Annotated in this window: 86 protein-coding genes and 1 tRNA gene (1 of these 87 cut by a window edge); 42 read left to right on the forward strand and 45 right to left on the reverse strand. The window is 58.6% G+C overall.

The genetic code is table 11. From position 1 onward, the window contains the following. Nucleotides 1–146: 146 nt before the first annotated feature. Nucleotides 147–713 (forward strand): MarR family winged helix-turn-helix transcriptional regulator, encoded by a 567-nt coding sequence (locus M9Q49_RS16775; protein ID WP_254509957.1) that lies wholly within the window; start codon nt 147–149, stop codon nt 711–713. Between the two features lie 172 nt (nt 714–885). Here M9Q49_RS16775 and sucD read toward each other — a convergent pair whose 3' ends face one another. The 3 genes from sucD to M9Q49_RS16790 all read right to left on the reverse strand — a co-directional run bounded on the left by sucD (nt 886) and on the right by M9Q49_RS16790 (nt 4223). After that, on the reverse strand, nt 886–1770 hold the full coding sequence (sucD, locus tag M9Q49_RS16780; protein ID WP_254509958.1) for a succinate--CoA ligase subunit alpha: 885 nt from the start codon (nt 1768–1770) through the stop codon (nt 886–888). Between the two features lie 104 nt (nt 1771–1874). Beyond that, nucleotides 1875–3065 carry an ADP-forming succinate--CoA ligase subunit beta gene (sucC, locus tag M9Q49_RS16785; RefSeq protein WP_254509959.1) on the reverse strand — a complete coding sequence of 397 codons (1191 nt, stop codon included), beginning with the start codon at nt 3063–3065 and terminating at the stop codon, nt 1875–1877. 165 nt (nt 3066–3230) lie between these two features. After that, entirely contained in the window at nt 3231–4223 is a 993-nt protein-coding gene (locus M9Q49_RS16790) for an acrylyl-CoA reductase family protein (protein ID WP_254509960.1), read from the reverse strand. An 82-nt stretch (nt 4224–4305) separates the two neighbouring features. Between M9Q49_RS16790 and M9Q49_RS16795 the strand changes: the two genes are divergently transcribed. The 3 genes from M9Q49_RS16795 (at nt 4306) to M9Q49_RS16805 (ending at nt 6155) form a co-directional block, all read left to right on the forward strand. Then, nucleotides 4306–4575 carry an acylphosphatase gene (locus M9Q49_RS16795; protein ID WP_254509961.1) on the forward strand — a complete coding sequence of 90 codons (270 nt, stop codon included), beginning with the start codon at nt 4306–4308 and terminating at the stop codon, nt 4573–4575. 204 nt (nt 4576–4779) lie between these two features. Then, nucleotides 4780–5775, forward strand: a complete 996-nt coding sequence (locus M9Q49_RS16800; RefSeq protein WP_254509962.1) for a DUF1559 domain-containing protein — start codon at nt 4780–4782, stop codon at nt 5773–5775. Continuing rightward, nucleotides 5772–6155 (forward strand): hypothetical protein, encoded by a 384-nt coding sequence (locus tag M9Q49_RS16805; protein ID WP_254509963.1) that lies wholly within the window; start codon nt 5772–5774, stop codon nt 6153–6155. Before M9Q49_RS16800 ends, M9Q49_RS16805 begins: the two co-directional genes overlap by 4 nt. On the opposite strand, the gene M9Q49_RS16810 is transcribed toward M9Q49_RS16805, so the two are convergent. The 5 genes from M9Q49_RS16810 to M9Q49_RS16830 all read right to left on the reverse strand — a co-directional run bounded on the left by M9Q49_RS16810 (nt 6152) and on the right by M9Q49_RS16830 (nt 14295). Further along, nucleotides 6152–9238, reverse strand: a complete 3087-nt coding sequence (locus M9Q49_RS16810; protein WP_254509964.1) for an efflux RND transporter permease subunit — start codon at nt 9236–9238, stop codon at nt 6152–6154. The genes M9Q49_RS16805 and M9Q49_RS16810 overlap by 4 nt on opposite strands. 8 nt (nt 9239–9246) lie before the next feature. After that, the gene (locus M9Q49_RS16815; protein WP_254509965.1) at nt 9247–10488 is read right to left on the reverse strand and encodes an efflux RND transporter periplasmic adaptor subunit; all 1242 of its coding nucleotides are present in this window, start codon (nt 10486–10488) and stop codon (nt 9247–9249) included. Nucleotides 10489–10490: 2 nt separating this feature from the next. Next, a complete protein-coding gene (locus M9Q49_RS16820) occupies nt 10491–11897 on the reverse strand; it encodes a TolC family protein (RefSeq protein WP_254509966.1) in 1407 nt (468 codons plus the stop codon). Between the two features lie 212 nt (nt 11898–12109). Continuing rightward, nucleotides 12110–13606 (reverse strand): sensor histidine kinase, encoded by a 1497-nt coding sequence (locus M9Q49_RS16825; protein WP_254509967.1) that lies wholly within the window; start codon nt 13604–13606, stop codon nt 12110–12112. After that, nucleotides 13603–14295, reverse strand: coding sequence for a response regulator transcription factor (locus M9Q49_RS16830; protein ID WP_254509968.1), 693 nt, complete (start codon nt 14293–14295; stop codon nt 13603–13605). Before M9Q49_RS16830 ends, M9Q49_RS16825 begins: the two co-directional genes overlap by 4 nt. 313 nt (nt 14296–14608) lie before the next feature. Between M9Q49_RS16830 and M9Q49_RS16835 the strand changes: the two genes are divergently transcribed. After that, nucleotides 14609–15217, forward strand: coding sequence for a methyltransferase family protein (locus tag M9Q49_RS16835; protein ID WP_254509969.1), 609 nt, complete (start codon nt 14609–14611; stop codon nt 15215–15217). A 413-nt stretch (nt 15218–15630) separates the two neighbouring features. Here the strand turns inward: M9Q49_RS16835 and M9Q49_RS16840 are convergent, their stop codons facing one another. Continuing rightward, nucleotides 15631–16569 carry an IS30 family transposase gene (locus M9Q49_RS16840; protein WP_254508056.1) on the reverse strand — a complete coding sequence of 313 codons (939 nt, stop codon included), beginning with the start codon at nt 16567–16569 and terminating at the stop codon, nt 15631–15633. 285 nt (nt 16570–16854) lie between these two features. Further along, nucleotides 16855–17946 carry an Lpg1974 family pore-forming outer membrane protein gene (locus M9Q49_RS16845; RefSeq protein WP_254509970.1) on the reverse strand — a complete coding sequence of 364 codons (1092 nt, stop codon included), beginning with the start codon at nt 17944–17946 and terminating at the stop codon, nt 16855–16857. A gap of 473 nt (nt 17947–18419) precedes the next feature. Between M9Q49_RS16845 and M9Q49_RS16850 the strand changes: the two genes are divergently transcribed. From M9Q49_RS16850 to M9Q49_RS16875, 6 genes are all read left to right on the forward strand, one after another. After that, complete coding sequence (locus tag M9Q49_RS16850; RefSeq protein WP_254509971.1) at nt 18420–21302, forward strand: serine/threonine-protein kinase; 2883 nt, start codon at nt 18420–18422, stop codon at nt 21300–21302. After that, the gene (locus M9Q49_RS16855) at nt 21302–21874 is read left to right on the forward strand and encodes a DNA-formamidopyrimidine glycosylase family protein (protein WP_254509972.1); all 573 of its coding nucleotides are present in this window, start codon (nt 21302–21304) and stop codon (nt 21872–21874) included. Before M9Q49_RS16850 ends, M9Q49_RS16855 begins: the two co-directional genes overlap by 1 nt. Beyond that, complete coding sequence (locus M9Q49_RS16860; protein ID WP_254509973.1) at nt 21871–22200, forward strand: hypothetical protein; 330 nt, start codon at nt 21871–21873, stop codon at nt 22198–22200. Before M9Q49_RS16855 ends, M9Q49_RS16860 begins: the two co-directional genes overlap by 4 nt. Nucleotides 22201–22270: 70 nt before the next feature. Then, nucleotides 22271–23248, forward strand: coding sequence for a UbiA family prenyltransferase (locus M9Q49_RS16865; RefSeq protein WP_254509974.1), 978 nt, complete (start codon nt 22271–22273; stop codon nt 23246–23248). Nucleotides 23249–23275: 27 nt separating this feature from the next. Further along, nucleotides 23276–24127, forward strand: coding sequence for a sugar phosphate isomerase/epimerase family protein (locus tag M9Q49_RS16870; RefSeq protein ID WP_254509975.1), 852 nt, complete (start codon nt 23276–23278; stop codon nt 24125–24127). Nucleotides 24128–24307: 180 nt separating this feature from the next. Then, the gene (locus M9Q49_RS16875) at nt 24308–24985 is read left to right on the forward strand and encodes a LysM peptidoglycan-binding domain-containing protein (RefSeq protein WP_254509976.1); all 678 of its coding nucleotides are present in this window, start codon (nt 24308–24310) and stop codon (nt 24983–24985) included. A gap of 45 nt (nt 24986–25030) precedes the next feature. On the opposite strand, the gene M9Q49_RS16880 is transcribed toward M9Q49_RS16875, so the two are convergent. The 5 genes from M9Q49_RS16880 to M9Q49_RS16900 all read right to left on the reverse strand — a co-directional run bounded on the left by M9Q49_RS16880 (nt 25031) and on the right by M9Q49_RS16900 (nt 32086). Beyond that, nucleotides 25031–27436 carry a VWA domain-containing protein gene (locus tag M9Q49_RS16880; protein WP_254509977.1) on the reverse strand — a complete coding sequence of 802 codons (2406 nt, stop codon included), beginning with the start codon at nt 27434–27436 and terminating at the stop codon, nt 25031–25033. Further along, entirely contained in the window at nt 27433–29622 is a 2190-nt protein-coding gene (locus tag M9Q49_RS16885; RefSeq protein WP_254509978.1) for a BatA domain-containing protein, read from the reverse strand. Before M9Q49_RS16885 ends, M9Q49_RS16880 begins: the two co-directional genes overlap by 4 nt. A 9-nt stretch (nt 29623–29631) precedes the next feature. Beyond that, nucleotides 29632–30060: an endonuclease domain-containing protein gene (locus M9Q49_RS16890; RefSeq protein ID WP_254509979.1), complete on the reverse strand. Its 429-nt coding sequence runs from the start codon at nt 30058–30060 to the stop codon at nt 29632–29634. A gap of 114 nt (nt 30061–30174) precedes the next feature. After that, nucleotides 30175–31077: a DUF58 domain-containing protein gene (locus M9Q49_RS16895; protein WP_254509980.1), complete on the reverse strand. Its 903-nt coding sequence runs from the start codon at nt 31075–31077 to the stop codon at nt 30175–30177. Then, the gene (locus M9Q49_RS16900) at nt 31034–32086 is read right to left on the reverse strand and encodes an AAA family ATPase (protein ID WP_254509981.1); all 1053 of its coding nucleotides are present in this window, start codon (nt 32084–32086) and stop codon (nt 31034–31036) included. The genes M9Q49_RS16895 and M9Q49_RS16900 overlap by 44 nt, the downstream gene beginning before the upstream one ends. A gap of 362 nt (nt 32087–32448) precedes the next feature. Here M9Q49_RS16900 and M9Q49_RS16905 point away from each other — a divergent pair, with 362 nt between their 5' ends. Continuing rightward, a complete protein-coding gene (locus M9Q49_RS16905) occupies nt 32449–33642 on the forward strand; it encodes an acyltransferase family protein (RefSeq protein WP_254509982.1) in 1194 nt (397 codons plus the stop codon). Nucleotides 33643–33905: 263 nt separating this feature from the next. Beyond that, nucleotides 33906–34184, forward strand: a complete 279-nt coding sequence (locus tag M9Q49_RS16910; RefSeq protein ID WP_254509983.1) for a ferredoxin family protein — start codon at nt 33906–33908, stop codon at nt 34182–34184. A gap of 728 nt (nt 34185–34912) precedes the next feature. On the opposite strand, the gene M9Q49_RS16915 is transcribed toward M9Q49_RS16910, so the two are convergent. Together M9Q49_RS16915 and M9Q49_RS16920 are read right to left on the reverse strand one after the other, a co-directional pair. Continuing rightward, entirely contained in the window at nt 34913–37924 is a 3012-nt protein-coding gene (locus M9Q49_RS16915) for a DEAD/DEAH box helicase (RefSeq protein WP_254509984.1), read from the reverse strand. A gap of 64 nt (nt 37925–37988) precedes the next feature. After that, a complete protein-coding gene (locus M9Q49_RS16920) occupies nt 37989–39662 on the reverse strand; it encodes a hypothetical protein (protein WP_254509985.1) in 1674 nt (557 codons plus the stop codon). 425 nt (nt 39663–40087) lie between these two features. On the opposite strand from M9Q49_RS16920, the gene M9Q49_RS35775 reads away from it, so the two are divergent. From M9Q49_RS35775 to M9Q49_RS16940, 4 genes are all read left to right on the forward strand, one after another. After that, nucleotides 40088–42820 (forward strand): DUF11 domain-containing protein, encoded by a 2733-nt coding sequence (locus tag M9Q49_RS35775; protein ID WP_254509986.1) that lies wholly within the window; start codon nt 40088–40090, stop codon nt 42818–42820. Nucleotides 42821–42852: 32 nt separating this feature from the next. After that, nucleotides 42853–43707, forward strand: coding sequence for a formyltetrahydrofolate deformylase (locus M9Q49_RS16930; protein WP_254509987.1), 855 nt, complete (start codon nt 42853–42855; stop codon nt 43705–43707). An 82-nt stretch (nt 43708–43789) separates the two neighbouring features. Next, the gene (locus M9Q49_RS16935) at nt 43790–44572 is read left to right on the forward strand and encodes a metalloprotease (RefSeq protein WP_254509988.1); all 783 of its coding nucleotides are present in this window, start codon (nt 43790–43792) and stop codon (nt 44570–44572) included. 51 nt (nt 44573–44623) lie between these two features. After that, a complete protein-coding gene (locus M9Q49_RS16940; protein ID WP_254509989.1) occupies nt 44624–45667 on the forward strand; it encodes an NAD(P)H-dependent flavin oxidoreductase in 1044 nt (347 codons plus the stop codon). A gap of 31 nt (nt 45668–45698) precedes the next feature. Here the strand turns inward: M9Q49_RS16940 and M9Q49_RS16945 are convergent, their stop codons facing one another. Both M9Q49_RS16945 and M9Q49_RS16950 read right to left on the reverse strand, forming a co-directional pair. Continuing rightward, nucleotides 45699–46985 (reverse strand): outer membrane protein assembly factor BamB family protein, encoded by a 1287-nt coding sequence (locus tag M9Q49_RS16945; RefSeq protein WP_254509990.1) that lies wholly within the window; start codon nt 46983–46985, stop codon nt 45699–45701. Nucleotides 46986–47105: 120 nt separating this feature from the next. Beyond that, the gene (locus M9Q49_RS16950) at nt 47106–47516 is read right to left on the reverse strand and encodes an RrF2 family transcriptional regulator (RefSeq protein WP_254509991.1); all 411 of its coding nucleotides are present in this window, start codon (nt 47514–47516) and stop codon (nt 47106–47108) included. A 647-nt stretch (nt 47517–48163) separates the two neighbouring features. Between M9Q49_RS16950 and M9Q49_RS16955 the strand changes: the two genes are divergently transcribed. From M9Q49_RS16955 to M9Q49_RS16975, 5 genes are all read left to right on the forward strand, one after another. Continuing rightward, nucleotides 48164–48619, forward strand: a complete 456-nt coding sequence (locus M9Q49_RS16955; RefSeq protein ID WP_254509992.1) for a ferritin-like domain-containing protein — start codon at nt 48164–48166, stop codon at nt 48617–48619. 390 nt (nt 48620–49009) lie between these two features. Further along, on the forward strand, nt 49010–49759 hold the full coding sequence (locus M9Q49_RS16960) for an SDR family NAD(P)-dependent oxidoreductase (RefSeq protein WP_254509993.1): 750 nt from the start codon (nt 49010–49012) through the stop codon (nt 49757–49759). A 79-nt stretch (nt 49760–49838) separates the two neighbouring features. Beyond that, a complete protein-coding gene (locus tag M9Q49_RS16965) occupies nt 49839–51050 on the forward strand; it encodes an NAD(P)/FAD-dependent oxidoreductase (protein ID WP_254509994.1) in 1212 nt (403 codons plus the stop codon). A 63-nt stretch (nt 51051–51113) separates the two neighbouring features. Further along, complete coding sequence (locus M9Q49_RS16970; protein WP_254509995.1) at nt 51114–51581, forward strand: NUDIX domain-containing protein; 468 nt, start codon at nt 51114–51116, stop codon at nt 51579–51581. Nucleotides 51582–51595: 14 nt separating this feature from the next. After that, complete coding sequence (locus tag M9Q49_RS16975; protein ID WP_254509996.1) at nt 51596–52693, forward strand: serine hydrolase domain-containing protein; 1098 nt, start codon at nt 51596–51598, stop codon at nt 52691–52693. A gap of 13 nt (nt 52694–52706) precedes the next feature. Here the strand turns inward: M9Q49_RS16975 and M9Q49_RS16980 are convergent, their stop codons facing one another. Continuing rightward, entirely contained in the window at nt 52707–53516 is an 810-nt protein-coding gene (locus tag M9Q49_RS16980) for a polysaccharide pyruvyl transferase family protein (RefSeq protein WP_254509997.1), read from the reverse strand. A gap of 166 nt (nt 53517–53682) precedes the next feature. Here M9Q49_RS16980 and M9Q49_RS16985 point away from each other — a divergent pair, with 166 nt between their 5' ends. The 3 genes from M9Q49_RS16985 (at nt 53683) to M9Q49_RS16995 (ending at nt 57002) form a co-directional block, all read left to right on the forward strand. Continuing rightward, nucleotides 53683–54276, forward strand: coding sequence for an RNA polymerase sigma factor (locus tag M9Q49_RS16985; protein ID WP_254509998.1), 594 nt, complete (start codon nt 53683–53685; stop codon nt 54274–54276). Nucleotides 54277–54322: 46 nt separating this feature from the next. Then, nucleotides 54323–56326, forward strand: coding sequence for a protein kinase domain-containing protein (locus M9Q49_RS16990; protein WP_254509999.1), 2004 nt, complete (start codon nt 54323–54325; stop codon nt 56324–56326). Between the two features lie 175 nt (nt 56327–56501). Further along, nucleotides 56502–57002, forward strand: coding sequence for a hypothetical protein (locus M9Q49_RS16995; protein WP_254510000.1), 501 nt, complete (start codon nt 56502–56504; stop codon nt 57000–57002). A gap of 31 nt (nt 57003–57033) precedes the next feature. On the opposite strand, the gene M9Q49_RS17000 is transcribed toward M9Q49_RS16995, so the two are convergent. The 3 genes from M9Q49_RS17000 to M9Q49_RS17010 form a co-directional block, all read right to left on the reverse strand. Further along, a complete protein-coding gene (locus tag M9Q49_RS17000) occupies nt 57034–57549 on the reverse strand; it encodes a helix-turn-helix transcriptional regulator (protein ID WP_254510001.1) in 516 nt (171 codons plus the stop codon). A gap of 299 nt (nt 57550–57848) precedes the next feature. Continuing rightward, nucleotides 57849–59009, reverse strand: coding sequence for an aminotransferase class V-fold PLP-dependent enzyme (locus tag M9Q49_RS17005; protein ID WP_254510002.1), 1161 nt, complete (start codon nt 59007–59009; stop codon nt 57849–57851). 168 nt (nt 59010–59177) lie between these two features. Then, complete coding sequence (locus M9Q49_RS17010) at nt 59178–59615, reverse strand: TraR/DksA family transcriptional regulator (RefSeq protein ID WP_254510003.1); 438 nt, start codon at nt 59613–59615, stop codon at nt 59178–59180. A 390-nt stretch (nt 59616–60005) separates the two neighbouring features. Between M9Q49_RS17010 and M9Q49_RS17015 the strand changes: the two genes are divergently transcribed. Beyond that, entirely contained in the window at nt 60006–60569 is a 564-nt protein-coding gene (locus M9Q49_RS17015; protein WP_254510004.1) for a hypothetical protein, read from the forward strand. After that, nucleotides 60566–61918 carry a glycosyltransferase family 4 protein gene (locus tag M9Q49_RS17020; protein ID WP_254510005.1) on the forward strand — a complete coding sequence of 451 codons (1353 nt, stop codon included), beginning with the start codon at nt 60566–60568 and terminating at the stop codon, nt 61916–61918. The genes M9Q49_RS17015 and M9Q49_RS17020 overlap by 4 nt, the downstream gene beginning before the upstream one ends. Here the strand turns inward: M9Q49_RS17020 and M9Q49_RS17025 are convergent. From M9Q49_RS17025 to M9Q49_RS17035, 3 genes are all read right to left on the reverse strand, one after another. Next, nucleotides 61869–62231, reverse strand: a complete 363-nt coding sequence (locus tag M9Q49_RS17025; RefSeq protein WP_254510006.1) for a 4a-hydroxytetrahydrobiopterin dehydratase — start codon at nt 62229–62231, stop codon at nt 61869–61871. The two genes, M9Q49_RS17020 and M9Q49_RS17025, sit on opposite strands and share 50 nt — an antisense overlap. Nucleotides 62232–62367: 136 nt before the next feature. Next, the gene (locus M9Q49_RS17030; protein WP_254510007.1) at nt 62368–65754 is read right to left on the reverse strand and encodes a tandem-95 repeat protein; all 3387 of its coding nucleotides are present in this window, start codon (nt 65752–65754) and stop codon (nt 62368–62370) included. 692 nt (nt 65755–66446) lie between these two features. Then, nucleotides 66447–67964 (reverse strand): protein kinase domain-containing protein, encoded by a 1518-nt coding sequence (locus tag M9Q49_RS17035; RefSeq protein ID WP_254510008.1) that lies wholly within the window; start codon nt 67962–67964, stop codon nt 66447–66449. Between the two features lie 219 nt (nt 67965–68183). Here M9Q49_RS17035 and M9Q49_RS17040 point away from each other — a divergent pair, with 219 nt between their 5' ends. Next, nucleotides 68184–68894 (forward strand): hypothetical protein, encoded by a 711-nt coding sequence (locus M9Q49_RS17040; RefSeq protein WP_254510009.1) that lies wholly within the window; start codon nt 68184–68186, stop codon nt 68892–68894. 518 nt (nt 68895–69412) lie between these two features. Further along, complete coding sequence (locus tag M9Q49_RS17045; protein WP_254510010.1) at nt 69413–72142, forward strand: hypothetical protein; 2730 nt, start codon at nt 69413–69415, stop codon at nt 72140–72142. A gap of 1 nt (nt 72143) precedes the next feature. On the opposite strand, the gene M9Q49_RS17050 is transcribed toward M9Q49_RS17045, so the two are convergent. Further along, a complete protein-coding gene (locus M9Q49_RS17050) occupies nt 72144–72788 on the reverse strand; it encodes a hypothetical protein (protein ID WP_254510011.1) in 645 nt (214 codons plus the stop codon). Nucleotides 72789–72982: 194 nt separating this feature from the next. On the opposite strand from M9Q49_RS17050, the gene M9Q49_RS17055 reads away from it, so the two are divergent. The 6 genes from M9Q49_RS17055 to M9Q49_RS17080 all read left to right on the forward strand — a co-directional run bounded on the left by M9Q49_RS17055 (nt 72983) and on the right by M9Q49_RS17080 (nt 79926). Next, nucleotides 72983–73375, forward strand: a complete 393-nt coding sequence (locus tag M9Q49_RS17055) for a 4Fe-4S binding protein (protein ID WP_254510012.1) — start codon at nt 72983–72985, stop codon at nt 73373–73375. 217 nt (nt 73376–73592) lie between these two features. After that, nucleotides 73593–75944 carry a DUF1549 domain-containing protein gene (locus tag M9Q49_RS17060; protein WP_254510013.1) on the forward strand — a complete coding sequence of 784 codons (2352 nt, stop codon included), beginning with the start codon at nt 73593–73595 and terminating at the stop codon, nt 75942–75944. 60 nt (nt 75945–76004) lie between these two features. Next, a complete protein-coding gene (locus M9Q49_RS17065) occupies nt 76005–77294 on the forward strand; it encodes a DUF1501 domain-containing protein (RefSeq protein WP_254510014.1) in 1290 nt (429 codons plus the stop codon). Continuing rightward, nucleotides 77291–78319 carry a WD40 repeat domain-containing protein gene (locus M9Q49_RS17070; protein WP_254510015.1) on the forward strand — a complete coding sequence of 343 codons (1029 nt, stop codon included), beginning with the start codon at nt 77291–77293 and terminating at the stop codon, nt 78317–78319. Before M9Q49_RS17065 ends, M9Q49_RS17070 begins: the two co-directional genes overlap by 4 nt. Nucleotides 78320–78500: 181 nt before the next feature. Continuing rightward, entirely contained in the window at nt 78501–79466 is a 966-nt protein-coding gene (locus M9Q49_RS17075; RefSeq protein ID WP_254510016.1) for a DUF1559 family PulG-like putative transporter, read from the forward strand. Nucleotides 79467–79494: 28 nt separating this feature from the next. Beyond that, nucleotides 79495–79926: a hypothetical protein gene (locus M9Q49_RS17080; RefSeq protein ID WP_254510017.1), complete on the forward strand. Its 432-nt coding sequence runs from the start codon at nt 79495–79497 to the stop codon at nt 79924–79926. Between the two features lie 20 nt (nt 79927–79946). Here the strand turns inward: M9Q49_RS17080 and M9Q49_RS17085 are convergent, their stop codons facing one another. Then, complete coding sequence (locus tag M9Q49_RS17085; RefSeq protein ID WP_254510018.1) at nt 79947–80336, reverse strand: type II toxin-antitoxin system VapC family toxin; 390 nt, start codon at nt 80334–80336, stop codon at nt 79947–79949. Nucleotides 80337–80782: 446 nt separating this feature from the next. Here M9Q49_RS17085 and metH point away from each other — a divergent pair, with 446 nt between their 5' ends. After that, the gene (metH, locus tag M9Q49_RS17090) at nt 80783–84484 is read left to right on the forward strand and encodes a methionine synthase (protein ID WP_254510019.1); all 3702 of its coding nucleotides are present in this window, start codon (nt 80783–80785) and stop codon (nt 84482–84484) included. A 63-nt stretch (nt 84485–84547) separates the two neighbouring features. After that, the gene (locus tag M9Q49_RS17095; RefSeq protein WP_254510020.1) at nt 84548–85600 is read left to right on the forward strand and encodes a TerC family protein; all 1053 of its coding nucleotides are present in this window, start codon (nt 84548–84550) and stop codon (nt 85598–85600) included. A 12-nt stretch (nt 85601–85612) separates the two neighbouring features. Here the strand turns inward: M9Q49_RS17095 and M9Q49_RS17100 are convergent, their stop codons facing one another. Then, nucleotides 85613–90697, reverse strand: a complete 5085-nt coding sequence (locus M9Q49_RS17100) for a beta strand repeat-containing protein (protein WP_254510021.1) — start codon at nt 90695–90697, stop codon at nt 85613–85615. A 293-nt stretch (nt 90698–90990) separates the two neighbouring features. On the opposite strand from M9Q49_RS17100, the gene M9Q49_RS17105 reads away from it, so the two are divergent. Together M9Q49_RS17105 and M9Q49_RS17110 are read left to right on the forward strand one after the other, a co-directional pair. Continuing rightward, the gene (locus M9Q49_RS17105; protein ID WP_254510022.1) at nt 90991–92166 is read left to right on the forward strand and encodes an FG-GAP repeat domain-containing protein; all 1176 of its coding nucleotides are present in this window, start codon (nt 90991–90993) and stop codon (nt 92164–92166) included. A 98-nt stretch (nt 92167–92264) separates the two neighbouring features. Further along, nucleotides 92265–92915, forward strand: a complete 651-nt coding sequence (locus M9Q49_RS17110) for a hypothetical protein (RefSeq protein WP_254510023.1) — start codon at nt 92265–92267, stop codon at nt 92913–92915. 119 nt (nt 92916–93034) lie between these two features. On the opposite strand, the gene tig is transcribed toward M9Q49_RS17110, so the two are convergent. The 10 genes from tig to M9Q49_RS17160 all read right to left on the reverse strand — a co-directional run bounded on the left by tig (nt 93035) and on the right by M9Q49_RS17160 (nt 99351). Next, on the reverse strand, nt 93035–94537 hold the full coding sequence (gene tig / locus M9Q49_RS17115) for a trigger factor (protein WP_254510024.1): 1503 nt from the start codon (nt 94535–94537) through the stop codon (nt 93035–93037). A 255-nt stretch (nt 94538–94792) separates the two neighbouring features. Further along, nucleotides 94793–94865: transfer RNA gene (locus M9Q49_RS17120), tRNA-Gly, on the reverse strand. A 195-nt stretch (nt 94866–95060) separates the two neighbouring features. Then, nucleotides 95061–95357: a Sec-independent protein translocase subunit TatA/TatB gene (locus M9Q49_RS17125; RefSeq protein WP_254510025.1), complete on the reverse strand. Its 297-nt coding sequence runs from the start codon at nt 95355–95357 to the stop codon at nt 95061–95063. Between the two features lie 69 nt (nt 95358–95426). Next, a complete protein-coding gene (locus tag M9Q49_RS17130) occupies nt 95427–95630 on the reverse strand; it encodes a twin-arginine translocase TatA/TatE family subunit (protein ID WP_254510026.1) in 204 nt (67 codons plus the stop codon). 140 nt (nt 95631–95770) lie between these two features. Continuing rightward, complete coding sequence (locus M9Q49_RS17135; RefSeq protein ID WP_254510027.1) at nt 95771–95923, reverse strand: twin-arginine translocase TatA/TatE family subunit; 153 nt, start codon at nt 95921–95923, stop codon at nt 95771–95773. A 281-nt stretch (nt 95924–96204) separates the two neighbouring features. Further along, nucleotides 96205–97362: a hypothetical protein gene (locus tag M9Q49_RS17140; protein ID WP_254510028.1), complete on the reverse strand. Its 1158-nt coding sequence runs from the start codon at nt 97360–97362 to the stop codon at nt 96205–96207. A 10-nt stretch (nt 97363–97372) separates the two neighbouring features. After that, nucleotides 97373–97852: an anti-sigma factor family protein gene (locus tag M9Q49_RS17145; protein ID WP_254510029.1), complete on the reverse strand. Its 480-nt coding sequence runs from the start codon at nt 97850–97852 to the stop codon at nt 97373–97375. Beyond that, nucleotides 97845–98435, reverse strand: coding sequence for an RNA polymerase sigma factor (locus M9Q49_RS17150; RefSeq protein ID WP_254510030.1), 591 nt, complete (start codon nt 98433–98435; stop codon nt 97845–97847). Before M9Q49_RS17150 ends, M9Q49_RS17145 begins: the two co-directional genes overlap by 8 nt. 62 nt (nt 98436–98497) lie before the next feature. Then, the gene (locus tag M9Q49_RS17155) at nt 98498–98833 is read right to left on the reverse strand and encodes an ArsR/SmtB family transcription factor (RefSeq protein ID WP_254510031.1); all 336 of its coding nucleotides are present in this window, start codon (nt 98831–98833) and stop codon (nt 98498–98500) included. Further along, a complete protein-coding gene (locus tag M9Q49_RS17160; RefSeq protein ID WP_254510032.1) occupies nt 98830–99351 on the reverse strand; it encodes an SRPBCC family protein in 522 nt (173 codons plus the stop codon). Before M9Q49_RS17160 ends, M9Q49_RS17155 begins: the two co-directional genes overlap by 4 nt. A 308-nt stretch (nt 99352–99659) precedes the next feature. On the opposite strand from M9Q49_RS17160, the gene M9Q49_RS17165 reads away from it, so the two are divergent. Both M9Q49_RS17165 and M9Q49_RS17170 read left to right on the forward strand, forming a co-directional pair. Further along, the gene (locus M9Q49_RS17165; protein ID WP_254507520.1) at nt 99660–99965 is read left to right on the forward strand and encodes a hypothetical protein; all 306 of its coding nucleotides are present in this window, start codon (nt 99660–99662) and stop codon (nt 99963–99965) included. A 2-nt stretch (nt 99966–99967) separates the two neighbouring features. Then, on the forward strand, nt 99968–100222 hold the full coding sequence (locus tag M9Q49_RS17170; RefSeq protein ID WP_254507521.1) for a hypothetical protein: 255 nt from the start codon (nt 99968–99970) through the stop codon (nt 100220–100222). Between the two features lie 385 nt (nt 100223–100607). On the opposite strand, the gene M9Q49_RS17175 is transcribed toward M9Q49_RS17170, so the two are convergent. Further along, the gene (locus M9Q49_RS17175) at nt 100608–102368 is read right to left on the reverse strand and encodes a DUF3352 domain-containing protein (protein ID WP_254510033.1); all 1761 of its coding nucleotides are present in this window, start codon (nt 102366–102368) and stop codon (nt 100608–100610) included. An 804-nt stretch (nt 102369–103172) separates the two neighbouring features. On the opposite strand from M9Q49_RS17175, the gene M9Q49_RS36100 reads away from it, so the two are divergent. Next, nucleotides 103173–103451 carry a BON domain-containing protein gene (locus M9Q49_RS36100; protein ID WP_390844824.1) on the forward strand — a complete coding sequence of 93 codons (279 nt, stop codon included), beginning with the start codon at nt 103173–103175 and terminating at the stop codon, nt 103449–103451. Between the two features lie 977 nt (nt 103452–104428). Here M9Q49_RS36100 and M9Q49_RS17185 read toward each other — a convergent pair. The 5 genes from M9Q49_RS17185 to M9Q49_RS35475 all read right to left on the reverse strand — a co-directional run. Beyond that, nucleotides 104429–108253 (reverse strand): secretin N-terminal domain-containing protein, encoded by a 3825-nt coding sequence (locus M9Q49_RS17185; RefSeq protein ID WP_254510035.1) that lies wholly within the window; start codon nt 108251–108253, stop codon nt 104429–104431. Between the two features lie 393 nt (nt 108254–108646). Continuing rightward, on the reverse strand, nt 108647–110632 hold the full coding sequence (locus M9Q49_RS17190) for a hypothetical protein (RefSeq protein ID WP_254510036.1): 1986 nt from the start codon (nt 110630–110632) through the stop codon (nt 108647–108649). After that, nucleotides 110629–112143 (reverse strand): type IV pilus biogenesis protein PilM, encoded by a 1515-nt coding sequence (gene pilM, locus M9Q49_RS17195; protein WP_254510037.1) that lies wholly within the window; start codon nt 112141–112143, stop codon nt 110629–110631. The genes M9Q49_RS17190 and pilM overlap by 4 nt, the downstream gene beginning before the upstream one ends. 84 nt (nt 112144–112227) lie before the next feature. Beyond that, on the reverse strand, nt 112228–113814 hold the full coding sequence (locus M9Q49_RS17200) for a type II secretion system minor pseudopilin (RefSeq protein WP_254510038.1): 1587 nt from the start codon (nt 113812–113814) through the stop codon (nt 112228–112230). Further along, a protein-coding gene (locus M9Q49_RS35475; protein WP_261365066.1) for a type II secretion system protein GspJ crosses the window boundary here: on the reverse strand, nt 113804–115343 show its 3' portion. The gene runs 149 nt beyond the window's last position; 1540 of the gene's 1689 nt are visible here — the last part of the coding sequence; the start codon falls outside the window, past its right edge; it ends in the stop codon at nt 113804–113806. The genes M9Q49_RS17200 and M9Q49_RS35475 overlap by 11 nt, the downstream gene beginning before the upstream one ends.

Here is a 115343-nt window from a genome sequence, read left to right on the forward strand (position 1 = left end):
ACCAGCGGCAAATTCGTCTGCGCACGCGCAGCCCTAGGGCTGCGTGCGCTGAAGACAATCCCTAGCCCGATCCTGCGCGCTTGATTTTCTCCCAGTCATTCGCGCAAATCCTGGTCCTGCTTCCACTTCGGCAATTGGATTTACTCGTGGTCAGCCCGCTGCCTCCCAACCTTGATGATGAAGTTATCGTAGCCATCCGGCGCATTTCTCAGGCTGTTGAAAGCTATTCTCGCTATCTTTGGCAGGAATATGGCCTGACTTCGCCGCAACTTGGCGCCCTGCGCGAGTTGGAAAAAACACCGCTAGCGACGCCCGGCCACCTCGCCGAGCAGTTGCATGTCAGTCCCCAGACGATCGCTGGCATTTTGAAGCGACTGGAGCAACGGGGACTGATTACCCGGGCTCGCGATGAAAATGATCGCCGCAGTTTTTCGCTGCAACTTTCGGAGGAAGGCCGCCGGCTCTCGAACGAAGCGCCGTCGCTCCTCCGCGATCAGTTCCGCACCGAGATGAAGCGATTGCAGCCGTGGGAAGCGACGCAGATTCTAGCCACGCTGCAACGTGTCGCCACCATGATGGCCGCCGAAGAAATCGACAACGTGCCGTTCTTCTCGGGCGATGCCGAAGTTGAAGAAGGCGCCAATGGTGGTCCTGCTGGGGCGGTTGCAGGCAAAAATGGCCACGCGCCGAAGACTTCACTCCGCGGGGCTTAGTCGCCACTCTGCCGCAAAGAAAGCTGAATTGTCAAAGAGCGCATCGAATAGAAATACGATGCGCAACGGCTGAAGATTGTGCGCGCGATTGAAAGATTTTGCGCGCTTTAGCTGGTCAGTGCATAAGCCGGTGAACCACCGGGGCGAGCCCGGTGGCGATTGAGGCAAGTAGCTATTTCTTCTTGCGATTCTGGATGGCGCGGGCGACTGCTTCACCCATCGTGGCGGGCGAGTCGGCGATTTCGATGCCGGCATCTTTCAGGGCAGCAACCTTTTCGGCTGCCGTTCCCTTGCCGCCGCTGATGATCGCGCCGGCGTGACCCATGCGACGACCTGGCGGAGCAGTACGGCCGGCGATGAACGCAGCGACCGGCTTGGTGACGTGCTCCTTAACGAAGGCGGCGGCTTCTTCTTCGGCCGTGCCGCCGATTTCACCCATCATCAAGATCGCTTCGGTCTGCGGATCTTCCTGGAACCGCTTGAAGAGATCGATGTAGTTGGTGCCGACGATCGGATCGCCGCCGAGGCCGACGCACGTCGATTGGCCGAGGCCCAGGTTCGTCGTTTGCCACACCGCTTCATAAGTGAGCGTACCGCTGCGGCTCATGATGCCGATCTTGCCCGGCTTGTGAATGTAGCCCGGCATGATGCCGATCTTGCATTCGCCGGGAGTGATGAGGCCCGGGCAGTTCGGCCCGATGAGCACCGCATCGCTGCGCCGGATGAGTTCGTACACGCGAACCATGTCGAGCACCGGCACACCTTCGGTGATGGCGGCGATCACTTTGATCCCGGCATCGAGCGCTTCGAGAATCGCATCAGCCGTGAAGGCGGCTGGCACGAAAATCATCGTCGCATTGGCACCAGTCTTTTCGACGGCTTCGACGACCGTATCAAAGACGGGCAAACCTTCGACTGTTTCGCCACCCTTGCCGGGCGTCACGCCGCCGACCATGGTGTTGCTGTACTCTTTGCAGCCCTTGGTATGAAACGCCCCGGCTTTGCCTGTGATGCCTTGGCAAATGACCTTGGTGTTTTTGTTGATCAGAATGCTCATGGGAATTGCAGATTGAAGATGTCAGATTGCAGATTGAAATACGTGATTCATTGCCTTTGATTTCAAATCTGCAATCTGCAATCTGAAATCTGCAATGGCATTGGTTAGGCGCTCTTCGCGGCTTCGACGATCTTCTTCGCCGCATCGGTTAAGCCGTCGGCAGCGATCAGCTTCACGCCGCTTTCGCGGAGGATTCGCTTGCCTTCTTCCACTTCGGTCCCTTCGAGCCGGACGACCAACGGCACGGTGAAGCCGACAGCTTTGCTCGCGGCGACGATGGCGTTGGCAATGGTCGAGCACTTGGCGATACCGCCGAAGATATTGACCAGAATGCCCTTCACATTGGGATCCGACAGAATGATGCGGAAGGCTTCGGTGACTTGTGCTTCGTTAGCACCACCACCCACGTCAAGGAAGTTGGCCGGTTCACCGCCGTGCAGCTTGATGATGTCCATCGTCGACATGGCCAGACCGGCGCCATTCACCAAGCAACCGATGCTGCCGTCGAGCTTCACGTACGACAAGCCGGTGTTGCTGGCACGAACTTCGGCGGGATCTTCTTCGGTCAGATCGCGGAGTTCGAGCAAGTCCTTGTGACGGAACATTGCGTTGTCGTCGAAAGCGACCTTGGCGTCGAGAGCGACCAGGTCGCCCGCTTCGGTGACGACCAGCGGATTGACTTCGACCATGCTGCAGTCGAGTTGCACGTAGAGCTTGCAGAGGGCGCGAAAGAACTTTTCTGCGCTGCCGACACTCGAGCCCTTCAGCCCGAGGTGATAACAGAGTTCGCGAGCTTGATAGGGGTACAGCCCGGCGTGCGGATCGAAGTGGACTTTGTGAATCAGTTCGGGCGTTTCGTGCGCGACCTTTTCGATATCCATGCCGCCTGCGGTCGACACCATCAGCACCGGCTTGGCAGCGGCCCGGTCGAGCAGAATGCCCAGGTACAACTCGCGGGCGATCTTGCAGCCTTCTTCGACGAAGACCTGATTGACGACTTTGCCTTCGTCGCCCGTTTGGATCGTGACCAGCGTTTTGCCGATCAGGTTGCGAGCCACGGTGGCGGCTTCTTCGGCCGACTTAACCAGTTGCACGCCGCGCTGAGCGGAGTTTTCCTTGGTCGTGCCTTTGCCGCGGCCGCCAGCATGGATCTGGGCCTTCACCACGGCGATCGGACCGCCGAGCGCGGTGAACGCCGCCGCCGCTTCTTCCGGCGTGCGAGCGACCTGCCCCTTGAGCACGGCCACGCCGGCCTTGCGAAACAATTCCTTACCCTGAAACTCGTGAATCTTCATCAGTATGAGCCTGCCAGCGTACGAATATGCGATGCCATCGAGCGGGCGATTATGGGGCAGACCGGCCCGGTTTGCAATCGGACGGCGAACGGGCCTGTAGGCGCTGATTGACGTCTATTCCGCAGTCAGCAACAAAGCGAGCCGGTGTTCGTGAACGATTTGTAACTACAATTTCACCACGGTCCGCCCGATGATCTCTCCCTTCAAAATTTGCTGCACCTTTTCTTCGACGCCTGTCAGCGGCACTTCGGTGGCGAGGATCGAAAGACCATTGATCTTCCAAGGCCCGCAGAGGCGTTCCCAAATTCCCAAGCGGCGGTCGTAGGGCAGCGCTGCCGAGGCGATGCCGGCGAGAATCACACCGCGCAGCAAAAAGGGATGAACCGTGAGAGGCAATTCGCTGCCGCCGACGAGACCGCACGCGGCGACGACGCCGTAGTCTTTGGTTTGGCGAATTATTGTCGTGAGCGTTTGCCCGCCAACGGTATCGACCGCGGCGGCCCAGCGGCTCGAAAGTAGCGGCTTGGTGCTCGTATTCAGCACTTCGTCGCGGCCGATCACCTGCTTCGCCCCCCAGGCATGCAACTGCGGCGCGAGTTGCGATTTGCCAGTCACGGCAACAACGTGGTAACCAAGTTGCGCGAGCAACTTCACGGCCAGCGAACCAACACCACCGGTCGCGCCGGTAACGACCACTTCGCCGGCAGCGGGGCCGATGCCATTGGTTTCGAGCGCGAGGACGCATTGCGCCGCGGTGAAGCCTGCCGTGCCGAGGATCATCGTGTCTTCCAGCGACAAACCGGCCGGCAGCGGCACAATCCAATCGGCAGGAATGCGGACATACTCCGACCAACCGCCCCAGTGTCCCGCGCCCAAGTCATAACCCGTGATCACCACGCGCTGGCCAGGTTGAAGTTTCGGCGACGAACTCTCTTCTACAACGCCGGCGGCATCGATCCCCGGGATATGCGGCAGACTACGCACAACTCCCGGATGGCCACCCGCGGCGAGCGCGTCTTTGTAGTTGAGCGACGAATACTCAACGCGGACGAGGACTTCGCCGGGTGGCAACTTTTCCCGTGGCAACTCGCACACCCCGCGCGTCACGTTGCCGGCGGCATTTTTCTCGACGTAGAAACAACGAAAAGTCGATGACATGAGTTGGTTCCGTTCTTAGCCGTTCCGCGTTTACAATGTCTGAATCGAAGCATCAAACATTGAAGGACAGCGATCTGCAATCATGAAACAGTATGAAGTCTATTACGCCGGACGGGTGCAGGGGGTGGGCTTTCGAGCGAACGCTCAGCATCTCGCGCGGCGCTACCCGGTGACCGGTTTCGTCCGCAATCTGCCCGACGGCCGAGTGCATTTGGTTGCGGAAGGCCTGGAAGACCATGTAAGGCAACTGCTCGAAGACATCGCCGATTCGATGGCGGGAAATATTGTCAGCGCGCCTACGCAGAGCCGGCCGGCGACCGGGAAGTATGTCGGCTTTTCAATCGCCGGCTAATCGCGCTCGCTAAACGAACAAACGGCCACAATGTCGACAGCAGCGACACTGCCGTCGATCAAGCCGACACGCTTCCGTGCGAACGCCGCAGACTTTATCGAATTTCGGGCAAATATTGCGACTTCGTTAAGGTACGCAACGTGCATCTGCTACTTCACCTTTGGTTCCAGTGGTCGTTCACTGTTTGCGGAGGGGATTGGTTTGATGCTGAGTTCGCATGTTCGTTGCGGCGCTTCCAAGGGGCGACGCGGCTTCACGTTGGTTGAGTTGTTGGTGGTGATCGCGATCATCGGAGTGCTGGTGGCACTTCTTCTTCCCGCAGTGCAGGCCGCCCGTGAAGCGGCGCGCCGCACGCAATGCAGCAACAGCATCCGGCAAATTGCCCTCGCCTTTCACAACTACAACGACACTAACTTGTGCTTGCCGATGGCGCGAGCTGGTTCGTCGCCGAAGTTCGGCCATCTCTTTGCCCTGCTGCCGTATCTCGAGCAAGGGAATCTGGTAAGCAAGTTCAACATGGTGCCGGCCGGCAATGCCGATCCCTCGAACCAGGCGCTCAGCAATACGCGGATGAAGTTTGTCATCTGCCCTTCGAACCCCAATCAAACGCCGATCAAACTGCGCGGCTCGAGTTCCACGGGCAGTTCCTACGGCGCGGTGCTGACCGATCCTGGGAGCGGCGCCGAACTCACCAGTTGGGGAAACGACTATTGGGTCAATCACGCCCTGAGCACCGCAACCTATAACTTGCTGGGCACAACGAATCCGTCCCCTTCGCCGATTCTCGTGGGAAGTCCTCCGCGTATGGCGATGTGCACCGACGGCCTATCGAATACGTTCATCACGATGGAGCACGCCGGTTACGACAAACACTACGTGAAGGGTGTCGGCATGCCGATGCCAGCCACCGATCTGAGCTTGGATCAGCCTGGTTCCTGGGGACCTTGGTTGGGCTGGTGTGCCTTCATGCTGCAAGGCTATCCCAACTACACTGCAGCCACGTACCCCACGGGCGGCACGCCGTCGGGCACCGACTGCGCCATCAACTGCAACAACTCGCAAGGCATTTTCGGCTTTCATCCGGGCGGTGCCAATGTCGCGATGGGCGACGGCAGCGTGCGGCATCTTTCCAACAGCCTCTCGGTGAAAGCCCTGATGTTCATGGCCAGCCGAGACAGCGGTGAGGAAATCCCGGAATGATTCGCGCTCTTCAATGGGGCGCGATCGTGCTGACTGTCTTGACCGTCGGCTGCTCCGCGCCTGCTCCTTGTACCGTTACGGGCTCGGTTCTCGTCAACAACATGCCCACGCCAGGCGTGTATGTCGTGCTGCACACCGTCAACGGTGAACCGGCAGGTTCCGGGCGATCGGGCGACGACGGCACGTTTCACTTAACCGTGAAGGAAGCCGGCGAATATCCGATCACTTGCTTCTTTCCCAAAGTCACAAAGGTGATGGACGACACCTTTGAAGGCGAAGATCAACTCAACGGCCGCTATCGCAATCCTCAGCAACCGGTTGCGAAGGCTGCCGTCAAATCGGGCGACAACGCGCTGCCGCCGATCCAGTTGCAGCGTTAAGTCCGCGGATCAACTGCGTTCGTAGTCGTCTGACTCCCCAACAGCAGGTACAGCGCAGGGACGAGGCACAGGTTGAGAATGGTGGACGTAATGAGTCCGCCGAGAATCACCACGGCCAGCGGATACTCGATCTCATTCCCTGGCTTGCCGCCGGCGAGGATGAGCGGCAGCAGCGCCAGGCCCGTCGTGAGAGCTGTCATCAGGATCGGCACGAGACGTTCTTCAGCGCCGCGCAGCACGAGGTGAACACCGAACGGTTCTCCCTCGTGTTCCTGCAAGTGCTTGTAGTGGCTGATCATCATGATGCCGTTGCGGGCGGCGATGCCGAGCACTGTGACAAAGCCGACCATCGAACCAAGCGAGACGATACCCGTCGTCAGCAGCACGCCGAACACGCCGCCGGTCAGGGCGAACGTGATCGTCAGCATCACGATGCCCGTCAGTCGCCACGATTGAAAATCGACGTACAAAATCAGCACGATGCCTAGGAACGACAGGGCCGAATAGAACCACAGACGCCGGCTCGACTCTTGCCGGGCGGCAAACTCGCCGAGAAACTCAGGGTGATATTCGCGATCGAACGACAGGCCGCGCACTTTGCTTTCGATTTCGGCAGCCACGGAACCCAGGTCGCGGCCTTGCACGTTGCAGAGAATGTCGAGCCGCCGCGAGGCGGCCTCGCGCTTGATTTCATTCGGCATGGGGACGATCGAAATATCGGCGACATCGCCAAGGCGAATCTGAGCTCCTGACGGCGTGTCGATCAGCAAGCCACGCAGCGCCGTAAGATCGGTCCGCAGTTGCGGTTCGCCCCACACCATCACCGCGTAGCGTTTCTGCCCTTCGTAAATTTCGCCAACCTTCGTGCCCTTCAACAGTGTGGTCGTAGCCCGGCGGACATGCCCCGCCGTCAAACCAAAGCGCTCGGCGGCATCGGGCTTCAGCTGCAGCTGAATCTGCGGCACGAGGACCTGCGGCTCTACTTTGAGATTGGTCACGCCGGCCACCTCGCTCATCACGCCTTCCACTTCCTTGGCCTTGGAACGAAGTTTCTCCATCTCCGGACCAAAGAGCCGCACAACAATACTCGCGCTCGTTCCCGTCAACACTTCCTTGCTTCGCTCCTTGAGATACGTCTGCACATCGCAGTACATACCTGGGTAGCCTTCCATCGCGCTCTGAATCTTGGCGAGCGTGCTCGGATAATCGACGTCGGGATCGATGCTGATCCAGAGCTCGGTGAAGTTGGGGCCGACCACTTCATCGGCGACTTCCGCGCGGCCGATGTGCGAACCGAAGTTGCGCACACCTGGAATGGCCCGCAGTTCCTTGCTCGCGCGAATCGTGATCCGATCCATCGCTTCAATCGACGTACCGGGACGTTCGAGGAAGTGCATCAAGAAATCCGTCTCTTGAAAATCGGGCAAGAACTCCTGGCCCAATCGTGTCGACGCAGCAAGCGTCAGCACAAAGACCGCAGCCAGCGTACCGACAACAGCGATTGGATTGCTCACGAGAGCCGGCAGGATTGCCGCGTACCCTTTGCGCAGCCATTTGGCAAACGGCGCTTCCTCGCGAACATGCGACTGCCCGGCCAGCAATACATAAGACATACAAGGCGTGACCACCAAGGCCACGAGCAGCGAAGCCATGATCGACAGGACGTACGCGAGAGCCAACGGCCGGAAGAAGGAACCGGCCACGCCATCCAGAAAGAAGATGGGCAGGAAAACGAGCGTTACGATCAGACTGGCATAAACCACTGCGCTGCGAACTTCGAGTGAAGCCTGGAGGACGACTTCAAAAGCGGAATGTGGTGAGCCGGCCGCGCGATTCAAACGCAGGCGGCGAACGATATTCTCGACGTCGATGATGGCATCATCGACGACCTCTCCCAGCGCGATGACCAGTCCGGCGAGAACCATCGTATTGATGGTCACGTTGAACCCGGTCAGGATCACAATCGCGGCTACGAGCGACAGCGGGATCGCCGTCAGGCTGATCGCCGCCGTTCGCCAATCGAACAGGAAGATGACGAGAATTACCACCACCAAGCCGCAGCCAACCAGCAGCGCGTGGCTGAGATTCTCCAGCGCCTTCTCAATGAAAGAAGCTGGCCGAAAGATTGTCGAGTCGACTTCGACCCCCTTCAGCCCCGGCTTGAGTTCGGCGAGCGCCGCTTCGATTTTGCGAGTTACTTCGAGCGTGTTTCCCTCAGGCTGTTTTTCGACAATCAGCAGAATTCCCGGCACGTCGTTGATAATCGCATCGCCGATGGGGGGTGGCGAGCCAATGATGACTTTCGCGACATCGCCGATCCGCAGCGGCGCGCCCGCGCGAAAATCGACGACGGTTCGCGCCAGATCCTCCGGATCGCGAATCGGCGAAATGTGCCGCACCGCAAACCGCTGATTCGGCGTATCGACAAAACCGCCGGCATCCAAGACCGTCGCATCACCAGCAGCGCGAGTTACTTGATCGAGCGTCACACCATGCGCGCGGAGGCGATCGGGATCGACCAGCACTTGGAACTGCTTGTCGCGCTGCCCCCACACGGCCACGTTGGCCACGCCGGGAATCGCCATCAGCTTCGGCCTGATTGTCCACATCGCGAGCTCGGTCAAATCGCGCTGCGACAAAGTTTCCGACGACATGCCGATTTTGAGGACGCGACTCAGCGATGAGAGCGGATGCAGAATGACCGGCGGACGAGCGACGGTCGGCAGGCGCGGCGTTTCGGCGGTTACGCGCTCCTGCACGTGCTGCCGCGCCTTGTGCAGATCGGTTCCCTCGGCAAAGTAGAGCACGATCGAAGACAACCCGAGGACCGATTTCGACCGAATGGTCTTCATGCCCGGCGTGCCGTTGAGCGCGTTCTCGAGCGGCACGCTCACCAGGCTTTCGACTTCTTCCGTCGATAGGCCCGGCGCTTCAGTCTGCACCTCAACCTTCGGCGGGGCGAACTCGGGAAAGACATCGAGCGGCGCTTTGTAGATCGACTGAAAGCCGAACACCAGCAGCACGACGCACAACGTAAGCACCACTGCGCGCAACTTGAGCGATGTGGAAACGAGCCAGGTCATGGGTGGTCCTACTTGCTGAAGCCGGTCTCGGCGCCAAAGAGTTCGATTGCACCTTCCGTGACCACTGACGTTCCTGGCTGCGGCCCCGACGCGAGAACGGCGACGCCGTCGGCGACGTAGCTCACTTGCACGCGTTGCCGTTTGTAGACGCCGGCCGATTTTTCGACATAGACCCAGGTATCGCCCTGCAGATCGTGCACGACGGCTCCCCAAGGGATGGTCAGTGCATCGGCAGTGCCCGAGAGCGCGAGCGTCGCGCCAACGCGCTGGCCTGGCTTGAAGTTGGCCTTGTCGTTGGCCAGCGTGTAATAGATGTCCACCGTGGCCGCCAGCGGATTGGCTGTCGGCGGCGCTTGCAGTGGCGCGGCAGTCCAAGTCTTCTGCCCGGGCTGTCCGTTAAGACTGCCGATGCCGGCGGACTCATCGGCGGCGATCAAATCGAGATCGCCGACATAAACTGGCACGCGAACCCAAACCTGGGCCAGCGAAATCACTTCAAACAATGCGCCACCGACCGGCACATTTTGTCCCGGTGACGCAGAAATGTTTCGCAGCAGTCCGTCATCGGGCGATTCAATCGGGATTGGCTGAGCGCGGCCTGTTGCCGCATCGCCCACGGCTTGCGTCAGTACTTTCAAGCGAGTCTCGGCCGCTTCGAGCGAACGCGTAGCGCCATCGAATTGCGCCTGAGCTTCTTCCACACTGCGGCGGCTGCCGGCTTCATTTTTGAAGAGACTCTGGGCGCGCTCGAAGGCCAGCTTCAGAGCGGTGACTTGAGTTTTCGCATTGTTCACTTGCCCTTCCGCATCGGCCCGCCCGGCAGCGAACGTGGTGGCCGCTTCCGGGGAGAGAAACGGACTCAGCAGAAAGATGGCCTGGCCTTTTTTCACCAGCGCGCCAGGCTGTGGAGCGGTATCGGGCGGAGACTGCAACGCACCGGGCAATGGCGCTGAAACAAGAATGGTTCGCCCGGCCGGCACCACGATTTCGGCGCCGTAAACGCGCGAGCGCTTCACTGGTTTTCGTTCGATCTTGTCGACGCGCACACCCAGCCGAGCGAGCGCTTCGGGCGCGAGCTTCACCAGGCCCAGGTCTTCTTCTTTGACGACCTGAACTTTCGCGGCAGAAAGGTGTGCCGCTCCCTTACTCGCCGTCGGCTTCGAAGCCAGGATTTGCCCGACCAGCCAGGCGACGCCCAACGTGGCGACGACGGCCACGAGGGCGAACAACCCCTTACGCAAAATGGACATGCTCACTTCTGCTGACTGGCGGGAGCGTCCTGCGGTTGCGCCGGGATATTTGGAGGCGGAATAAGCTCTGGCTCGAGCGTTTGGACTTCGTCCAGATGACGTCCCACGCTCCGTTCCAGATCCGACCAGGCACGGCGCAGGTCGGCTTGCAATTGCACTTCACGAAATCGACTGTCGAGTAACTGCTGCGTCGTTTGCAGCACAACCACATACGGAATGTTGCCTTCGCGATAGGCGAGTTCTGTTCGGCGAATGGCAGTTTCCACTTCAGGCCGAACGCGCTGATTCAGAATTTCCAATTCTGCTTGAGCTTGCGAATAACGCAGATGCGACTGATGCACATCCATGATGATCTGGTTGTTGACCGTCTGGCGTTGGCGTTCTGCCCGCTCAAGTTCGGCTCCAGCTCGCGAGATGCCGCCCTGATTCCAGTTGAAAATCGGCAACGTGGTGCGAAAGGCCGGGCCGAACTCGTGACCGTTCACGCCGCTCGTGGCATCCAAGATTCCTAGGAACCGCACCCAGCCGATTCTTGCGAGCCGCAGGCGTTCGGCGGCGCTGGCCGAGAACTGGGCCGCGGCGAGTGCATCGGGACGGCTTTCGGTTGCTTCCGAAACGAGCACATCGATATCCGGCGCTGGGGGATAAAGTCGCGACGCGGTTTGTAAACGCAGCGGAGTTCGATCGGCCGACACGCCCATCAAGTTGCGGAGTCGCTCTTCGGCGATGCCGATGTCGTACTCGGTGCGAGAGAAGTCCTGCTCGGCGCGATGCGCATCGATTTGGGCGGTCGCTTTTTCTTGCGGGTTGATATCGCCAGCATCGAGACGAGCTTTGGCGAGCGAGGCAATTCGGCCGCGGATTTTTACCGCATCGATCGAAACGGACCGTCGACCATGAGCGAGCGCCGCATCGGCATAGGCCTGCCGCGTGTCGCGGATCAAATCGATGCCGGCTTGCGTCAGACGCTGCGTTACCCGTTCCACTTCGCGCTCGGCCGCTGCCACGCGAATCGGTCGCAGCCAGAGAGCCTCCACGGGAAAATCGAGCGCGTACTTGTATGGTTTGTCGCTGACCGGGAAGAAATAAACGACCTCCGGATTCGGCAGCAGGCCGGCTTGAACCAGATCTCCCTGCGCGACTCCGAGATCGGTTAGCAATTCGAGCAGAGCTGCATTGTTCCACAGCGCCAAGATCACGGCTTCTTCTTCGGTCAGTTCATCTGCGAGCGTGATGCCGTTGGGATAGACCAATTCACGCGGGCAAGTCGGCGGGCCGAGCGGCTCGCCAAAGCGGCAAGCGATTTGATGCGATACCGGACTGCGGTCGGTCAGCGTGTAGTTGCCGTGCGAAGCGCAACCGCCGAGTAGCAATATGGCCAGTGCTGCAAGCCAGCTTGCTGCTAACAACGGGGCATGCTGAGCAGTTGGGCTGCTAGCAGACACAGTTGTGGCACGAAGTGGCATGGCGGGGTTCTCGTCGGTCGGGCGGGATTAGATCGGCGGGGCCGTAAGGAACGGCACAATGCGGTGGGATGTTAAACTCGTCATCGGCTGTTCTTTCGTCACGAATATAAATTTCGATTCACATCTAACTGGCGAAATACCGCAGGCGAACATCTCTACGAAACCGTCAAACTCGCCAGTGGTTCAGGGCAACTTTGGCTGCCCTCTTCGTGGGTTGCATCCAAACCATTTTGCGTAGGTAGCGACAGCGTGAAACAGCTGCCGTTGCCGGGCTCGCTGTGCACCTCAAGTTTTCCGCCCAGGGCCATGCTCAAGCGATGCGCGATCGTCAGCCCCAAGCCAACGCCCGGTTTTCCCTGCCAGCGCGAATCGCGCGAGCGATAGAACGGGGCAAAAATTTCGTTGACCTCGGCGGCCGCGATCCCTGGGCCGCAGTCTGTGACAGAAAGCGAAACTCGCCGATCAACTCGTTTGACGGCGACGGTCACACGAGATCCTGGCTCGCTATATTTCAACGCATTGTCGAGCAGGTTGTCGAAGATCTGCGCGAGGAGCAGCGGCTGGGTGGTGATCGTCCCTATATCCGCAGCAGCCGTGAGCCGAATGTCTGCAAACCTGGGATGAGTGCTCCAGGTTTCCAAACGATGCTGACTCCAGGCGCCGACGTCGATCACGTCCTGATCGGGAATGGCCGCCGATGATTCCAAACGGGTGAGCAGCAGCAGGGCTTCGACAATGCCTTGCAACTCGCGACCACGACGGAGCACGGCGCTCAGCGCAGTCTCATATTCAGAGCGGCTGCGCTCGTGTCGCAGCGTCACTTCCACCGCCGTCAGGATGGCGGCCAGGGGAGTTCGCAATTGATGCGAGGCATCGCCGGCAAAGCGCCGTTGCTGTTCGAGCGTGAGCCGCAGCGCAGTCAACAAGTCGTTGTACGCCTGCCCCAAATCGGCCACTTCGTCGCGCGTAGCGGGAACGTGCAATAGCGTCTGAGCTTCCGGCGTCTTGCTCAGCGAGCGAGCTTCATCGGCCATCTTGGTGATCGGCATGAGCGCCCGTCGGCAGAGCCAATGGGCAGCGACTCCCGCACCGCACCAGATCAACAGCGACAGCCCTCCCATGTTCATCGCCAGGTTTTGCAGCGTGGCAACGTCGGGCTTCTCGCTAAGTCCGACGGTCAGCAAAAAGCTCTGCCGAAGTGCTGTGCGATCTGTTGGGAGTTCGCCAGCCAAAGTCATGTCAGGCGAAAGGTCCTTGAGCGACAGCACCTCTGGTTCAAACATGCCGGCCCGCAGTCGACGAACCAAAACTCGCCAGTCAGGATCTGGCGAGTGCAATTTCTCTAGCTCAGCAGGCGTGATGTTCGGCGAGCAGTCGACGAGCTGACCGTTTTCATCGTGCAAGGACCAGCGAACGACCGACAAATCCGGATCCAAACCAATCGGCAGTTTGCGTTCGAGCGGTTCCCATTCCACATCCATGGGATGCACTTCGATAGCGGCAATCAGCGCGTGCATAGCCGTTGCCAGGTGCCGATCGGTCTGCGTGTGCAGGTGCCAACTCGCCAAGCCGTAGAGCGCTCCTGAAAATCCCGCGAGCACAACTCCCAAAGCCGCCAGAAAGAAAATCGAAAGACGATTCGTGATGCTCATTCCGGCTCACCTCGCGACGCATCGCTGAGAATGTAACCGCGGCCGCGCACCGTATGAATGACTCGCGGCCCGAGCGCTTCCAGCTTGCGGCGCAGTTCCATCACATGCACTTCGAGCGTGTTCGACAGCCCGTCGTAACGTTCATTCCACACTTGCTCATACAACCGAGTGCGCGACAACACTTCCGTGGGATGCCGCAAGAAGAACAAGAGCAGGGCTTGCTCGCGGGCCGTGAGCCCCAAGGGTTTGCCCGCACGTTCGGTCCGGTTGGCGCGGAGATCGACCAGAATGTCTTCGAACTTCCACTGCTGGTGGGCTTGATCGGGAACTCGCCGCAGCAAGGCATACACCCGCGCGAGTAGCTCTTCGAAAGCAAATGGCTTGCAGAGATAGTCATCGGCGCCGGCATTCAACCCTTCCACGCGCTGTGCTACTGCATCGCGGGCAGTGAGAAACAGGACGGGCGTTTGATTGCCCGACTGGCGAAGCCGCTGCAGCAGGGTCAAGCCGTCGGGACCGGGCAACCACCAGTCGAGAATCACGAGGTCCCAATGCGATAGCGACAACGACTGCGCCGCGGCATGGCCATCGGCGACATGGTCGACCATCAGCCCTTCTTCTCGCAAACCTTGAGAGACAAAGGTTGCGATCTCAGCATCGTCTTCGACGAATAGAATGCGAAACGTCATGAGGCAGCATCAAAACGAAGATGGGAGATATTCACGCCAGCTATCTGCCATCCTACCGATCGAAAATAAGGTTCCAGTAACCGGCTGATAAATTCGAGTTTATTTTCGAGCCATTCCGATCGCTTGCCAATTTCGCGACGATGCCTTTTCGCAAAATTGCCGAAAAAAAGGTGACGTTTCGTTAAACCGCTCTTTGCATTTCGGCTTCGCACGTTCACCATATGCAAGCCCGCGATATCAATCGCGGGCGAAGTACTGTTGCAGTTGCTGCTGGCAAGCTACTGGCAAATCGCTGCACATCTAAGGACGCGATGTGGAAAAAAATGTTGTCGAACGATTGCGAATCGCGGTCACCCGCATCGCTTTGATCGCAGTGTTCCTGCTAGCAGTGTTTTCGGAGAGCATCTGGACTCAGAATGAGCTCACCGAAGAAACGATGTTTGGCGTGGGGTTGTTGCTCACGTTCATCGGCTGCCTCGGACGCGTGTGGTGCTTGATTCACATCGCCGGACGGAAGAACAACGAGCTCGTCACCGCGGGCCCTTATTCGCTGTGTCGCAATCCGCTGTACCTGTTCAGTTTCATCGGCACGCTGGGTGTGGCCTTCAGCACCTGCACGTTCACGATTCCCCTGCTCGCCGCCGTTTGCTTTCTCGCCTATTACCCCATGGTCATTCGCTCCGAAGAGCGACGCCTCGCTCAGATTCATGGTGCTGCGTTTGCCACCTACTGCAGCCGCGTGCCGCAGTTCATTCCCTCGTTTCGCGCTTACACTCCGGTCGAGCAAACCACCGTCAAGGTACATCTGTTCGTTCGCGGTCTCTTGGATGTCGCGTGGTTTCTGTTGGCGATACTACTGAGTCACCTGAACAGCGAACTGCATGAAGCAGGGTATGGCATTACCCTGATGAAGCTGATCTAAGCGACAGCTCACTGAAGCGTCTGGTGAACAGGTAGAATGCTGGCACGAAACTTGAATCGTCTCCGTAGCGACAAGGAGATCGTTCGCATGCCAGCGCTACTTGCCATCACGATCGGATCGTTCCATCTGGCTCCCCTGGCCGCGGTGTGTTGGCTGGTGTGCGGGGCCCTGTTCTTGTGCTTCCTGGGGCTGGCGGTCATCGCGCTCAGGGCGTATCTGCGGTATCGGCGGACCGGGAAGTTTTAGCAGCAACTTCAACGGCGAAGCCTCTCGCCGCCCCCCTGATTGGGTCGTTATAAAAGGTTATAGCCGTGCGCGCTCAATTATCTGTAACACGTTACCTGCAAACTACTTAAGAACAAACTAAAATCTTCATAACGGTTATAAGGCGGCGTCCAAAATGGATTGCGTGGCTAGCAGTACTTGTTTTTGAGTTCTTGGGGAGTCTGGTAGCCGAGCCGTTTGCGAGGGCGGGTGTTGAGTTGGCTTTCAGCCGTGGTCAGCTCCGCTTGGCTGACTTGCTGGAAGTCGGTTCCTTTGGGGAAGTATTGGCGAATGAGGCCGTTGGTGTTTTCGTTTGTCCCACGTTGCCAGGCTTTGTAGGGTTGCGTGTGGTACACCTCGATTTGCAACACGCTTTCGAGCTCGCCGACCTTGGCGAACTCGGCGCCGTTGTCGAAGGTGCAGCTCTGCAGCCAGTTGGGTGGGTACTGATTGAGGCGACGGCGAAGGATGCGATTGGCCGTGTCGGCTTCACGGTTTTCGCCACGCGCCAGTTCGAGATAACCGCTCACCCGTTCGACGATGCTATAGAGCACGGGTTTCGAGATGCCTTTGCGACCGACGAGCGTGTCGCCTTCCCAGTCGCCGAAGCGTTCGCGGCGGCCGATGATGGCGGGCCGATTGGGGAGCGTCTGAGCAGGATCGACGCGACGCCGAAGTGGCGGTTTTTCCCGATAAAAACGCAGGTATTGGCGATGCTCGCTCCCTGCAGGTTGCTTCAGCCAGTTGTAGATCGTTTGCCGCGAGATCCGCCGCAGGCGGTCGTCGAGAAAGTCCCGTCTGGTTCGGCCATCGATCTGATCTGGCGACCAGCGCAGCTCCAGTCGCGACTTCACATACTCGGCCACCTCCGGAGAATCCATCTTGCGATGACGGTGCGTGTGCCGCATCACCGCCTGTTGCTGAGCCGAGCCCGCCTGGTAACCCGTGTCACCGCAATTGCGTTTGAGCTCACGAAAGATGGTGGACGGGGCACGTTGCAACCGGCGCGCAATCGCGATCTTCGAAACTCGCAACGCGACCAATGCCGCCAACTGCTGGCGTTCGCTCACGGTAAAATGAATTGCCATCGCTGGGTCTCCGGTTTGAATCGAGAAGTCGTTTTCCAACCTCTATTCAACCGCCCCAGCGTTGGCGTTTTCAATCAGCCACCCCTCCACAAAATGCCCGAAACTCAATGCTAGCAACGCGTTCCATTATGGACGCCGCCATAATATTCCAGAGAAACTCCGGAACAACTCGCACGCAGTTGCTGCAGTATTAGCTACGGAAGTGTTGGCCAAGAAAAGCCAAAAACCGGGTGCGCTCGTGCGCCCCCGGCTTAGGCTTTCAGTTCGGACGAGAACTTGTAGTGCTTACCACAAGAGTTCGACGCGAGCGGTCAAACCATCGAAGGTGACGCTCGAGTCATAGGTGCTCATGCCGGTGGCAACGAAGTCGTTGTTCTGCACGGCGTGAATCCATTCATTGTTGCGGATCGTGTTGAACCAGCCGCTGTAGAGGTAACCAACCGACAAGCGGATGTTGCCCGAGCAGCTCTGCCAGCCGAGACCGGTTTCGAGGTCCAGCATGGTGACCACGCGGCCAGCTTCCCAGCTCGTGGTGGCGACAACCGGGTCAGCCTGGCTGCTTTGCAGGTAGTCGGCTTGGAACCGGCCACCGATCAAGCTGGCATAACCCTTGCCGTAGACAAACCACTGACGGTTGCGGCCGTAGCGTTCGAAGTCCATACCGAACCGCATGCCCACGCCGTCGAAATCGACGTTCGAGGTGACGGTTTCGGTACCGACGTTATTGAAGTTGGCTTGGAAGTATTGTTCCAGGCGAGTCGAACGGACGCCGACCAGGTAGCCGACTTCGTAATCGCTGCAGCTGGCGAGCAAGCCGCGGTAAGCGATATCGAGAATGTTGAAGCGCAGTTCGCCGTTGGCGTTGGCATCCAAAAAGTTGGCGCCGGCATTGGCTGAGTTGGGATGCAGCACGAGACCACGAATCACGTCCGGAGCAGCCGTGGTGATCGTGTCGTTCGAGGTGGCATCGAGTTGCGAGTACATCACCTGGATCTGGTTGCAGTTATCCAAGGTGAAACCGCCGCCGATGCGGAAGCCCGGTTGATAGTCATAGTCGAGCACGCCCGTGCGGCCGGCTTGCAAACCAGGAGCACCGGCCACAATCGGGCCATCGATGATCGAGGCATAAGCGGTTTCGGCGTCGCGAGCCCGCAGATAGAGGAACTCACCAAAGACGTTCCAGCGATTGCTCCAGCCGCAGTCGTCGCCGCAGCTATCGCAGCCCCCGCCGCACATGCCATCGCCACAGCTGAAGCCGCCGCCGCCAGGAGGCGGTCCCATTGGCGGAGCGCCGCCCATTTGAGCCATCGACAGTTGGCCCATCATCAACACCGCGGTGCACGCGACCGCCAAGATCCAAAGTTTCGTGAATCGCATGGAAAATCTCCCCCGTGAAACTGGTTGCCCGATAATCATTTCGACCGGTAAAGACCGTAAATCGAGAACAACTAGTACATACGTCAAAGTGACCCGGTGTCGCGCAGGCTTTGCAGTTTTCGCAGTCTCACACAAAACGGCCTGCTTTCAGGTGGATTCAGACGCTCGCTAGCTTTAATTCTGGTAAGCAGTAACGGCGTGGGGAGATTTGGCCATTCAATATCGTCACCGGCAACCAGGCGCCTCGGCGAGAAAGTTGTGGTGCCTAGCCGGAATCTGGGACCCGTTCGAAGGGGTAGAGGCGGAAAGATTGACCCTGGCTCGCCGTCGCAACTATAATTGCATGCAGTCTTTTCGCAGCTTCTCTTCGATCAGTGCTCGTTCGTAGCCGTCGCAGGTGCACCGTTCGGTGGCCGAGAGCGACACCACGGCTTGGATGCCTTTTGTAGGATGACCTCAGCGGAGGAAATTGGATGGCCAGCCGACCCCCTGAACCTGCGTATCCGCAGTCCGAATCAGGTACGGTGAAATTGCCGGGAAGCCAGCTTCCTGCCGGCGGTTATTCATTGCGCGATCCGCAGCAATCTTCTGGCAGTCACTCTTCCAGCAGCCAGACCGCCAGCGGTAAAAGCAGTCCACAACGGCCGAGCGATTCGCGCGTCGTGGTCATTCCTTCGCTCCCCGGCGAGGGCTTGTTGCCGGGCGATGTGCTGCCCGACGAGAAGACCGTGATCTCGGCAGCGAAGCAACTGCCGCTGCCCGAAGTGCCGATTCCTCTGGGCGGCAAGTTTGCAGCGCACCAACTGGGCGAAACGCTCGTTGGCAGAAGACTCGAGCATTACGATCTGGTCGAGTTCGTCGGCGGTGGCGGCATGGGCGCTGTTTTTCGCGCAAACGATACGCGACTGGGCCGCACTGTCGCCGTGAAGGTTCTCTCGCGCGATCAATCGTCCGAGGAAAACGTCCGCCGCTTTCGCAACGAAGCCCAGAGCGCGGCCCGGCTCGATCACCGCTACATCGCACGTGTCCACTACGTGGGCGAAGATGCCGGCCTGAACTTTATCGTCTTTGAGTTCATCGAAGGGATCAACCTCCGTGAACTGGTACTGCAAAAAGGCCCGCTGCCGCTCGATGAAGCACTGCGTTACACGCTCGAGGTTGCCGAGGCGCTGGCGCATGCTTCGCAGCGCGACGTCGTTCATCGCGACATCAAACCTTCGAACGTCCTTATCACGCCGGTCGGCCAGGTGAAGGTCGTCGATATGGGCTTGGCCCGGCTGCATCAGGTCGATTCATCGTTCGACGATTTGACCGCGAGCGGCGTGACTCTGGGAACTTTTGACTACATCTCGCCCGAACAAGCTCGAGATCCCCGGGCCGCCGATGTGCGAAGCGATATTTACTCGCTCGGCTGCACGCTCTATTTCATGCTCGTGGGCAAACCGCCGTTTCCGGACGGCAGCGCGCTGCAAAAACTGCTGCGGCACAACGGCGTCGATCCACCAGACGTTCGCCTCTTCCGGCCTGAGTTGCCACCCGGCATCGGCACGCTGCTCGGCAAGATGCTCGCCAAACGCCCTGTGCAGCGGCAGCAATCAGCTGAGGAGTTAATCTCAGAAATCGAACGTCTGGCTCGCGACCAGGGCTACGATATCGGCAATGCGACCGTTGATATTGCGCACGCTCATCCCGCGTGGATGAATTGGACGCTGACGCTTGTCGCGCCGGTGATTGCCTTGTGCGCCGCGCTGATTGTCCTCGAATTCGCCACGCGGCCGAACGAAGGAGAGCGCTGGCAACTCCGTCCTGCCGTTGCCACGTCACCGAGCAATCCGACCAATCCGAAGATCGATGAATCGCCGCTGACCCCCGCGCCGGAAACCGGCAGTTCGCGAAATCCCAAGGTCTCGGGAGACAACGAACAGCCCGCTTCCACTCCCGGCAACGGCAATCGTCCGCCGGTCGATCCGCAAGGTGTCGCCGCATTGATTCAGAACCCGGCCCCCGTTGGTCCGCCGCCAGATATCAGCGCTGTTCGCACGCCGACGGTGACCACGCCTCCCACGGAAGTTGCCGTCGTACCTCCCAAGCCGCCGGCTCCGAAAGTGATCGTTCGGCCGGGCGTGGTGGCCGCCGCCGATAGCGACGTCGTGGGCTCGGTCGCGCAAGCCATTCGCCGCGCTGGCGAAAAAGGAATCAACGAAGTCGAACTCGACTTCAACGGCGATAGCGCGGAATATCCGTTTGAAATTCCCGCCGGCCGAATGCTGGTGCATGCTGCTGCCGGCCGCAAACCGCGCATCATCTTCCGCCCCGATCTGTCGACCGTTGCCGATCAACGGCAAATGATCCGCATGCTCGGCAGCACGTCGCGGCTGTCGCTGCAGGATTTGGAGTTGCGATTGGAGCTCCCGGAAGAGCCGTCGTTTGGCTGGTCGGTGTTTGCACTTCATCAGGGGCAATCGCTCGATCTATCGACCTGCGTCGTGACCGTTGTCGATCGCAGTTCGTCCGGCGCGCCCGTGCATGACCAAGTAAGCGTGGTGCAGCTGCAAACTCGGCGTCTTACCGAGATGATGAAGATGGAAGACGACATGGCCATGATCGCGGCCACGTCGATCAACCTATCCGAATGCTTCGTCCGCGGCGAAGCCACGTTCCTCTCCGCGCCGGAAGAACTCCCCTTCAAATTGGAATGGGATCAGGGTTTGTTCGTTTCGTCGAAACGACTGGTCGAGACCGGTGGTACGAGCACCAAGCCTCGGCTGCAGCGGATCGAAGTCGCCCTCAACCGCGTGACGATTGCGGCTCAGCAAGGGCTGTTTCAAATGAAGCGAAAGAGTGACGCTGCCCATCAACTCGATCTGGAAGTGACGAGCGACCGCAGCATTTTCACCGCGGCCAACGATGTGCCGCTGTTTGAATTTGCCGGCATGCCGAACATCGAAGACATCCGCTTCAGCTTCGGCGGTTCAGACAATTGCTATCCGCGCGAAGAGATGCTCTTCCTGCGAGCGCGCCCCGCCGGCGCCGGCGAAGGGAACATCGACTTCAATCTCGCCAACCGCAGCCGTTGGGCCACGGCAGAGCGTTCGCCGGATCTCGGCGTCATCTGGCAATCGCCTCCCGCTGCTGATTTGCCGCCGCACGCTCAATTGCCGGAGCATTATCAGCTGTCGGAAACTTCCCCGCACGCGGCGGGCTTCTATGTCGACGACATGCCCCGCCCAGCCGATCCGCCGACGAAGGTTCTCAAGCCGGTTCCGGCGCCGGAAGCAACCGAGCCGACCATCGCACCCAAGCCAACCTCAGGCCGAGCGCAGCCGACCGAGCCGGCCAAGTCCGCCAGCGAATAATGCCTGAGCTGCCCGATCTAGAGTGCTATTTGCTCGCGCTGCGGCGCATGATCGACGGTCAGCGTCTTGAAAACATCACCATTCGCAGCCCGTTTGTATTGCGCACCTTTGATCCACCGATCGATGCTCTTATCGGTCTTCCTGTGGAGGGTATTTCTCGTCAAGGAAAGCGAATCATCTGGCAGTTCCCCGATGAACTGTATCTCGTCGTTCATCTGATGATCGCCGGCCGCTTTCATTGGCGAAAAGGGGCCGCGACCGCTAAAGGAAAGAACGACCTGGCGGCGTTCCGGTTTGCAGAGGGAACACTGCTCCTCACCGAAGCGAGCCAGAAGAAACGTGCCTCGCTGCATGTCTATCGCGGCCTCGCCAATGTAGAGGCTCAAGATCGCGGCGGTCTCGAGCCGCTCAACTGCACGCTATCCCAGTTTGAAGAAGCCCTGCAGCGCGAGAACCATACACTCAAGCGCAGCTTGGCCGATCCGCGGCTGTTCAGCGGCATCGGCAATGCGTACAGCGATGAAATCCTGCATGCCGCGCGATTATCCCGCTCCTCTGGACTTTGCGTTTGACGCCCGAGCAATCGGCCCGGCTGTTTGTCGGTATGCAACAGATTCTCTCGCTCTGGCGCGATCGATTGTGCGCCGAGGCAACGAAGAAATTTCCCGAGAAGGTCACTGCCTTTCGGCCCGAGATGGCCGTGCATGGCAAGTTCGGCGAACCATGCCCTGTCTGCGGCTGTCTCGTTCAACGGATTGTTTATGCCGAGAACGAATGCAACTATTGCCCCCGCTGCCAGACTGGTGGCAAGCTGCTCGCCGATCGCTCGTTGTCGCGGTTGCTCAAGGACGATTGGCCGCGGACGATTGAGGAGTGGGAAGAATGCCGCTCCTCATAGCATCACTTGGGCCTCGCTCATTTTGATAGACTGAGGAACGCCGCTTCCGCAACAATGACGCACAACTCTCGTGAATAAGCCCGCTACTCCCGTTTCGCCGCGCTCGCCAATTCTGCCACTGCTGCGTTTGATGCGTCTGCCGAATGTTTTCACGGCAGTTTCGAATGTGCTGATGGGCTTCGTTTTCGTTCGCCACTCGTTCAGTCCGGCTGGTGCCTTGGCCTGCCTGGTTGCCGCGTCGGCGCTGCTCTACACGGCGGGCATGGTTCTGAATGATGTGTTCGATTTGGAGATCGACCGCAAAGAACGTCCCAAACGGCCGCTTCCTTCGGGACAATTTTCCTACGGCTTTGCCGCGGGGCTTGGGTTCGTCATGCTCGCGCTGGGAGTCGGTCTAGGCTGGCTGGCGGGGTTTCTATTTCGCGCAGAGACACCCTTTTTTTGGCGGAGCGGTGCGATCGCAACTGCGCTCGCGGCGGCGATTCTGCTCTACGACGCATTCCTCAAAAAAACGCCACTCGGCCCGCTCGGCATGGGACTCTGTCGCACGCTGAATGTACTACTGGGCATGAGTCTGGCCGGCGCCGTCGTTGGAGACGAGAAAGCCGTTTTGCTCGGTTACACCTTCGCGCAGTGGGCGATTGCGATCGGGCTGGGAATTTACGTCGTGGGTATCACCATCTATGCCAAGTCGGAAGCCGAAGCCCGCAGTCAGAAGGGACCGCTGCTGTTCGGCGTGTTAGTGATGGCGGCTGGCGTGGTTGTGATGGGACAAGCCGCGCTGCTGACGAAGTTGCCGTTGCAACCGAACTACATCTATTGGCTGATGCTCGGTTTATTGCTGGCCGCGGTCCTTCGTCGTGCGATCGCAGCGGCCTTCGATGGCTCGGCCCCCTTGGTGCAAGGCGCGGTGAAACATGCGATCCTGTCGATGATCCTGTTCGATGCTGCCGTCGCGGCCACATCGGGGCCGCTGGTCTGCGCCATCGCGATTGTCCTGCTGTTGGGACCTGCCTTGTTGCTCGGCAAATGGGTTTATTCGACATAGCTTTTTGCGGGAACGGCGGGTGAGTGCATGCGGCTTGGCTACAACACCAACGGCTGGGCGCATCATGACCCGTTCGATGCCATCGACCTGATCGCCGAGCTCGGCTACCGCAGCGTGGCCATCACGCTCGACTACGGCCCACTCAATCCGTTCGCCGCTGATTGGCCGTCGAACTTACAACGATTGCGGCGGAAGTTGAAAGAACGTCAACTGCGATCAGTCATCGAAACCGGCGCCCGCTATCTGCTCGATCCCCGTCGTAAACACCAGCCGACATTACTGGCCGTCGATGATGGCGGTCAAACTCAGCGAATTGACTTCTTACTGCGTTCCCTGCGCGCGGCCGCTGAACTCGAGAGCGATTGCGTGTCGCTTTGGTCGGGAACTCCGGCAGACAAAGATCAGGCCGATGACGAGCAGTTGCTCGAACGCTTGGCCAGCGGCTTGCAGCCGTTGCTGCGCGAAGCCGAATCTCTCGGCACACCGATCGGTTTTGAGCCGGAGCCCGGCATGTTCATCGATTCGATGAGCCGTTTTCAACGGCTGCTGCAGTGGATCGATTCGCCGCAATTGAAATTGACGCTCGACCTCGGCCATTTGTATTGCCAGGGCGAAGTGCCGATTGCCGATTACATCAGCCGCTGGAGCTCGCGGATCGTCAACGTGCACATCGAAGACATGCGGGCCGGTGTGCACGAGCATCTGATGTTCGGCGAAGGCGAGATGGAGTTTCCGCCGATCATCGCCGCCCTCGGTGAGGCGAACTATCACGGTGGCGTGCATGTCGAGCTCAGCCGGCACAGCCATCTCGCTCCCACGGCAGCCGCTCAGTCGTTCGCCTTTCTCCATCCGCTCGTTAAACCTTACGCAATCGGTTAGCGAAAGTCGCGCAGCGATAGCAGCTGAATCGCGATCCTGAAAAACGCTGCTTTCTCCCCGTCCCCGCCGCCGATCCTATTCAACGGACGAGAAAATTGCGTCTCGGCGTCGGGATTCCGCCGCGAACACATCGCACAGTCGCTGGGGAACAAGGCCGTTCCAGGCAATAGGGAGCGGGCCGTGAGTTATCGACGTTATCTAGTGGCCGGCGGCGTGATCGCTGGCGGCGCTGCCTTGGCCTGGCCTTTCCGCCACCCGCAGCAGCAACGGCCCGCGCCGCAAGCGCTCGCGGTCAACCACGAAGTCCCCGGCGTGACCTGGTCGACGCCGCAGGATCTGACGCATCAGGTCCATTCGCAGCCCGGGATTTCACCAGTTCCAGAACTGCCGCCAGTCACGAATGCCATGGGCACTTCGCCGGGAATCCCGGGGCGTCTCACACGACCAGCCACGTACCAAACCGTTCCCGCCAACGGCGCGCCACTCGAGTCGCTGCCCGCTCCGCCTCTTTTGCCAATGGCATATGAGTCGTTGCTGGTTCCGGTCGGCAGTGAGCCTCCCGCTCCGAAAACGCAACCCGCGACCGCGAATCTGCCGGTCCACGAACCGCTCCTCCCGTCAGCCGATGAAGTCGCCGCAGCCAAGGAAGCCCAAGTGAGACCTGGGCCACTGTGGCGGAAGCATCGCATCGTGGAAGGCGACAACCTGGCAGCCCTCGCGATCCGTTATCTCGGCGATGCCTCCCGCGCCGGTGAGATACACGTGGCCAACATCGATCGGCTGATGAGCCCAGATATTCTGCCGCTCGGTGTAACGCTGCTAATCCCGCCGCGCGTTTCGAGCGAGGCACTGCCCTAGCCCGAGGCGGGAACGAGCGTTACTCCGCGCTGTTCCCGCCTGCATCTACACCAAGCCCAACTTCTTTCTCAAAAGCCATTCGCTCGCAAGCAAGCTGACGAACACGATCGGCAGCCAGGGCAGATTCCATAGCGGCTCTGGCGGCAGCGACTCGACACGCACATGCCGCCCCGGCGGCAGCGCGGCGAGCAACTTGCCGGCGTCATTCACACGATAGAACTGCCCCTCGCTGGCCTTCGCTGCTGCTTGCAGATCGGCGGCCTTCATTTGCACTTCGGCCAGTTCGCCCGGTGGCGATTGCACGCGAAACTCGCGACTTGGGGGCCGACCAGGAAAGACCGGCGCGGCAATCCACGCCCGATATCGGCCCGGCGGCAAAGTGTCGATCACGGCTTCAAACAAGCCACGATTGAGTGCATCCCGCCGGAGTCTTACGCTGCGTCTCTGTCCGGCTTCGTGCTGAACGATGCACAGCACGCCATCGTCTTCGGTCGGCGCGGCGCGCTCATCCAGGAAGCGGGCGCGCAGGCGAATGGCTTCGCCCTGTTGATACTCATCGCGGTCCGCCGTCAGCTCGACGCCATCTGCTTCGCCGAGCAATTTCGATCGGCTGAGATAACGAATCGTTTGAATCCAATAGCGAGCAAAATACATATCCCCCGCGCGGAACCGCCAGCGGTACGTTTCGTCGGTTGCATGAAAGACAACCTTTCCCGCGCCGTGGAACTGCAGTGTGATGATCGGCAGCGGTTGATTGTCGAGACCTCGCAGCTCCGGATGTTCGGCCAGCACGCGCACGCCGGGCCGCAGGTCGTTGATCCGGGCAAACCACCGTAACTGCGGCAGCGTTTCATTCCAGAGCTTAAGCGTGTCGGCCGGCGAATCGGTCAACTGCAGCGCGGGACTGTTCTGACCCAGCGGCGTGAGTCGCGGGCGGAAGCCGTTCTTGATGATCGTGTCGCTGTCGGGAACCGTGAACGAATCGACATTCGCCGGAAAGAGCGCGGCGAGAGGCGAATCGCGATAGGCCAGCGGCAGATACTTCGGCCCGGCCATCATGATCAAACCGCCGCCACGAACATTGACGAATTCATAGATGTTCTCGAGCACGGAGTTCGTCAGCAGCGCCGGATTTACATCGCCGAGAATCAGCACGTCGTACTTGAAAAGTTCTTCGCGACTGACAGGAAAAACCGCCTTCGCCGACTTATCGGTCTCGGCAAACTCCACGTCGGCTTCCTGCAGCACTGACCGAAAGCCCCGCTCTTCACCTTCCTGGCCAGGACGATTCAGCTCCCGCTCCAGCACGTTCTTCAGATAACGAAATTCGTAGTTCGGATACGACTGGGCATACAGCACGCGGAGCTTTTCTTCGCGCACTGCCACGCGCCGCGAGAGCTTGTTATTTGTCGTATTCATCTCGCGCGGTTGCGGCTCGACCTGCACGACGTAATCAAAGTCACCCTGCTCGGCTGGCCGCGTGCGAAGTCGCACCACTTGCGATGCCTCGTCGCCGGTGACCTTCAGCGTTTGCTCGGCGAGCGGTTCGGACTGACCATCGCGGAACAAACTTACCTTGGCATTGCCGCTGTAGCCGCGCGAGGACAAGCGAAATTCGAAATTGATCGCATCGCCGAGAAATACCGCCTCATCAGCGAGCAGATCGGCCAATTGCAGATCGATCGGAGGCCGTTCGTTGCCGATGCCGATGAAGTAGAGCGGGATCGATTTGCGACGAGCATACGCGGCGGCATCTTGCAGCGAGCTTCCTTCCGTCGTGATCCCATCGGTCAACATCACGATGGCTGCCGTCGGTCGGCCACGCTGCGTTTCGATGACTTCCCGCAAGCTATCGCCGAGTCGACTGGCCGGCAGTTTCGCTTCGATGGCGTTCACGTTTTGCACGAGTGATGTCGCTTTCGTCTCCAATGTTCGGCCCGGCTCCGACATGCGAACAACCTTGAGGCGATAGCGCGATTCGAGTTCCTTCAGCAGTTTCTCGTTGCTCTCGAGTAGCAGCGTCTTCGCAATGTTGAGTCGCGTGAGTTCGTCGAATTTCAAAGCTTTCAGCCGCGCCGCGAGATTCGCGCGCAGCGACGCATCTTCCAGTTCATCCGCGAGCGCCATGCTGCCAGAATCGTCGATGACGACAACCAAATCCGGCAGGTCGGTTCGATGCTGCTGCCAGGTCCAACCCAGCAGCATCCAGGCGAGGACCATCAACATCAGCACGCGAATCGACGCAAGCACGGTCTTGCCGAGCCTACCTGCTGATTCGCGCTCGCGAATGTAAATCGTGACGACAAATGCGATGCCGCCGATCAGAATCGTCCAAAAAAGCCACGCCGGCCACGGCCAGGTGGAGTCGAGCGTGTTTTCGAGTGCCTGCGAACCGGCGGGGCGATCGCCTTGAAGCAGTCGGAGTACGAATTGTTTGAGCGAGTCGTTCATCGGACACCTCGCCCGAGATGCCACGCCACGAATGACTCTGCCATGAGCAAGCCGAAGACGCCGAGGAGCAATTCACGAAACCACGATTTGGGTGGACCAAATTGGCCCCCCGCAACCGACGCCTGCGTCGCCGCGCTCGCTCGCAGCGACTCGGGCAAGGCATCGACGTCGAGCCGTTGCAGATTGCTTTCGCGCGTGTCGGGATTTACTACGAACGTGGCCAACTTTGGTTCGCCCGTTTCTGTAGAGTGAATCGTGTAAATGCCGCTGCGACTCTGCCCCGGGACCGACCAATGCGTCTGTCCCTGTTCATCCGTTACGGCCAGGCGATCTTCGCTGCCATCCGGCTTTTTCAAGACCACCACGGGCTTCGGCAGCACGTTGCCCATGAAACCCTGCACCGGCTGGCTGATCTCCGCGGTTCGATCGCGTTCATCATTGGCGGCAATGAACGCAGCCGTCTCCTGCATCAGCGGCGGGAAGCTGGGCCAGGTCGACAGCGATGACCAAGGTCGCGGCGGATCAACGGTTCGATCGACCGACAACGGCGAAGCAGCCAGCGCGAGCAGCAAACAACGGCCGCGACCGTATTCATGCTCGACGAGCACAGGATCGCCGCTGGAAAGAGCCAGCGCGGTGTTCGCATCTTTGACGGGAGTGAGTTGGTGATAAGTCCACACCGGTGTCGTCAGCAAGCCCGAACGTTGGTGGCCGCGAAAGGCCGCGATGAGCGGATGCTTGTACTGCAATGGATCAATGCGCAGTTCGTTGCCGCGTTTCACGTCGCCGATCTTTGCCGGCAACAGCGATTTGTCGCCGGCGAGCGCATCGTTGTAGCTCATCGCTTGAATCTGATCACCGAGGATCACCAGCAGATTTCCACCGCGCTCGACGTATTGCCGCAGGACGAGCCCTTCGTTTTGACTGAGGCGGCCGACGTTGCAAAGAGTAATCAGATCGTAGCGCTGCAGGTCCCCTTCAATCAGCTCACTCTCGGTCGCACGGCGGACATCAATGCGAGCTTGATCCTGCTGCGGCCGCAGCGCGAGCATCAAGTGATCGGCTTCGCCATGGCGGCCTTCGATGCAAAGCACCGACAGCGCCCGGCGAACGTTCACCCACCGCCAACGATGATTGTCGACTGGCAATTGATCGTCGAGCAGCACTGCTGCGACCACATGCTGACCGGCAGCATCGATCCGCTGATTAAACGATACGCTCGCTCGCCCGTTCGCAGGCAAGTCAGCGCGCTGCTCATTCACACGTTGACCATCGACAAACAGCGCGACGGTCAACCGCTGGGGACTCATCGAATTTGGAACACCGCCCGTTTCACTTTTCAAATCAACGCGAAACGTGGTCGCATCGTTGAGCGTAACCCACGGCGACTCTGCCACGAGTTCAGTAATCGCCTGGTTCGGCGCGTCTGCCTGGCCGACGTCGACCAGCGAGACGCTGATCCCCTTTTTCTCCCAATCAGCCAGCCGTTGCAGGCTCTCGGTCGTGCTGATCTCGGCCCACGTATTCTTACCGAGGTCGGTGAAGATCATGACTCGCCGCTGCGGCAGCACGCCGTGCTTTTTCTCTGCTTCGGCCAGCGTTTGCTCGATCGTCTGTAGCGCGCTCGTAAGATTCGCCACGCCATGCGTCAGCTGCAGCGCGGCCAACTCTTGCTTCACATCGTTGGCTTCAAAAGCAGGATCGCCAATGATCGTTTGCGTCGGCTGCGCCATGAGCAGGAGCGAATAACCGGTCCCTTGCGGATTGCCGTCGATCACTTCACTGGCCAGACGCCGGGCTTCGTCGAAACGCGAGATACCCGCATGACGATAATCCATCGAAAACGAGCCGTCGATCACGAGCAGGCAATGGCCTCGGTCATTCAATCCCTGGCCGGTCAAACCGCGCCAGATCGCCGAGCCGATTTGCTGCGGATTCGACAACGCGAGCGCGAGGACAATCGGAATCGCCACGCGCAGAGCAAGAAGCAGCCATTGCTCGAACTTGATCCGCCGCGAGTGCTTCTGCATCGCAGCGAGGAGAAACTTCATCGCGGCCCAGCGAGTTTCGCGAAACTGCCGACGCGTCCATAGGTGGATCAACAGTGGCAACGCGGCAGCAGCAGCCCACCACAGCATAATGCTGGAGCCGAATTGCCAAATCGCGAGTAAGTGAGCTGCGAGCATTCTTCGTTTTTACTCCCTCTCCTCGGTACTCCGGGGAGAGGGTTGGGGTGAGGGGCTAGAGCTGCGCGGAACCTTTGCCGTCCGTTCGACGCACTTGCTCCAAACCACTTCTAAAAATCCTTCCAGCGATTCGTCAACGTCATGATTTCCAAATCTCAGCACGCATAACCCTTGCGATTCAAACCAGACAACTCGCGCTGCATCGTACTCTTCCTTGCCGATATGCGTTTTGCCATCGAGCTCGACGATCAGTTTAGCCTCAGCACAATAAAAGTCGGCGATGAAGTTCCCCATTGCGTACTGTCGGCGAAATTTAAATCCCTTGAGTTTGCGATCGCGAAGTGCATCCCAAACCATTGCTTCAGCGTTGTTCGGTTGTTGGCGCATCTCACGAGAACGCTCGATGAACAGCGGTGACCGATTTCGGTGGATCGTCATGGATGCGTCTCATTATCGAAAATCTGCCCCGAGGTTAGCCCCTCACCCCGGCCCTCTCCCCGGAGTACCGAGGAGAGGGAGTGAACTGCTCGCGGCGCGAGCCTTTGTATTTGACTAACTCATTTTCATCCGGCGCGAAACCAATACCTTCGCCAGCAACTGATCAAATGGCGTCGACGTATCGGCCAAGACGTAATCAATCTGCTGTTTCCGGCAACCGAGTTCTAATTGCTCGCGATAGGAATTGAACTCGTGCAAATATGCTTGCCGCAAAAGTTCGGGTTCGGCAAAAACTTCCGGCAGCGATTCCAATCCGTTGAATTTGGTTGGGCCTTTGAAAGGGAAGGTCAGCTCAGCTGGATCGAGGACGTGAAAGACGATGACATCGTGCCGGCGATGACGGCAGTGACGCAGACCGGCGAGGAGACTGGCAGGATCGTCCAGCAAATCGCTGATCACTACCACGACGCCTCGCTTGTTTAATCGCTCAGCCAGTTCGTGCAGAATCGGCCCTGCCGATGTTTTTGGTCCCGGCTGTGATTTTTCCAGGACTTGAATGATCTGCTGCAAGTGCGAGGGACCACCACTGGCGCGGATCATCGCGCGCAGTTGTGAGTCGAACGTTGTGAGACCGACGGAATCTTGTTGTTGCAGCACCAGCCAAGCGATGGCAGTGGCAAGGAGTTGGGCGTACTCCGCTTTTGAAAGCGCAGTACCACTGCTTTGATAGGTCATGCTCTCGCTGGTGTCGACGACGAGATGGCAGAGAAGATTGGTCTCGTCTTCGTATTGCTTGAGATAGAACTTGTCGGTTCGGCCGAAGACTTTCCAATCCAGATGGCGCAGATCGTCTCCCTGCGAGTACTCGCGGTGTTCCGCGAACTCGATCGAAAAACCATGCCGCGGGCTAGGGTGCTGGCCGGCGATGTAGCCCTCGACGACGTGCCGGGCTCGCAACCGCAGGCCGCGCAGTTTAGCCAGCTGCCTGGGGTCGAATGACGTCGGCGAGCTTTCCACCAGCAGTGTCCTGTTCGGCAGGAGGCGTGACGTGAGCGATCAGGCGACGCACGACCTCGTCGGCTGTCACTCCCTCCGCGTCCGCATTGAAATTGAGTTTCAGCCGATGCCGCAACACCGGCGCGGCGACGGCTGCGATGTCTTCATGCGTGACAAACATCCGGCCGCGGAGAATTGCACGAGCCTTGGCGCCGAGCACCAGGTACTGACTCGCTCGCGGGCCCGCGCCCCAAATCACGTAATCTTTGACAAACGCCGGTGCATCGGCCTCGGTGCGGCGCGTAAGGCGCACGATCTTCAGGGCATAGCGAGCCACGTGATCGGCAACGGGAACCTTGCGGACGATCTTCACCAGTTCTTTGATGTGGTCGGCGGATAAGGTTGGCACGATTTTGAAATCGAGATCTGCGGTCGTCCGCTTCACAATCTCGAGTTCATCTTCCAGTGTGGGATAATCGACCCAGACGTGGAACATGAACCGATCGAGCTGAGCTTCCGGCAACGGATAGGTTCCTTCTTGCTCAATTGGATTCTGCGTGGCCAGCACGAAAAACGGCTCCGGCAACAAGTGTCGCTGCCCGCCGACGGTAACCTGGTTTTCTTGCATCGCTTCGAGCAGCGCGGCCTGCGTCTTCGGCGGCGTGCGGTTGATTTCGTCGGCGAGGACGATATTCGCAAAGATTGGCCCCGGCATGAAGCGAAAGATGCGCTCGCCGGTCTTCTTATCTTCCTGAATCACTTCCGTGCCGGTGATGTCCGACGGCATGAGATCGGGCGTGAACTGCACGCGGCTGAACTGCAGTGCGAGCGCATCGGCGACGCTCCGAATCATCAGCGTCTTGGCCAGGCCGGGCACACCCACGAGCAAACAATGCCCGCGTGAGAACATAGCGATCAGCAGTTGCTCGATCACGCTCTGTTGCCCGACGACGACTTTGCTCAGCTCGCGCGTGATCTGGCCATAGGCTTCGTGCAATTGATGAACAGCTTGCAGATCGGCGGTGGTCATGTTTTTTACGCTGAAGAGAACGACGAGCAACAGCCTACATCTTACCTCAGTCGCATGGCTGCTTGTGATGCGGATACTGTTCGACCACTGCGGGCGGCGGTTTTAGTTGATGCCGCTCTTCTGGCCATCGTCGCGAGTGCCTCAACCCTAACGGCGGGCGAAAGAACTATTGAAGACGAGAAGTCAGCCAGCCACAGTACACCTGCCTGCGACGCACCCCGCAGAATCGTTACAGCCGGCACAATCGATACAATCGCGCCGCACATTCCGAGAAATCTGCGTAACCGCATAAATCGGCGGAATCGAATTAACCAGCCCTAAGCATACTGGCAGCCATATCACGCACTTTGTGAGGCCCCGTCATGTCTGCAAAAACTGCTGCCAGTTCTGCCACGGTCGTCGAACGACAATCCTTCTATCGCCCCGAGCTCGACGGGCTGCGATTCCTCAGTTTTCTAGCCGTGTTCGTCAGTCATGCTTACCTGATTCATCCGCGGATGTTTGCGGGAGCGGGGCCGATCGGAACAGAATTGGGCCGCTGGGCACTCGCGGCAGGGCATTGCGGTTATGCCGCCGTGGCGGTGTTCTTTGTACTCAGTTCGTATCTGATTACCGAACTGCTGTTGCGAGAAAATGAGCGGAACGGCAAGATCGACGTGCCGGCCTTTTATGCGCGGCGGGCTTTGCGCATCTGGCCGTTGTATTTCTTCTTTTTGATTCTCACGCTTTTGCTGGAACCGCGGCTCGGAATGCCGGGCATTCCGGCGGCCGATGCTCCTTGGTATCTCGCCTTCCTCGGCAACTGGCAGATTGTGTGGAACGGTCAGATTCCGCGCTCGGCGGCGCAGATCTTGTGGACCGTGGCGATCGAAGAGCAGTTCTATTTGTTCTGGCCATTGCTGGTGGTGCTTGTCTCGCCAAAGCGGCTCGGCTGGATGTGTGCGCTGTTGCTCGTGCTGGGACAAGTCTCGCGGCTGGCGCTCGTGGCCAGCGGTGCGCCCTTCTATGCAATTCACTTTCACACCTGCGTGCAGTTCGACGCCATTGCGTGGGGCGGTCTGCTCGCGGTCGCGGTTCGCAACGGCGCGTTTGCCAACTGGCCACGCCTCGCACGGCAAGCAATGTTCGGTGGCGGTGTTGTCCTAGCGGTTGCCACGCAACTGTTGCTCGCCGAGGACAAACCATTCGCAGCCTGGCCGGTGGCGGCTTATCCACTGTTCGCCATTGCGGCGCTGTTGGTGGTGGCGGGAGCGATGCGAAATGGCAACGAGTCGAGCCTGCTAATTCATCCTTGGCTCGTGCGTTTGGGAAAGATTTCTTACGGCCTCTACATCTGGCATCTGCTGGCCATCGTTCTCATCTACAAGTTCGGCTGGTGCCGACCGCAAAGCGTGTGGACGAGCTTCTACGCGTTGCCGGTAACGATCGGCTTGGCGGAACTTTCGTACCAATGGATCGAGCGGCCGTTCCTGCGCTGGAAGGAACAGTTCTCGCGCGCCACAGTATCGACAACGACGCCAATTGACGCTGCAAAACCGGTCATTGCTGAGACATAGTATCAGTTGCGCTAGGATTCTTGTGATTGCGCGTCGGCAACCACCTTTGCCAGCTTGACGCATTTTCTAAGCAGGCCTAGGATTCCGGCAAAGCTCTGACGTTGACCCGTCAAAGCCTTGGCAAATGCGGTTTTGATCGCCTGTTTTTCCCGCCCGCTGCTTACGCTGGCGAGCAAAATTGCCGATCAACCGATGTAATCACTGCCTCGATTTCACTTAGTGAATCGCCGAATTTTCAATAAGTCAGCAGGAGAGTTTGAGTCATGACCCACGTTGTCTGCGCCGCGTGCTTCGGCTGCAAATACACCGACTGCGTCGTTGTCTGCCCGGTCGAATGTTTCTACGAAGCCGATCAGATCCTCTACATTCATCCCGATGAATGCATCGACTGTGAAGCCTGCGTTCCCGAGTGCCCCGTCGAAGCCATCTTCCACCAGGACAACGTTCCGGAAGATCAAAAGGACTTCATCGCACTGAACGCCGAACAGGCCCCGCTCTGCCCGTCGATCACCGAAAAGAAAGAACCGCTGGGCGAACACTAATTCGCACCCTGCGTGACTAACGCCACCGCCCTTGCGGCGGTGGTGCACAGGCTTCTGCACTACTCGGCCAATCCGCAGCCGAACTCTCTTCTAGTGCGCTCCAGCGACGCCTTGCCAAAAGACGTCCTTCTCATGAATGAACCCGCTGGTGCAAGCCCCCAGTGGAACCTGCGGTGCGCAATGCTTCACGACAATCCGTATGAATCACCTGCAACTGCGCAGCACAAAGCGGGCAATTCCGACTACCGCCGGTTTTCCAATCTCAATCACGCTGGCGCGCCGCTCGCAGTCGTGTTTGTTGCCATGTCGTGGAAGCCAATGGCCAACCTTCCCCCGGGTCGGCCACGACTTTCGTGATACTCGCTGGCATCGCCCAAATTGCTGGTCTTATTTACGCGATAAACGTTCCCGTGCTGTGGATAGAGATCGGGCCAACGCTCCGCTACCGAACCCTCACGCGCACTCACGAGTTTGATTGGGCAGGCGTGAAGCGAGTTTGGTTCGATCAGAAAATTTCGAGCGTTAACCTCGCTCCGCTTTTTCCTGCGACCTCTGCCGTTCATCACTTCTTGGTAATTCAGATCAACGACTACAAGGATCTACGCGTATTAGTTAGAGAAGACGCGCGAGCTAGTGTGCACGACATCTTGAAAACACACAGGAACTTTCGCGATAGTCCTTACGACGAAGATGCTCCGCCACAGGACGACGATTCGTCGGGGCCGTGATTACAAAAAGACATCCTTCTCATGAATGAACCCGCTCGGAGCGAGTCCTTGTTGCCGGGCTGACTGCAACAGATCTTCGCCGCTGCCGCGCAAGGCAAAAATCGCCTCGCCGGGACTCACGTGTTGGTTCCAATAGCGCTCGTAAATGGCAACCAGTTCTTTATTGCGCGCCAGGACACTTGGCACGGCGTGCAACATTGCTTGTTCGCGCTGCCGCCGCTGAAAGTATTGGCCGACAATCGATGGCAACAATCGCGATAACCAAGTCGCCTCCACGCGATCGATCTGCCGCGGTATGACGTAGCGCGGTTCATGCAGCGGGCCGAGCGCTTCGTGCAACGCTTGTGTGAACAGTCGGCTGTCTTCTTCATTGGCTTCTTCGAGAAAGACCCGCACATAACCGCCAACGCGCTCTACGGCTTGCGGCGTGGAAGCAATCACTGGATCGGTAAAGAGGCGAGCCTCGACGAGTGAGTTGAGCACGGCCAGGCCGATGGTTTGCGCGAGCGACTGTGTGGTCCACGGTTGCTTAGAACCTTTGAACGGCGGGAACTCATCGCTGCCGGGCTCTTTCGAGAGTTTGACTTCGAGGGTTCGCAGCGGTTGATTGCGATATGGCTTGCCGACTTGCCAGAGGTTGCGACAAGTCTGCCGCCGCGCGGCGCGCTCGAGCATTTCTGCATTCAAAAGCGACGTGGATCCTTCGAGACCTTCGGGCCGCAACTGCGTGAACGCCGGATGCACATGCCCGACACCTTTCTCGACCGCGCCGTCGTCGGTCACCCCGTAGAGTCGCTGATGCTTGAGTCGAAAACGGCGATAGTCGTCGAGCCCCTTGCTGAACTCCGGCGCGAGACACACGACATCCCAGTTGTTCGCCACCTTCAGCGGTTCAGCAGGATCGAGACGAATCGAGCGGCCGCGCAATTGATTCACCGTCATCGACGTCGTGACGGTGGTGAGATCGATCAAGCAGTTGATCTTGTTTGCATCCCAACCTTCACCGAGCAAGCCGCGGGTGCCGACCAGGCAGCGCGAAATGCCGCGCTGAAACATTTCGGTGATCATCTCGACATAGACTCGCGGCGTCCAATCCTTGCCGCGCCCGCGCAGCGCATGAAAGCCTTCTTCCTCGCCGAGTTCCAGTTCCACCTGATACTTTTCTTTGTCGAGCCAGGCTTCGCAGGCGATTTTCAAATCGAGCCCGATGTCGTCATCAACGAGCACGCTGGAACCGGTCAGCAGCACCGGATTGAGCGCATCGGTCGCTGGATCTTTCGTGAGCGACTTGAAAGCCGCAATCGCGCCGCCGGCTTCGGCGTCGAGCAGATTGTCAACGCTGCCCGCCGTGGCCGAGGTCTTTTCGTAATCGGCGATCACGACAGCACGGAGTTTATCTCCGAGCAGTTGATGTTCTGTTTTCAAAATGATCGGGATCGCAGCGCACTTGGCCTTCGAATAAGCCATCACACGGCCGACGGGCGACGCACACGGCTGCCAACCAGTGTCGGTAATTTGAATGCCGAGCATGCGGAGACGCTGAATGATCTGCTGGGCCAGCGCGTGATCACGAGTGTCCTTCGATCGCCGCAGCCGATGGCGAACATAGCGATCCAAGACGGGCGCGAGCCATTCCATCTCGGGAACTTCCTCGGGCGAGACATCCTCTTCTGGCAACGGCACATCTTGCGGCAGGGCGATTCGTCGCCGCAGCAGGAAGATGCGGGCTGCCCAAGCCAGATCGGGATCGCGTTTGGCAAAGGCATTCCAGTCCTTGGCGACGCCGGTGGGAAGTCGCTTTTCGACCAGGATGCGCAGCAGCCATTCGGGGAGAGATTCGCGCGCGGGTGGTTGCGGTGTGGCGTCGGTTTTAGCGGCGGGAGATTTGACGGAAATGAAGTCTTCGTCTGGGGGCTCTTCTTCCGTGTCAGTTGATTCGTTTTCGGTGTCGGGGTCTGGTGGCAGTTCCCCCTGGCTTACGCCACGGGCTGTGACATTCTCGCTGGCGCTTCGGGTTGATTTTTCTTCGGCGACAACGGTCGAATCGCTCGTGTCGAGCGGCAGGCAGAGTTCTTCGACGATGGTGTGCAGTTGCTCGTCGGCGTTGGCGATGAAGGAGAGTTCATCGGGTGCGGGACGAACGAAGTAAGCAAGATCTTGGTAAGGGGCGAGGAAGCCGTCCTTCACCACGGCGGGCACGGGGACTTCGTAATCGATCTCGCCGAGGTAGCGATCGTAGCGCTGCACGTCGGCGGGCAACTTGCCGTCGCGATCCGGGGGCGTGGCGGTGAGAGCAATGACGATGGGGCCGGCGAGCAAGTCTTGGGCGGCTTCGAGCACGCGGCCCCAGTGGCCGAGCAAGTGATGACATTCGTCGACAATCACCAGGCCAATGCCCTGATCGCGCAGCCGGGCGAGCGTGTCGAGCGCCGAGACGTGCAAGGTTTGCAGCGCATCGCCGGCGATGGCCATCGCGTCACGAGCTTGCTTGCGATAGGCGCCGAGACGTTGATCGTAGTAGTCGCGGTTGTGCTTCTTCAGATCGGCCAGCCAATAGCGGGCTTCTTCGGGCGTTTGTGCTTGTGCTGATCCGATCAGCCGCTCAAGCCACAGATTGCGGGCCTGTTCATCGAGATCGTCACTGCCGCGGCCGGGCATGGTGAGAGCCTGATACGTCAGGCTCGTGAGCAGCGCGGGCTTCTCCGACGACGTGCTGATCCAGTCGCTCGGCACGTCGCCCGCGTCGTAGGCGAACTGATCGATCTTGGCGGCCCATTGAGCCTGGATGGCCGAATTGGGCGAGAGAACGACGGCTGGCTGACGAACGCATTCGGCCCACAGATACAGGCCGAGAATCGTTTTGCCGGAGCCGGGAGGCGCGACGATGTGCAGCTGCTTCGCACCATCGGCCAGCTTTTGCTCAGCGATTTTCACGACAGCGGCCTGCGAAGGGCGCAGCTGGCCGCGAAAGCTGAGGGGCGGAAAGTTATCGCTGCGTGGTCGCAGATTCATGCCAGAAATCTACCACACCGGGCGAAACTCGCCACGGCCAGTAGTTTTCGGCGGGCAATCGCAACTACTCACCCTTGCGGAACTTCTCGAAGTACTGCTTCGTGTGATCGCGCTGTTCACGCGGAAGATTCACTTCCTCAAGCGCGTCGGCATCGCGGGCCGTAGCCGCTTCGAGTTCGGCCTTGGCTTCTTTCAGCGTTTGGCCCTTGATGTTTTTGCCGCCGGCGTCACCGGTGCGGACCGATTCGCCCTTCTGCGTTTGTCCGGCAACTTGCGTGTCGAAGGTGTTCGTCTTCACTTCTTCTTCCGGACGATCGCCCGAGCCTTTGCCGCGACCCATGCCTTGGCCGGGACGCTTCCCCTTGCCTTGCATGCTCGACCGCATGTTGCCCTGCATCTCGCCGTCCTTGCCTTTTCCTTCCTTACCTTCCTTGCCATTCATCTGGTTCTTCGACTCGGCCAGTTGGTCGAGCACTTCGTCGAGGTTTTCGATCTGGTCGAGTTGTTCCTGGGCTTCTTTCATCGCCTTGGCGAGTTGGTCGAGCTTTTCGCCGGCTTCTTTCGGATCGCCACCCTTCTTCATGCACTCGGCGCACTGCCCCATTTTCTGAGCGAGTTGCTCGAGCATTTGCTCGGCCTTCTTGCCCTCTTTGTTCATCTGGTCGAGCTTCTCTTGCAGCTTGGCAGCTCCTTCGCGGTCACCCTTTTCCAGCTTCTTGGCAATCTCTTGCTCGAGCTTTTCGCGGGCTTCCTTCTGATCGGCTGCCATCTGCTGCAGCTTCTCTTTCATCTCGTTCATCTGCTTGGCGATCTGTTCTTTGTCCTTCTCGTTGAGGTTGCCAGCCTTCACATCGTCTTTGAGTTTTTCGAGGGCTTTCTTCGCTTCTTGAAAATCACCCTTCTTCAGCGCGTCGGCGAGCTTGTCGGCCGGACCTTTTTCGATCTTACCCAGGCCGTTGAGCTGCTTCTTCATTTCCTGAGCGCCGGCCATTTCCTTTTGCTTCTGCTGAACATCCTTGACCATGTCGTTCAGCTTGACCTGCACCTGTTTCTTATCGAGGTTGCTTTCCTTCGACAGCTCTTCGAGCTTCTTGGCGATTTCCTTCAGCGCTTCTTCGTTCTTGAGCTCTTCTGGAGTCTTGACCTTGTTGTCTTCTTTGCGAACTGCGTTCTTAAACTTCACGGCCTGCTTCTTGATCGCGTCGGCGAGTTCTTTGGGAGTTTGCGTGCCGGCCACCGCTTTGTTTTCGAGCGAAGCATTGGGCAGGAACAACAAACCGGCAATCACTGCGGTTGGGATGATCGGCAGGGCGAATCGCCACGTCGGTTGAATCTTGAACTGTTCGCGGACATCGATCCGTTCAACTTTGCGAATCGCATCGGCAACCAAAGCCTGGCCGACCTCGGTCTTCATTTCATCTTGATTCAGCGCGAGCGTGCTGCTGACGCGCTCCTTCAAACCAAACCGGCGGTCGAGCTCGATGGCGGCATCAATCGAAGTACGGCGCACGAGATAGGTCCACACGCCGGCAATCAACAAACCCGCGGCAACGCTGCTGCCGAGCCAGCTGTAGTTCCAAACGTCGGCTTTGACGGGCATGACCCAAATTTTGGGAATGGCCAGACCGATCGCCGCGAGAAGCAGCGTGGCGAAGAGGGACCAAACGACGATCGACAGAAACTGCTGACCAATCAGGCGTCGCTGAGCCCGATTCACTTGCCGTTTGATCTCTTCCATGGCGAAGACCTCGCGTTGAAAAGTAGTCTATCGTGCGTGCGCTCCGCCTGAACCGCGAATGATAGCTATTCGCAACCAGCCAAAGCGTATTGCGGTATTATAGGAGTGGCTCGGGGGAAAGCTCCAGCAGGATTTACCCCCGGAGCGGTGGATTTGTTGCGTTTGAATGTTTTTGACCGCTGCGTGCGCAGGGAAACTACACCCTACGAACTAGACGTTGCAACCTGCCCACCTGTTTCGTGATATCGCTCCTCATCTCGCAAATCGTCGACACAATCGGCACCTGCCTGCAGCGTTTTGGCAGCAGAACAGGTTGCTTTTTCGCCTCAGGTTGCCAATTTGCGTGGTAGGTTTCTAGTGTGCCGTAATCCGCCTGCATTCAGGCCGGAAAGTTTGCCTCCTGCGTATTCGCAGCGATAAATCCCGTGAAAACCCAACTCCACATCGCGAAGCTTGCCGGCGTGCTGACCGCCACGGCCCTTTGCGCGCTGGGTGGGTGTGCGATTCCGGCCTTTGATCGCACCGGCGAACGCGTTTTTGCCGGTACGACGCAGCTGGCGAGTGTGAAAGACTGCCCGCTGCTGGCCCATCATCAACAACCGGCGCCAGGCCCGGCACCCGTGGTTCCGCCTGCGGGAGGCCTCGTGGTTGGCCCGGCTGGCTGTGGTCAGCCGCCGCCGCTGGTAGTTGCTCCGCCTCCGCCGCCGGCCATCATTGCCGTGCCGATGACGCCGGCCGCTTGCGCCGCTCCGGTTCCCACGCCGCGACCTTGCCAGGTTCAGCCGACACCGCTGCCGGTGCAACAGTGCGCAGCGCCGCTCCCCGCCAATAGCTGCGACAACGGCCCGCAACTCAAAATCACTCCCAACCGCATCGTCGCCCCCGTCGGCAGCGAAGTCGTCCTGACGGCAGGCATCTGCGGCACCGACGGCTACCTCGTCATGCGGCAGCCCATCGAATGGATGCTCGCGCAAGACGGCGCCGGACAGATCGTCGCCATCGGACAAGAAAGCCCGCACCACGCTTCGTACTTTCTGCGCAACTCGCCGCAGAAAGTCACACCGCAATACGCCCTAGCGCACACCTCGACCATTTCGCAATGCGTTGACCGCGGCACGAAAGACCCAAGTGACGACATTCAACTGCAAAAAGGTCAAAGCTGGATCAGCGTGACGTCGCCGAAGGAAGGCGCTTCGTACGTCACAGTCTGGTCGCCGAAGGAACACAACTTCGACCGCCGTCGTGCTCAAGCCACCATCTATTGGGTCGATGCCGTTTGGAATTTCCCGCCGTGCGCCGTCGCTACGATTGGCAGTCGTACGGGACATCAGTTGCGAACCGTCGTCAAACGTTCGGGCGGTCCAGCCGTCGCCGGTTGGATCGTGCGTTATGAAGTGCTCGACGGCCCGGAAGCCAACTTCGGCGGCGGCAACGCTCGCGTTGTTGATGTACGCACCGACTCAAACGGAGTCGCCGTAGCCGATCTCATGCCGCGAACGAACTCAGCGGGCATCACTACGGTGCGAGTGCAAATTCTGCGTCCCGCCAGCGGCGATCTGCCCGACATGATCGTCGGTCAAAGCACCACTAGCGTGAGTTGGTCGGCGCCGGGCTTGAGTGTTTCCGCCGTGGGTCCGACGACGATTCCTGGCGATGGTTTGCTCAGCTACGAAGTCGCCGTCAACAACACGGGCGACCAGGCTACGCAGGGTGTCGTCCTGAAATTCACACCACCGTCGAATGTGACCGTGCTGAATAGCAGCCCGTCGGCAGAAATGTATGGCAACCGCTTGGAATGGCGTATCGGCGATCTGCAAGCTCGCGGTCGGGCCTCGGTGAAAGTGAATTGCCGGGCCGCCGTCGATGGCGATCTGCGTTCGACCTTCATGGCAGTGACCAGCGATGGCAACTTGAAAGCCGAAGGAACTGCAGCAACGCGGGTCTTCCGCCAGGCACTCGCGGTGCGGATGAATGGGCCCGATGCCGTTGAAGTCGGCAAGCGAGCCACCTTCCAAATCGAAATCACGAACACTGGCAGCGAAGTGCTGCGGAATGTCACGCTCACCGACCGCTTCCCCGCCGAACTCGTTCACGCCGACGGCCAATCGAGCCCGATCGTGAAGACCATCGGCGATATCCAGCCCGGCCAAAAGATCAGTTCACCGGCCGTGACGTTCATCGTCACTCGCCCCGGCCAGCATTCGCATCGACTCGACGTCACCGCCGATGGCAATCAATCGGCTACGGCCCGCGGCGTCGTCACGGGCATTCAATCGCAAATTCAACCGGCGCGTTTACAGCTACGCTTGTCGCAACCGCAGCAAGTGAAAGTTGGTGAAACGGGCGAACTCATTGCCGAAGTGACCAACGTCGGCGGTTCGCTCGCTCGCAACGCAAAGCTCAGCATCAGCTACAGCCCGAACTTTGCCGCCGATCGCGCGACGCCCGGCCATCAGGTGGATGAAGCTCGCCGCACGTTGACTTGGACCATCGATCAACTCGCGGCCGGCGCAGTGCAGAGTCGTCAGTTGAATCTGCGCGGTGTCGCCGCCGATGACCGAGCCTTTGCTCAGATCACAGTCACGCCCGAGAATGGCCAGCCAGAAACGCGGCAGGTGAATATCACGATCACCGGCGGCGGTCGCGCTGCTCCGGTGCCGGTACCGATGCCAATGCCGATGGGCGAAAGCCCGATGCCGATGCCACAAGTGCCGCAACCGCGTGTAGATACCCCGCGTCAACCACCACGCGAGACAACCTTACCAGCCGGCAACCTCGAAGTATCGCTCAGCCAATCGGCGAATCCGATTCCGCAAGGCGGCACGACGCGCTACCTAGTTCGCATCAAGAACGACGCCAGCGGCGCGGATGATAATTTGCAGATCACACTCGTCCTGCCGGACGGCTTGAAATTCAAACGACTTGTCAGCGGCGATCAAAAAATCTTTCAACTGCAAGATGCCACGGCTGGCGTGGTCACGCTCACGCCGATCGCGCTGGTCCGTGCTCGCGAAGAACTGCCGACACTGCAGATCGAAGTGGAAGGAGCCAAGCCCGGCATGCATACGTTCCAGGTCGAGCTCCGCAGCAAGCGCAACACCAAGCCGATCACCCGCGAACGCACGACCACCGTCAACATGCCCTCGGCCCCGCGCTAAGCCAGGCCGCGGCCTGTAGAATTACTCTCCTTATGCAAATCGTCGTTACTGCCGTCGGCCCCGACAACGTTCGCTTGGCCGATCCGATCATTCACTACCTGACCGGTCAGGGCGCGAATATCGCCGAGATCCAGATGTACGACCACGACGAAGAAGCCCTCTTCGCGATGATGGTGCGCGTGCATCTGCCCAAAGCCAAGCTGAGCGAAATTCGTTCCGCCTTAGAAGCGATTGGCGGTGAAACAAAATTAAGCGTCCGCGTGTGGTCGCCGGAAGAACGAGCCGCCAAGCCGCGCCTCGCGATCTGCGTTACTTATCGCACCGAACCACCGCTGGCGCTCTTGCGCGCCGTGCGCGACGGCGTGATCAAAGCGGAAGTCGCCGTGATGATCGGCAATCGCGCGAACTGCCGAGGCATTGCCGAGCAATTCAATGTGCCGTGGGAAAGCATCGGCGAAAGCGATGGCCGGGCCAACGACGATCAGATGATCGGTGTGCTCGATCGCTACAACGTCGATTACGTGATTCTCGCTCGTTACATGCGCGTGCTACCAGCCGGCAGTTGCTGGAAGTACGCCGGCGGCCGAATCATTAATTTGCATCACGGCCTGCTGCCGAGCTTTCCAGGTCTGCGGCCGTATCACGATGCCTATGCAGGCCGGATGCTGACTTACGGCGCGACTTGCCACTTCATCGTCCCCGAACTCGACGCCGGCAATCAAACGATTCATCAATCGACATTCACCGTGCCGCACGGCATGAAGCTCGACGAAATCGTCCGCATCGGCCAAGAGGACAACGAACCACGTTGCCTCGTCGAAGGCGTGCGCCGCGTTGTCGATCGCGAAGTGCAACTTCATTTCCACCGCGTGATTGCCCGGCAGTAAATTCCGCGCACTGTCACTGCGTGATATAAAGGACGCGACCTAATTCCCTTTTGGAATCGATCGCGCTGGAGCTGCTCGCGCTGTGTTACTCGTTGAACCCAATCGCACTCCCTGGGATTTGAATTTTTCGATCCTCGGTTTCCCTGTGCGCGTTCATCCGCTCTTCTGGCTGATGTGCTTGTTGATGGGGCGCGACTACGACGCCAAGGGCATCTTGATTGTCACGGCGGTCTTCTTCGTCTCGATTTTAGTCCATGAACTGGGCCATGCCCTGATGATCCGCCGCTTCGGCCGCGAGGCGCATGTGGTCCTTTACATGATGGGCGGCTTGGCCATCGAAGGCTCGGGCAATCCGTACGCCTCGTCGTACAATCCGCGCGGCGAACGGCGGACTGCGCAGGAGCAGATTTACATTTCGCTGGCCGGTCCGGCGGCGGGTTTTATTCTTGCTGCGCTGGCGGTTATTTTCGCCAAAGGGATCGGCGGCGAAGTGGTGCAAACCTGGTACTACAAAATCATTCCAACCTTCGACATTCGCGTTGGCCCGCAGATCAGCCCACAACTTGCCATGGTGCTCGACATTCTGCTGTACGTGAATATTTTCTGGGGCGTTGTGAATCTACTTCCTGTCTATCCACTCGATGGCGGGCAAGTGGCGATGCAACTCTGCATGCTGCAGGATCCTTACGGCGGGCTCGTACGTGGATTGCAACTCAGCATCGGAGCTGGCATCGTAGCTGTAATCTTCTTCCTCGCCGTGATGGGCCAGGGCGGTTTGTTCCCTGCCATGCTCTTCGGTTCACTCACCGTTTCGAATTACATGGCGTTGCAGCAGATTCAAGGTGGCGGCGGCGGTTATCGCTAACGTGGCAAGTCACGCGGTGACTTGCAGCGCGCGATCGGCGATAATGCGGAAATGAATATCGCCGACTTGTTTCAGATCGAGTTCCCGGTTATTCAGGCCCCGATGGCGGGATCGCAGGGAGTTGCCCTCGCCGCAGCAGTCTCAAGCGCCGGAGGGCTCAGCTCATTCCCGGCCGCGATGTTCACGCCCGATGGTCTGCGCGGTGAGCTGGCAAAACTCCGTCAGCAAACCGACAAGCCGTTCAACGCCAACTTCTTTTGCCATGAGCCGCCGACGCCTGATGCCGAGCGCGAGCGAGCGTGGCGACACGTGCTGTTGCCGTTCTATCGCGAGTATGGAATCGATCCTGAGGGAACCTTCACGACGGCCAGTCGCGCGCCGTTCAGCGCCGAGATGGCGGATGTGCTCGATGAATTCCGCCCAGCCGTGGTGAGCTTTCACTTCGGCCTGCCTGCGCCGGAACTCTTGGCGCGAGTGAAAAAGGCCGGCGCGAAAATCATCAGCTCAGCAACCATGGTGGCCGAAGCGACTTGGCTCGAGCAGCACGGCGTCGACGCGATCATCGCACAAGGTGCCGAGGCAGGCGGCCATCGCGGCATGTTCCTGACGAGCGACATCACGACACAAGTTGGCACGTTCGCACTCGTGCCGCAAATCGTGCGCGCCGTGAAGGTGCCTGTCATCGCGGCTGGCGGCATCGCCGATGCTGCGGGAGTTGCCGCCGCGCGCGAGCTTGGCGCAGCCGGTGTTCAGGTCGGCACGGCGTATCTGTTTTGCCCCGAAGCAACCACTGCCCCGCTGCATCGCACTGCCTTGCAAAGCGAAACGGCGGGGCATACCGCGCTGATGAATGTTTTCACGGGCAGACCAGCGCGCGGCATCATCAGCCGCCTGCCGCGCGAGATCGGCCCGATGAACGCGGCCGCCCCGGATTTTCCGCTGGCAGCCGCGGCACTCTCACCGTTGCGCGCTGCCGCTGAAGCGCAAGGCAAGCCTGATTTTTCGCCACTGTGGGCCGGACAAAATGCTCGCAGCTGCCGAGTTGTTTCGGCGTATGAATTGACACGAGAGTTGGCGTCGGGCTGGAATATGTAGAAATCGTTGGCGCTGACATCAATCGCACAACCTACTTTTTCCCAATGCAAAACAAATGCTTCTCGCCGCGAAGGAAGATTTGTCCCTGCGAGATCGCGAGTGAGGCGAAGCAACGTTCGCCGCAGGGGTTTTCTGCGACAACGTCGAGCTTCTCGCCCGGCTTGATCACTTTCGTCAGACCATCATCGGCGAGCAGGTAGGCGAGACCGTTCGCCGTCACCAGTGAATTGTTAAAACCCTTGCCGAGCCGCTCCTGCCACAAACGCTCTCCATCGGCAGTGAGAAAACAGTTCGCCGTGCCGCGGTCATCGGCCACCATCAAGTAATCGCCCACGACGACCGGCGAGGGGACGTAGCACTTGGCATTCGTGGCATGCCAGGCGACGTGTGTTTCGGTGACGTTGCCGCGGCCGTCGGGGCGGATGCCCATGACGTGATACGTCGGAAAACCAGCGGCCATGAAAAGCAACTTGCCGTCGAAAACCATCGACGCCACGAACTGCTCCGTCGGCCCTTCGATCTTCCAATGTTCCGTGCCGTCGCGGGGGTTCAAGCTGATGATGTGCTTGCTGCCGGAAAGGATCATCTGCGTGCGGCCATCGATCTCGCGAATCAGCGGCGTCACGTAGCTCCGAATGCCGTTGGCCCGCGGTTGCTTCCAGGCCACTTTGCCGGTCTCTTGCTCAAGCGCGACGATATAGCTCTTGCCGTCGTGATCGCCGTTCACAATCACATTGTTTTCGAACAACACTGGGCTCGAGCAAAATCCATGCGCGCTAACGAACTCGCCAGGCCGTTCAATCCACTTCTGATTCCCCTCAAAGTCATATGCGGCGACCACCATCTTGCCGGGCGTGATTGGCCGCGGCGCACCACCGACATTCGGCGCGGGTACAGTGCTGCCGTCGACCTCGAGAAACGAAACGAACACCAGTTTGCCATCCGTCACCGGCGTGCTCGACGCAAAACTATTCAGCGCGTGTTTGCTTTCCAGCGGCGCCGTGAAGACGGTCTTCTGCCAGAGGATTTTGCCGCTCGTACGATCGAGACAAAGGACCACTCGTTCCTTGGTATCGTTCACGCACGCGACGAGAAAAATCCGGTCGCCCCAAATGACTGGCTGAGCATGCCCGATACCCGGAATCGGCGTTTGCCAGGCGATGTTCTCGCCCGTCGTCGCATTCCAGTGCGTCGGCACATTCTCTTCGAGGCTCGTACCATCGCCGCGCGGGCCGCGCCAGCCCGGCCAGTTCTCGCCGGCGGCAGCTGCCGCGGAAAATGTCCAAGCAAAAACCAAGACCAGCAGCAACCGGCGCATAAAACCTCCGACCAGCGTCAAGCACGCATCGATATGCGTGAATGATACTTATTGAACGCAGTGTTGTCTCGCGCGCAGCGCAGAGAACGGGCGAAGCAAAGGATGCCGAGCGGTTGTGAGTTATTCCGCTGACGGCGGCGGGGTGAGCAATTGCGAAAGCTTGATCGCTTCGAGTTGGTGGCGGGTGTTCGTCGTTACCTGCTGAAAGGCATCGCGCAGCTGCGCTTGCGAGTCGTCGGTCACGCCGTCCCCCAATTCCAGGGTGGAATCGTACGGGCCTTCAATCGCTTCGATGACTTCGAGCAGCGAGATTTGATCGGCGGGGCGAACCAAGGCATAGCCACCGTCGACTCCGCGAGTGGAGCGGAGGATGCCGTGGGTAACCAAGTTGCGAAGAATTTGCAGCAGGAACCGTTCCGGCATCTTGCCGGTCGACGCCAAATGGCTGCAGGGAACGGGCCCTTCGGCCTGCAACTGAGCAAGTTGCAGGGTGGCTCGAACCGCATAGGCGACGGTGCGTGAAAGTTTCATGGGCAGTCCATCTTGGCTGCAGGAGCTCTTGCGAGCCGGGGGCCATTGGAACCAGCGAGCTTCAAGTCCGCCTGAAGCACTTCCTCTAATCAGCGATCACTGATTTACATACTTCAAATGTTCAAGGGTTTGAACAAACTGCTAACCAAACTGTGCATCCGGTTAACAAAATCATACAGGAAGCGAAGCCAAGTGTAACGGCAACCACGCTGTTGTCAACCAAATCACTTGCTGTTAGCGACTTTACGAAACGGGCTTTACGCACAGGACAACTGGCATTTGAGAGCCTCGGCTCGACGCTCCCCTGAAGGCGGCATGGCGGGGTTGCCAGCAGCAGTTGCTGATACCGCGTATCGCGTCCAACCAGCCCGTTTGATGAGATGAAATCTCGACATCGGCGATTCGTAAGATATTTCAGCAAAAAGAGTTACTGCAAGGCTGGACAGACTGCCGAAGGTCTGTAAGATTCCCGACAGATGAGTTTTCCAGGGGCAACCGCCAGCCAATCTTAGCGACCGATCGCCAGCTATCGCCCTTCGTTCCTGCCAGCAATCGGTGTGTCGGTTGCGGCCAGTTGTTGCCACAGCGTCTTCGCAGCGATTTCACAGGCAGCAGTTTTAAATCTCCAAGAAAGAGGGGTTTTCGCCATGGATAAGAATCAAGTGATCGATAAGTTGAACGACTGCCTGCGCCATGAATGGACCGGGGTCGCTCAGTACGCTCAGGCCGGCTTCGTTGTTTCGGGCCTGTGGCGGGACGTTTATTCCGAGATGTTCTACGACAGCGCCAAGGAATCGTTCGGTCACGCCAAGAAGGTGGGCGAGAAGATTGTCGCCCTCGGTGGCGTGCCGACCGTCGAGCGCAACAACATCAAGCAGAGCGACGACCTGCTGGAACTCCTCAACGCCGCCCTCGAGTTCGAATCGAAGGCCGTGAAGTGCTATCTCGAAGCGCTGGCCGCCGCCGAGGGTGACCGGGCACTCGTTATCTTCCTCGAAGACATCCTCAAGGATGAACAAGACGGCGTGGATGAATTGACCCGCATCCTCCGCAACCCATCGGCCGTCGCTGCCTCGACCGGCTCGAAGACGAAGGCAGGCTAGTTGCCGCCCTCGACAAGTCACGCCCCCGGGCCCGCCCCGGGGGTTTACCGGCTTTTGCACTACTCAGCTACACGAGTAGTGAGCGCAGTTCTCGCACTAGTCTGACCGGGTGGCCTTCATCATCGCCCCCGCTCCCTGCATAGCACTTGTCGCTTTTCTTGGCGAATAATGGGTGCTCCCGTTTAGCATTTGACGGAATTCTCTTGTAAGAACCGCCGAACCGCCCGGTAAGTCTCTCTGTCAGGTGGGACGGTTCAGCAACTCAAGCTCAGCTAATTTAGCTTTAGCCCATAGACCTGAGCCCGCCCGCAGCAATGCAGAAAACTTGCACAATCCTCCGCCCGTTCAGATTGAGCCCTGTTCAGATTTGAGAAGAAAAGGAACCCAGCCATGTCCCAGAAACTTGCCGGCAAAGTCGCTCTCGTCACCGGTGGTTCACGCGGCATTGGCGCTGCGACTGCCAAGGCCCTCGCAGCCCAAGGCGCGAATGTCGCCATCAGCTATTCGGCTTCACCAGCCAAGGCCGAGGCAGTTGTCAAGGAACTGACTTCCCTCGGCGTGAAGGCTGCGGCCTTTCAAGCCGACCAGGCCGATGCCGCCCAGGTGACCAAGCTCGTTCATCAAGTCCGCGAAAAGTTCGGCCAACTCGATATTCTGGTCAACAACGCAGGCGTCTTCGAAGCCGGCTCGGTCGGCGATCCGAATGCGGATCTGAAAAAGCTCGAGCGTGAATTCGCGATCAATGTCGGCGGAGTTGTTGCCGCGGTTCGAGCAGCCGCACCGTTGCTGCCCGAAGGTGGCCGCATCATCAACATCGGTTCTGTCATCGCGTCGCGCGTTGGCTTTCCAGGATATGCCGGTTACGGTGCGACCAAGGCCGCCGTGGTTGGTTACTCCAAAGGCTGGGCCCGCGACCTCGGCACCCGAGGCATCACGGTGAATGTCGTTCAACCTGGCCCGATCAACACCGATATGAATCCCGAGACAAGCGACTTCGCCGAAGTGCAAAAGTCGACTACCGCCCTCGGCCGCTATGGCCAACCGCATGAGCTCGCGGCGGCGGTGGCTTTTCTCGCGAGTCCCGATGCGTCGTTTATCACCGGCGCCGTGCTCGATGTCGACGGCGGTTATCTGGCTTGATCGTTGGAACAGCAGTTGCTGCTGCCAGCCGTAACCAATCGGCTGGCAACTTCCTTTCGCTAACCACTGAAGCAGCAACGTGAAACTCCGCTCGGGCCGCCCCTATTGGCTGGATGTCGTTCATATAGACGCCAGCGAACCCACTTACCCGCCCCTCGCCGGCGACGCTCTTTGTGAAGTTGTCGTGCTCGGAGGCGGCATTACCGGCGCGCTCGTGGCCTGGCAGTTGGTGAAGCGCGGCATCGATGTGCTGCTGATCGATCAGCGCGACTTCGGCCAGGGGAGCACTGCCGCGAGCACCGGCTTGCTGCAATATGAAGTTGATACGCCGCTCGTCGATTTGATCCGGCAGGTTGGCCGCGAACACGCCGTTCACGCGTATCGTCGCGGTCTGCGAGCCATTGATGAAATCGAACAGCTGACGGTGGAGCTCGGCGATCCATGTGGTTTCACTCGCCAGGAAAGTTTGTATTTCGCGAGCAGCGTCTTCCACTACCGGCAGTTGAAACGGGAATTTGATTGCCGACGAGAATTCGGCTTCGAAGTGGACTGGCTGTCGCGACAACAGCTGCGCGATGTTTCCAGTCTGCGTTCCTCCGGCGCAATCCGCTCTTATGGTGATGGGCAAATCGACCCGTACCAATTCACACGCCGCTTGATCCGCAACGCAACTGCCCAGGGTTGCCGCGCGCACAGCGGCACTAAGGTGCTGGACGTAAAGGAGTTCGCGAGTGAAGTGCGAGTGCACACCGAAAGTGGAGTGATCACTGCAGATAAAGTCGTTTTCGCGACAGGCTACGCAACCAGGCCTTTTCTCGAGGGCGAAGAGGCGGGCTCGCTGCACAGCACTTACGCGCTGGTGAGCGAACCCGAGAGCGATTTCCCCGGATGGCCGAAGCAAAGCCTGATTTGGGAAACGGCTCGTCCTTATTTCTACGCCCGCCAGACCGCGGATGGCCGAGCGATCATCGGTGGCGAAGATACTTCGTTCTCGACCGATCATCGGCGCGATTCGCTGGTCGAACGCAAGATCAAGAAACTGGAACGCCGCTTCCATCGCCTCTTTCCGGAGGCGCGCTTCGCCGTGGCCTACGCCTGGGGTGGCACGTTTGCCGAAACGAAGGACGGCCTCGCCTATATCGGTTCGCCCACCGATCGGCCGCGCGCGTACTTTGCCCTTGGCTACGGCGGCAATGGCATTACTTACAGTGTGATCGCAGCGCAGCTGATCGCTGATATGCACACCGGCATTCCGAATCCAGACGCCGAGGTCTTTCGATTTGGCAGATGATTGGGCAGCCGCTAATTTGATGGTCAGTCGGTTGAACGATCACTCCTCGAGACGCACTTTACAATGCCGCGAAACAGCGCCGGACTTCTCTTGTACCGAATGCGCGACGGCGCGCTCGAAGTGCTGCTCGTGCATCCGGGCGGCCCGTTTTTCAAAAACAAAGAGGAGGGAGCTTGGACAATTCCCAAGGGTGAAATCAACGACGGCGAAGATGTGCTCGCCGCTGCCTGCCGTGAATTTGCCGAAGAAACAGGACTGCAACCAGCAGGTGATTTTCTGAGTCTCGCGAAAATCAAACAAAAGAGCGGCAAGGTCGTACACGCCTGGTCGGTTGCCGGCGAATTTGATCCTACTCAGTTAGTGAGCAACACGTTCCAGATCGAATGGCCACCGAAGTCCGGCAAACAAATGGAGTTCCCCGAGGTCGATCGGGCAGGGTGGTTCCCACTTGCCGAGGCCCGATTGAAAATGAACCCCGCCCAAGTTGCGTGGCTCGACGAGTTATCTAAAAAAATCTCGCCGGCAACATAATCAGGAGCATTGGTATGCAGCGTCGCACTTTTCTCCAAGCCGCAGCCGGAATCGCCTTCGCCACGAAACTAGCGGTCGCCGTACAGGCCAGCCGCTGGGAGACGGCAGCCGAAGTGCTGAATCAGGCCAGCGACAGCAAGCAGATCGAATCGTCGGTCCTCTACGTACGCCAGGGCGATGAGGAGTTCTCGCGCGCATTCGGACAGGCCAAGACCGCCAATGCAATGTTTTTGCTCGGCAGCATTTCGAAGCCAATCAGCGTCGCGGCCGTGATGACGTTGTATGACCGTGGCGAGTTCAAACTCGCTGACCCCATCAAGAAGTTTTTGCCGGCCTTCAAAGGAGATGGGCGCGACGCGGCGACAATTCAGCATTTGCTCACACACACTTCGGGCCTGCCCGATCAAGTGGCCAACAATGCCGAGTTGCGAAAGAAGCACGCGACGCTCGGCAAGTTTGCTGAAGAGACGCTTCGCACGCCGCTCGAATTCGCCGCGGGAAGCAAGTATCAGTATTCCAGTATGGGAATCCTACTGGCTACGCGGATCGCCGAAGTGATCAGTCAGACCGATATTATTTCATTGGTTGAACGCTCGATCATTCGCCCGCTCGGCATGCAGCATTCCGCGCAGGGCATCGGCAAATTTGCAATCACCGATTTGGTGCCGTGTCAGATGGAAGGAGCGGCACCGGAATCTGGCGGCGGCGATCCGTCAGCGAAGGCTTGGAACTGGAACAGTCCGTATTGGAGAAAGCTCGGCGCTCCCTGGGGTGGCACGCATTGTTCTGCCGCGGACGTCGGTCGCTTCCTGGCCGAGTTTCTCAATGAGCGAGGCGCTGCGATCAAACCGGCGACCGCGCGGATGATGATCCAGAATCACAACCCTGCTGGCTTTACAGCGCGCGGCTTGGGATTTCACGTCGGCAAAGAAGCGGGGAGCCCTGGCTGCTCCGAAAAAGTATTCGGCCATACCGGCTCGACGGGTACATTGGCGTGGGCCGATCCTGGCACCAAGACGATCTGCGTCGTCCTCACATCGCTGCCGCGGCGTGGGGCGCTCAAGCATCCGCGCGAAGCCGCGGCCGAGAAGGTTGCCGCGGCAAAGACTTAGCAATCTTGAGATCTTAAAACGCTGCTACATGGCAACGAAAAGGAAAGGCCGACAGCAAGTCATCTTGAATGCGGGCCGCATCCTCTAATCGCTCATCATTCATGCGCGGCAAGAGTGAGGCGAGATTGTCGCCGGCGTCAATAATTCTCGGCCGGGGCGGCGCCGATTGAAATGCCGAAAAGTAATCGAGAAATTTGTACTGCGGCAATTTCTCGCGATTGCAATTGGGAGTTCGAATCCAGCAGCTAGGAATTCCCAGAGCATCGGCGACAACTAAGCCATGCAATGCCGAGGAAGCGATATTTTCGCAACTGGCCACCAGATCGATGGTGTCCTGAATTTCGCCACAAGGATCGATCATCACGATCTCGGACGAACTCTTCGCGATTTCCAGCAGCTCGCGGTTGCGGGCCTCGCTCCAGTGCGGCCAGATGCCCAGTTTGTAGCGGGGTTTGCTAACCGGACGGTAAAAATGACCACACAATAGCGCCGGATCGCCAGTGGCAGCCGTGCTGCGTGCCGGCACATCGAGGCTAGCGAGCGTCAGTTCTCCCCGGGCTGCTACAATGTTGGCGCGTGGAAATTGCAGAGGTGAAACACCCGTAAGTCGCCCTGCCCCCCAGATTACACCTCGGTAATCTAGCCAGGCCCGGTCTGGCCACAGCCAGGGCTCCAAATTACTACCAATTGACAGTAAATCGCTTTTTTCGATGGGAGCCCAGGTAACAATCCGCCCAGTGATTGCCTTTACCAAAGCGGGACCTAGCTTATCGCCGAAGTTACCCGTACCGCGACCGCCTTGCCACCAGTACATGCGAATCATTAGTTGCGCCCCTATGACAACCTTTGTCACCTGCCTTCCGTGCAAGCAAGAATTCTTGCCAATGCAGGTGACACGAGCTGCCGTGTGCAATACGTTGTTCCATATCTCTAGTCGCGAAAACTGATTAAGAGCGGGCTAATTCTTATCAGCAAAATTAGGCACATTCATGTCAAATGAAATTCCTGAATCCAACTCACCCGAATTGGATATCGAATTTGCGCAGCTGATTGAGCTGGTGCGCAAAGGGAATCTGCAAGCTGCCGAGACGCTCGTCGAAAAATATAGTCGCGATGTGCAGCGTTTCGTTCGCCGCTCATTGCATCACAAGTTGCGATCCAAATTCGACTCGATCGACTTTGTGCAGGTAGTATGGGCATCGTTTTTTCGCTGCCCTGAGAAGCTACACGATATGGTGAAGTCGGAGCAACTCATTGCGTATCTCGCCACACTTGCCAAGTTTAAAGTATTGGCAGAAGTACGCCGCCGATTGCAGACGGAGAAACACAACGTCGACCGCGAAGAGCTGACGGGAGGAGACGGCCCTTCGCGCGAAATGATGGGAAATACACCCACGCCAAGTGCCGTAGCCATTGCCAAGGAACGCTGGGACCAACTGCTGGCCAATGAAACCGACCAGGTGCGACGGATCGTTGAACTGCGATTGCAAGGGACGACCTACACCGAGATCGCCACGCAACTCTCGATCCACGAACGAACAGCGCGGAAGACGATCAAACGCTTACTGAGCCAGGCCGCCTAGTTCCCGCGCGCGTTCGCAGGTAATCGCCCAGAGGGGGCACCTCTCCATGACGCACAACGAGCCCGCCGATAATAAGCTGCGCGTGTTGGTTGACGAAGTCATGGACGCTTGGCGTTCAGGTTCAAAGCCCGATGCCCTGGCCATTCTGAAAAAGTATCCCCAGCTGCACGAGCGCCATTCGCTGTGCGTCGACCTGGCCTACGAAGAATTCTGCTTGCGAGAGGAAGCGGGCGAGACGGTCGACCAGAAAGAGTTTTGCGATCGTTTCACGACCGTGCACAACTCACTTTTCCGCATGCTCACCATGCACAATGTGTTGCATAGCATCTCGCTCGGCGTGCCCAAACCAAAATCGACGAATTGGCCGGAGGCGGGCACCACCTGGTGCGGTTGGAAACTGCTCGAGGAACTGGGCCGCGGTGGATTCTCACGCGTATTTCTGGCAGAGGAACCGGCGCTCGGCAATCGTAGTGTCGTCGTGAAGTGTTCCACTTCGGGACCCGGCGAAGCCTTTCTGCTGGGCAAGCTCGAACATCCGCACATCATGCCGATTCACTCGATCCAGCATGACGAGCAGCGGGGCTTGGTCGGCATTTGCATGCCATTTCATGGCCGGGCCACGCTGGCCGAAGCAATTGATCAACTGCAGAGCACCACCGCCTTTCAAATGCCTGCCAGTGATTCGCTCCTGGCCGCAAAGAAGAAGACCAAGGACAAACTCGCTTACTCAGTCGCCGTTGCCGGAGTCATGGAAAAGCTCGCGCGGGGCGTGGCGGCTGCTCACGAAGCGAAAGTGCTCCACGGCGATATCAAGCCCTCGAATATCATCCTGTCGTTTGACGACGAACCACTGCTGATGGATTTCAACCTGTCTACCGACGGGGAAGAAGGAGCTTTGCGGATCGGAGGGACGCCCCCCTACATGGCTCCTGAACGTCTGCCCAAATTAGCCCAGGCCGACGCGGCTACAGCTGGCGAACAAGGCTATCGCAGCGACATTTTTTCCTTAGGGGTCGTCTTCGCCGAACTTCTCTACGGCACGATTCCGTTTGAGTTTGAAGTCGAAGATTTGCTGGTCCGCTACGAGCCTGCGACGCCGCGCGCGACACAGTTGAATCTAGCCGGCTTCGCCGTCCCTGCGCTACTGAAGACCATCATCGACAAGGCAATCGCGCTCAATCCTAAGGATCGATTTGCAACTGCCGAGGAGATGGCCGATGCCCTGGCTGCCTTCGTCCATCAATACGAACGCAGGAAGACACTGATTCGTCTTGCCTGGATTGTTTGCATCGTTGGAGTGCTGCTGACTGGCTGGGGGATTGCAGCTCAGATGCTGAAGCCTAGCCCGCAGCGACTGCTGCTGAATGAGGCAAATCGCTTTCTCTCGCAGCGTGAATATAGCCGTGCGGAAGAGCGATTTTACAAACTGCACCAAATGCTCCCCCGGCATGAATGGCAAGCCGAGCGAGGCTGGTGCTATGCCGGCATGGGCAAGTACGAGACTGCGAAGTCCTTCTTCTTGCAAGCGCAGCCCAACTCAGATCCCACCGGCGCGCTGTGGTACAATATCGGCTTGTGCGACTTGTTCCGCGGCGCACCGCATCCGGCCGTCGACTCTCTTTCCCGAGCGATCAAGCTCGATCCTTCTTATCGGCCTGCGTATTGGCACCGAGCCATCGGGAAGCTTAGGCGAGCCCAAATCGACGGTGCGAAACTCCCGCCCGATATTTTTGACGACATCGAATTTGCTCTCGACGGTCAGCAGATTTCTCCGTATCTCTACTACGATGCTGCGAACCTTTATGGATTTGCCTTGGAAAAATCGCCTGATCAGTCAACGAAGTTACGACCGCGGTGCGAGTGGTGTATCCGCAAAGCACTTGAAGCAGGCGTGCCGCCAAAACAGTTCGCAAACGTAAGGTTCCAGAGTTTCGACATCGAGGCGCTTACTCCTCAACCGTTGCCGCTCAGTGTCGAGCCTTCCGCAAAGATTGAGGCGTTCCGGCCTCTCCCGTTCAACCTTCAGGCCGCGCTCTCTGCGGCTCATTGAAGCAAATTGCTTAGCTAATTTGCTTTGCCCACCTATTTTGCGTGTGCCCGCCAGCCCGCTTTTCTCTTTGCTGCGCGACTTCCTACCTGGACAGACGTTTCCAGGGCCGGATTTCACCGTGCAGGGCGTTCCGTGATGGGAATTCCGCGCCTGGGTCTGTCAAAAGGAGTTGGCAATGTTCTCTTTGAATTTTCTTAATCGCCGTCACCGACAATCTCCCCCCTCGCGCAATCGGCCGTTGCAATTCGACAGCTTGGAAGAGCGTGATCTGCTGACCGTGCCCGATCCGATCGATCCGCCGCCGGAAGATCCACCAGCCCAATATTCGCCGGTTCAAACCGTAGTCGATGAGGGCGAGGTCTCCACCCCGCCGCAGAACTCGCCGTCGCAAATGATGACGCCGTCGCAGGCGCAAGGTGCCCCGGTCCTGCAGTACTTAGGCTGGGAAATGGACGGCAGCACTTGCATTATTTATGGCTACGTCGCTGATGATCAGCCGCTCACTCAAATCAACGTAAACATCGCGGGGCTTTATTCAGGAACCTGCGATGTCACCTGGTATGGCTATTTCTCGATGAGTTTCACGGATGCCAACTGCCCGAGCGGCACCGTATTCGCGCAGGCTCGCGACGCCGATGGCTTGTATTCGAACATCGAATCGACCGAAATCAGCTAAGCGCCACGGTTAAAAAAACTGCCGCCACGGCTTACGGCTGAGGCGGCACTTTTTCCTTCAACCGCTTGGCCATCTTGATCCACGAATCGACCAGCGTTTCGAGCGTGGCTTCATCGCGCTCTTCCTTATCGCTGTGCTGCATCTCAGCCAGGCGTTCCAGCACAAATTCCACTTGAGCCTTGGAAAATGCAGTGGTGACCAACGCCATTTTGGCGAGCGCAATTTCACGGGCCTGCCGCAGAAATCGCATTCCCGAAACGCCCGGCGCGCCTGCCGTGGCTACGGCCACCAGTTCCAAGGGCTGTAACTGCACAAAGCCCAGGCTGTTGGATGGCAAACAATAGCCACCCCCTTTTTCGCCCTGGGCGATCGGAATGCCCGCGTCGCGCAGCAACTGGATATCTCGAAAGATTGTCCGGCGCGATACTTCGAATCGCTTGGCTAATTGCGCGCTCGAACGAGCCTCGCTCTCTTGCAGCAGAAACATCATCTGCAACAAGCGCTTGACCCGCCTGCCATTTTCTTCGTCGTGACTATTACGAACCATTTTTCGTGCCCCGCGAAAGCAGGGGTCCCGGGGAGGGGATGGACCCTGCGCATACGATGTCCCTTCCACTCAGTTGCATTCGGGGCGGGAAAGCGGGCGAGAAATTTTGGAAAATTCCAAAATGGCCCAGAAACCTAGCGATACGCTGGTAATTCAGCGACTTGACGCACATTTCGCGGCAAATTTGACGCTATTCGGAAGGTTTGCGGACTTTTTGTCAGGCTCTTTGTAGTGGTGACAATTGCCGGCAAGTGGTGACAGATTTTGGCCCGCCATCTGAAAATCATGGGAAGGAACGATTAAGTCGCTGGTTTGGGTTCCTTGCCCAACAATTCCCGTAGGGCCGGCAACAGTTTGTCGACCTGCGACTGCTCGTTGTAAAGATGGCAGGAGACGCGGATGTATCTCCCCCCGTTCCATTCGACGACCGGAATTTCGATGTGAAATTGCTGCCACAAGTTTTCTTGCAGCGGTTGCCGCGAACCAGGGGGCAGCGGTACATGGGCCATCGAACAGTACCAGGCGGGATCATCGGGGATGATGGGTTCGAGGCCGGTGAGCTCGCAGAGTTTCTCGCGTGCGTAGCGTGCGAGGCTGTGTGCGTGCGCGCGGAAGGTCTTCAAGCCAATGCTTTCGATGAAATCGATCGCCGCGGGGATGGCCAGAATCGCGGCATAGTCGCGTGTGCCGCTCCACAGAAATTCGTCGGCCCAGTTATTGAGCTTCGTGGGTGGCAAGCGGCCCCAGCTCAAATAGGGTGGACGAATATTCGGCTGGTGAACTGGTGCTGCATACAAAAAGCCGGTGCCGAACGGCGCGCTCAGCCACTTGTGACAACTGGCCGTGTAAAAATCGCAGCCGAGCGCATCGAGGGCTACATCCTCCTGCACGAGCGCATGCGGCCCGTCGATGCAAGTCGCAATGCCGCGCTCGCGAGCAGCCGCGCAGACTTCCTTCACCGGCAGAGTCACCGCCGTCGGCGAGGTGATGTGGCTAATGACGATCAATTTCGTGCGGGGCGTGACGGCAGACATGATCCGGTCAACCGTTTCTGCCGCAGTCGTAAATGGCAGTGGCAGCTCCACGGTTTTGCGTTGTGCACCGACCAAACCGCAAGCTCGGTCCCAGATCCGCTCGACCGCGCCGTACTCGTGATTGGTCAGCAGCACTTCGTCGCCAGCGCTCAGCCGAAATGAATCAGCCACGATATTCATACCGACCGTGGCATTGTCGACGAAAATCAGATTCGCCGCCGTCGTGCCGACGAACTTGGCCAGACGATCGCGAACCGCAAACCAGGCCGGCTCGAGCTGCCGCAGGAAAAAGTCCATCGGCTGTTCGTCGAGTTTGTGCTGCCATTCGAGCCGGGCCTGCTGCACCGGAATCGGCGGCGGGCCGAACGAGCCGTGATTGAGATAGATCGTGTCCGGGCGGAGACGCCAGTGTTGTTGCCAGTTCATGAGGATCGTCGGTCGGCCTGGGATCGATAAAGCGAGTTGCGAGACAAGTGCTGCGGTCAGGAGCCTACAGCGAGTTACTCGGTTTGACGAGTAGATCCAATAAAAAAGCCGACGGTGATTGCTCACCGCCGGCCGGAATGAAGATCGATTGTCGTCGCTTGCGACGTCTTACATTTCGCTCATGTACGAAGCCTTGGGCCGTTCGGTCGGTTCGGGCAAGTCGTACTTATCCCAAGCCGAGCCGGCGCGACGATCGCTCTGGCGTTCGGCTTTGCGGGCGCACTCGATGCACTCGGCGACGTAGGGCACCGCGCGGAGGCGCTCGATGCCTATTGGCCCGTTGCACGAATCGCACTTGCCGTAACGGCCTTCTTCAACGCGCTCGAGGGCAGAGTCGATTTGCTTGAGTTCGCGACTCTCGAAATCGGCTAGTTGCGAGCGGATCGCGGCGTGTTCGCTGTCGACGCTGAAGTCGACTTCGTCACCAACCGTGGCTTGGTTCTGGTCGCGGAGCTCGTTGACTTCGCCGGCCAGGTAGCTGCGGAGAGCCTGGCGGCGCTTCATCAAGCGGTCTTTCATCATGCTGACAAATTCACTGCGTTTCATATTCGATCATCTCCCTGATCGAGATCGCTGCTTGCCGACCCAGATCAAAAATGGCTGACTCCCGTTGCTTTGACTATCTCCTTGCAATTGATGGGCCACATCCTCGCGTCCCGTTTGTCCATCAGACCTACGCAATAGTAGGGGCGTCGGTTCGGTGGACTAGTCGCCGGCATGCGGAATGCGGTTACGCGCGATTCGGCATTGTTAAGGCGAATTCCGGCAACCTTTTGCGGTTGCGAGCGAATGCTGTAGCCAGCCGCAAAAAGAGGCACTTGCGCGGCGGTTCAACCGTGTTTGTCCAGCTCCAATCCGCTTACTTCGTGCGTGGCTCGGTAGCGAGTAGAATGGCGATAACCTCGCCAATCCTCACCACGCGTATCCGTTCCCGCCATGCCTGGCTCGCTTCTTACCCAATGGACCATTCGGCTGGCCCTCGCCTGCCTCGTGGTTTATTTCGCTGCGCTGCTGTGCAATTCTGCCCCCCGCGCCGGCAAGATCGAGACACTGGCGAGTCGTAAAAAGTTCGCTTGGTTGCGCTGGATTTGGACGGCGGGCTGCCTGCTCTTTATCGCTCACGTGGCTTGCGCGTTTCAGTTCACACACCACTGGAGCCACACGCACGCCTGGGAGCACACTGCCGCCGAAACCAAGCGGATGATGGGTTTCGCCTTCGGCAACGGCATCTATGTGAGCTATTGCTTTTTGCTGCTGTGGGTAGCCGATGTCGCACTGCAATGGCTGAACGTTGCGCGGCCAGCCTGGCTGCTGACGGCTGCCTATCTATTCATGTTTTTTATCGCGTTCAACGGCGCGATCATCTTTGAAGATGGGCCGACGCGACCCGTGGGAATCGTCGTTTGCGCGGTCGTCCTGCTGCCGATTGCGGCTTGGTTTGTGTGGAAGCAAGTCGCTAGCCACAAGCCAGCCCTGCCCGCGACGGAGGTGGAAGCATGACGCCACGGCGAATTGCCTACTTCACCTCGGGAGCAGCCGGCATGTATTGCGGCAGTTGCCTGAACGACAACGCGCTGGCCCGCGAACTTCTGTCGCTTGGTCACGACGTGCAGTTGATTCCCTTCTACACGCCGATCCGGACCGACGACACCGATCTGACCATCGATCAGGTCTTCTTCGGCGGCATCAATGTCTATTTGCAACAGAAGGCGCCGGTCTTTCGCTGGGTGCCGCGCTGGCTCGACCGTTGGATCGATCAGCCCTGGATCATCAACCTCGCGACCAAGCTCGGCGGCAAGCTCGACTATCAAAAGCTCGGCGGCCTGGCCGTTTCGATGCTCCGCGGCGAAGCGGGTTTTCAAAGCAAAGAGGTCCATCGGCTGATCGACTATCTCGTCGGCGAAAATCAGCCAGAGATCTGCATCTTCAGCAACGTGCTGACGGCGGGCTGCGTGCCGGAGTTGAAAAAGAAGTTGCCGGTGAGAGTATTCGTCGTGCTACAGGGCGACGACATCTTCCTGCGCGAAATGAACCCCGCCGATCAGAAGCAAGCCATTGCCGAAATTCAGCGGCTGGCTCAGTCGATCGATGGCTTTCTGACGCACAGCGCCTTCTACGCCGATTCGATGTCCAAATTCCTCGGCATCGAGCGAAGCAAAATCCATCAGCTGCCGCTCGGCATTCGCGGCGAAGACTTCGTCGAGAGTGCTGGTGTTTCGCGCGATCAACAGCGGCCGCCAACCATTGGTTACCTTGCTCGATTGGCGCCGGAGAAGGGCTTGCACGTGCTCGCCGAAGCTTGGACTCGGCTGCGCAAGATGCCGGGAACCGAGCAGACGAAATTGAAGATCGCCGGTTGGATGGGTGCGCAGAATCGCGACTATGCCGGTTCGATTTTCCAAGCCCTGAACAAGCAAGGGCTGGCCGGCGAATTTGAATACCTGGGCGAAGTCGATCGGGCCGGAAAGCTCGCGCTATTGCGCTCGATCGATGTGCTTTCGGTGCCGACCGTTTATCAGGATCCCAAAGGGCTGTTCATTCTCGAAGCACTTGCCTCGGGAGTGCCCGTTGTGCAGCCCGATCACGGCGCGTTCCCCGAAATGCTCGGCGAACTCGGCGGCGGTTTGTTGCATCGACCCGAAGATACGCACCACCTGGCCGCGCGACTGCATGAGATTCTGACGAATCCTGAATTGCGGCGAGAACTACGCGAACGAGGCCAAGCCGCAGTGCTGACGCAGCGGACGAACCATGTCGCCGCGGAGGCCTTGATGCGAATTATTGAGCGAGAGGTAACTCTTACTTCTTCAACTCAATCGGCAGCTGATCGATCTTCGCCGCAAGAATGAAATCGTTCTCGCTCAAGCCGCCGATGGCATGCGTGTAGATTTCAATCCAGACTTTGCGATACCCCTCGAGATGCAAGTCGGGGTGATGCTGATCTTCTTCGGCAACGCGGGCCACTTCCTGAAAGAAGCGAATGGCGGCCATGAAGTGCTTCAGCGTCCAATCCTTGCGGATCCGCTGCCCACCATGCGTCATCTGCCAGCCTGGCAGTTTTGCAAGCTGTTCCTGCGCGGCTTCTCGCGAGTAAGGTTCGACGCCTCCCTCGCACGGTTTGCACTTCTTTTGCGTCAGTTCCGCGACTGTTTGCGTAGCCATGATGCAGTCCTCCTTATGAGTACATTATTCCCGCCGCTAGCCTCATCGCGATAGCCATCAACGCAAAAAGCGAGCCGAAGATCACTCCTCGGCTCGCCTATCGTTTTCAAACTACGAACTGCAAACTCCAAACAGACTACGCCCACAAGTTATCGCGAAGAACGCAATCAAAGGCCCCTTCATGCGAGTGATCGGCATCGCCGAGCACCAGTTGCGGCGATTCCGCCGGCGCGGCTTCGACCACCAGCGTGACCGCGGCCAGCGCGCTTTGGACCTTGCCATCGTTCACCCAGTACAGGAACGAATCAGTGCCGACGTAGCCCGACTCAGGTGTATAGGTGAAGCTGCCATCGGTATTCAGCACCACACTGCCGTGCTGCGGATTGCTGAACAGCGTGGCCAGCATCGTGTCGCCTTGCGCATCGTGATCGTTGATGAGCACGCCGTTCGCCGCATCGACAGTCGACTCGGTGTCAGCCGAGACCACGTAGTGGTCGTTGTGCACGTTCGACCGCGTGTTCCCCGGCGCTTCGATCGCCGGCGTGACCGCGATGCTCGCATGGGCCACATTGCTGTTCGCCATTCCGTCGTTCAGCTGATAGATGAACTCATCGGGTCCGGTGTAACCGGCGTTGGGCGTGTAGGTGAACGAGCCATCTTCCGCGATCGTCAGCGTGCCGTGCGCCGGTCCTTGCAACAGGATCGTCGTTAGCGGTGCGCTATCGATGTCGGTGTCGTTGGCTTGGACGCCCGTAGCCGCGGTGGTGGTCAACGTGCCGCCCGCGGCCACAGTAAAAGAATCGTCACCTGCATTCGGTGCGTCGTTCACTGTTTGAACCACGATCGACGCCGTTCCTTCGGTGGCTTCGCCCGCTTCGTTGATGGCGCGATAAGTGAAGGAATCGTTGCCGTTGTAGTTGGCATCGGGCGTGTACTTGAACGAACCGTCGGACTGCATGACTAACTGTCCATGCTGCGGAGGCGTGACAACCTCAGCCGTCATTGCCGTTCCCTGCGGATCGAAATCGTTCGCCAGCACGCCCCACGCAGCCGAAATGTCGAGGACCATGTCCTCGGCCACGTTGTAAGCATCGGCATGCACAATCGGCGGTTGAATGACGTCGTTCACCGTGATGGTAACGACGGCTGTCGCCGCATCGGTGCCATCTTCTGCAGCGTACGTGAAGGTGTCGGTTCCCGCAAAGCCCGCGTTCGGCGTGTAGAGGAACGAGCCATCGCTGTTCAGCGTCAGCGTGCCGTTGGTCGGCCCAGTGACGATGCTTGCGGTCAACGCATCGCCATCGATGTCGCTGTCGTTCGCCAGCACGCCGGCCGGGTCGATTTGCAGCGGCGTGTTTTCATCGGTCGTGTAAGCATCGTCCTCGGCGAACGGCTTGTCGTTTTCGGGAGTGACGGTGATGGTCACTGTCGTCTCCGTGCCGGCCAATTCGCCATCGCTGGCGATGTAGGTGAACGAATCTTCGCCGTTGAAATCCGCATTCGGCGTGTAGGTGAACGTCCCATCGGCGGCCAGTTCGACTGTGCCATTCGTCGGCCCCGTGCCGAGCGTGACGGTCAGCGGCGAGCTGTCGGAATCGGTGTCGTTGGCGAGCACGCCACCTTCATCAACGGTCAGGACGCCATCCTCGCCGATTTCATAACTGTCGGCGACACTCACGGGCGCGTCGTTGACGGGAGTGACGTTAATCGTGACGGTTGTTTCCTCGCCCGCCAGTTCGCCATCGCTGGCGATGTAGGTGAACGAGTCCTCGCCCGAGAAGTTCGCATTCGGCGTGTAAACAAACGTGCCGTTGCTGTTGAGTTCCAGCGTACCGTTCGTGGGACCGGTGCCGAGCGTGACTGTCAGCGGCGAGCTATCGACATCGCTGTCGTTGCCGAGCACGCCAACTTCGGCGACCGTGAGAACGTCATCTTCGGCCACTTCGTAGCTATCGGCCTGGCTGACCGGTGCATCGTTCACCGGCGAAACGGTGATCGTCACGCTGGCGACATCGCTGGTAAATTCGCCGTCGGAAACGGTGTAGCTGAATCCATCCACGCCGTTGAAGTCAGCAGCCGGCGTGTAATGCAGCTTGCCGTCGCTGCCGAGTTCCACCGAGCCGTGCTGCGGCGGGCTGACCAGCGTGGTGGTCAAGTTCGTGCTATCAGGATCAACGTCGTTGAGAATCACGCCCGGAATATCGACGAGCAGTTCGGTGTCTTCGGGCGTCGTGTATTCGTCGTTGACCGCGACCGGCGGATCATTGATCGGCGCGATGTTGATCGTCACGCTCGCCACATCGCTGGTCGTCGTGCCGTCGCTCACCTGGTAGCTAAAGCCATCCACGCCATTGAAGTCGGCGGCCGGCGTGTAAGTGAACGAGCCATCGGCGTTCATCACCACCGTGCCGTGAAGCGGCTGCGCGACGATCGTCGGCGTGAGCGTATCGCCATCGATGTCGCTGTCGTTCGCGAGCACGCCGTTGGCGTCGATGGTGAGAACCTCGTCCTCATTCATCGAGTATTCGTCGTTGCCAGCCACCGGCGCGTCGTTGACCGGGTTCACCATGATGGTGACCGTGGCCACTTCGCTGTTGTCCGTGCCGTCGTTCACCAGGTAGCTGAAACCATCGATGCCGTTGTAGTTGGCTTCGGCTTGGTAGTTGAACGTGCCGTCCGGATTGAAGGTCACCGTGCCGTGCATCGGCTGGCTGGCGAGTTGCGGAGTGAGCGTCGAACCTTCAACGTCGGTATCGTTCGCCATGACGCTGGTCGTCACGTTCAACGGTTGATCTTCATCGACTGAGAACGAATCGTTGACAGCCACCGGCACGTCATTCACTGCCGCGATCGTCAATTTGACGGTGGCTTCGTTGCCAGGACCGATGTTGTTCGTGGCGCGATAGGTGAACGTCACTTCGCCGGAGAAATTCGCTTCCGGCGTGTACACAAAACCGCCATCCGATTCGAGCGTCAGTTGACCGCTCGACGGGCCGCTGACGAGCGCCACGGTCGATCCGACCGCCGAACCATCGTTGGCCAGCACGCCGGTTACGCCCGGGATGAGCAGCGATTCGTCTTCGTTCAGCGAGAAGACATCGTCGACCGAAACCGGCGCGGTCCCTTCGCTCACATCGATCGTCACCGCGGCCAGGTTGCTAAACCCGGCGCCGTCGTTCGCCGAATAGACAAAGCTATCCTGGCCGGAGAAACCACTGTTCGGCGTGTAGATGAACGAGCCGTTGGTGTTGAACGTGAGTGTGCCGTTGGCCGGCCCGGTGAAGAGCGACGCCGACAGCGGCAGGCCATTGCCAATGTCGTTGGCGAGCACGCCGGGTGTGCCCATGTTTAGCGGTTCATCGATGCCGGTATGAAATGCATCATTGACGGCGGCCAGTGTGGTCAAAGCCAGACGGTTCTCGAGTGATTCGAGGCGGAGAAAATTCCGGCGGTTCACATCCTGACCGTTGCGGCGTGAATCGCGTTGCTTCTTGGCAATCTTGGACTTCAAAACCTTGTTCATTCAGACGTTCCTTGAAAAGAGGCGAGCCGATGTCGCCTGATGACGAACCCTCTTCGCCTGGCAGAACGGGAGCGAGCTGATGCGCGCACGGTGATGCATCGAGAACGCGCGCGGCAATGGCCCGGGCTCCGCCCAAGCTGACGAAGTGCTGGCGATCTGCCGCAGGCAATGGCACTGCTGGCGATCGTCAATGAGTGGTTCGCGTCCGTGCGCTGACTAACTGCTGCGGCTTTGAATTCCCTGCGCTGCAGTCGTGTCGGCAATACCCGCTGGTATTGCAGGCCTCATCGTTCCGCACCGAAAGAGTTGCGGCGAAGCCTGTGCAGTTCTACGTAACGAGTTCGCTAGTGGCAACCATTTGCCAAGAAACTTCTCAAGAATGATTCATTGCTGTTGCTCGCAGATGGCAGCCTGCGCACTCGCTGCCGTGGTTCGGCCGAACCGCATTGCCCACACTTTGGCGTGGGCGATTAAGCGAAACAACTAGCGCAGCAGAGCCTACAAAGCGGATCAATGCAGATGAGTTGATGCCGTTTTTGGTTCCCTCTCCTCGGTACTCCGGGGAGAGGGTTAGGGTGAGGGGTTCATTTGGGTACCCGCGTCGGCATTAGCTTCCAGCCCCTCACCCCTGCGCTCTCCCCGTGAGTACACGAGGCGAGGGAGTAAGAAGGGCCGGCCTACTCACTCTCACCCTACGATTCATCCGCCGCGGCAGCGCTCGCCCGGATGTATCCAGGCCGCAGCATGCCTAGCAACGCATCGCGAATTTCTCGAACCTTGAAGGGATACTTCAGCAGCAACCGTCGCGCGGTGAGTTGCGCTCCCTTGACGATGTCGACCTGTCGCGGATCGGCGAAGATCATCGCCGGAATCTGCTTCGTGTGCTCGATGCTGCCGAAGCGATTGAAGACATCGAGCGCGTCTTCGCCCAGTTCGAGCGCCGAGAACAACACGCAATCGGCGGGCGCCGGTTCGTACTCGGTGAAGCGGGCGAGCGCTCGCACGGGATCGCTGATGACCAGCACTTTGTAGCCGTGCTTTTTCAGCTTCTCGCGCAGCAGGTCCTGCATCTTGATGTTCGACTCGATCAGCATCACCGTCTTGCCCGAGCCTTCGTGGTCGGAGTCGATCACCATGGGCGCGCCCGGCTTGGCGGGCCCTGCTTCGGCGGTGACTTCCTGATCTCCTTCACCCGCTTCCATCTTGGCCAGCACGCGTTTCGCTTCGTCGTGCATTTCTGCCGCCGAGCTAAAACGCTTCTCCGGCATCATCTCGAGCGCTTTACTGACAAACGCGAGCAACCGCTTGGGGCAACTCGGCAACAGCTGCGAGAGGGGCTTGATGTTTTGATAACGCTGCACGCTCAACCGTTGCGTGCGGTCTTTTGTTTCTGGCAGGGGCGGTTCACCGCCGACCATGTTGTACAAAATGCAGCCAGCAAAAAAGAGATCGCTGCGTGGATCGTTGTTGCGTGCGCCCGAAGCTCGCTCCAGACCGGCATAATCGATTGTGCGCGGATTGCCGATGTCGCCTTCGCCGAGCGCGTTTTCTTTTTGCAACCCAGCGAGGCCGAAGTCCACCAGTTTCGCTCGGCCACGACTGGTAATCAGCACGTTCGACGTCTTCAAATCGCGATGCGTCATGCCGTTCTGAAAGGCATAATCCAGGCCGGCAATGATGTCGACGGCGAGACGCATTGAATCGAGCGGCGAGAGAGTTTTGCGGACCTTGAGAAACTCGCGCAGGTTCCGCCCTTCGACAAATTCCATCGTCATGAACGGCGACGGCTTTTCGGCGACCTCGTAGATCGGCACGATGTTGGGATGGCGCAGCTTGGCGCCGATCTGGCCTTCGCGAACAAACTGCTCGGTCATCCCCGGTTCGACGCGGAACCGCTTGCGGAGCGCTTTGAGCGCGACGACGCGACCCGTCTTGATGTTTACCGCGCGATAGACGCGGGCAAAGGTACCGGTGCCCACCAGATACAGCACCTTGCAGTCGCCGTAGAAGTAGCCCCCCTTTTCACCCTTCAGCAAGCGATCGAGCTGATAGTTGGTGAGGAACTCACGGCGCGTGAGGAGGCTGGTGAACTGGTCAATCGTAACTTCGCGAGTGCCTAGCTCCGCCCAAACAGAATCCAGTTGGTGGGAATCCATCAAGGCGGAATCGGTAATACGCTGTGCTAGTTGTTCAGCGGTAACGCCGGACATTGTCGAACCTTCTGGCCTCTGATCCCTATCCAAGCCATGCTATTTCAAGGCTCGGACTCCCGCAATGGCTTGGGGATTTTGCCGATTTTTCCGGGGCGGCATTCCGTTTGCTTTGGCTCGCTGTAGTTCCGCCTTCAGGCGAGTCTTCGAAATTCGACTTCTGGATCAACGAAGACCGGCCGCCGGAACATCCACCACGCCCTGCCCAAGGTTGCCCCCATGAACATCCTGGTGATCGATATCGGCGGTACGAACGTCAAAGTCTGGACGACCGGCGCCGAAGAGCGTCAGAAGTTTCCGTCCGGCAAAACGCTGACGCCCGAGAAGATGGTCGAAGGCGTGCGCAATATCACGGCCGATTGGAAATACGAGCGAGTCTCGCTCGGCTACCCCGGCGACATTATCAATGGTCACCCGGCCACGGAACCCTGTGCCCTCGACAAAGGCTGGGTTGGCTTTGACTACGGCAGTGCGTTTGGCTGCCCAGTGCGGATCATGAACGACGCTTGTATGCAAGCGCTCGGCAGCTACGAAGGTGGCCGGATGCTTTACCTGGGCTTCGGCACCAACCTGGGAACTGCGTTCGTCATCGATGGCAGGGTAATTCCGCTCGCGCTCGGTCATTTGAAATTCACCAGCGGCGAATCGTTCAACGAATTGCTTTGCCGCAAAGGCTTGGAGCTGAACGGCGCGAAACGCTGGCGAAAGGCCGTGGGCATCGCGGCCGAAATTTGGAAAGTTGCCTTCCTAGCCGACTATGTCGTCCTCGGCGGCGGCAATGCGAAGAAGCTGGAAGAGATGCCCGAAGGTTGCCGTCGCGGCGGCAATCACAACGCCTACTTCGGCGGCATCCGCATGTGGGAAGACGCGACCGCGTCGGTAGAACGCGGGTTGTCGATTTATCCGGAACGCTTCCGGGTGAGCGGGTAGTACTCGATTTCGGTAGCACCGCAGGTGCGACCTTTAATGGCCAGGGGAGCAGCCCCTGGTGGCTGACTTTTTCCGGACCAAAGTTGTCCATCGTAGCCGTCTAATAAGTAGCTGCTGTCTACCTCGACTCTGGGTCACCCTCCGTGGTCTTAGAGCTAGTGGCGCCTGCGCACTTCTGAAGAAATGCGCAGAGTATTGTCAGATGGTTGCAAAGTGTTGTGTGGAAAATGGCGAGGTGTTGTATGTGTTGTTGCTCGAAGTTACTCGATAGATATCACTATTTGCCTTCAAAACATTTGCCACCAAGGAGTTGCCGCTACATCCTCATCGCCAAGCTCTGGAACTCGGTGTTGTGAGGTTTTTCAGCCTATTTCGCGCAAGTTCCGTGGCAGCAACGGCTTGCTCGCAACTGAAAACCCTTCACCACTGTTGTGAACCCACAGTGCCGCGATGTCAGTTCGAAAGCGTTGGCGTTGTGCAGGGAGCTTTCTTAGAATGCCGCGAAACCGGAGGGTGTCATGAATCGCGCTGCGTTCTGCCTGATTGCGTTGTTATTGCTCGCCGATTCCGCCGTGAGTGTCGGAGCCGAATTCGCTTCGCACGCTCCCACGCGGCCGTTGCCGGCGGCCAGCGATCGGACTCGTGACGAAGGGCCAGGCAAGTTCGTCGACGCGGCGAAAGGGGACGACGCTGCGGCGGGAACCGAAACTGCTCCCTGGAAGACGCTGCAACATGCAGTGCGGCAACTCAAGCCCGGCGACACACTTTATCTGCGCGGCGGACGGTACTACGAGCATGTGATCGTCGAACTGCAAGGAACAGCAGCGCAGCCGATCACGATTCGGAGTTACCCGAATGAACTCGCCACGATCGACGGTGGACTGCGGGAGTTTTTTGAATCGCCAGCGATGGCTTGGGAAACAGTCGAGGGTGGCGCTAAGGGTGAGTATCAATCTTCGAAGAAATATTCGGGCTTAACCACGCGGGCCGAGACCACCAATGTGCTCGGGCACTTCGGCGATTCGCTGTTGCCGTTGCAGGGCTATCGTTTACTCGGCGATTTGCGGTCGGAAAATTCTTTTTGGAATGTCGACAACAAAGTCGGCAGCGAGTCGTTTGTTTATTGTGGGCCCGGCTTGTGGTTCAATCGCGAGACCGAGCGAATTCATTGTCGGCTGGCTCACACACAGCTCAAAGGTCTTGGCGAGGACAACTATACGGGCGAAACGGATCCGCGGAAGTTGCCGCTGATTGTCGCTGCCGGCTGGGATCATGCGCCGCTGACGCTGAAGGATTGTCAGCATGTGAATCTGCTCGATCTCTCGCTGTGTGGTTCGGTCAAAGGGGCTCTCGAAATTGAGCACTGCCAGGCGGTGCAACTGAACGGCGTGTTTGCCTTCGGTGGCAACGAAACTATTCGCGTGGGCGAGACACAAGGTCTGCAACTGCGCGACTGTGCCGTGCGCGGCAACGCCGCGTCGTGGATGTTTCGCGGCAGTTTGAAATATCGAGCGCTCGAGTCCCGGCTGTTCTCAGCCAACCGTTGGCAGCCGACGGGAAATGACAATCGAGGTATTTGGTTTGAGCACTGCGAGTTCACCGACAGCGTCGATGGGATTTTTCTGGGCAATGTCGAGACGTGGGTTTTTCAACGCAATCTGGTCGACAATATCAGCGACGACGGTTTGTTTCTGACCAGCGGCACGGCGTTCGATGGGAGCGTCGTTGGCGGCTATAGCCTGGTTGATCAGAATCGCTTTTCGCGGATCCTCACCACGTTTGCCTTCGGCGTCGGACATGGCCGGCAGAAGGTGCTGCCGGAAAACAAACAGCAAACGGGTGGTGCGATCACGATTCGCAACAACGTGTTCGACTTCCGCCGGCCGGTGCATTATCGTTGGCCGAACGGACCTGATGATAAGCAGGAACTCGACAGCTACGGCCGGTTTGCCAGTGATCACGGCAGTCCAACGTGGGAGCCGATCGAGGTTGAGAACAACACGATCATCGCAGGAGATCCGCCGCGCTACGATTATCTAACCGACGGCTTGGGACGCGCCGTAACCGGCGGGACGAAGCGGCGGGTGGTGAATAACATCGTCTGCCAATTGCGAGGCGTGGTCGGGTCTACGCTTCCCGATGTAGGCGCAAATTATGAAGCCAGTCACAACCTGGCTTGGAGCCTGACCGATGGCGACAAACTGGCGGCGGCGTTTGAAAAATATCGCAAGTCGCCCGCGTTTGCGAAGACTTCTTGGACCACGGGCGATCTGTATGCGGATCCGCAGTTCGTCAGTTTTTCCGCTGATTGGCGGGAGATTGCTGATGTGCGACTGCGGGCCGACAGCCCGGCGGCCGAGAGCGGCTGGATGATGCATTTGCACGCTGCTCCGCAGGAAAAAGGTGCAAAAGACTTCATGGCCGGCAAGCCCTATCGAGGTGCGCTGCCGCCGAATGAAGCGGCTTGGCCCGTCGGTGTACGGGGAAGATTCAATGTGGTGGGAGAAACGCTGGCGGTAAAAGATTGGTTGCCGATCTCTGCGCCGAAGACTTCCTCCGCAGCAAAACCAGAAGGCGTAGACAAACAGCCGCGTGTGAAACTCGCGCTCGTCATTCAAGGTTATCCAGCCTTCGACGCGCCGCTGCTGGAATACGCGCTGCGCAAGCAAGGGACGCGCGTGACGGGAATTGAGAAGACTTGGGTTTCACCAGCAGAGTTCAAGAAGTACGACCTGATTGCTTTCGATGGCAGTCTGACGCGGGCGAAGATCACGCCGGCGGCATTTTCGCAGGATGATTTGAAAATCATCGAAGCGTATGTGCGTGAAGGCGGTGTGCTGCTATTGATGCGCGATCGGCTGGATCTTTTTGCGGCGCCGGAAGCCAAGGCTTGGTTAGGCGAGCAGATGAGGCTCGTGAAAAATGCGAAGGCCACTGAGTATGAAGTGCTGCAGCCGAAGCACCCGTGGGTTGCTCATTTGGATTCCGAAGTTGCGCCGGCGCTGCTGACGGCAACGAACAACGTGCCGCTTTCAGCAGAAGCCGGCGAGCGGTTGATCGGCAGCGGCCAGACGCAGTCGCTGTTGCATCGGCAAACGATCGGCAAGGGCGCGATCATTTATGTCGGCTTAAGTCCTGCTGCGGCGCTTCCAAGTGGTCGCGCCAAGGAAACAGTCGAGCGCGAAGCGGAATATGAATCGCAGTACAAAATACTCGCGGCGATTTCGAAAGAGCCGCTGGCGCAGTGACTTAGAACTCGCGGGCGGTTGCAGAAGTTTGTGGTTGCGCCGGCGATGGCTGTTCTTCCACGACAGGCTGAGGAGCTGGCGCAGTGGCAAACGGCGTATTGCGGAGAAGCGGCGAATTCACGGGCGGTAGCACAGGGTGCTGAGCGAGCGGAGGATCATAAACCGGATGCGATTCCCAAGTGTTGTCATCGATCTGAACTTGCCGCGTGCCGATGGGCTGGCGGACCTGCGGGTAGGTTCGATAACCGTAGATATCGCCCGGCACGTAAGGCCAAGGCGTGAAGACCGGGCTCGTACTGAAGGTAGCAACACGGCGGCCGAATCGACCGGTTGTCGCATAACCGAACGAAGTGCCGTAAGCGTAGGCGGCATCCCACGGCACGACGCCATACGGGGAGTAACCACCGTAGTAATAAATCGTCTCGCCGCGCGTGGTCGGCAAACCGGCGGCAGCGCGGGCGGCGTCGTTGGCGCCGATCTGGGCCTGCAGGTTGGCTTGGCGACGTTCCTCCGCCAATTGATAGGCATCGACGCCGGCTTGAATGCCGTCGTAACGGCGGGTTGTTTCCTGAGCTTTCGTCCAGGTTGGCTGAACGAAGGTACCGGCAGAAACTACGGCAAGCGAGAAAAGAATGGGCAAACGCATGACTTTAAACTCCGTTCCTTTCGCCATTGTATCCGAACCGGCAAGACCGTCGCAAAGATTGTCGGTTCGTAAAGCCGATAGTGGCAGTTGGCGAATCAACGGCCGCAGCCTATAATCCCACTGGGCTGGCTTGTGAAATTTGTCACAACCTCCCCCAACACCTTGCCTGACAAGACCTTTGCAGGATTTTCGTTATGGCCAAACAGGGCCCTCGTAAGAAGCTGCCGAAAGAGCTCGCGGTTATCACGGCTGATAACTGCACGGGCTGCGAATCGTGCCTGGAAGTCTGCCCGGTCGATTGCATTACGCTCATCGAGCTCAATCACGGCGTGAAGGGGAACCAAGCCTTCTGCCAGATCGATCTGGAGCGGTGCGTAGGCTGCGAAGTTTGCGTGCACATTCCCGGCAAAAAGACGAATCCTTACGACCTGAAGGTTTGTCCCTGGGATGCCATCGAAATGGTACCTACCGAGCAAGTCGCCATTCACGTCGCCCAATCGGGCGGTCCGCGCGATTACATCGTCTCCAACTGGGATCGGTTGGTTGGTACGGCGCAGCACTTGGCTGAATTGAAGGCCAGTTCGTAGTCAGGTTTAAATCTACGCTGGCTGGTGAAATCGACGCCGACGTTCCGCTCGGCATTGCTCGCGCGACAACGATTGCTAGATAGAGCAATCGTTTCTAACAAAAACTTGACTCTTGCGCGCCGAACCAATAGCCTGATACGCATGCGAATCAGTTGATTCGACCCAATCGACGATTCCGCGTACCCGCCTTTCCTTCCCCGCCGTATCGGAGGCTCCCATGCCTCGCTGCTGCTGGTTGCTTTCATGGATGCTATTGGCTGCCACTGCGGCCTCGTCGGCAGTTAGCGCCGCGGATATTGCGCCGCTGCATCAGCGCATCGATCAACTGTTCGATCAGAACGCCGTTGGGCCGGTCGCTGAAGTTTGCAGCGACGCCGATTTTGTGCGGCGGGTCTGGCTCGATCTGGCCGGCATGATTCCGACGGCGGAAGAGACGCGAACGTTTCTCGCCGATCATGATGCCGCGAAGCGGCAGAAGATGATCGACCGGCTACTGGCCAGTCCGCAATTCAGCCGGCACATGACGCTGCTGCTCGACGCGACGATCAATGAGCGTCGGCCCGATAAGGGAATCACCACGGCGGATTGGCAAGGCTATTTGTATCAAGCAGTGTCAGCCGGCAAGCCGCTCGATCAGCTCTTTCGCGACATCATCGCAGCCGACGGCGTCGAGGAAAAACAACGGCCCGCCGCGAAGTTCATGCTCGATCGCGATTGCGAACCAAATGTCGTCACGCGTGACGTGGGCCGCTTGGTTTTCGGCATGGATCTGCAATGCGCGCAATGCCACGACCATCCGCTGGTCGATGACTATCTGCAGGCCGATTACTACGGCTTGTATGCTCTGGTGATGCGGAGCAGTGTCTTTGCCGATCCGAAGAATAAGAATTCGCGGCAGGTCGGCGAAACAGCCGACGGCGAAGCGAGTTTCAAATCGGTCTTCACCGGCAACACCGGCGACAAAGTTCAGCCGCGCACGCCGAAGTGGCTCGGCCTCGTCGAGCCGGTCGCGAAGAAGGGGGAAGAGTACGTCAGCAAACCAACGAGAGATGTGCGCGGCGTGCCGAAGCTCAGCCGTCGGCAACTGCTCGCCGATTCGTTCGAGACGTCGCTCATCTTTCGCCGCAATCTGGCTAACCGCATTTGGTATCAGGTGATGGGCCGCGGGCTGGTTCATCCCGTCGATGCGCATCATCCCGCTAATCCACCGGCGAATCCGCAAGTCTTGTCGCTGCTGGCGGCGGAGCTTCCCGAGCTGAAATACGACCTGCGGGCGATGTTGCGAGAGATCTTGCTGACGAATGCCTATCAGCGAAGCTGCGAACTCGCGGCGCCGCAGAACCCTGACATCGCTGCCATCGACGCGGAGTTGCAGCAGCTCGAAACGACGCGCGGTTCGCTTGTCATGACGCGCGATCAGCAAAAAGCGAAGTGGGATGAGGCCCTCGCCAAACTGAAAGAGTCAAAACAAAAGCTGGCCGATGCGGCCAAGACGCTTGCGCCGCTGCAAACCGCGCTGACGGCCGCTCAAGGCGAAGTGACGAAAGCTCAAGCTGCGGTGAAAACGGCGGAAGCCGAAGTTGAGAAAAAGAAGCCGCAAACGGCCGCCGTTGCAGAGGCTGCCGCGAAGGCGAAAGCTGCAGCGGAGTTAATTAAAGAAGACAAGGCTCTTGCGGAGATTGCCGCCAAGCTCGGCGAAAAAGCTGCAACCGTTGCTGACGCCGAAAAGGCGACGGCGAAGAAATTAGAAGCACTTGCTGCCGCCGTCTCTCCGCTCACTGCCAAAGAGAAAGAAGCTCAAACCGCGCTCGACCAAGAAGCCGCGGCATTTCCTCCACCGACTCAGATCGTTGAACTCGAATCCGCCGAGCGAACGGCGAACCTGGAGTTCAACAACGGCCTCTATGATCTCGCCGATCTGGAAGCTCGGGTGACGTTAACGAAGTTGCTCAAGCAGCACGCGGAGTTGCAGAAAACGGATGCGGCGGGGGCCGAGCGATTGTGGAATCAACTACGCGAGGAACTTTCAAATCGAGGCCAAGTCGCCCTTCTCAAGCCGTTGTCGGCCGAGCAGTTTGCTTTGAGCACAATGCAGGCCGCGGGATTGATTGCAGTACAACAAACAACGGCGGAAACATCGGTGGCGAAAGTCGAAGAATGGAAAAACGCCAGCGATGCCGACAAACCAGCCGTCATGCGGAAACTTAGCGAGCCCAAGGTGTTCGATGGGTTGAAGGGAAACCTCGCCGAGTTCGTGCGACTTTACGGTGGTTTGCCGGGACAAGATTATCAAGCCACCGTCAATCAGGCTCTCTTCTTCGGCAACGGTAGCGTGCTCGAAACATGGCTCAAACCAACGCCGGGAAATCTAGTAACGCGGTTGCAAGCAAAAACAGAACCCGCCGAAACCGCGGATGAAATGTATCACGCCATCCTCAACCGCCCCGCGACCGCCGAAGAACAAACGGCTGTCACCGATTTCCTGAAAGACCGCACCGACCGACCCGTGGCCATCGCCGAACTCGTGTGGGCACTGCTTGCCAGCGCCGAGTTTCGCTTCAACCACTAACGGTCTCCTGTCTCAAAACTCAAAACCCAAAACTCAGAACTACTTCTCCCGGAGCCTCCCATGCGATGCAACTATGCCTGCGGCACGGCGGATCACGTTGCCGTTTCGCGCCGTGGATTTCTGCAAGCGGCAGCGACGTTCGGCGGCGTGGCGGCGGGAACGTGGGGAAGTGGCTTGGTGCAGCCGGCGATTGCCGGGCAACTCGCTTCATCGCAAAAGCGGATCCTCAACATCTTTTTGCACGGCGGCGTGAGTCAGCTGGAATCGTGGGATCCGAAGCCGAACACTGACACCGGCGGTCCCTTTCGGCCCATCGCCACTTCGGTCCCCGGCACGCAGATTTGCGAACTCCTGCCGCACACCGCCAAGGTCATGCACCATCTGGCCATCGTTCGCGGCGTGAACACCAAAAACGGCGACCACGGCAAAGGGCAGATCGAAATGTCGACCGGCCGGAATCGCATTCCGGGTACGGAATATCCGCACTTCGGCGCCGTGAGCGCGAAGGTTCTCACGCCAGAGCAATTTCCGTTGCCGGGCCATGTGCTGGTTCACGGTGGTGGCAACGGCAGCAGCCCGAGCGCCTATCTGGGGCCAAAGTTCGCGAGCGTTTCGCTTTCGGATGGCAAAGCGCCGCAATACTCAGAGCGTCTCGCCAGTGTCACGGAAGAAGCCGAATCCCGCCGCAATCAGTTTCGGCAGTTGGCCAGCGATCGCTTTGCTGGCCGACGACGAACGGCCGATACCGATGCTTATACGTCATCGTACGAACAAGCCCGGCAGTTGATGCAACGGCGCGATGTGTTTGACGTTTCGAAAGAATCCGACAAAGACAAAGAACGCTACGGCAAGCATGAGTTCGGAACGCACATGTTACTTGCGCGCAGACTGCTCGAGCAGGGCGTGCCGTTTGTGCAGGTGAATCATTCGAACTACGACACGCACTTCGAGAACTTCGATTTTCACATCGAGCAGCTCGGCGAATTCGATCAGCCCTTTGCGACGCTTGTCGGCGATTTGCATGAGCGGGGTTTGCTGAAAGATACGCTGATCGTGGTGATGAGCGAATTTGGCCGCACGCCGAAGATCAACAAGAACTACGGCCGCGATCACTGGGGAACTGCCTGGAGCGTGTGCCTCGGCGGCGCCGGCATTCAGCCCGGCGCGGTGATCGGCAAGACCAACGACAACGGCACGGCAGTGACCGATCGCGAAGTCGATCACGGCCATCTGTTTCATACATATTTGCGAGCCGTCGGCGTCGATTCGAAACTAGAGTTCAACATCGGCGGTCGCAAATTCCCGATCGCCGATCCGGCGAAGAGCGCGATCACGGAGCTCCTCGCATGAGCCAAGCCGACGAGAAAAAAGAAGAGCCGAAAGTCGATCCTGCCGCGACTCACGAAAAGGCGAAGTGGAAACACAGTCGGCCGCTCACCGCCTGTCGGTTCGATCCTACGGGAAAATACGTGTTCACCGGCGCGGAAGACAACACCATCCAGCGTTGGGATCTAGCCGACGGCAAGATGACACCTTTTGCGGCACACGAAAGTTGGGTGCGGGCAATCGGCTTTTCGCACGACGGCCAACAGATGATTTCGGGCGGTTACGACGGTCGGCTGATCTGGTGGGAAACGGCGGCGGAAAAACCGGAGCCGATCCGCAAAATCGAATCGGCGCATAACGGCTGGCTGCGCGCGATCGCGGTGAGTCCGAGCGGCCAACAAATTGCCACCTGCGGCAACGACAAACTGATCAAGCTCTGGGATATCGCCGATGGCAAACTGCAAGGCGAGCTCGCGGGGCATGAGTCGCACGTTTACAACGTTGCCTTTCATCCCACACAGCCGCTGCTCGTGAGTTGCGATCTCAAGGGAGTCGTCAAACAGTGGGATCTGACCGAAAAGAAGTTCGTGAAGGACTTCGCCGGCGCGACGGCTCTCTATAAGTACGACACGACTTTCCGGGCCGACATCGGTGGCGCCCGGAGCATTGCCTTTTCGACGGATGGCAAACTGCTGGCCCTCGGCGGAATCACGAACGTCTCGAATGCCTTCGCCGGCATCGGTAACGCCGCGATCGTTGCGTTTGACTGGGAAACGGGCCAAGTCACGAAAACGCATGTCCCCAAAGAAGCCGTCAACGGCACGGCTTGGGGCGTGCAGCATCATCCGGATGGTTACTGGATAGGACTTGCCGGCGGTGGTGGTGGCGGGTTCCTGTACTTCTGGAAGCATGACGCCGTGAATGAGTTCTTCAAGCTGAAGCTTCCCGACAATGGGCGAGATTTGCACATGCACGCTGACTTGCGGCAACTCGCAGTTGCTCATTCGGACCTTCACATCCGCTTGTTCGCCATGTATAAGAAAGCCTGACGTTTTATGTGGCCGCTGTTTGTCTTGGCAGGCGCCCTACTCTCTCAGGGCCAGCTTCTGCCAGCGCAATCTCTCCCTCCGCAGCGGCTGGAATTCATCCAACCTTGATTTGAGCGTTGCTCCGTCCATCGTCAGAATGGGCAGCAAACGCAGGCTGCGATTTTTTGAGAGAGGTATCCCAATGAAGTCACGCGGATTCACGCTGGTGGAACTGCTCGTGGTCATCGCCATTATTGGCGTCTTGGTGGCGCTCTTGCTGCCCGCCGTTCAAGCGGCTCGCGAAGCCGCACGGCGGATGAGTTGCCAGAACAATCTCAAGCAGTTGTCGCTGGCGCTGCAGAACCATGAGGACGTTTACAAGAGACTGCCTGAAGGCCTGCGCCAAGAAGCGAGTCCTTATCGCGGCTACACCTTCTTCACGAAGCTCCTCCCTTATTTCGAACAAAAGGGACTTGGTGATAAGTGGGATTTCACCAACCTGGGAAACAACACGACGAACGGCTACACCGCGACCAAGCTCAAGTCGCTGATGTGCCCGACGGATGTATTTCAATCCCTAGTGTTCACCGTTCCTGTCAGCTCGAGTTCCGGCGTCGCCTACGCGGGTGACTATTCGGTGACGAGCTACGTTGGCAATTTTGGCGAGGTGAGCTATCACCCCACGACGTCACCCCTCGGCCCCTGCAAGGCAAATGGCGTGCTGTTTTTCACCGGGCCAGCCGGTGCACCGGCTGTCAATCAAGAAGCAGTCGGACTCAAGGACATTACCGACGGCACGAGCAACACGATCATGATGGGTGAGCGCTATCACCTCGATAAAAACTTCGACACGATCACAGCATCCAGCCGCAGCGACCTGCTGATGCACCAGTGGTCGATGTGGGCCTGGTCAGGCGGTTTCAAGGGCTCCGGCCATGTGCTTGCCAGCGCAGCCGTGCCAATCAACAACCGCGTGACGCTGCCGCTGGGCTCTGGCTTCGGTCCGCAGGATCGACGGATTGCCGGTTACAGCAGCGGTCATCCTGGCGGCGCCAACATGACGCTCTGCGACGGCAGCGTGCGATTTTTGCGAGATAGCATTTCCCAGGTCACACTCGTCGCCCTTAGTTCGCGCGACAGCGGCGATGTGATTGCCGAAGATTTCTAAGAGTCCAAAATTCGAATTCCTGATTGCCATGCAAAAGTACTTTGCCGCTTTGCTCGCACTGATTGCGATTGGCTTGTCCACAGGCTGCAACAAGTCGCCTTATAAAACGACGCTCGCCGCTGGCATCGTCACCCAGAACGGCCAGCCCCTGCCGGGCGTAGAAGTGCAGTTCTGTCCCGATCCAGAAGCCCTCACGAAGGGGCCATCAGCGCTGGGTGAAACCGACGAACAAGGAAAGTTCGTCCTGCGCTACGCCGTCCCTGGCGCGAACCAATCCAAAGAAGGAGCCGTTGTCGGCAAGCACAAGGTGACGCTGGCCGACCTGCGGCAAAAGCCCGCGCCGCAAGGCTATCCGCCCAATCCCAGCCGGGTTCCGAAGATTTACGGCAGCGTGCAAACCACGCCCCTCAAGCTGGAAGTGGTCGAAGGGGGCGGCGAAATCGCCATTGAGGTTAAGTAGCGGCCTACCTCAGCAGGTGACTACCACTGCTCCCATTTCAAGTTGCTGATATGCCGAAAATGTTGGTCACGCGACACAAGTATCAAATTGTGTTGGAGAGCGACTGCTGCGATCCAAATATCGTTTTCGGGTATGGGATTTCCTGTTGTTCGCAAATCGTGCTTGATTCGCCCATAGTAATCAGCGGTCTCTGCGTCGCACGGCAGGACCTCAATTGTGTCGGCAAATGCTCTGACTTGGGCTAGATTTTGCTCAACCTTGGCTGAGTGATATGCCCCGTACTGGAGTTCCCCGATTGCGACAACGGGCGCCACCACCCCTGTCGTCACCGCGAGTCTGGCGATCACCTGAGAATCGCTCTTGAAAACCGCGACAATGATATTCGTGTCGAGCAAATGACTACCACTCATCTGCATCGATCCTCTCGCAGCCTTGTTCAATAGCTGCCGACATCTGGCTCAGATCTGCCGTTTCGATCGCACCTGCAAATCGCAGGAGTTCGGAGCCGGGGGTAGCCATTGGCTGCTCTCGCAGTCGTCTGGCGAAGGCCAAAACCTCCCGCTGCTGAACAAGAGGGAGCTCGTTCAGACAAGCCACCAATTGTCGTTCGATTGCCGCATCCACCATCTGAATTTCTCCGGAGCTATCACCGCAATCAATTCTAACACGGCGAAACTGACAGGCGAATGGATCGCAACCCGCTGTTGCCAATTGCTGCAACCAAGTAACATTAAGGGTTCGTTCCGGCTTGTCAGTCCGCGGTTTTTGGGAGCCTGAGTAAGATCCTCCGCTGAGCGTGGCCGGAGCCGCTGTGCCGCCTAAAAACTGCGCAGCCCGCCGCCGAGATTACTGCGCAATGTCTCTCCGCCGCACTCCCGTTTACGATCAACTTGAAAACCTCCTCGCCGACCGCGTCCTGATTCTCGACGGCGCGATGGGCTCGATGATTCAGCGCTATAAGCTGACCGAGGAGCAGGTCCGCGGCGACCGCTTTGCCGAGCATGACAAAGCCAAGCATCTCAAAAATTTCTCCGATTTGCTGTGCCTGACGCATCCGGACAAAATCACGTCGATCCACAAGCAATACCTGGAAGCCGGCGCCGACATCATCGAGACCAACACCTTCGGCGCGAGCCTGGTGGGGATGGAAGATTTTGCTCTGCCGAACGAACTCGTGCGCGAGATCAACCTGGCCGCAGCGAAATGCGCGCGGGCTGCGGCGGAGGCCTACAGCACTAAGGATAAACCGCGTTTTGTTGCTGGTTCGATCGGTCCAACCGCCAAGCAGATGGCGATCTCGACCAAGGTCGACGATCCCGCCTACCGCAACGCCGAGTTCGACCAGATGGTCGATTCCTACTACGACCAGGTCGAAGCCCTGGTCGATGGCGGCGTCGATTTGCTTCTGCCCGAAACGGTCATCGACACACTCAATCTCAAGGCGTGCTTGTTTGCGATCGAAAAGGTCTTCGCGAAAAAAGGCTTTCGGATTCCCGTCATTGCCTCAGGCACGTTCAGCGATGCGGGTGTGACGTTTGTCTCAGCCCAAAATGTCGAAGCCTTTTGGAACAGCGTCTCGCACGTGCCGTTGCTCGCGGTCGGCATGAACTGTGCGCTCGGCCCGCAAACGATGCGGCCGCACATCGAAGAAATGTCGAAGGTCGCCGGCACGCACATCAGCTGCTATCCCAACGCTGGTTTGCCGAACGAAATGGGGCAGTACGACCTCGATCCGCCGCAGATGGCAAATCTAGTAGGCGAGTTCGTCGAGAACGGCTGGATCAATATCCTCGGCGGTTGCTGCGGCACGACGCCGCCGCACATCGGTGCGATGGCCGAACGGGTCCGCCGGATGAAGCCGCATCAGGTGAAGCAGCCCGAGCGCTGGTTGCGCTTGGCGGGCACGCAGGCATTCACGCAGCGGCCCGATAGCAACTTCACGATGATCGGCGAACGGACGAACGTCACCGGCTCGAAGGCCTTTGCACGTTTGATTCGCGACGGCAAGTTCGAAGAAGCCGTCGACGTTGCACGGCAGCAAGTCCTCGGCGGCGCGACGGTTATCGATATCAACATGGACGACGCGCTGCTCGACGGCGAAGCGGCCATGACGAAGTTCCTGCGCTTGATCGCCGGCGATGGCGATGTTTCCAAAGTGCCGGTGATGATCGACAGCAGCAAGTGGTCGGTCATCGAAGCGGGCCTGCGAGCGACCCAAGGCAAGAGCATCGTCAATTCGATCAGCCTCAAGGACGGCGAGGAAGAATTCCTCCGCCGTGGGCAACTCGTCCGCAACTACGGCGCGGCCTGCGTCGTCATGGCCTTCGATGAGCAAGGTCAGGCAGTGGAGATCGACGAGAAAGTTCGCATCTGCAAGCGAGCGTATGACCTGCTGACCAGCAAACTCGATTTTCCGCCGGAAGACATCATCTTCGATCCCAACATCCTCACCGTTGCGACGGGGATGGAGGAGCACAACAACTACGCGGTCAACTTTATCGAAGCTACGCGGATCATCAAGCAAGTTTGCCCCGGCGCGAAAGTCAGCGGCGGCGTAAGCAACGTCAGCTTCTCTTTCCGTGGCAACGACATTGTCCGCGAAGCGATCCACAGCGCGTTTTTGTATCATGCGATCCGCGCCGGTCTCGACATGGGCATCGTCAACGCGGGGCAACTCGCGGTGTACGAAGAGGTTCCAAAAGAACTCCTCACGCGCGTCGAAGACGTCATTCTCAATCGTCGCCCCGATGCTACCGAACGGCTGATTCAACTGGCTGAAACGGTGAAGGGCAAAGGCAAAGCCGCCGCCACCGAAGACCTCAGCTGGCGTGAAGGGACCGTGCAAGAACGGTTGAAGCACGCGTTGATCAAAGGGCACGATAAGTTCATCGAGCAGGATACCGAAGAAGCCCGGCAGCACTACGATCGCTGCTTGCGAATCATCGAAGGGCCGCTGATGGACGGCATGAGTGTCGTCGGCGACCTTTTCGGCGCGGGAAAGATGTTCCTGCCGCAGGTCGTCAAAAGCGCTCGCGTCATGAAGAAAGCGGTTGGCTATCTCCTCCCCTTCATGGAAGAAGAGAAAAAATCGGCCGGCCTCGAGCAGCAGAGCTTCCGCGGCAAAATGTTGATAGCCACAGTGAAGGGCGACGTGCACGACATCGGCAAGAACATAGTCGCCGTTGTGCTCGGCTGCAATAACTACCAGGTGATCGACCTGGGAGTGATGGTCCCCGCCGAGAAGATTCTCGATACGGCAATCAAGGAAAGCTGCGACATCATCGGCCTGTCGGGCCTGATCACTCCTAGCCTTGATGAAATGACCTACGTTGCTCGCGAAATGCAACGCCGCGGCATGACCCTGCCGCTGTTAATCGGCGGCGCGACGACCAGCGCCAAACACACTGCCGTGAAGATTGCAACGCAGTACGGCCAGCCCGTTGTGCATGTGCTCGATGCCTCGCGCTCGGTCGGCGTGGTCGAGCGTTTGCTCAATCCCGATTCGCGGCCCGCCATCGAAGCCGAAAATAAAGAGCTGCAACGGCAACTGGTGCAGTCGTATTCCAATCGTCAGCAAAAACTGGTGACCCTGGCTGAAGCCCGCGAAAAGAAATTCGCCACTGATTGGCAAACCGTGCGCATCGACAAACCGGCGTTCACGGGAGCGAGGGTGCTGCGCGATATTCCGCTTGAAAAGATCGTGCCCTATATCGATTGGTCGCCGTTCTTTCAGACCTGGGAACTGAAGGGGAAGTATCCGCGGATCTTCCAGGATCTGAACGTCGGCAAGGAAGCGAAGAAGCTCTTCGACGATGCCCAGCAGTTGCTGCAGCAGATCATTGCCAACAAGCAGTTGACCGCGAACGCGGTGTACGGCTTTTGGCCAGCGGCAAGCGACGGCGACGACATCATCCTGTATACGGACGAATCGCGGCAAAGCGAACTCATGCGGTTTCACACGCTCCGCCAACAATGGCAACGCCAAGGGCAGGAATGTTACCGCGCGCTGGCCGATTACATCGCACCGGTTGGCCGCGGTCGCGAGGACTATCTCGGTGCCTTTGCCGTCACGGCGGGCCTCGGCTGCGACGAACTGTCGGCTGAGTTTTTGAAGAAGTATGACGATTACAGCTCGATCAACGTCAAAGCCCTTGCCGATCGCTTGGCCGAGGCCCTGGCAGAGATGATGCACGAACAAGCCCGGCAGGACTGGGGCTACGAGCAAGTCGGCTCGTTGAAAAATGACGAGCTCATTGAAGAAAACTATCGCGGCATTCGTCCTGCGGCCGGCTACCCTTCGCAGCCCGATCACACCGAGAAGCGGGCACTCTTTGATCTGCTAAACGCCGAGCAGAATGCGGGCGTCAAACTGACGGAGTCGTTTGCCATGTGGCCGGCTGCCAGCGTGAGCGGACTTTACTTCGGCCACCCCGAATCCCGCTATTTTGCGCTCGACCGCATCACGCGCGAACAAGTCGAAGATTATGCCCGCCGCAAGCGAATGACCTTACTTGAAGTCGAACGTTGGCTCGCGCCTAACCTAGGGTATGACCCTTAGGTTATTATGGTCCCTTCGCCGGCAGCCTTCCTCGCCGCGATTCCTTCCTTTGCATGATGTTTCATGAATTTCCTTCCGCTGCTGGATTGCCTTCCTTTGGGCCTGATCGACATTCTGGGTCAAAAGCTCGAAGCTTCTGACCTGGCCGTGGTGGGCCTGCTCATCTTGCTGGAAGGCGTGCTGTCGATCGACAACGCGCTCGTGCTCGGCCTGCTGGCCAAACGCTTGCCGGCCCATCAACGGTCGCGGGCCCTGAGCTACGGCTTGATCGGCGCATTCGTGTTTCGCGTGATCGCCATCTGCACTGCGAGCTTGCTGTTGCAGTTGCCATTTGTGAAGTTCATCGGCGGAGCTTATCTCGTTTACATCGCGGTCAAGCATCTGTTTTTCGAAGGGAAGCAGGAAGGCGAAGACGAAGTCAAACTCGACGAGCATGGCCACCCGATCGTGACGGAAGAAGATACTTCGACGGGCAAGACGTTCGTCGGCGCAGCATTCTGGCCGACTGTTCTAGTCATCGAACTGACCGATATCGCGTTTGCGGTCGACTCCATCCTGGCGGCCATGGCGCTCGCGGGTGGTCATGTCGAAAAGCTGTGGGTCGTTATCACGGGCGGCATCATCGGCGTGGTGTTGATGCGCTTCGCGGCGGCGATCTTCATCAAGCTGCTGGAGAAATTCCCGCGGTTCGAAACGTCGGCGTATCTACTGGTCGTCGTCATCGGCATCAAACTGCTCGCCGACTGGACTGCTAACAGCGACTGGAGCTTTGACAAGCATTTCGCCGACAAGTGGATCGGTGGCGCGAAGCCGACCTTTGTCGCCATTGAAAAATCTCGACGCGAAACAACGCACAACTACGAGCATTGGTTGGAGCAGAGCTATCCGCTGCACATCGTGCCGGAAGAGAAGCGGATCGAGCTCGAAATCGATGCGGCCAAAGCCAAGGACGAGAAGAAAGTGCCCGACCTGGAGAAGAAACTAGCGGACTTTCGCGAGAAGCACATCCCGCACTTGCTCGATTTCCACGATCTCCGTCGGCCAGAATGCTCGTCATTCTGGCTCATCATGGTCTTGTGCTTCTGCTTCGGGTTTTTGCCCGGTAAGAAGCACTAGCAACTGGTCAGGCTATTCCTGCTGTTGCTGCTGAGTGCTCCGCAGATCCCGTTCACGCTGTGCGGCCAGCTCAGCAAAGTACAGGTCGGTTGCGTAAGTCTGCGGATTGACGACAGGCCCCATGCTGCTTTGCTCGGCTGGGGTCTCACTGCTACGCAGCGCAGACACCGTTTCGAGCGTCACGGATTCAGGCGCCGTGAGGGGAGGGACGGGATTCTCGTTCAGGTAGTTAATGATCGGAATCGCATCGAACGCCGTGATCTGGTTGTCGCTGTTCACGTCGAGATAGGGCGGTGGGCTGCCGGTACTCGGAACAGGTTGAGCGCCAAACTGATTCAGGAAGTTGATGACCGGAATCACGTCAAAGGCACTGATCTTGCCATCGTTGTTCACATCGAGCGGATCAACTGGGTTCTGCCACAGGCTGTCGTTATCGTTGACCTGCATTGACAGGGTCGCGGTGGTCAACCCACTCGCCGTGGCCGTGATCGTGACCGGCCGCGAACCGTCGACAATCGAATCGTCGACTGCCGTGATGGTGAATGTCACCGAGACTTGATTGGCGGGGATCGTCACCGTGGCAGGAACCGTCGCTTCCGTAGTGTCGCTGCTCGTCAGGGTGACCACGAGCGGCGACGAGATGTTGGCGGTGTTGCGCGAGACGGTGCCGGTCGAAGTTCCGTTGAATTCTGAAATCGATGTCGACGAAGCCGATAGCGACAACGTTTGAGCGCTATCGTTATCAGTAACTTGCAAGCCGACGTTGGCGCTGCTGAAACCGGTTGCCGTGGCCGAGAGCGTCACGCTCTGCGTGCCGTCGACAATCAGGTCGTCAACGCCGGTGACCGTGAAGGTTACCGACACCTGATTGGCTGGGATCGTCACGGTAACGGGAACGGTGGCTTCGCTGGTGTCGCTGCTCGATAGATTCACCACGAGCGGCTGCGAAATGTTGCCGGCCGAGCGAGTCACAGTTCCCGTCGTCGTGCCGTTCAATTCCGAAATCGTGGATGTGGCCAGCGAGAGGGCCAGTGTGGAGGCGACGTCGTTATCGGTGACTTGCAAACCGACGTTCGCTCCCGTGAAACCGCTTGCGCTCGCAAAAATCGTCACGCTCTGCGTGCCATCGACAATCGCGTCATCCACGGCCGAGATCGTGAATGTAGCCGACGTTTGATTGGCGGGGATCGTGACCGTAGCTGGAACGGTCGCTTCCGTCGTATCGCTGCTCGACAGAGTCACCACCAGCGGCTGCGTGATGTTGCCGCTCGTCCGAGTGACAGTTCCTGTGGTCGAGCCGTTGGTTTCCGAGATCGTGGAAACCGACGTGGTAAGGGAGAGTATCGACCCGTCGTTATCGGTGACTTGCAGCACCGTGGTAGCGTTACTGAATCCGCTGGCGCTGGCCGAGATGGTCACGCTTTGCGTGCCATCGATGATCGCGTCATCGACGGCATTGATGGTGAAGCTCACCGATGTTTGATTGGCGGGGATCGTGACGGTGTTCGGCACCGTCGCTTCCGTCGTGTCGCTGCTCGAGAGGCTAACTACGAGCGCCGAAGAAATATTCGCCGCGGACCGCGTGATGGTGCCTGTCGTCGAGCCGCCCGATTCCGAGATGAAACTGGCGACCGTCGAAAGGGACAGCGTGGACGCGACGTCGTTGTCAGCGACCTGAATCACCTGAGTCGCCGTGGTCAGGCCGGTTGCCGTGGCCGTGATGGTGACGTTTTGCGTACCATCAACGATCAAGTCATCCACTGCAGTCACGGTGAAGGTGGCAGACAGTTGATTCGCCGGAATCGTTACCGTCGTCGGGACGGTGGCTTCTGAGGTATCGCTGCTCGACAAGCTAACGACCAGAGCGCTCGCGATGCTCGCATTGCTGCGAGTGACAGTGAAGGTGGAGGTGGTGTTCGGTTCGCTGATGGTGGTGAGCGTCGCCGAAAGTGAAAGCGCAGGGGTCCCAGCAGTTGGGCTGCTCACAATCAGCTGATAATTGCCCGTTGCATTCGCGCCCCCCGAAACATCTCCGGTGCCCGTCGTCGGGCTGTAGGCAAAGTTATTGGCGTTCGAGACGCCGATGTAGTAGTTGCCGGGAGTGACGAACGTGTACTGCAGGTAAGCGTCGTACCCGACCGCGCCTTCACCGGGCGCGGCGGCATCGTTGTTAAAGGCGAGCTGCGTGCCGGTCGAGTCGAACAGCCGCAGATACGAACCCAGCCCGCCCGGTCCGTTGAGAGGAGTGTCGATATCGAACTCCACGGTTTGATTCGCGGTAACCGTGACCTGATACATGTTCACGTCAGTATCGGGCGCAATGCTCAAACTGTTTACGATTGGCGTACTGTTGGGCGTGCCCAGAACAATGGCTTCGCTGATCTGATCGTTCGTATCCGTCGGAGACGTAGTAACCAGCGTGATCGTCAGGGTATAAGCGCCGATGGAATTCTGACCGCCAGCCGTGTCGTTGCCGCCGGTGGTCGTGTTGTAGTTTCTGTTCGTATTGTTCGAGACGCCCAGATAATAGGTGCCGCCCGTAGAAAAGGCGTATCGCAGGTACGAGTCAAATCCCACCGTCGATTCGCCTGGAGCCGCACCGTCGTCATTCGAAGCGAGCTCAGTCCCGGATGCGTTGAACAACCGCAGGTATGAACCCAAACCGCCAACGCCGTTGAGCGCAGTATCGATATCGAAGTCGACCGAATCGCCATTGGTGACGGTGAAACGAATCAGGTCGACATCAATGTCAGGATCAATCGATTGGTTGCTGCGTACGATTGGCGTGCTCGTGATGCTCCCCAGGTTTGGCGCTTCCGCAAACGTGTCGTCGGTGTCGTCCGGCAAACCCGTGACGGTCAATGTGTAAGCGCCGGTGCTGTTGGCTCCGCCCGAGACGTCGCCATCGCCAGTGAGTGCGTTGTAAGCGCTGTTGGTATTGTTCGACACACCCAGGTAATACGTCCCCGCCGTGGCAAATGTGTAACGCAGGTACGCATCGAAACCAAGCGTGTTTTCGCCGGGCGCCGTGCCATCGTTGTTCGCCGCCAGCTGCACGCCGCTGCTGTTGAACAGGCGGATGTAAGAACCAAGGCCACCAGTGCCGTTGAGCGCGGTATCGATATCGAAATCGATCGACTGCCCCGCGGTGGCGGTGAAGCGATACATATCGACATCGACGTCGGGAGTGATCGCGCTATTCGCTGGCGATACCTTGGGCGTCGTGCCGATGGCTCCCAGATCGATGGCTTCCGAAATCGCATCGTCGCCGTCGATTGGCACAGCCGGCGCGGTATTAATCGTCAGCGTGTACGAGCCGGTCGAATTCGAGCTGCCCGAAGTGTCGTTAAAGCCCGTCGTCGCGTTGTACAGCGGATTGGTCGCAGCCGACACGCCGACGTAATACGAACCTGCCGAGGCGAACGTGTATCTCACGTAACCATCAAAAACAGCGACATTCTCGCCCGGAGCGATGCCATTGTTGTTCCAAGCGAGTTCATTCCCGTTGGAATCGAAGACACGGATGAACGAGTCCAGCCCAGGCGCGCCGTTGGATGTGGTATCGATATCGAAATCGACAACCTGGCCGGCCGACGCGGTGAACTGGTACATGTCGACATCAATGTCGATGTCGATGTCTTTGTTAATGACCTTGGGAGTTGCATTGATTGCACCCAAGGGGGTGGCTTCTGAAATCTGATCGTCGGTATCGATGGCGATGCCTTGGATCGTGAGCGTATATTGGCCCACGGCATTCAAGTTATTTGCGACATCGCCTGTGCCGGTCGTCGCGTTGTACAGCGTGTTGTTGCTGTTCGACACGCCCAGGTAGTAAGTGCCTGCCGTGGCAAATGTGTAGCGCAAATAGGAGTCGAAGCCGATCGTTTCGCCCGGGGCTGCGGCGTCGTTGTTGAAAGCGAGTTCGGTTCCCGAAGCATTGAACAACCGGATAAACGAACCCAGGCCGCCCGAGCCGTTCTGGGTAGTATCGATATCAAAATCGACAATCTGCCCAGCCGTCACCGTGAAGCGATACATGTCGACATCGACGGCTGGTGTGATGGTCGTCATGCGCGAGGCGCCTGCCGTTGTCACCGCCCCCATGCCGAAGGCTTCGCCGATCTCGTCGTCGGTGTCGTTGGGGTTTGTCGGCGTAGTCTGCACATACAGCTTGTAGGAGCCAATCGCGTTGGCGCCGCCGGAAGTGTCATTCAAGCCGGTGTTGATGTTGTAAGCCGTGTTGGTGCTGTTCGACACGCCGACGTAATAGGTCCCTGCAGTCGTAAACGTGAAGCGGATGAACGAGTCGTAACCGATGACGTTCTCATCCACGCCCACGCCGTCGTTGTTCGCGGCGATCTGGTTGCCGTTGGAATCGAAGATTCGCAGATAACTGCCCAGGCCGCCGGGACCATTCAGCGTGGTATCGATGTCGAAATCGATCGACTGCCCCGCAGTCGCCGTAAATGAATACAGATCGACGTCGATGTCGACGTCAATATCTTTCGTGGCAATGTCTGGCGTAGAGCCAATCGTGCTGAAGTTCGTGGCTTCCGGAATCGTGTCGTCGGTGTCGATGGGAAGCGCGGTCGCGGTCAGCGAGTAGCTGCCCGTGGTGTTGGCGCCGCCAGCCGAAGTCCCGGTGCCAGTAATGGGATTGAAGAGGGTGTTCGAGTTGTTCGAAACACTGACGTAATAATTCCCAGCAGTTGTGAACGTATACCGCAGGTAAGCGTCGTATCCTAAAAATGTCTCACCCGGCGCAGTTCCGTCGTTGTTGAAGGCCAATTCGGTGCCAGAGCTGTTGAACAGTCGGAGGAACGAGCCCAGCCCACCTGGTCCGTTGGCCGCGGTATCGACATCAAAATCGACCGTCTGACCAGCGGTGACCTGGATCTGGAACATGTCGACATCAGTGTCGGGACTGATGTTGTCGGTCTTGGTCACTCCGGCGATCGAAGCGACCCCGAGCGAAAGGGCCGAGCCAATGGTGGGACCGGCATCGAACGGCAGCCGTTCGGCCAGCGATTCGAAGCGGAGTGGGCGGAGAAAACGCTGGCGCTGAGTTGCAGTATTAGAATCGCGCCGCTGTTTCATTTTAGACTGCATACGACCCCCGAAAAGAAGCGGCCAGCACCCAAGCCCCAGGGTACTAGTCTGCGCGTTTTGCCAGCTGCATGCAAATTTCGCACCTGACAAGCGTTGCATCTGTCACAATCGATGTATCAGGATGCGGCTAATTGGAACAGCCAGCTTATTCCTAACCTCTGCAACCAGCCCGCTAGCAAACTCACTCTCACTAAGAGCGATTTCCTCAGCGACTGTCACACGCTATTCGGCACCATTATAATCCGCGACGAAACGTTTCGCACTCATACGAAAGGCCCAAAATGGTTCGGTCACGCTCTCTGGCTGCGGTTCTGGCGCTGCTCGCCGCCCCGCTCCTCGCACAAACGCCGCAGGTTCAATTCAAGCGGACCCAGCTCGATGCCAAGTTCCGGAGCGAAGGGGTCGCCGTCGCCGACTTCAATAAAGACGGGAAGATGGATATCGCGGCCGGCTTCGTGTGGTACGAAGCGCCTGATTGGAAAATGCACCAGCTGACCGAAAAGGCTCCAGAGTACGATCCCAAAGGCTACAGCAACGCATTCTGTTGCTTTGCTGAAGACGTGAACGGCGACGGCTGGAGCGACCTGCTCGTGGTCGACTTTCCCGGCACGCCCACCTGGTGGTTTGAGAATCCGAAAGAGACCGGCAAGCTCTGGCCGAAGCACACCGTCACGCCGGTGACCAACAACGAGAGCCCGCAGTACCTCGACATCGACGGCGATGGCAAAAAGGAACTGCTGATGGGTTTTGCTCCTTCGACGAAGGACTCCGATGGCCCCGATCGCCAGGTTGGCTTTGCCAAGCCGGCGAAAGATCCCAACGAACCGTGGGTGCTGACTGCCGTTTCGGAAAAAGGTGTGCAAGGCGCCAAGAAGTATGACCACGGCATTGGCTCGGGCGACATCAATGGCGACAAGCGGAACGACATTCTGGTGGCCAGCGGCTGGTGGGAAGCCCCCGCCGAGGCCAGCAGCACACCTTGGAAGTTTCATCAGGCCAACTTCGGTCAGGCCGCCCAGATGTACGCCTACGACTTTGATGGCGACGGCGACAACGATGTGCTCACGTCGAGCCCGCACGGTTTCGGCCTGTGGTGGCACGAACAGGTTGCCCCGAACCAATGGAAGCAGCACGAAATCAGCAAGGATTTCTCGCAGATTCACGGTGTGATGCTGGCCGACATGAACGGCGACAAACTGCCGGACATCGTTTGCGGCAAGCGTTGGTGGGCCCACGCTTCGGGTGATCCGGGCGTTGACCAACCCGCCGTCTTCTACTGGTTCGAGCTGAAGCGCGAAAACGGTCGCCCCGTTTGGACGCCGCACCAGTTCGATCACAACAGCGGCCCCGGCACCCAATTCGAAGTGGCCGACGTCAACGGCGACGGCTTGCTCGACGTCATCTCGTCGAACAAAAAGGGCGTGCACTACTTCCAGCAGACGCGGGAAAAAGAATAACGCCCGCGCATTCACTCCCTCTCCTCGGTACTCCGGGGAGAGGGTTGGGGTGAGGGGCCGACCCGTAATGCACGGTGCAAATCTTGTGGCGGTGGCTGATGAAGTTCCATGTTGTCAGCACGCTCAGTTTCTTCGGCCGCACAAAAGCCATTGATGCTATTCACGCATCTTTCTTTCACGGCACGGCTGACCGAGGCGGAAAGCGTCCCAACTCACAGAATTCGCAGTTAGCGAATGCAGTAGACCGGCCACTTCAGCTGCACAAGAATATCTTTGAAATCGCCGACGTTTTTTCACCAGAGTTTAAACTGGTGGTGTCTGCCAAAGTTCGCGACGTCTTTCACGATTTGCCGGAAGTCGCATTTGCTCCGGTGCACTTCAAGACTCTATATGAGATTCCATTTCGCGCTGGAGACTTCTCCTTTTACAAAACGATCGGTGACTTTTTTGCGATCGAGCGATTCATTGACCGCCAAGTAGATAAGCCTGCCTTGCATGAAAAGATCGGCGACTACTTCGAGTTAGTCGCGCCGCCCGTGCGAGATTTCGCAGCACGATATCCATTGATTACCGCGAGCGTCGACATCGGCGAGTTAGATGATCTGACGGAGATCCTGATTTGCCCACAATTGTTGAACGACGTGCCGATTTACAGCCAGGGCAAGCTGGTAATGTCTGACGCAGCGTATCGACGGTTATCGCCCTTCATCAATTGGACGTATTACCTGCACGGCGAAGGTGACGTGTGAGTACTTCACACCAGTGCTCCAGAAAAAACGCCTGAAGGCGTAGCTACAAAAAAAGGCCGGAACAAAAGTTCCGGCCTTCTTCGTTTGATTCGTCTCGCAGGGCGAGATGAGTAGTGAGACTACTCTTTGTCCTTCTTGATCTGCGGCGTACCGGGCGTCACGACATCGTTGCCGTATTTGGCATCGGCGATGATCGCCGTTTGGCCGGCGACGGCGAATTCAATTGGCGAGGCGTCGGTCTTGGCCGGCACGTGGGCCACTTCTTCGAACCGAGCCTTCGATTCGATGAGGTCGATCACCTTGCGTTCGATGATCTGATTTCGCAGCGTGTCCATCGAGCCTTGCTTGTCGAGACGAGCACGGACGCGGCGAACCGATTCGTCGTTCTGCTCGGCGATGAGAGCGATTTCGTCTTCGAAATCCTTTTCCTCAGCATCGATCTTTTGATCTTCGGCAATGCGCTCGAGGATGAAGTGTTCCTTCAAAGCCCGCGAGGTGTAAGCCAGGATGTTCTGTTGCAGTTCGTTCGCATGGCTGCGAATGGCATCGGGGCTGAAGCCGTGCGATTGCAATTCCATCACCGCGCGATCGAGTTCGCGACGGGCTTGGCGACGGAGCATGTCCGGCGGCAGATCCCAGTTGGCCGCAACCGTGAGGAGCGACGTGATTTGCTGACGAACGCGTTGGCGTTGTTGGTAGCTCAGCTGCTTTTCGAGCTGCTTCTTCACTTCGCTGCGGAGTTCGGCTTCGTCGACGAAACCACCGATGCGATCGAGGAAACCTTCGGTCAGTTCGGGATATTCGTACTTCTGCACGCCGAGGATCTTGATCGACAGATCAACTTCCTTGCCGCGGAGTTCGTCGTTATCGGCTTCGGCCGAGATCGGCAACTTGGCTTCGACCACATCGTTGACATTCTTGCCGACGACCAGGCCTTCGAAACCTTCCAGCTTGGCGTCTTTGAACGTCAAGGTCGGGCGAACGGCAACTTCCGATTCGGTGGTCTGCGCGATCTGCTTGCCGTCGTGGGTGAAGGTGAGTTCCACCTTCAGTAAGTCGCCGGCTTGGACAGCGTCGGTGCTGTCGACAACCTTGGCGTAGCGAGCAAGCAGCTTCTTCAGATAGTCGTCGACTTCGGCTTCGCTGTACGTGTGGACGGGCCGTTCGAGCTTCATTCCTTCCCAGGCGGGCAGGTCGAACTCAGGGCGAACTTCGATCTTGAATTCGTAGCGGAGCGGGCCTTCGTCCGGCAGGACGATGCTGTTGTAATCGAAGTCCGGTTCGCTGATCGCCGAAAACTTTTGGTCGTCGCTGATCTGGGTCATGCTTTCCATGACCAGCTTACCCTTCACTTGATCCGAAACCTGCTCCTTAAAGCGGCTTTCGACCAGCTTGCGTGGGGCGCGGCCAGCGCGGAATCCAGGGAGCTCGGCCTTCGGCACGAGTTCATCGAAGGCGTCTTTGTAGTAGCGATTGATGTCTTCGCGGCTGACGGCAACGGTCACGTGGCGCTGGCAAGCGCTGGGCTTGTCGACCTTCACGTCGAGCGCCATCTTGACCTTTTCTTCGGCTGCTTCAGCGCCTTCCGTGCCAGTCTGTTCTTCCAAATCTTGAGCAGTCATCGTAGTTCACCCAGCGGCAGGCCAGAGTTTGCCCGGAGTTTTGACTCAAGGGCAATGCGAACCAGCCGCGGTAAGGAGGAGGAAAAAACCTTCGGTAAGTTTACCCGATTCAGTTCTGCAATTCGCGGTCCATCAACGACAAACCCGAAGTACAGCGGGCGCGGCACTTCGGGCCTGAAAAACCTTCGTTGCGGATGATGCGGCAAAACGAGCCATCCCCGGAAGGGGACAGCAAGTTTTGGCCGCAGCCAAAAGAGCGGGTGATCGGACTCGAACCGACGACAGCCACCTTGGCAAGGTGGCGCTCTACCAACTGAGCTACACCCGCTTGTTAGTAAGCTGCTTATTTTGCAGATGGCCGAGCCTTTGTAAAGACCCGGTCGAAATTCGATTCGCCACGGTTGGCGAGAGCAGCTTACGGAACAGCGAAATTATACTTCCTAGTTTTCGGCTGGGAGCGCCGAGAACAACAACTTTTTCCATTTTTTCGAACGAATGTCTCTGAGCTGATTCCAGGCGACCTCTAAGCCGCGTCTTGATTGGCAGCGCTCGGCGGGGCCGGCGGCGGCTCAAACTTCGGCGCGCTGACGTCGTCGTAGTCGTCATAGTCGCTGTACGACTTCTTCGGCGGCGAGGGACGCGACGGGGCTTCGTTCATGACATCGTGCAGGTTGACTGTCGATTGCAGGTCCGACAGGCCGCGGCGAAATTCACGGTAAGTTTTGCCGAACTTACGGGCGACATCGGGCAAGTTCTTGCCAAACAGCAAGATGGCCACAATGCCGAGAATCAGCAGCTCGGAGGTTCCAAGTCCAAACATGGGCGGGCTTCCAGCAAGGCAGGAGTGAGGTGAGGTTACGAATTTGCAGGCCAAACCAGCTCGCGCCGACTACGACGCGTCTTTCGGCTTGCTTTCGGCCGGCGTTGGCTCATCGTCCGGAGTGTTCAAGCCATGCTTGAAGTCCTTGATTCCCTTACCCAGCGAGAACATCACCGTCGGCAGGCGATGGCCGAACAGAATGAGAATGACCACGCACAGAATAATCAGTTCGGTCTGACCAATGCCAAACACGGCAAGCAGCGAAGGAGCCATGAGTCACTCTCAACAAACAGGCAAGGTGGGGACGAGCAAGATGGGGACGAGGGAGCCTTTGAGTATAGTCGGCGAACTACAAAGCAGTAGGCCGGAACGAGGGCAAACTCGGCCCGGTTCCGGCCAATTGGCAACTCCGCCTAGGCTTCCGCATCGGTGTTGGAGTTGATCCCTTTTTTGAATTCCGCCAGGCCGACTCCCAAAGACTTCATCGTCTGGGGAATACGATTGCCAAACAGAACCAGCACGACGATGCCCACGACCAGCAATTCGGTAGTACCAATACCAAACATCAGAAAGCCCTCTCAAAACGGTGGGAAAGAAAGAACCAGACCAGCGGCGAGAGCATCGGTCGGCCCAGCAGGGCAACCTTAGAACCAGCCAGTCGGCGGCGCGATGCATTGGGTGCCCGCGCCATGAAGTACTTGAATTCTACGCGAGAGACGCGCCGCGTGTCAAATTTATCGTCTCCATGACAAAACCTTAAACAAAACGGCCGCCGAACCGGCGATCGGGCGCGATCTTTCCTGAAAATCGGCGGCTGGGCAAGAGGAAATTGATCGCCGACGTCGAACTAGGGCGTGGTCCACTCGATCGGTTGAACAACAAACTGGTCGTCGGCCACCTTCAGCGGGGCGACAAAGTCCAGATCAGCGTCGATTTCCTGAATGAGCCCAGGCCTGCTTTCAAGTACTTTGCGTAAGACATTGAGATCGCTCCTCAGCAGATTGCGGCGATCACTGAGGATAATCTTCTCTTTCACTTGGCTGACAAACTCCAGCAGCGTGATCCGCTGAGCCTGGTAGCCGGCCAGATTGATCTCGGCCTGAATCTTGGTGTCCTCCACGCTCGCTCGGCGATCGGCGCTCAAGGCCGGACGCGTGGCCGCCAACAGTGCTTCGCACGCCTTGATCCGGGCCATGGTTCCTGCCAGGTCCACATCAAGCGCGATCTGCTGTTGTCGCAGCGTGGGGAGCATCTCCGGCGTGAAATCTTTGAATTCGGTGAGCCGCTTGTCCACTTGTGTGAGTTCCTTCTCGTTCTCCACCAGTTGCTTCCGTGCAGTCGCAATTTCAGCGACCAACTCTTCGCGTTTTTGCAGCAAGCGGAGTTGCAAAGGACGACTAAAGCCGTAATCGAGCAACGTCATCAAGCCCTTTGCGCAGCGTTCACACTCTTCCTTGGACTTGCAAAGAATTCGAAACTCTTGCAGGAAAACTCCGTTCGAGAGACTAATTCTGCCGCTGAAACCAAATACCTTCGAGCTGGCTTCTGGGGATTTGAAAAAGGCGACCGTTTCTTTGTCGATCGAACCTTCCGGCGCCTGTGTCAGTAAATACTTTAACTGCGTTGCGTTTTTTTCATGAGAAGTCCTGCCGTATGTTATTTCTGGCAGCAACAAATAGCCGTCGCTGAAGTTTCCCATGGGCAATTTGGACCGATCGAGATAGCGACTCCATTCGTTCGACCTGGGGCGTCCCTCGATCTTGGGAATGTCCAGAATAATGGTCACCATGAACGTGCGCTCGCCGAAGATCGGTCGCGAGGCTTCTCTCAGGACTTCCTTGATCGGCTCGGCACGCAAATTCATTTTCAGAACTCGCGCGGGAGGATTCTCGATCTGCTCCTTCGTCCACTTGGCCTTAGGAATTAGTTCTTTGACGGACGGTTGTTGCGCGATGGCCACGCCAGCGAGCAACATCGCAACGAACAACGAGAATGCGTATTTCATGATCAACCTTTCAGTTTCCGTAAGTTCGTGAGAGGTACTGCCCCAGTTGTTCGCCCCGTTCTTGCATGCCGGGCTCTTGGACGAGGAGTTCGCTGGCCGCTCGCAGACGAGCGATTTGCGTTTCGCGTTGCAACCAGTCGTGGATGGCTGCGTCACTATCTAATTCGCTCATTGCCGGAGCGAGCACAACGGCCGGATCGCGCCGAGTCGTCAGCTGCCAAGCCAGCGTTAGCACCACAGCCGCGACAACCGCAGCGCGAGCCAGGACACTCACTCGACCCATCAACACCGAACGTCGAACCGCCTTCACCGGCTGCGGCAGGTGCCACTGCGATTGCACTTGGAGCAAGCTCGAACGAAGCGAGGCGCACTCTTGTTGGCAATGTGCGCAGGTCGCGACATGCTCGGCCGCTTCTTGGCGATCATCGCCGGTCAATTCGTCGTCGGCGTAGGCCACCAGCCAGTCGCCGCCGCAAGTTAGTTCACTCATGATTCGCACCTGGATTCCACTCCGCCAATTCCCGGGCCAATTGACGCCGTGCGCGAGCCAGATGACTTCGCACGGCGGCCTCGTTCAAGTTCAGCATCTCACCAATCTCGGCCGAATTGAAATCTGCGAAGTAGCGGAGCACGATCGTCTCTCGCTCGATTGGCCGCAGTCGTTCCAAGGCAGCTTCCACATTGTTTCCCAGTTCGCGCTGTTCGACGGCTGCCGTTGTCGGCGGCGCCGACGAGCCTTGCGCCCAATCCCATAGCCGTTCGAAAATCCGCCGTCCTCGTTGTTGCTGGCGATGCTCCAGGCGACAGCGGTTGGCCGTCACGCGCATCAACCACCGTCGCAAATCATTCGGAGCCAATCCAGCCGGTCGCTTCTCACGGGCCACGATGTAAACATCTTGCAGCACGTCATCGGCCCGCACGCCGCAGATGCCCAGAGCGCGCACCAGCTTGCCCAGTTCCGCTGAGCACTGCTGCCACGAATTGTCGAGAGCATCTCCCTCCACGAGCGCAGCATCCTCCAGCACAGGCCCGGCGGCCAATGGCCAATCCAGTTTGATACTGTCGCCGCTCATGGTTGTCTCTTCCAATGCGCAGCATAGGCCAGGTGTGGCAAGAATTCTTGGAGAAAACCGAGTTATTCGGTTTCCAAGAACTGCTGTAGGCGGACCAGCGCCTGATCCCACTGCTCGGAGATCTCATCCAAATAGCCACGGACTTCCGTGAGGCGTTTGGAATTCAACTCCCAGACCCGTTCGCGGCCAGCACGCTCGCTGTGGACAATGCCGGACTGTTCGAGCAACTGCAAATGCTTGGTGACCGCCTGCCGAGTGAGGGACGTGGTTTGTTGCAGCGCGAGCGTCGGCAGAGGGCCAGAACGGCCGAGCCGCGTGACGAAGGCCAAGCGAACGGGATCGCCGAGCGCCGCGAAGATCGGCGCTGCTCTTTTGCTTTGAGCGATGGTCAGGCTCATTGGAAATCGCCCGGCGTGGCGGTCTGGGCCAGGTATTTTTCGACCAGTCGCGATTGGTGACTCCAGCCGCCATCGTTCGCGCGAAAGGCGGCAGCGCGCCGCTCAATCGGAATCTGATCGAAACCCGATTCAGTGATGGTCAGCAGCGTGCCACCTTCGGCATCGGCTAACTCGAAAGCAACCAGCGTCATCGGTTCTTGCGAGTAATCGTGGTTGGGATCAATCGCAAAGGGATGCCAACGAAAGGCGAAGCGTGTTTGCGGTTCGATGCAATCGACAAAGATCACAAACGGCTTGCCGGTGTACGGCTCCTGCATCTTGGCCACTTCAGGATCGACCTGGGTTGGCGTGATTTGGCCGCGGAGTTGCTCGCCGGCGACAAAAGGGCCGTCAAACTTCACGCCGAACCATTTGCCGAAGTTGGTCGAGTCGCTGATGGCCTGCCAGACGCGGTCGCGTGAGGCTTTGAGGACGGTCTTCTTTTCGATCTTGTCGGTGTTGGATTCTTGAGAGCCCATGCTGTCCACTCCTGAGAAGCAATCAATTAGTTGCTCGTCAGGATAACGCGGTGGGTGGTGAGAAGCAACCGGCTTGTTGCTTCTGAATGTGATCGCTGATCCTTGCCGCAGGAGCGGAGATTTTTTCAGTTGACAACCCGCCACGGCATGGTAATGGTCGATTAAATGGACCTGCGAAAAACGGTTAAATTGCTTCGCCCGGGCTCGTCAAGTTTGGTAGGGTGTCGTGACATGAACCCCCAATTCCTCACCGGCCAAACGTTCCTAGTCCACGAGCTGCCGCAGCTGCCAGAGAGCGGGAGTAGACGATGCGAACCTCTCCGCACGAATTAGCCATCGCAATTATTGCTGGGGAATTCGACGATCCAAGCACATGGCCAACTCCTGAGTGGGGGCCTATCAATGCCGAAGACGAGCGTGCTTTTCTTGTGAAGCTCACCGGCGAGGATTTCGGGACGGACGCAGCGCGCTGGCGCGAGTGGTTCGCCAAGTGCGACGCAGAATTGCTTAGTTTGCTGTATGACCCAGATGGTACGATGGCAAGGCGCGCGGCAAGGGAGCTGAGCTGGGACGAATTTCTTCTGCGATTGAAAGCGCGCGGGGAGTCGCTTTGACCATGAAACGCGAATCTCGCGCATCCCTGGTCGTCACCATCGTGCTACTCCTGCCGGCGCTGTACGTGGGGAGCTATCTGGCGCTGGTCGAGCCGAACCCCAAAGGGATTCCATATTGGGGACTCAACTCTGGCTCGGGCCACTATGGCTATCGTGGGGCTTTGGTCGATCGATTTTTCTGGCCACTGGAGCAAGTTGATCGAATGGTGCGGCCGAAAGCGTGGCCGAATGAGACAGAGGTTCAGCAGATTTATTAGGCACTTCCCATGCCAATCGAAAACAGGTCCACTTTGTCGACCACCACCCCACGGCATAATCAGTATACAAAAGATCACTTACCTGGACGCCGGCGGCCGTATCGCTCGGGCGTTGGTTGTCCCTGCGCACAGGTTGAATTCGGGGTGAGTAGTTGACTGTTGTGAAAGTGTTGTAAAAGGTTGTGGAAAAATGACCCCTAAAATCAACAACCGATTTGATGAGAAGGAGTTACGCTGCTCAAAAAACCTTCACCACTGTTGTAAAGTTGTGCCTGTGCGGCGGGGGCGGGGGACGAAGAGTCGACCAAGAAATGAAAAAGCGGCGGCTCGTTCCAGAGGAGCAAGCCGCCGCGACGATATGGGGGGCGATGGTGCGAACGCAAGTTTACTTGCGTTTCAGCGTGAAGCCCGAGTAGTGAAAGCCGGTTTCATCGTTAGTCATCATCGCGCCAGCAGGTGCGAAGTACTTGGCGATGACCGAAAACGGCGGCAGCGGATTGTCGTTCATGGCTTTCTCGAGCCGGCCGAAGAAGCGGTTGTTCTGCGACTGCCGCGAGAGGACACCTTTGGTGTCGTCCGACTGAGCCAGGTCATACAGCAGCTTCATGCCGGTTTCGGGCCGAGTGAATTGGAGCAAACCGGGTGTTTCGCCGCCGACCTGGCGGCGGATCTTGCTGGCGATCAACTTGTAATCGAGTTCAGCGGCGAGCGACTTGCCCGGCATGCTGGCCGTGGTGATCGCGGCTTCGATGGCCTGCGAGCTGTCGGTCAGGATCAAGTAATCGCCCAGGACGCAGAAGCAGGGATCGGGGCGGCGAAAATTCGCGGGCTGGTCGCTGTTCGCCTCGGGCAATTTCATCGCGTAGTAGGTTTGATTGGCGAAGTTCTTTTTGACGAGGTTGTCGGCAAACTTCTCGCGCAGTTTTTCAAAGACTGGTTGAAATTCCTTGCCAGCCTTCAGTTTGATTCCCAGGATATTGGCCTGGCTATTGAGCTTGATCGGCTTTTCAACCCAGGCCGCGAGTGTGATGCGTCCGGCCAAATGAGCGAGAACTTCTTTTTCAAAGTCGAGGCCGATCGCATCTTGCACGCGTTGCTTGATCTCGGCTTCGGCGGCCCCTTCGAACTGCAGGCTGTTGTAGAGCTTCGCTCCTTTGTGATAGGTCTGGTCGAGATCCCAGTGCAGCGTGGTGTAGCTCATCGCGTCGTTGGGAACCCAGGCTTCGGGAGTGGTATCGCCGGCGCCCATTGCGAGCATTTCGACCACGCCGCCGCGCGGGCTTTCGAGCAGCAGATGGAAATGGGTCACGCTGTCGAATTCGCCGGAGGAAAAGAGCATGCTGCCGCCGAGGCCGTGAATGCCATCGAGTCCGAGCACCGGCAACAAGGCCAGGCCGGTGGTGGCGAAGGAATTGCCGCGGGCCGCGAGCTTGACCAGGGCGATGGGATCGGCGAAGTAAGTGAGTTGCGGCGGATCATCGAGCGAGCCTTGGCAACGGCTCATGATGGTGTTGAAGCGGTCGTTGTCGGCCAGCGACTTCCCACCTTTGCCGTTCCAGGCATTCAGGACGAGTTGCATCACCGGCTTGCTCGAGGTGACGACGATGGTCCCGTCGCGTTCGAGTTGCACGGCCTGCGTATTGCCATTAGGTCCGGCATACGTCTGCACGTCGTAGCCGTCGAGCTTTTCCGTGGTCCTGGTGACGCGATTCTCTGCGGCGAAGGCTTCGCCCTTCTCGAGCAGCTTGCGCACCAATGGCATCCGGTCCTTCACATCCAAAATCACAACCAGGCCGGTCGGGCCATCGGGCACGGAGACAAAGGCGATGCAGATTTCGCCCTGCGGAATCGACAGAATTTGGTCGAGCGGCAGGCCGACGCGGTCTTCGATATTGCCCCACAGTTCCTGCAGGGCGGCGTAAAACTCCGAGACCAGCGGCTTGATTTGCTCGTCGGCTCCCATGCGGCCGAGGCTTGTTTCCCGAAAACGGGCGATCAGTTGCGGGGTGTCCTGAACGCGGAAATAGGCCAGCGTCTGTTCTGGCAGCAGTTTCGGCGCGACCGGCCGCTGAGCCCGGGCGGGTGAAATCAGTGAAAATGCTGTCAGAAGCAAAACTACAGACAGGCAGCGGAGTTGAATGAACATCGGGAGATTTCCAGAACAAAGGGAGGCCGCGCTCGAAACGCCCTTTCGAGATTGCGGGATATACCCTTTGTTCGGGCGCTTAGTTTCAGGCTGTTATTCCCGCGACACAGCGATAAAGTCTTGCCAATCGGAGCAAAAGGCAAGACAATAGAGCGAAGTCCGGGAGTTTGGCATCCTGCGTGCTTCTAGCCCGGCGGTCCCCAGGTTTTTTGGTCGATGTTGGAACGAGGCTCCCTGCAAACCCGTTCCCCCTAGGAAGTTGTCATGCTCAAGCAATTTCGTCGTACTGCTCTCGTGGTTGCAGGGGTCGCCGGCTCGTTCCTGATCGTCGAAAGTGCCTCGGCACAGTTCAGCATGAGCGGCAACAGCACCTCGGCCAGCTCGTTCGGCTCGCGAACTTTGGGTGGCAGCACAAGCAGCAACCGCACGGGCCGCTCGACAGGAGCCTCGAACAGCGGTTCACTCAGTGGTCAGGGAGCTTCCGGCCAGAGTGGTGCCGGCACTGGCGCGTTGAGCGCTGGAGCTCCGACTGGCGAACGCTATGTCCGCGGCAATCGTAGTGGTGCCTTCGTGGGAGCAGACACCGGCGACGGGGCTGCGAATTCCTACAGCGGCATGGCCGGCGGCACGAATGGAGCCGGTGGAATGGGCGGCATGGGCAACATGATGCAAGCCTTCCGCCAGAACTCGCAAAATCAGAATCGCAATGGTGCTCAGCAGCAACAGACGAAGCTGAAAGTTCGGGTTCCGATCCGCGTCGACAACATCGCCGCTCCCATTCTGACGACTACCTTTACTGGCCGAATGCAAACCCGTTATTCGAACCTGCCGGCGCTGAAGGGTAAGGGGAATATTGAGCCTGTGCTGGAGGGAGATGTCCTGGTGCTGCGGGGCTCGGTTGAGTCGGCGGCGGACCGCCAGCTGGCTGAGGACCTGTTGTCATTGGAGCCGGGAGTGAACCAGGTGCGTAACGAGTTGGTGATTGGCCAACCGGCGTCTGCCCCCGTGCCGGTGAGCTTGGTTGTCCCTGCGACCGCTGCACCGTCGGCCCCCAAGATCGCGAGTCGGCCGTTGGAGCGCTAAACGAGCGCGTGGCCGAATGCTGCGGCAAGTGTGGCGCGACGTTGTTGGGCTGAATCAGGTTTGGCTGTGGCACGTTGGCTGGCAGCATATTCGGCGGCGGAACTGCCGACTGCGGCAGCTGCAGCCCGTTGGCTACTAGTTGATTCTCTTGCTGCCGCTCTTGGATCAGCCGTTCGGCGATACCGCGGGTGAGCTGAATCGAAGTAGTGCGAATATCTTCTTGCGGCTTGGGCTGCGTTGCGTGCGTGTAAAAGCTCGTCTGGGCGATTTCACCCGTCGCGCCTCGATCACGCAAATCATCGGGCGCTGCATAACTGGCCGGTGCCACGCGGTGATCGATGATAAACGGCTGCACCGTATTCTGAGTTTGCGTGGAGTTCGCTGCCGGAGTCGTCGTGCCTGGCAGGACGTTGCGCGACTGCTCACCCATGATGACTTGGCCGTTGTTCGCGCTGAAAACGGGCAGCAGGCTGATTTCCATTTGCTGCCCGCCGACTGCATCCCACGGAATCCACACACTGTACGAAGCGCCTAGTTCAGCAGGGCTGAAGTGCGATGCCAGTTGCTGGCTGGTGAAAACGAACTTGCGATCAGGCTTGCGCTCGTTCCGTTGCACCGAGTCGTTGAAGCCATAGACCACGAGTTGCCCTTCGACGGGAACCGGCTGATCCTTGGCGTTGTAGAAATACAACCGGCCGCCAAAGCCGCGCATGCTCGGCTTGCCGGGCGTGTTGTACATCGCCGGCGCCCAGAGTGCGACGACGCGCGTCGGTACCTGGTATTGATCCTTCTTCTTATCCTTCGGATCGGGATTCCAAAGCTTTTTCCAGCTTTGGGTCATCGACCAGCCTTCGGCGCTCGCGGGGATCGCACTGCAGACTTGCACGCCGAGGAGCACGGCGACCAACAGGTAGCGAAGTGTGTGTTTCATGATTCTCATCCGTGAGCTGAAGCGTCCGTGAGCGGTTGACTGCTGCTTAGCGAGCGATGGGCGTGTACTGAGGATTCATTCCCTGCGGTGCGTACACTGCCGGTGCAACCTGATTTGGCTGCTGTTGATAATTCGCCGGCTGCGGACCAGGCGGTGGTTGCAGTTGCGGCTGAGGCCCGTACTGAACTTGTTGCGGCGGCTGTTGTTGATAGGGCGAAACGAATTGCGGCGGCCCATTCGGCACTGGCGGCAAGGCTTGCAGCGGAGCGATCGGGCAGAGCCCGCCCGGCACGCCGGTAGACTGGTTCGGCTGCGGTTGCGGCTGAACTTGCACCGACCGCAGTAGATTACCGGGCGCGACGCGGTTCGTCTGATCAGGAGTGGCTGGCGGAGTCGGCACGTAGTTTTGCGGAGCGGCCGTTGGAATCGGCAGCGGCGCCGACCGTGGCTGCATCGGCAGCGGGGCCGGGTTGTAATTGGGATCACCCGGGAACTGCTGATTGTTTTGCGGGCCACGCGGTTGGACGTTCGGCCAGGCGTTGGGTGTCGTGCCCGGGGCAATCGACTCAGGCGCGATCAAGCCTTCCGGCGCCGGCGTTTCATCGGGATAGATCACCGGCGTTTGCAAGCCAGGATCGCCCGACGATGTGAAGTTCTGTGCTTGTCCATGAACGTTACCCACATCGGCCAGGCACCAGTGCAACCGTTCCGATTCCCGCATGTTCAGCCACGCGACGTGTTCGTCGGTCCGCATCACATACGGGGTCATGATGATCAGCAGTTCGGTACGTTCGATGTCGACCGAGTCAAAGCGGAACAAGCGGCCGAGAACCGGGATATCGCCCAGGTAAGGCACTCGGCGAGTCGTTTCGGTTTGGTTACGCGTGATGAGACCGCCGAGGATGACGGTCTGACCGCTGCGAGCACTCACCGTGGTTTGAGCGCGAGTCACATTGATGATCGGCTGACGAATAACCGTACCGGCCGCACTCACCGAGATCGCGATGCCTTCGGCTTCGGGGCCGAGGTCCGATTTCACGGCGTCGATTTCCATGACGATCATGCCGTCGGGGCTGGTCCGCGGCGTGACACCGAGGATCACACCGACGTCCTGGAACGTCGTTTGATTCTGAATGCCGAACTGGGTTTGGTTCGAGCTGGTGATGTAAGGCACTTGTTGACCAACTTGCACATAGGCCGGTTGGTTGTCGAGCGTTTGCACCTGCGGCCGGCTGAGCACTTGCATCCGCTGCGATTGCTGCAGAGCACGCACGAGCACGTTCACCGAATCGTTGCCGGCAGATAGCACGAGGCCACCGAAACCAGCCGACGCGTTCGTACGACCGACGCCCAGGTTCGAGATCGCTTGCGGCGCGACTTGGTTGCGTGTCGCCAGCGAGGCCGGGGTGTTGTCATTGCCGATACCGGCCTGGTTGAAGGGGAAGCCGATACGGTTCAAGCCGCCGACGCCAGCGACGCCGCGATCGAACAGCAGCGAGTCCTGCAAACCGAGTTCGACGCCGAACTCGTTGAGATCATTGAGGCTGACTTCGGCGAGCAGCACTTGAATGATGACCATGTTCGGCCGGCGATCGAGTTCTTCGACCACGCGGCGGATTTCATCAAAGTACCGCGGCGTTGCCGACACGATCAGGCTATTGCTGACCTGTTCCGGCACGACGATTACTTCCTTCTCAAGCGTTTGCGGCGCACTGTTCAGCGTCGGCGCGATTTGATTGAGCTGTTGCTGTTGCTGCCGGAGCTGCGTCAGCGAGTTGGCCACTTCGAGAGCTGGAGCATTTCGCAGGCGATAGACCGTCGTGATCCGCTCGCGAATGTTGCCTTCGTCGAGCCGCACGAGGACTTTGTAAACGACATTCAAGTCGCCGGTCGAACCAGAAGCCACGATGCTGTTGGTGCGGACGTCGACCGAGAACCGCAGCGGCACGAGTGCACTATCGCCACCGCCCGTCGCGGTTTGCAGCAAGGCCTGCAAGCCTTGATTGCCGCCGCCACCTTGCGTGCCTGTTGCTTGACCGAAGAGCTGCCGGAGCAGGTCGGCGAGCTGCGTCGCGTCGCCGTTAACGATCGTATAGACCTTGATCTGAGCTTCGGTCGCGGGCAGCTCATCGAGCTGACGAATCAAGGCTTCGATCAAGTCCATGTTTTCCGGCGGGCCCGTCACGATGATCGAGTTGCCGCGCGGATCGGACGTGATCTGCATGTCAGAGAGCACACCGCTTTGCAGCGTATTGCCGCCGACCTGCAGCAACTGCAGGCTGCGGCCTTGAGTACCGCTGCCGCTATTCGCGCCTGGTGCAGGCCCCGATACAGCGCCGGGCCCTTGCGTAGCAGTATTGCCGCTGCGGCCACCTTCGCCTTGCAGAGCTTGTTGGATGACCGGCACCAATTCGTCGGCCAGCGAATTGCGAAGCTTGACGATGCGGATCTGCCCATCTTTCGACGAGACAGCCCCATCCAACGATTCCAGCAGCTTGCCGACCTCCACCAGATCGCGCGGCGAGGCTTGCACGATGAGCGAATTCGTTCGTTCATCGGCGATGATGTTTACCCGCGTGCTCAGGCCAGTTCCCTGTCCAGTCGCCGCGCCTTGACCTTGGCCAGTCGTAGTCGGGTTGAACAATGCTTCGAGTTTCGTTTTGGCATCGGTCGAAAGTATCCGCTTGAGCGGGAACACCTTCAGTTCCGTGTCGCCATTGATCGGGCGATCGAGTTTCTCGATCAGCTCTTTCACGGCTGGCAAGTTTTCCTTGCGACCGATGAGGAGCAGAGCATTGGGCTTGATGAGCGAGACAATCGTCACACGACCTTGGCGGGCAGTGAAGATCGTATCGTAGACCTGCGTCAGCAAATCGTTGAGGGCCCGACCATCGACGTGCCGCAGGTGGAAGACTTCCACTTCGGGGCGCGTGACCTGGCTTTGCGTTTCGATTTGTTCGATCAGCTTCATCACGCGATCGACGTCGGCTTTGCGGCCAGTAACGACGATCGTGTCGAGACCTTCGATGTATTCGATTTTGACGGGACCGATGCTGCCGAAGGCTTCCGGATCGTTCGGATCAATTTCCCCTTCGGCTGCAGGTGGCCCAGCGGGAGGCCCTGCTGGCGGAGCAGGCGGCGCGCCGGGTTGAAACAGCATCGAGACGAATTCGCCGATGTGCTGATGCTTGCCCGAGGCCGGACTCGTGGGCCGAGCTGCCGATTGCAAGTAAGTGAGCAAGTGCTGAACGGTATTGGGATCGGCCTTGTCGAGTGTAACGAGCCGCGAAGTTTCGCCGGGGCGAACGGCTGGGCGATCGAGCGTTTCGGCGAGCTTGCGCATGGATGGGGCGAGCTGCGAAGAAGCGGCGACCTTCACGGTCCCTTCGCCACGAGCCACGGCAACGTGAGCTTCACCACCCGTTGGCGTTTTGATTTGATAGCGGGCCGTTTCGATGTTATTGCCGTTGTTTTCGGCGACAAAACCGACGCGCCGCAGTTGCCCCTCGAATTCCTTCCAGGAAATATTGCGGAGCGTGTGCAAATTGGGATCGGCGACTTCGGTCGATTTGCCCAGCTTGCCGGCGGCCAACTGTTCGGACAGCACTTGCTGAATGTCGGCGGGGCCAACTACCAACAGCTGGCTGGTGCGGGCATCGACGCTGATCCGCACATTGCGGCCAGCGAGCGAGCGTTTCAATTCCGCGGCTACGGATTGCAGTTCCGCAGCGGGTACTGGATACGCTTTGAGTGTGCTTGCTGTTTGTTGCTGCAAACGCGCTGGTTGTTGCTGCGAGTACGCAGGTTGCTGCTGCGAGTACGCAGGCTGCAGGGGCGACAGTGCGCACAACGGCATCGTCGGGGCGAGCATCCACACCAGAGCCTTGAGCCAGGACCGGGCCTGACTGCGAAAGGACCTTTTGGCACGCAGGGCGCGCTCGCGTGAACTTGTGTTTCGAGAAGCAACCATGGGGGGAGCATTCCGTGCTGGCGATCCAAAACCAACCGCGCCACGACAAGGCAGCGCGCACGCAGAATCGGAACATTCTGCTTGTTCGGAATAATCGGCATATCTTACCAGCGGCGTGAACCTATGTTGCCGAAATCGAGAATCTTCGCCGCGTGCGCCAAATCGTTATCAGGCAATACGTTAACGAAGCATTTATGCTTCGCCGCCAGCGTGCGGTTCGCGCGAAAGAGATGCGCCGCGAATGGCGGCCGCTTACCCAGATTGCTTAGTGTGTCGCGAATTTCTTCGCTGCGGCTAATTGGCTTCCACGGCCGGCGGTGTATTCGCTGCTGGCGCGGGCTTGCTGTCTGCGTCCGCAAGCGGAACCGGCTTGATGGTAGCAGCCCACGCCCGCAGGCGTCGGAGTTCCGCGGGATCATTACTGATCACTTGCACGAGGTGCGCGCGTGGCGAGAAAAACGAAGTGATGTCAATCCACACGTCCTGCTCTGCGGCGTCGATAAATTCCAGTTGCACCGTAAAGGGCTTGTCGAAGTCGACCTCTTCCAGATTGGGAACTTCTTTGGTCTTCAGCGTCCAACCCTTTCCCTGCCAGGTTTTGACCGCTCCGTTGAGGTATGCCTTCGTCGTCGTTCGCCGAGCTCGCTCCTCGATGTTGCGATTTTCACGCGAAATCGTCACGGCGCCAGCGCCCTCTTTGACCACGGCTAACACAACGCCAGCCCCTTCGATTTCCTGCTTGACCGCGGAGTAGCCTTCGGGCAACTTCGCAGCGAGGATAATGTCTTCGAAGTTCTGCAGTTCAGTCCCGTTGGATTTTTTTGTTTCGGCGGACTTCGTTTCCGCGGACTTCGTTTCGGCGGACTTGGCTTCCGCGCGAGTTTCATCGACGGGCACTTCGGGAGTCGTTGTCGGTTTCTCTTCTTTGGGCTCGTCAGCCGGCTTAGCCTCAGCGGTGTTTACTTCCGCTGGTTTTTCCGGCGCAGGCTTCTCGGTTGCCGGGTTTTCGATCGTTGGCTTCTCAACCGCCGGCTTATTGTCATCGGTTGGAACTGGTTTGGGTTGTCCATCGCCGGCGGCTCGTTCAAGCATTTCGCCTTTGGCCAGCAGCAGCAGCTGTCCCTTGGTTGGCTTGGCCGACGATTCAAAGACGAACTCGTTGCTGCCGATTTCGCGGATCGTCCCTTTCATCGAACCGACTTCGAAGGCATCTCCCTCGTGCAGCTTGAGCAGCGTGTTGGTCGGGCGAATATGCAGCCAGACTTCGCTGTCGTTGCCGACGCCAATGACTGCAGTGAACATCGTGTGCCGGGCCTGATCGAAGGCCAGTTTAGGCTCTTCGTCGACGGGCTTTTCTTGAACGACACGTTCCGGCTGTGGTGGCGGATCCGAAACTTTGACGATCAGCTTTTCGGTCGAAATATTCGGTGGGAAGTTGTCGTCGCGGGCCGTGATTTCGAATTCGTATTCGCCGGCTTTTCTGGGTGTCCAGCTGAGCCGACCATCGCGATCGAGCCGGGCGTCGCGCGACGGCGACTTGGTCAGTTCCATTTTCACGGAGTCGAGCGGATCAGGATCGCTGACCTTGGCTGCGATCGAGACTGCGCTGTTCGTGGTGCCGGATTGACGGCCCAGGCCGCTGATCTTCGGCGCGCGATTGGTCGGCGCAAAAATGTTCCGGCCGACAATTGCCAGTTGATACTTCTCGGCCGAATCGTGCTTCAACCGCTTCGATGGTCTGCTGTGTAAGGCTGATGCATCTGGGGCTGTCTTCACCGATACCGCGTCGAGCGTCAGGCTGACATCGAGTTCCTTCGAATCCTTGATTGGTTTCAAGCTGAGCCGCGTGACGCGATGCAGCAAGTCGATGCGATAGATATCGTCCAGGAATTTCACGACCTGCTCGTACCGTGCTTTGCCGGTCATGTTGAAGGTCAGTTGCGTGTAGATATCTGGCACCACGCGTTGCGGTCCCGGCGTGACCACCTGGTCATGAAAACCGGCTTCATGTGCCGTTGTCAGCAACCAGTGTTGATAGAGCGACCGGGAGAGATCCGCTTTCGGTGGCAAGGAACGAGCTTCGTATTCGCGAATCTTTTTGGCAGCCGCGAGCCCAACGTTCACTTGAACTTGTTCCCGCTGCAGTTCCATGTCCTTCTGCGCAAGCATGTCGAGCTTGGCATCGACCGCGCTACTGTAATAGCGAAACGTGAGAAACGCGATCAGGCACACCACGGCGACGCCCACACCAATCGCCAGCATACGTTCGGAGGATTTCATTTCGCGCCTCCTTTCGCCGCCGGTTTGGCAATTGAGGTCGATGGTTTCGTGCGCGACTTTGCGTCTGGCGCTCCGCCGGGACCGTAGATGATCACTTCTTCGCGGTACCGCCAGGTCAATCCTTTGGCTTTTGGATCTTCCTTGCTACCGGCGCCCACGATGGTTCGATCCTTGTCGCGGAACGCAGACTCCATTTCATTGATGGTGTCGGTATCAAGTGCCAAACCTTGAACTACCAGACTCCCACCACCTGTGTTCGGTCGGGCCGTGGCAACGAGATCTTCAGCGCGGGCATCGGCTGCCGAAGGGAACTTGGCCGAGAGACGTTCGAGTTCTTCCAGCCAATTGACATCGGCGGCAGTAAACTTATCGAGCTCTTGAGCCTTCTTGATGCCACCTTTACTTTGCGTCGCCTGCTTTTTGAGAGCTTCAACATCCCGGGCCTTGGCGACGATTTCGGCATCGAGCGAGCGGAGATGCCACCAGCCCATCACGAAGAGCAGCAGCACTGCCGCGGCCAGCGCACCACCCGCGATCGCGTAAGTTCGGCTGCGATTGACCGGCGCGGGGCGTTTGCGGGGATTCAAAAAGTCGATGGTGTGCGTACGGCCGGCGGCTTCGTCGGTGAGCAAGCCGAGGAGCGGAGCGAACGCGCCAGGCGTTGATGGTGGCGACCGCTTCAGCGAATCGGAAGCTTCCACCACCATGAACGGATCGACGAAGTGCAGTTCGATTTGCAAGTCGTTTTTGGCAACGGTTTGCAATTCGGGAAACTTGCGGGCATCGCCGAAGATGACCAATTGATCGACACGCCGGCCGCCGAGTTGATTGGCGGCGGCGACGATGGTGCGTTTGATTTCGCCGATCAGGGCCTTGGTGCGCACTTCCTGAGGCGCTTCGTTGCTCGGCAAGCGGACCGTACGAGGATAGACCACATCAGGGCCGATGCTCACCGCCAGGTCGGCGTCTTCGCCCAGTACCTCAACGGTCATTCGGCAGCGCTGATCTTGATGCCAGCGCCGCAACAGCGAGGCCGCGGCAAAAGGACGTAGCACAAGATGTGATGGCGTCAGACCGGCCGCAGCGCAGACCGCGCGAATCTGATTGACGATCTCCGGCGAAATGGTCGTGGCCAGCACATTGGTGCTGCCGTCGGCCGCGTTGCCGAGCGGAGAAAAGTCGAGCGGCCAATCGTCGCCGAGCGTGGTGAATTGCCGCATCGCGAGGAAGCGAACCAGATCGGGCAACTCTTCGACGGGCGACGGCGGCGTAGTGAGAAAGCGAAGCTCAAGATTAGCCCGGCCAACGGCGACGAGCGCGTCACCCTTGGGAACGTTGCGGGCCGTCAATTCCTTGCCGAGCAGCGAACCGATTTCGGCCGCGGTGACGGGATTGTCCTTGTCGATAAAGGGAATGCCGAAGGCTTCTTCAACGAAGGCGATTTTGCCGCGCTGCTGGGCGAGTGCCACCCGCAGTTCGTTGCTATCCCACTCGATGGCGACCAGACGCATGGGCGATCAAATTTCTGTAGCTGAACTCGTGAGAGCTCAAAAGATGACGAGTTAACTGCCTGAAATCTCACGACTTCAGCTACTTCATTGCAAACCGCCAGGAACGGTCGGCGTCGTGCCACCTTCCAGGAAATCGACCCCTAGCGTTTCCACCGCGTATCCCCGGCCGTAATGGCTCAGGTCTCTCCAGAATAATACGCGCGTGGGAGCCACGGAAGCATCGAAAATCGCCTCCACTCGCGACGACGCTTCGCCACTCTGGTAATAACCAACGATTTGCGCCCGATAAACATCGCCACCCGCACAAACGAACGGCATGAGGGTCCGCATTTCTTCGAGCGTGACAATTCCCTCGGCCATGATCCACGTTTCGTGCCGTTTGTTGGCGTTGTCGGCGGCCGGTTCGTACTCGCGCCGCGACAGAATCTCGGTCACGATGTCGTCGGTCATTCCGGGAATGCCACGGAGGATGTGGGCCGGAGCCTGGTTGATATTGATCCGGCCGGGAATCGTCACGGCAGGATTGATCGTGCAAGTGTCCATCAGCTTCGGCAACCACACAGGCATGCCACCAGCCAAACCGCTGTTGAACGGCGACTGAATGACCATCGTTGTGCCGTTGTTCGTGATTCGTAGTCGTGCGTCACACAGGTCGAGCAACTGAGTAAGCGGAATGCGGGCGGCCTTCGTCAGATCGGGAGCGGGCAAATTGCTGGCCGGGCTGCTCGCCTGGCCGGCGGCTGCATTCGGACCGTTTTGCCGATAGGCAATGATGAAGTTGACCCAGTCCTGCGGAAAATCGGCCGCGAGCAAGCTGTCGCTCAGCAACTGCATATCGTTGCCATTGAGATAAACGCGAGGTTGGCCGTTCTCTTGCAGATTCGATTCGAGGCTATGCAGCGTGAAGTAGGCCCCCCACCCACGATCGCTGGCCGATGTCGTGGCCCCGGTGCCGCCACCTTCTTGCGGATCGAGTGTGCCGTTGCGATTCACGTCGGCGCCGATCAGCAGTTCGGGAGTAATGCCGCGCACCAGCAGCAACTCCTCGACCGAATCAAGCGGACCGTTCTTGGGACGATAGGGAGGAGTCAAACCGGAATAGTAATCAACCTCGGCGCCGAGCGGCCGGGGTTCATCATCGGGATCGAGCCAATCGAGAATCGCGTTGGCGACTTCTTCGGTCATGCGCGGCAGGCTCATGAGCAGTTGCACGGCTGCGCCTTCTTGCTGCGCCTCGAGCACCAGCAACGTATTCAAATTCAGCCGCGTCGATTCATCCTCCAGGCCATACCGGAGTCCGGCGAGATTGCCATCGTCATTCAAATTCGGCGACAAAATGCAAACGCTGCCGCGCTTCTTCGGATCATCATCGGGAACGATCGTGATCCCTTTGAATTGGTCCGGATTATTGAACACACCACCGGCTTGCAACCGCGTGGCGGGAGGCTTCGAGAGAAAGAACCGCGTCAGATCTCTGCCGGAGTCGACGAGCTGCCGGGTTTGCACCTGCATGCCCGTGAGCTGAGCCGATTCGTGATGAGTGAGCATCAGGTCGGTGAAGGAGTACGCGCCCAACGCGAGAAACATGATCACCACGAACACGATGACCAAGATCATGCCGCGCCGAGAGCGCTGCTGTTGTTTCGCTGAGCGACGACGTTTAGCGGCCACGACCACCTCCACCGCCGCCGCCACCACCGCCTCGGGCTCCGCCACCACCAGTGCCACCGCTGCCTCGACCACCACCACCCTGGCCGCCTTGACCTCCTTGGCCACCGCGACCTCCGCCCCCTTGGCCGCCTTGTCCCTGACCGCCTCGACCACCACCCTGACCGCCGTTGCCGCCAGGGCCGTTGCCACCATTTCCACCGGGGCCGTTTCCGCCAGGACCACCACCGTTGCCGCCCGGGCCATTGCCCTGACCACCTTGGCCGCCGCCGTTTTGTCCGCGGCCACCACCTTGTTGGCCAGCACCACCAGCGCCTCCCATGCCAGCTCCCAGACCACCGGCGCCAGCGCCGGTCATTCCTGCCGCGGCGGAGTCGCCCGAGGTGTCGATGCTGCCCGATTGCGACAGTGCGGTCTCTTCTTCGGCCGCAGCAGCCGCTTGCTGTTTTTCGTCGTAGGAAGTCGCCGTCGGCAGATTCACCGTCAGCGTGTAAAGGCGCTCGTTCTCTTCGTCCTTCGAGCTCGCCGTGCCGCTGCTCTTGGCTTCTTGTTCTTCTTTGCTTTGCAAAATCACCGTGATCTCGATGGCAACCGGCAGGCCTTCCATCGACGCCGAATCCCACTCGCTGCTCCAGCTTGCACCATCGAAATACATGAACTGCAACCCGACGACTTCTTCAGCCATCAGTTCCGGAGCGCCGAGCGTGCCGTTCGAAACGCCGCTGCTCGATTCGTAATTCGAAACAGCCCGATCCAACACCCGCCGCATCAAGCCACGACCGCGACCATCTTGCCCGACATCCGTCATTCCTTCTTCCGGCCGCAAGTAATAGCTGACGGTTTTCATATCGCTGGGAATGTCGACCACGCCGGCCAACTGCGTGGGATCGACCTCGGCCTGAAATTGATCGACGCGCGGCAGACGGCTGATGTCGATCTGCAGCTCGGTGCTCGTGCCATACACGCCGATGATGCCACCCGCCTGTTGCTGATCGCCGTAGATCGAACCGGCTTGCGCCGTTTGCTGACCAACGCTGCCGGTCGTGCCCGAGGTCGTGGTTGTCGTTTGACCGCCAGTGCCGGTGCCAGTCTGCGTGCCGCCGCCCGTCCCCGTTTGCGTTCCGCCACCGGTACCGTTTTGAGCACCACCGCCGGTGCCATTTTGCGCACCGCCCGTTTGTTGCTGGCCGTTCTGCGAGCCGTTGTTGCCTTGAGCGCCCGTGCCGCCCGTTTGATTGCCGTTAGCGCCGGTTTGGCCTGTAGCGCCGGTCAATGCACCCAGCCCAGCGCTCGAAAGCGAGTTGCTGGCGATCTGCGAATTGCCCAGGACCGTTTCCAGCCCTTTGAGATCGGGCGGCATGTGCTGCACGGCAGCGCGAATATCATCGGCCATGTGACGAAGCACGGAGCGCGCGAGGCGCGACTCTTCGATGCTCGTTCGCCGAGTATCGAACATCTTGAAATTCAAATTGATCGACATGGCGATGAGCGCCATCACGATCGTGCTGAGCCCGAGCGCGAGGAGCAACTCG

Source organism: Anatilimnocola floriformis (assembly GCF_024256385.1).
Classification (GTDB): Bacteria; Planctomycetota; Planctomycetia; order Pirellulales; family Pirellulaceae; genus Anatilimnocola; species Anatilimnocola floriformis.

Bases quoted from the DNA above. Each gene is read 5' to 3' on its own strand.
- M9Q49_RS17175 (WP_254510033.1), bottom strand. From the start codon at position 102,368: ATGTTCATTCAACTCCGCTGCCTGTCTGTAGTTTTGCTTCTGACAGCA.
- M9Q49_RS17165 (WP_254507520.1), top strand. From the start codon at position 99,660: ATGCGAACCTCTCCGCACGAATTAGCCATCGCAATTATTGCTGGGGAA.
- M9Q49_RS17105 (WP_254510022.1), top strand. From the start codon at position 90,991: ATGGTTCGGTCACGCTCTCTGGCTGCGGTTCTGGCGCTGCTCGCCGCC.
- M9Q49_RS17060 (WP_254510013.1), top strand. From the start codon at position 73,593: ATGCCTCGCTGCTGCTGGTTGCTTTCATGGATGCTATTGGCTGCCACT.
- M9Q49_RS17145 (WP_254510029.1), bottom strand. From the start codon at position 97,852: ATGAGTGAACTAACTTGCGGCGGCGACTGGCTGGTGGCCTACGCCGAC.
- M9Q49_RS17155 (WP_254510031.1), bottom strand. From the start codon at position 98,833: ATGAGCCTGACCATCGCTCAAAGCAAAAGAGCAGCGCCGATCTTCGCG.
- M9Q49_RS17040 (WP_254510009.1), top strand. From the start codon at position 68,184: ATGAACATCCTGGTGATCGATATCGGCGGTACGAACGTCAAAGTCTGG.
- tig (WP_254510024.1), bottom strand. From the start codon at position 94,537: ATGACTGCTCAAGATTTGGAAGAACAGACTGGCACGGAAGGCGCTGAA.
- M9Q49_RS17055 (WP_254510012.1), top strand. From the start codon at position 72,983: ATGGCCAAACAGGGCCCTCGTAAGAAGCTGCCGAAAGAGCTCGCGGTT.
- M9Q49_RS16970 (WP_254509995.1), top strand. From the start codon at position 51,114: ATGCCGCGAAACAGCGCCGGACTTCTCTTGTACCGAATGCGCGACGGC.
- M9Q49_RS17160 (WP_254510032.1), bottom strand. From the start codon at position 99,351: ATGGGCTCTCAAGAATCCAACACCGACAAGATCGAAAAGAAGACCGTC.
- M9Q49_RS17125 (WP_254510025.1), bottom strand. From the start codon at position 95,357: ATGTTTGGACTTGGAACCTCCGAGCTGCTGATTCTCGGCATTGTGGCC.
- M9Q49_RS17010 (WP_254510003.1), bottom strand. From the start codon at position 59,615: ATGAAACGCAGTGAATTTGTCAGCATGATGAAAGACCGCTTGATGAAG.
- M9Q49_RS16910 (WP_254509983.1), top strand. From the start codon at position 33,906: ATGACCCACGTTGTCTGCGCCGCGTGCTTCGGCTGCAAATACACCGAC.
- M9Q49_RS17005 (WP_254510002.1), bottom strand. From the start codon at position 59,009: ATGAACTGGCAACAACACTGGCGTCTCCGCCCGGACACGATCTATCTC.
- M9Q49_RS17065 (WP_254510014.1), top strand. From the start codon at position 76,005: ATGCGATGCAACTATGCCTGCGGCACGGCGGATCACGTTGCCGTTTCG.
- M9Q49_RS17015 (WP_254510004.1), top strand. From the start codon at position 60,006: ATGCCTGGCTCGCTTCTTACCCAATGGACCATTCGGCTGGCCCTCGCC.
- M9Q49_RS16885 (WP_254509978.1), bottom strand. From the start codon at position 29,622: ATGCTCGCAGCTCACTTACTCGCGATTTGGCAATTCGGCTCCAGCATT.
- M9Q49_RS17110 (WP_254510023.1), top strand. From the start codon at position 92,265: ATGAAGTTCCATGTTGTCAGCACGCTCAGTTTCTTCGGCCGCACAAAA.
- M9Q49_RS16890 (WP_254509979.1), bottom strand. From the start codon at position 30,060: ATGACGATCCACCGAAATCGGTCACCGCTGTTCATCGAGCGTTCTCGT.
- M9Q49_RS16800 (WP_254509962.1), top strand. From the start codon at position 4,780: ATGCTGAGTTCGCATGTTCGTTGCGGCGCTTCCAAGGGGCGACGCGGC.
- M9Q49_RS17035 (WP_254510008.1), bottom strand. From the start codon at position 67,964: ATGTCCGGCGTTACCGCTGAACAACTAGCACAGCGTATTACCGATTCC.
- M9Q49_RS16815 (WP_254509965.1), bottom strand. From the start codon at position 10,488: ATGTCCATTTTGCGTAAGGGGTTGTTCGCCCTCGTGGCCGTCGTCGCC.
- M9Q49_RS16955 (WP_254509992.1), top strand. From the start codon at position 48,164: ATGGATAAGAATCAAGTGATCGATAAGTTGAACGACTGCCTGCGCCAT.
- M9Q49_RS16985 (WP_254509998.1), top strand. From the start codon at position 53,683: ATGTCAAATGAAATTCCTGAATCCAACTCACCCGAATTGGATATCGAA.
- M9Q49_RS16830 (WP_254509968.1), bottom strand. From the start codon at position 14,295: ATGACGTTTCGCATTCTATTCGTCGAAGACGATGCTGAGATCGCAACC.
- M9Q49_RS16960 (WP_254509993.1), top strand. From the start codon at position 49,010: ATGTCCCAGAAACTTGCCGGCAAAGTCGCTCTCGTCACCGGTGGTTCA.
- metH (WP_254510019.1), top strand. From the start codon at position 80,783: ATGTCTCTCCGCCGCACTCCCGTTTACGATCAACTTGAAAACCTCCTC.
- M9Q49_RS16915 (WP_254509984.1), bottom strand. From the start codon at position 37,924: ATGAATCTGCGACCACGCAGCGATAACTTTCCGCCCCTCAGCTTTCGC.
- M9Q49_RS16855 (WP_254509972.1), top strand. From the start codon at position 21,302: ATGCCTGAGCTGCCCGATCTAGAGTGCTATTTGCTCGCGCTGCGGCGC.
- M9Q49_RS16790 (WP_254509960.1), bottom strand. From the start codon at position 4,223: ATGTCATCGACTTTTCGTTGTTTCTACGTCGAGAAAAATGCCGCCGGC.
- M9Q49_RS16950 (WP_254509991.1), bottom strand. From the start codon at position 47,516: ATGAAACTTTCACGCACCGTCGCCTATGCGGTTCGAGCCACCCTGCAA.
- M9Q49_RS17000 (WP_254510001.1), bottom strand. From the start codon at position 57,549: ATGGTTCGTAATAGTCACGACGAAGAAAATGGCAGGCGGGTCAAGCGC.
- M9Q49_RS16980 (WP_254509997.1), bottom strand. From the start codon at position 53,516: ATGATTCGCATGTACTGGTGGCAAGGCGGTCGCGGTACGGGTAACTTC.
- M9Q49_RS17150 (WP_254510030.1), bottom strand. From the start codon at position 98,435: ATGAGCGGCGACAGTATCAAACTGGATTGGCCATTGGCCGCCGGGCCT.
- M9Q49_RS16825 (WP_254509967.1), bottom strand. From the start codon at position 13,606: ATGAGCATCACGAATCGTCTTTCGATTTTCTTTCTGGCGGCTTTGGGA.
- M9Q49_RS16995 (WP_254510000.1), top strand. From the start codon at position 56,502: ATGTTCTCTTTGAATTTTCTTAATCGCCGTCACCGACAATCTCCCCCC.
- pilM (WP_254510037.1), bottom strand. From the start codon at position 112,143: ATGCGTCTGGTCGCCATCGAGTGGGATAGCAACGAACTGCGGGTGGCA.
- M9Q49_RS17095 (WP_254510020.1), top strand. From the start codon at position 84,548: ATGAATTTCCTTCCGCTGCTGGATTGCCTTCCTTTGGGCCTGATCGAC.
- M9Q49_RS16930 (WP_254509987.1), top strand. From the start codon at position 42,853: ATGCAAATCGTCGTTACTGCCGTCGGCCCCGACAACGTTCGCTTGGCC.
- M9Q49_RS36100 (WP_390844824.1), top strand. From the start codon at position 103,173: ATGCAAACCCGTTATTCGAACCTGCCGGCGCTGAAGGGTAAGGGGAAT.
- sucC (WP_254509959.1), bottom strand. From the start codon at position 3,065: ATGAAGATTCACGAGTTTCAGGGTAAGGAATTGTTTCGCAAGGCCGGC.
- M9Q49_RS16920 (WP_254509985.1), bottom strand. From the start codon at position 39,662: ATGGAAGAGATCAAACGGCAAGTGAATCGGGCTCAGCGACGCCTGATT.
- M9Q49_RS17135 (WP_254510027.1), bottom strand. From the start codon at position 95,923: ATGTTTGGTATTGGTACTACCGAATTGCTGGTCGTGGGCATCGTCGTG.
- M9Q49_RS17190 (WP_254510036.1), bottom strand. From the start codon at position 110,632: ATGAAATCCTCCGAACGTATGCTGGCGATTGGTGTGGGCGTCGCCGTG.
- M9Q49_RS17085 (WP_254510018.1), bottom strand. From the start codon at position 80,336: ATGAGTGGTAGTCATTTGCTCGACACGAATATCATTGTCGCGGTTTTC.
- M9Q49_RS17020 (WP_254510005.1), top strand. From the start codon at position 60,566: ATGACGCCACGGCGAATTGCCTACTTCACCTCGGGAGCAGCCGGCATG.
- M9Q49_RS17025 (WP_254510006.1), bottom strand. From the start codon at position 62,231: ATGGCTACGCAAACAGTCGCGGAACTGACGCAAAAGAAGTGCAAACCG.
- M9Q49_RS16795 (WP_254509961.1), top strand. From the start codon at position 4,306: ATGAAACAGTATGAAGTCTATTACGCCGGACGGGTGCAGGGGGTGGGC.
- sucD (WP_254509958.1), bottom strand. From the start codon at position 1,770: ATGAGCATTCTGATCAACAAAAACACCAAGGTCATTTGCCAAGGCATC.
- M9Q49_RS17030 (WP_254510007.1), bottom strand. From the start codon at position 65,754: ATGAACAAGGTTTTGAAGTCCAAGATTGCCAAGAAGCAACGCGATTCA.
- M9Q49_RS16850 (WP_254509971.1), top strand. From the start codon at position 18,420: ATGGCCAGCCGACCCCCTGAACCTGCGTATCCGCAGTCCGAATCAGGT.
- M9Q49_RS16945 (WP_254509990.1), bottom strand. From the start codon at position 46,985: ATGCGCCGGTTGCTGCTGGTCTTGGTTTTTGCTTGGACATTTTCCGCG.
- M9Q49_RS16840 (WP_254508056.1), bottom strand. From the start codon at position 16,569: ATGGCAATTCATTTTACCGTGAGCGAACGCCAGCAGTTGGCGGCATTG.
- M9Q49_RS16870 (WP_254509975.1), top strand. From the start codon at position 23,276: ATGCGGCTTGGCTACAACACCAACGGCTGGGCGCATCATGACCCGTTC.
- M9Q49_RS17130 (WP_254510026.1), bottom strand. From the start codon at position 95,630: ATGGCTCCTTCGCTGCTTGCCGTGTTTGGCATTGGTCAGACCGAACTG.
- M9Q49_RS17075 (WP_254510016.1), top strand. From the start codon at position 78,501: ATGAAGTCACGCGGATTCACGCTGGTGGAACTGCTCGTGGTCATCGCC.
- M9Q49_RS17045 (WP_254510010.1), top strand. From the start codon at position 69,413: ATGAATCGCGCTGCGTTCTGCCTGATTGCGTTGTTATTGCTCGCCGAT.
- M9Q49_RS17140 (WP_254510028.1), bottom strand. From the start codon at position 97,362: ATGAAATACGCATTCTCGTTGTTCGTTGCGATGTTGCTCGCTGGCGTG.
- M9Q49_RS16880 (WP_254509977.1), bottom strand. From the start codon at position 27,436: ATGAACGACTCGCTCAAACAATTCGTACTCCGACTGCTTCAAGGCGAT.
- M9Q49_RS16845 (WP_254509970.1), bottom strand. From the start codon at position 17,946: ATGCGATTCACGAAACTTTGGATCTTGGCGGTCGCGTGCACCGCGGTG.
- M9Q49_RS17185 (WP_254510035.1), bottom strand. From the start codon at position 108,253: ATGCTCGCCCCGACGATGCCGTTGTGCGCACTGTCGCCCCTGCAGCCT.
- M9Q49_RS17080 (WP_254510017.1), top strand. From the start codon at position 79,495: ATGCAAAAGTACTTTGCCGCTTTGCTCGCACTGATTGCGATTGGCTTG.
- M9Q49_RS16810 (WP_254509964.1), bottom strand. From the start codon at position 9,238: ATGACCTGGCTCGTTTCCACATCGCTCAAGTTGCGCGCAGTGGTGCTT.
- M9Q49_RS16940 (WP_254509989.1), top strand. From the start codon at position 44,624: ATGAATATCGCCGACTTGTTTCAGATCGAGTTCCCGGTTATTCAGGCC.
- M9Q49_RS17170 (WP_254507521.1), top strand. From the start codon at position 99,968: ATGAAACGCGAATCTCGCGCATCCCTGGTCGTCACCATCGTGCTACTC.
- M9Q49_RS17100 (WP_254510021.1), bottom strand. From the start codon at position 90,697: ATGAAACAGCGGCGCGATTCTAATACTGCAACTCAGCGCCAGCGTTTT.
- M9Q49_RS16975 (WP_254509996.1), top strand. From the start codon at position 51,596: ATGCAGCGTCGCACTTTTCTCCAAGCCGCAGCCGGAATCGCCTTCGCC.
- M9Q49_RS16905 (WP_254509982.1), top strand. From the start codon at position 32,449: ATGTCTGCAAAAACTGCTGCCAGTTCTGCCACGGTCGTCGAACGACAA.
- M9Q49_RS17050 (WP_254510011.1), bottom strand. From the start codon at position 72,788: ATGCGTTTGCCCATTCTTTTCTCGCTTGCCGTAGTTTCTGCCGGTACC.
- M9Q49_RS16990 (WP_254509999.1), top strand. From the start codon at position 54,323: ATGACGCACAACGAGCCCGCCGATAATAAGCTGCGCGTGTTGGTTGAC.
- M9Q49_RS16805 (WP_254509963.1), top strand. From the start codon at position 5,772: ATGATTCGCGCTCTTCAATGGGGCGCGATCGTGCTGACTGTCTTGACC.
- M9Q49_RS17070 (WP_254510015.1), top strand. From the start codon at position 77,291: ATGAGCCAAGCCGACGAGAAAAAAGAAGAGCCGAAAGTCGATCCTGCC.
- M9Q49_RS16900 (WP_254509981.1), bottom strand. From the start codon at position 32,086: ATGACCACCGCCGATCTGCAAGCTGTTCATCAATTGCACGAAGCCTAT.